Annotated in this window: 86 protein-coding genes, 3 pseudogenes and 1 riboswitch (1 of these 90 running past the window's edge); of the genes and pseudogenes, 35 read left to right on the plus strand and 54 right to left on the minus strand. The window is 72.5% G+C overall.

The window, feature by feature from the left end; translation table 11 throughout:
• On the minus strand, nt 1-476 hold the start of the coding sequence (locus AB0H37_RS20245) for an MFS transporter (RefSeq protein ID WP_329097947.1). Its footprint begins 919 nt before the window's first position; 476 of the gene's 1,395 nt are visible here — the first part of the coding sequence; its start codon is at nt 474-476; its stop codon lies beyond the left edge, outside the window.
• Nucleotides 477-562: 86 nt separating this feature from the next.
• Nucleotides 563-1,207, minus strand: coding sequence for an NAD(P)H:quinone oxidoreductase (wrbA, locus tag AB0H37_RS20250; RefSeq protein ID WP_360614334.1), 645 nt, complete (start codon nt 1,205-1,207; stop codon nt 563-565).
• Nucleotides 1,208-1,284: 77 nt separating this feature from the next.
• On the opposite strand from wrbA, the gene AB0H37_RS20255 reads away from it, so the two are divergent.
• From AB0H37_RS20255 to AB0H37_RS20265, 3 genes and pseudogenes are all read left to right on the plus strand, one after another.
• Nucleotides 1,285-1,767 (plus strand): MarR family winged helix-turn-helix transcriptional regulator, encoded by a 483-nt coding sequence (locus tag AB0H37_RS20255; RefSeq protein WP_179838018.1) that lies wholly within the window; start codon nt 1,285-1,287, stop codon nt 1,765-1,767.
• A gap of 118 nt (nt 1,768-1,885) precedes the next feature.
• A pseudogene (locus AB0H37_RS20260) lies at nt 1,886-2,173 on the plus strand (DUF6807 family protein); the annotation flags it as partial.
• Nucleotides 2,137-2,265 (plus strand): annotated as a pseudogene (locus tag AB0H37_RS20265) (hypothetical protein); the annotation flags it as partial. The pseudogenes AB0H37_RS20260 and AB0H37_RS20265, both read left to right, overlap by 37 nt.
• Here the strand turns inward: AB0H37_RS20265 and AB0H37_RS20270 are convergent.
• Nucleotides 2,243-2,773, minus strand: a complete 531-nt coding sequence (locus AB0H37_RS20270; protein WP_329097935.1) for a hypothetical protein — start codon at nt 2,771-2,773, stop codon at nt 2,243-2,245. The pseudogene AB0H37_RS20265 and the gene AB0H37_RS20270 overlap by 23 nt on opposite strands.
• A 206-nt stretch (nt 2,774-2,979) precedes the next feature.
• Here AB0H37_RS20270 and AB0H37_RS20275 point away from each other — a divergent pair, with 206 nt between their 5' ends.
• From AB0H37_RS20275 to AB0H37_RS20285, 3 genes are all read left to right on the plus strand, one after another.
• Complete coding sequence (locus AB0H37_RS20275) at nt 2,980-3,273, plus strand: hypothetical protein (RefSeq protein WP_329097933.1); 294 nt, start codon at nt 2,980-2,982, stop codon at nt 3,271-3,273.
• 284 nt (nt 3,274-3,557) lie between these two features.
• Nucleotides 3,558-4,598 (plus strand): permease, encoded by a 1,041-nt coding sequence (locus AB0H37_RS20280; RefSeq protein WP_360614337.1) that lies wholly within the window; start codon nt 3,558-3,560, stop codon nt 4,596-4,598.
• On the plus strand, nt 4,595-5,332 hold the full coding sequence (locus tag AB0H37_RS20285; protein WP_360614339.1) for a TIGR03943 family protein: 738 nt from the start codon (nt 4,595-4,597) through the stop codon (nt 5,330-5,332). The genes AB0H37_RS20280 and AB0H37_RS20285 overlap by 4 nt, the downstream gene beginning before the upstream one ends.
• Before the next feature lie 272 nt (nt 5,333-5,604).
• On the opposite strand, the gene AB0H37_RS20290 is transcribed toward AB0H37_RS20285, so the two are convergent.
• A complete protein-coding gene (locus tag AB0H37_RS20290) occupies nt 5,605-6,528 on the minus strand; it encodes a glycoside hydrolase family 19 protein (RefSeq protein ID WP_360614341.1) in 924 nt (307 codons plus the stop codon).
• On the minus strand, nt 6,528-7,082 hold the full coding sequence (locus AB0H37_RS20295) for a lytic polysaccharide monooxygenase auxiliary activity family 9 protein (RefSeq protein ID WP_329097925.1): 555 nt from the start codon (nt 7,080-7,082) through the stop codon (nt 6,528-6,530). Before AB0H37_RS20295 ends, AB0H37_RS20290 begins: the two co-directional genes overlap by 1 nt.
• Nucleotides 7,083-7,627: 545 nt before the next feature.
• Here AB0H37_RS20295 and AB0H37_RS20300 point away from each other — a divergent pair.
• Nucleotides 7,628-9,235, plus strand: coding sequence for a GMC family oxidoreductase N-terminal domain-containing protein (locus tag AB0H37_RS20300; protein WP_360614344.1), 1,608 nt, complete (start codon nt 7,628-7,630; stop codon nt 9,233-9,235).
• 71 nt (nt 9,236-9,306) lie between these two features.
• Here AB0H37_RS20300 and AB0H37_RS20305 read toward each other — a convergent pair whose 3' ends face one another.
• Genes AB0H37_RS20305 through AB0H37_RS20315 form a run of 3 tightly spaced genes read right to left on the minus strand, consistent with a single transcriptional unit; the run spans nt 9,307 to nt 12,822 of the window.
• On the minus strand, nt 9,307-9,738 hold the full coding sequence (locus AB0H37_RS20305; protein ID WP_360614346.1) for a protein-tyrosine phosphatase family protein: 432 nt from the start codon (nt 9,736-9,738) through the stop codon (nt 9,307-9,309).
• Nucleotides 9,735-10,289, minus strand: a complete 555-nt coding sequence (locus tag AB0H37_RS20310; RefSeq protein WP_360614348.1) for a CGNR zinc finger domain-containing protein — start codon at nt 10,287-10,289, stop codon at nt 9,735-9,737. Before AB0H37_RS20310 ends, AB0H37_RS20305 begins: the two co-directional genes overlap by 4 nt.
• Nucleotides 10,290-10,326: 37 nt before the next feature.
• Nucleotides 10,327-12,822, minus strand: a complete 2,496-nt coding sequence (locus AB0H37_RS20315; protein ID WP_360614350.1) for an ATP-dependent Clp protease ATP-binding subunit — start codon at nt 12,820-12,822, stop codon at nt 10,327-10,329.
• A 221-nt stretch (nt 12,823-13,043) separates the two neighbouring features.
• On the opposite strand from AB0H37_RS20315, the gene AB0H37_RS20320 reads away from it, so the two are divergent.
• Nucleotides 13,044-13,508: a nitroreductase family deazaflavin-dependent oxidoreductase gene (locus AB0H37_RS20320; protein ID WP_360614352.1), complete on the plus strand. Its 465-nt coding sequence runs from the start codon at nt 13,044-13,046 to the stop codon at nt 13,506-13,508.
• Between the two features lie 16 nt (nt 13,509-13,524).
• Here the strand turns inward: AB0H37_RS20320 and AB0H37_RS20325 are convergent, their stop codons facing one another.
• Both AB0H37_RS20325 and AB0H37_RS20330 read right to left on the minus strand, forming a co-directional pair.
• A complete protein-coding gene (locus tag AB0H37_RS20325) occupies nt 13,525-13,950 on the minus strand; it encodes a VOC family protein (RefSeq protein WP_360614443.1) in 426 nt (141 codons plus the stop codon).
• A gap of 165 nt (nt 13,951-14,115) precedes the next feature.
• The gene (locus AB0H37_RS20330) at nt 14,116-14,784 is read right to left on the minus strand and encodes a LysE family translocator (RefSeq protein WP_329097914.1); all 669 of its coding nucleotides are present in this window, start codon (nt 14,782-14,784) and stop codon (nt 14,116-14,118) included.
• A gap of 74 nt (nt 14,785-14,858) precedes the next feature.
• Here AB0H37_RS20330 and AB0H37_RS20335 point away from each other — a divergent pair, with 74 nt between their 5' ends.
• Nucleotides 14,859-15,725, plus strand: coding sequence for a LysR family transcriptional regulator (locus AB0H37_RS20335; protein ID WP_329097912.1), 867 nt, complete (start codon nt 14,859-14,861; stop codon nt 15,723-15,725).
• Nucleotides 15,726-15,839: 114 nt separating this feature from the next.
• On the opposite strand, the gene AB0H37_RS20340 is transcribed toward AB0H37_RS20335, so the two are convergent.
• Both AB0H37_RS20340 and AB0H37_RS20345 read right to left on the minus strand, forming a co-directional pair.
• On the minus strand, nt 15,840-16,820 hold the full coding sequence (locus AB0H37_RS20340; RefSeq protein WP_360614355.1) for a pyridoxal-phosphate dependent enzyme: 981 nt from the start codon (nt 16,818-16,820) through the stop codon (nt 15,840-15,842).
• 82 nt (nt 16,821-16,902) lie between these two features.
• Entirely contained in the window at nt 16,903-17,676 is a 774-nt protein-coding gene (locus AB0H37_RS20345) for an SDR family oxidoreductase (RefSeq protein ID WP_360614357.1), read from the minus strand.
• A gap of 87 nt (nt 17,677-17,763) precedes the next feature.
• Here AB0H37_RS20345 and AB0H37_RS20350 point away from each other — a divergent pair, with 87 nt between their 5' ends.
• Entirely contained in the window at nt 17,764-18,381 is a 618-nt protein-coding gene (locus tag AB0H37_RS20350; RefSeq protein WP_360614359.1) for a TetR/AcrR family transcriptional regulator, read from the plus strand.
• 52 nt (nt 18,382-18,433) lie between these two features.
• Here AB0H37_RS20350 and AB0H37_RS20355 read toward each other — a convergent pair whose 3' ends face one another.
• The 6 genes from AB0H37_RS20355 to AB0H37_RS20380 form a co-directional block, all read right to left on the minus strand.
• Nucleotides 18,434-18,910, minus strand: coding sequence for a potassium channel family protein (locus tag AB0H37_RS20355; protein WP_360614361.1), 477 nt, complete (start codon nt 18,908-18,910; stop codon nt 18,434-18,436).
• Nucleotides 18,911-19,068: 158 nt separating this feature from the next.
• A complete protein-coding gene (gene gdhA, locus AB0H37_RS20360; protein WP_329098492.1) occupies nt 19,069-20,406 on the minus strand; it encodes an NADP-specific glutamate dehydrogenase in 1,338 nt (445 codons plus the stop codon).
• Between the two features lie 193 nt (nt 20,407-20,599).
• Nucleotides 20,600-20,854 (minus strand): DUF4360 domain-containing protein, encoded by a 255-nt coding sequence (locus AB0H37_RS20365; protein WP_360614363.1) that lies wholly within the window; start codon nt 20,852-20,854, stop codon nt 20,600-20,602.
• Nucleotides 20,855-20,934: 80 nt separating this feature from the next.
• Complete coding sequence (locus AB0H37_RS20370) at nt 20,935-21,480, minus strand: DUF4360 domain-containing protein (protein ID WP_360614365.1); 546 nt, start codon at nt 21,478-21,480, stop codon at nt 20,935-20,937.
• A 376-nt stretch (nt 21,481-21,856) separates the two neighbouring features.
• On the minus strand, nt 21,857-22,213 hold the full coding sequence (locus AB0H37_RS20375) for a DUF488 family protein (RefSeq protein ID WP_360614367.1): 357 nt from the start codon (nt 22,211-22,213) through the stop codon (nt 21,857-21,859).
• A gap of 88 nt (nt 22,214-22,301) precedes the next feature.
• Nucleotides 22,302-22,670, minus strand: coding sequence for a hypothetical protein (locus AB0H37_RS20380; RefSeq protein ID WP_360614369.1), 369 nt, complete (start codon nt 22,668-22,670; stop codon nt 22,302-22,304).
• 104 nt (nt 22,671-22,774) lie between these two features.
• On the opposite strand from AB0H37_RS20380, the gene AB0H37_RS20385 reads away from it, so the two are divergent.
• On the plus strand, nt 22,775-22,966 hold the full coding sequence (locus AB0H37_RS20385) for a hypothetical protein (RefSeq protein ID WP_179838045.1): 192 nt from the start codon (nt 22,775-22,777) through the stop codon (nt 22,964-22,966).
• A 95-nt stretch (nt 22,967-23,061) separates the two neighbouring features.
• Here AB0H37_RS20385 and AB0H37_RS20390 read toward each other — a convergent pair whose 3' ends face one another.
• Both AB0H37_RS20390 and AB0H37_RS20395 read right to left on the minus strand, forming a co-directional pair.
• Nucleotides 23,062-23,865, minus strand: a complete 804-nt coding sequence (locus AB0H37_RS20390) for a hypothetical protein (RefSeq protein ID WP_329097879.1) — start codon at nt 23,863-23,865, stop codon at nt 23,062-23,064.
• Between the two features lie 9 nt (nt 23,866-23,874).
• Nucleotides 23,875-24,126, minus strand: coding sequence for a hypothetical protein (locus AB0H37_RS20395; RefSeq protein ID WP_179838047.1), 252 nt, complete (start codon nt 24,124-24,126; stop codon nt 23,875-23,877).
• Nucleotides 24,127-24,533: 407 nt separating this feature from the next.
• Between AB0H37_RS20395 and AB0H37_RS20400 the strand changes: the two genes are divergently transcribed.
• Nucleotides 24,534-25,763 (plus strand): helix-turn-helix domain-containing protein, encoded by a 1,230-nt coding sequence (locus tag AB0H37_RS20400; RefSeq protein ID WP_360614372.1) that lies wholly within the window; start codon nt 24,534-24,536, stop codon nt 25,761-25,763.
• Between the two features lie 77 nt (nt 25,764-25,840).
• On the opposite strand, the gene AB0H37_RS20405 is transcribed toward AB0H37_RS20400, so the two are convergent.
• Together AB0H37_RS20405 and AB0H37_RS20410 are read right to left on the minus strand one after the other, a co-directional pair.
• On the minus strand, nt 25,841-26,767 hold the full coding sequence (locus AB0H37_RS20405; RefSeq protein WP_360614373.1) for a dienelactone hydrolase family protein: 927 nt from the start codon (nt 26,765-26,767) through the stop codon (nt 25,841-25,843).
• A 479-nt stretch (nt 26,768-27,246) separates the two neighbouring features.
• Nucleotides 27,247-28,839, minus strand: a complete 1,593-nt coding sequence (locus tag AB0H37_RS20410; RefSeq protein WP_360614375.1) for a CocE/NonD family hydrolase — start codon at nt 28,837-28,839, stop codon at nt 27,247-27,249.
• Between the two features lie 87 nt (nt 28,840-28,926).
• On the opposite strand from AB0H37_RS20410, the gene AB0H37_RS20415 reads away from it, so the two are divergent.
• The gene (locus tag AB0H37_RS20415; RefSeq protein WP_329097869.1) at nt 28,927-29,832 is read left to right on the plus strand and encodes an arginase family protein; all 906 of its coding nucleotides are present in this window, start codon (nt 28,927-28,929) and stop codon (nt 29,830-29,832) included.
• Nucleotides 29,833-29,871: 39 nt separating this feature from the next.
• On the opposite strand, the gene AB0H37_RS20420 is transcribed toward AB0H37_RS20415, so the two are convergent.
• The 5 genes and pseudogenes from AB0H37_RS20420 to AB0H37_RS20440 form a co-directional block, all read right to left on the minus strand.
• Entirely contained in the window at nt 29,872-30,987 is a 1,116-nt protein-coding gene (locus AB0H37_RS20420; RefSeq protein ID WP_360614378.1) for a hypothetical protein, read from the minus strand.
• Nucleotides 30,988-31,096: 109 nt separating this feature from the next.
• Complete coding sequence (locus AB0H37_RS20425) at nt 31,097-31,693, minus strand: DJ-1/PfpI family protein (protein WP_179838053.1); 597 nt, start codon at nt 31,691-31,693, stop codon at nt 31,097-31,099.
• 16 nt (nt 31,694-31,709) lie between these two features.
• The gene (locus AB0H37_RS20430; RefSeq protein WP_360614445.1) at nt 31,710-32,063 is read right to left on the minus strand and encodes a helix-turn-helix transcriptional regulator; all 354 of its coding nucleotides are present in this window, start codon (nt 32,061-32,063) and stop codon (nt 31,710-31,712) included.
• Between the two features lie 155 nt (nt 32,064-32,218).
• Nucleotides 32,219-32,656 (minus strand): annotated as a pseudogene (locus AB0H37_RS20435) (DJ-1/PfpI family protein); the annotation flags it as partial.
• A 54-nt stretch (nt 32,657-32,710) separates the two neighbouring features.
• Nucleotides 32,711-34,048: an LCP family protein gene (locus tag AB0H37_RS20440; protein WP_360614380.1), complete on the minus strand. Its 1,338-nt coding sequence runs from the start codon at nt 34,046-34,048 to the stop codon at nt 32,711-32,713.
• Between the two features lie 307 nt (nt 34,049-34,355).
• Here AB0H37_RS20440 and AB0H37_RS20445 point away from each other — a divergent pair, with 307 nt between their 5' ends.
• A complete protein-coding gene (locus AB0H37_RS20445; RefSeq protein WP_268247758.1) occupies nt 34,356-34,490 on the plus strand; it encodes a hypothetical protein in 135 nt (44 codons plus the stop codon).
• On the opposite strand, the gene AB0H37_RS20450 is transcribed toward AB0H37_RS20445, so the two are convergent.
• A complete protein-coding gene (locus tag AB0H37_RS20450; protein ID WP_329097860.1) occupies nt 34,474-34,986 on the minus strand; it encodes an ATP-binding protein in 513 nt (170 codons plus the stop codon). The genes AB0H37_RS20445 and AB0H37_RS20450 overlap by 17 nt on opposite strands.
• 174 nt (nt 34,987-35,160) lie before the next feature.
• Here AB0H37_RS20450 and AB0H37_RS20455 point away from each other — a divergent pair, with 174 nt between their 5' ends.
• Nucleotides 35,161-36,561 carry a HAMP domain-containing sensor histidine kinase gene (locus AB0H37_RS20455; protein WP_360614382.1) on the plus strand — a complete coding sequence of 467 codons (1,401 nt, stop codon included), beginning with the start codon at nt 35,161-35,163 and terminating at the stop codon, nt 36,559-36,561.
• Here AB0H37_RS20455 and AB0H37_RS20460 read toward each other — a convergent pair.
• Complete coding sequence (locus AB0H37_RS20460) at nt 36,536-37,408, minus strand: NAD(P)-binding domain-containing protein (RefSeq protein ID WP_360614384.1); 873 nt, start codon at nt 37,406-37,408, stop codon at nt 36,536-36,538. The two genes, AB0H37_RS20455 and AB0H37_RS20460, sit on opposite strands and share 26 nt — an antisense overlap.
• A 93-nt stretch (nt 37,409-37,501) precedes the next feature.
• Between AB0H37_RS20460 and AB0H37_RS20465 the strand changes: the two genes are divergently transcribed.
• Nucleotides 37,502-40,573, plus strand: coding sequence for a BTAD domain-containing putative transcriptional regulator (locus AB0H37_RS20465; protein WP_360614386.1), 3,072 nt, complete (start codon nt 37,502-37,504; stop codon nt 40,571-40,573).
• On the plus strand, nt 40,570-41,445 hold the full coding sequence (locus AB0H37_RS20470) for an arylamine N-acetyltransferase (RefSeq protein WP_360614388.1): 876 nt from the start codon (nt 40,570-40,572) through the stop codon (nt 41,443-41,445). Before AB0H37_RS20465 ends, AB0H37_RS20470 begins: the two co-directional genes overlap by 4 nt.
• A gap of 14 nt (nt 41,446-41,459) precedes the next feature.
• Here AB0H37_RS20470 and AB0H37_RS20475 read toward each other — a convergent pair whose 3' ends face one another.
• The gene (locus tag AB0H37_RS20475; protein ID WP_360614390.1) at nt 41,460-44,189 is read right to left on the minus strand and encodes a LuxR family transcriptional regulator; all 2,730 of its coding nucleotides are present in this window, start codon (nt 44,187-44,189) and stop codon (nt 41,460-41,462) included.
• A gap of 119 nt (nt 44,190-44,308) precedes the next feature.
• Here AB0H37_RS20475 and AB0H37_RS20480 point away from each other — a divergent pair, with 119 nt between their 5' ends.
• Together AB0H37_RS20480 and AB0H37_RS20485 are read left to right on the plus strand one after the other, a co-directional pair.
• Nucleotides 44,309-44,866, plus strand: a complete 558-nt coding sequence (locus AB0H37_RS20480; RefSeq protein ID WP_179838060.1) for a hemerythrin domain-containing protein — start codon at nt 44,309-44,311, stop codon at nt 44,864-44,866.
• Nucleotides 44,867-44,912: 46 nt separating this feature from the next.
• The gene (locus AB0H37_RS20485; protein ID WP_179838061.1) at nt 44,913-45,101 is read left to right on the plus strand and encodes a hypothetical protein; all 189 of its coding nucleotides are present in this window, start codon (nt 44,913-44,915) and stop codon (nt 45,099-45,101) included.
• A 15-nt stretch (nt 45,102-45,116) separates the two neighbouring features.
• Here AB0H37_RS20485 and AB0H37_RS20490 read toward each other — a convergent pair whose 3' ends face one another.
• The 3 genes from AB0H37_RS20490 to AB0H37_RS20500 form a co-directional block, all read right to left on the minus strand.
• On the minus strand, nt 45,117-45,890 hold the full coding sequence (locus tag AB0H37_RS20490) for an MgtC/SapB family protein (RefSeq protein WP_329097846.1): 774 nt from the start codon (nt 45,888-45,890) through the stop codon (nt 45,117-45,119).
• Nucleotides 45,891-46,014: 124 nt separating this feature from the next.
• Nucleotides 46,015-46,206, minus strand: coding sequence for a hypothetical protein (locus AB0H37_RS20495; protein ID WP_329097844.1), 192 nt, complete (start codon nt 46,204-46,206; stop codon nt 46,015-46,017).
• 11 nt (nt 46,207-46,217) lie between these two features.
• Nucleotides 46,218-46,577 carry a DUF3140 domain-containing protein gene (locus AB0H37_RS20500; protein ID WP_179838063.1) on the minus strand — a complete coding sequence of 120 codons (360 nt, stop codon included), beginning with the start codon at nt 46,575-46,577 and terminating at the stop codon, nt 46,218-46,220.
• Nucleotides 46,578-46,725: 148 nt separating this feature from the next.
• On the opposite strand from AB0H37_RS20500, the gene AB0H37_RS20505 reads away from it, so the two are divergent.
• A complete protein-coding gene (locus tag AB0H37_RS20505; protein WP_360614393.1) occupies nt 46,726-48,192 on the plus strand; it encodes an ornithine decarboxylase in 1,467 nt (488 codons plus the stop codon).
• A gap of 106 nt (nt 48,193-48,298) precedes the next feature.
• A complete protein-coding gene (locus AB0H37_RS20510) occupies nt 48,299-49,132 on the plus strand; it encodes a phosphoribosylaminoimidazolesuccinocarboxamide synthase (protein WP_179838064.1) in 834 nt (277 codons plus the stop codon).
• On the opposite strand, the gene AB0H37_RS20515 is transcribed toward AB0H37_RS20510, so the two are convergent.
• From AB0H37_RS20515 to AB0H37_RS20525, 3 genes are all read right to left on the minus strand, one after another.
• Nucleotides 49,096-49,497: a MerR family transcriptional regulator gene (locus tag AB0H37_RS20515; protein WP_360614395.1), complete on the minus strand. Its 402-nt coding sequence runs from the start codon at nt 49,495-49,497 to the stop codon at nt 49,096-49,098. The two genes, AB0H37_RS20510 and AB0H37_RS20515, sit on opposite strands and share 37 nt — an antisense overlap.
• 113 nt (nt 49,498-49,610) lie before the next feature.
• Nucleotides 49,611-50,948, minus strand: coding sequence for a glycosyl hydrolase family 18 protein (locus AB0H37_RS20520; protein ID WP_360614397.1), 1,338 nt, complete (start codon nt 50,946-50,948; stop codon nt 49,611-49,613).
• Between the two features lie 166 nt (nt 50,949-51,114).
• Nucleotides 51,115-51,504, minus strand: a complete 390-nt coding sequence (locus AB0H37_RS20525) for a YccF domain-containing protein (protein ID WP_179838066.1) — start codon at nt 51,502-51,504, stop codon at nt 51,115-51,117.
• 176 nt (nt 51,505-51,680) lie between these two features.
• On the opposite strand from AB0H37_RS20525, the gene AB0H37_RS20530 reads away from it, so the two are divergent.
• Nucleotides 51,681-52,349 carry a HEAT repeat domain-containing protein gene (locus tag AB0H37_RS20530; protein WP_360614399.1) on the plus strand — a complete coding sequence of 223 codons (669 nt, stop codon included), beginning with the start codon at nt 51,681-51,683 and terminating at the stop codon, nt 52,347-52,349.
• A 6-nt stretch (nt 52,350-52,355) separates the two neighbouring features.
• On the plus strand, nt 52,356-53,360 hold the full coding sequence (locus AB0H37_RS20535; RefSeq protein ID WP_360614401.1) for a HEAT repeat domain-containing protein: 1,005 nt from the start codon (nt 52,356-52,358) through the stop codon (nt 53,358-53,360).
• A gap of 79 nt (nt 53,361-53,439) precedes the next feature.
• Here the strand turns inward: AB0H37_RS20535 and AB0H37_RS20540 are convergent, their stop codons facing one another.
• A complete protein-coding gene (locus tag AB0H37_RS20540) occupies nt 53,440-54,339 on the minus strand; it encodes an alpha/beta hydrolase (protein WP_360614403.1) in 900 nt (299 codons plus the stop codon).
• 226 nt (nt 54,340-54,565) lie between these two features.
• Here AB0H37_RS20540 and AB0H37_RS20545 point away from each other — a divergent pair, with 226 nt between their 5' ends.
• Entirely contained in the window at nt 54,566-55,354 is a 789-nt protein-coding gene (locus AB0H37_RS20545; protein WP_360614405.1) for a tetratricopeptide repeat protein, read from the plus strand.
• Between the two features lie 28 nt (nt 55,355-55,382).
• Here AB0H37_RS20545 and AB0H37_RS20550 read toward each other — a convergent pair whose 3' ends face one another.
• The 3 genes from AB0H37_RS20550 to AB0H37_RS20560 form a co-directional block, all read right to left on the minus strand.
• On the minus strand, nt 55,383-56,657 hold the full coding sequence (locus AB0H37_RS20550; protein ID WP_179838071.1) for an RNA polymerase sigma factor: 1,275 nt from the start codon (nt 56,655-56,657) through the stop codon (nt 55,383-55,385).
• On the minus strand, nt 56,657-57,073 hold the full coding sequence (locus AB0H37_RS20555; protein ID WP_179838072.1) for a YciI family protein: 417 nt from the start codon (nt 57,071-57,073) through the stop codon (nt 56,657-56,659). Before AB0H37_RS20555 ends, AB0H37_RS20550 begins: the two co-directional genes overlap by 1 nt.
• 133 nt (nt 57,074-57,206) lie before the next feature.
• Nucleotides 57,207-57,602, minus strand: coding sequence for a DUF4440 domain-containing protein (locus tag AB0H37_RS20560; protein WP_360614407.1), 396 nt, complete (start codon nt 57,600-57,602; stop codon nt 57,207-57,209).
• A gap of 53 nt (nt 57,603-57,655) precedes the next feature.
• On the opposite strand from AB0H37_RS20560, the gene AB0H37_RS20565 reads away from it, so the two are divergent.
• Complete coding sequence (locus AB0H37_RS20565; protein ID WP_329097823.1) at nt 57,656-58,015, plus strand: helix-turn-helix domain-containing protein; 360 nt, start codon at nt 57,656-57,658, stop codon at nt 58,013-58,015.
• On the opposite strand, the gene AB0H37_RS20570 is transcribed toward AB0H37_RS20565, so the two are convergent.
• The gene (locus AB0H37_RS20570) at nt 58,016-58,765 is read right to left on the minus strand and encodes a tRNA(His) guanylyltransferase Thg1 family protein (protein WP_179838075.1); all 750 of its coding nucleotides are present in this window, start codon (nt 58,763-58,765) and stop codon (nt 58,016-58,018) included. It lies immediately after the preceding gene.
• A gap of 114 nt (nt 58,766-58,879) precedes the next feature.
• Nucleotides 58,880-59,905: a nitronate monooxygenase gene (locus AB0H37_RS20575; RefSeq protein ID WP_329097820.1), complete on the minus strand. Its 1,026-nt coding sequence runs from the start codon at nt 59,903-59,905 to the stop codon at nt 58,880-58,882.
• A 68-nt stretch (nt 59,906-59,973) separates the two neighbouring features.
• Here AB0H37_RS20575 and AB0H37_RS20580 point away from each other — a divergent pair, with 68 nt between their 5' ends.
• The gene (locus tag AB0H37_RS20580) at nt 59,974-60,882 is read left to right on the plus strand and encodes an NAD(P)-dependent oxidoreductase (protein ID WP_360614409.1); all 909 of its coding nucleotides are present in this window, start codon (nt 59,974-59,976) and stop codon (nt 60,880-60,882) included.
• Between the two features lie 47 nt (nt 60,883-60,929).
• Here the strand turns inward: AB0H37_RS20580 and AB0H37_RS20585 are convergent, their stop codons facing one another.
• The gene (locus AB0H37_RS20585; protein WP_360614411.1) at nt 60,930-61,340 is read right to left on the minus strand and encodes a nuclear transport factor 2 family protein; all 411 of its coding nucleotides are present in this window, start codon (nt 61,338-61,340) and stop codon (nt 60,930-60,932) included.
• 81 nt (nt 61,341-61,421) lie between these two features.
• Between AB0H37_RS20585 and AB0H37_RS20590 the strand changes: the two genes are divergently transcribed.
• Nucleotides 61,422-62,213, plus strand: coding sequence for a helix-turn-helix transcriptional regulator (locus AB0H37_RS20590; protein WP_360614413.1), 792 nt, complete (start codon nt 61,422-61,424; stop codon nt 62,211-62,213).
• On the opposite strand, the gene AB0H37_RS20595 is transcribed toward AB0H37_RS20590, so the two are convergent.
• The 4 genes from AB0H37_RS20595 to AB0H37_RS20610 all read right to left on the minus strand — a co-directional run bounded on the left by AB0H37_RS20595 (nt 62,191) and on the right by AB0H37_RS20610 (nt 67,217).
• On the minus strand, nt 62,191-63,285 hold the full coding sequence (locus AB0H37_RS20595; protein ID WP_360614415.1) for an NAD(P)-dependent alcohol dehydrogenase: 1,095 nt from the start codon (nt 63,283-63,285) through the stop codon (nt 62,191-62,193). The genes AB0H37_RS20590 and AB0H37_RS20595 overlap by 23 nt on opposite strands.
• 10 nt (nt 63,286-63,295) lie before the next feature.
• Entirely contained in the window at nt 63,296-64,564 is a 1,269-nt protein-coding gene (locus AB0H37_RS20600) for a cytochrome P450 (protein ID WP_360614417.1), read from the minus strand.
• 107 nt (nt 64,565-64,671) lie between these two features.
• Nucleotides 64,672-65,439, minus strand: a complete 768-nt coding sequence (locus AB0H37_RS20605; RefSeq protein ID WP_360614419.1) for a crotonase/enoyl-CoA hydratase family protein — start codon at nt 65,437-65,439, stop codon at nt 64,672-64,674.
• Between the two features lie 17 nt (nt 65,440-65,456).
• Nucleotides 65,457-67,217 carry an acyl-CoA dehydrogenase family protein gene (locus AB0H37_RS20610; RefSeq protein ID WP_360614421.1) on the minus strand — a complete coding sequence of 587 codons (1,761 nt, stop codon included), beginning with the start codon at nt 67,215-67,217 and terminating at the stop codon, nt 65,457-65,459.
• Between the two features lie 91 nt (nt 67,218-67,308).
• Between AB0H37_RS20610 and AB0H37_RS20615 the strand changes: the two genes are divergently transcribed.
• Nucleotides 67,309-68,040 carry a PaaX family transcriptional regulator C-terminal domain-containing protein gene (locus AB0H37_RS20615; RefSeq protein WP_329097805.1) on the plus strand — a complete coding sequence of 244 codons (732 nt, stop codon included), beginning with the start codon at nt 67,309-67,311 and terminating at the stop codon, nt 68,038-68,040.
• 160 nt (nt 68,041-68,200) lie between these two features.
• Nucleotides 68,201-69,232, plus strand: a complete 1,032-nt coding sequence (locus AB0H37_RS20620) for a hypothetical protein (RefSeq protein ID WP_360614423.1) — start codon at nt 68,201-68,203, stop codon at nt 69,230-69,232.
• Here the strand turns inward: AB0H37_RS20620 and AB0H37_RS20625 are convergent.
• From AB0H37_RS20625 to AB0H37_RS20655, 7 genes are all read right to left on the minus strand, one after another.
• A complete protein-coding gene (locus tag AB0H37_RS20625; protein ID WP_360614424.1) occupies nt 69,201-70,025 on the minus strand; it encodes a hypothetical protein in 825 nt (274 codons plus the stop codon). The two genes, AB0H37_RS20620 and AB0H37_RS20625, sit on opposite strands and share 32 nt — an antisense overlap.
• Before the next feature lie 175 nt (nt 70,026-70,200).
• On the minus strand, nt 70,201-71,325 hold the full coding sequence (locus AB0H37_RS20630) for a zinc-dependent alcohol dehydrogenase family protein (protein WP_329097800.1): 1,125 nt from the start codon (nt 71,323-71,325) through the stop codon (nt 70,201-70,203).
• On the minus strand, nt 71,322-71,738 hold the full coding sequence (locus tag AB0H37_RS20635; protein WP_179838087.1) for a thioesterase family protein: 417 nt from the start codon (nt 71,736-71,738) through the stop codon (nt 71,322-71,324). The genes AB0H37_RS20630 and AB0H37_RS20635 overlap by 4 nt, the downstream gene beginning before the upstream one ends.
• 232 nt (nt 71,739-71,970) lie before the next feature.
• Nucleotides 71,971-72,582, minus strand: a complete 612-nt coding sequence (locus AB0H37_RS20640; protein WP_329097798.1) for a superoxide dismutase — start codon at nt 72,580-72,582, stop codon at nt 71,971-71,973.
• 141 nt (nt 72,583-72,723) lie between these two features.
• A complete protein-coding gene (locus tag AB0H37_RS20645; protein WP_179838089.1) occupies nt 72,724-72,882 on the minus strand; it encodes a hypothetical protein in 159 nt (52 codons plus the stop codon).
• Between the two features lie 55 nt (nt 72,883-72,937).
• Complete coding sequence (locus AB0H37_RS20650; RefSeq protein ID WP_360614427.1) at nt 72,938-73,933, minus strand: ribonucleotide-diphosphate reductase subunit beta; 996 nt, start codon at nt 73,931-73,933, stop codon at nt 72,938-72,940.
• A gap of 41 nt (nt 73,934-73,974) precedes the next feature.
• The gene (locus AB0H37_RS20655; protein ID WP_360614429.1) at nt 73,975-76,311 is read right to left on the minus strand and encodes a ribonucleoside-diphosphate reductase subunit alpha; all 2,337 of its coding nucleotides are present in this window, start codon (nt 76,309-76,311) and stop codon (nt 73,975-73,977) included.
• A gap of 157 nt (nt 76,312-76,468) precedes the next feature.
• A riboswitch (cobalamin riboswitch) is annotated at nt 76,469-76,612 on the minus strand.
• A gap of 159 nt (nt 76,613-76,771) precedes the next feature.
• Here AB0H37_RS20655 and AB0H37_RS20660 point away from each other — a divergent pair.
• From AB0H37_RS20660 to AB0H37_RS20685, 6 genes are all read left to right on the plus strand, one after another.
• Complete coding sequence (locus AB0H37_RS20660; protein ID WP_329097791.1) at nt 76,772-77,401, plus strand: MFS transporter; 630 nt, start codon at nt 76,772-76,774, stop codon at nt 77,399-77,401.
• Nucleotides 77,402-77,477: 76 nt separating this feature from the next.
• Nucleotides 77,478-78,188 (plus strand): YcnI family protein, encoded by a 711-nt coding sequence (locus tag AB0H37_RS20665; RefSeq protein ID WP_329097790.1) that lies wholly within the window; start codon nt 77,478-77,480, stop codon nt 78,186-78,188.
• Nucleotides 78,185-78,718, plus strand: a complete 534-nt coding sequence (locus tag AB0H37_RS20670; RefSeq protein ID WP_360614432.1) for a copper resistance CopC family protein — start codon at nt 78,185-78,187, stop codon at nt 78,716-78,718. The genes AB0H37_RS20665 and AB0H37_RS20670 overlap by 4 nt, the downstream gene beginning before the upstream one ends.
• A 70-nt stretch (nt 78,719-78,788) precedes the next feature.
• A complete protein-coding gene (locus tag AB0H37_RS20675) occupies nt 78,789-79,556 on the plus strand; it encodes an antibiotic biosynthesis monooxygenase (RefSeq protein WP_360614434.1) in 768 nt (255 codons plus the stop codon).
• A 46-nt stretch (nt 79,557-79,602) separates the two neighbouring features.
• Nucleotides 79,603-80,286 carry a GNAT family N-acetyltransferase gene (locus AB0H37_RS20680; RefSeq protein WP_179838095.1) on the plus strand — a complete coding sequence of 228 codons (684 nt, stop codon included), beginning with the start codon at nt 79,603-79,605 and terminating at the stop codon, nt 80,284-80,286.
• 216 nt (nt 80,287-80,502) lie between these two features.
• Nucleotides 80,503-81,039 (plus strand): GNAT family N-acetyltransferase, encoded by a 537-nt coding sequence (locus tag AB0H37_RS20685; RefSeq protein WP_360614436.1) that lies wholly within the window; start codon nt 80,503-80,505, stop codon nt 81,037-81,039.
• Nucleotides 81,040-81,074 lie beyond the last annotated feature (35 nt).

Here is an 81,074-nt window from a genome sequence, read left to right on the forward strand (position 1 = left end):
CCGGTCGTGAGGGCGCCGCCCGCTACCGCGCCCGCCATCCCGCCCACGCCGCCGGCGGCGGACCACGCGCCGAACGCCCGCGCCCGCTCGCGGCCCCCGGTGAAGCCGGTGTTGATCACGGCCAGCGTCGCCGGGGCCAGCAGGGCGGCTCCCACGCCCTGGACGACGCGCGCCGCCACCAGGATCTGCGGCGCGGTCGCCAGGCCGCCGACGAGGCTGGAGGCGGAGAACAGGAGCATCCCGGCGGCCAGCGTCCGGCGGTGGCCGAACAGGTCGGCGGCGCGTCCGCCCAGCAGCATGAGCCCGGCGAAGGTGAGCAGGTAGCCGTTCACCACCCAGGCCAGTCCCGCGGCGGTGAAGCCGAGGTCCCGATCGACCGAGGGCAGGGCGACGTTGACGATGGACGCGTCCAGAATCACCATGAACTGGCACGCGCACACCAGCACCAGCACGCCGGGCCCGCTCCCTGCCTTCACGGGTCCGCGGGTCAGAGTCTTCGCAGACAGGTCAGGCGACACGAGCTCCTCCTGGAAACGAGTGGGATCACGGGTGACGTCGCCGCTCACGCGGTCTGCGGGGCGGCCTCGACCCCGTCCGCGCGGGTGCCGGCGAGCAGGCGGATCGTGGTCCGGGTGAGGCGGCGGCCCTGGTACCGGGCCGCGTCGAGGGAGGCCGCGTCGGGGCCGTCGCCGGACGGCCCGGTCACCGACGAGGCACCGTAGGGATTGCCTCCGGCGGCGTAGACGGCCGGGTCGGTGTAGCCGGGCGGGACGATCAGCGCGCCCCAGTGGTAGAAGACGTTGGCCAGCGAGATGATCGTGGCCTCGTTGCCGCCGTGGCGGTTGAAGGCCGAGGTGAACGCCGTCACCGGCTTGTCGGCCAGCACGCCCTCCCGCCACAGGCCGACGCTCTGGTCGATGAACTGCTTGAGCTGCGCGGCAGGTGCGCCGAACCGGGTCGGCGTCCCGAACGCGTACGCGTCGGCCCACGCCAGGTCCTCGACGGCGGCCTCCGCGATCGAGGCGGTGGCGTCCACGTGCCGCCGCCACCGCGGGTTCTCGTCGATCGTGGCGTCGGTCACCAGCTCGGCGACCCGCCGCAGCCTCACCTCGGCCCCGGCGGAGACGGCGCCCTCGGCGACGGCCTGGGCGAGCGCGTGCACGGCGCCCGTCGAGCTGTAGTAGATGACGGCGACCTTCACGGACATGTCGGCTCCTCGACGTCGCGCTAGAATTAGTTATCCGCATAATGTTATGCGCATAACTAATTCGTCAAGGAGGGGCCGTGGACTTCGACCGAGCCGACGCGATCAACCAGGCCATCCGCCTGCTGAGCCTGCGCCACCGCGCCCGGGCCGCGGCGCTGCTGGCCCCGCTCGGACTGCACCCCGGCCAGGAGACGCTGCTCCTCGAACTCGCGCGGACCGGCCCGAGGATCCAGGCGCAGCTCAGCGAGGCGCTCGGCTGCGAGCCGCCCAGCGTCACGCTCATGACCCGCAAGCTGGAGGCGTCCGGGCACGTCCGGCGCAGGCCCGCGCCCTCCGACAAGCGCGCCAGCATCGTGGAGCTCACCGACTCCGGGGCGGCCCTGGCGGAACGGGTCAAGGAACTGTGGTGCGCCCTGGCGGAGGAGACCGTGACCGGCCTGCCCGAGCAGACCGTGGCGGACCTGCCCGGCGTGCTCGGCACCCTGACCGCCAACGTCGACACCCGGCGCCCACGCGACGATGCCAGGCGCGCACGCCAGGACCGCGGATCCGACGGGTGACCGTTGCCACCGCGGACCGACACGGCCATGTGAACGCGGACGCTCTCCTGCCAAGCCGGACGATCTCGAATGAGCTCGGCCCTCAGTCGGCGCCGCCTCCGTCCGACCTTCCCCCGGCGTGCCGCTGGGGGAAACGCTGGACTTCGCGTTCACGCTGACCGGCCGGACCGGGCGGCCGCTCGTCCTGCAGAGCTCGGCGTGCAAGGGCCGCACCGGCGCCGGATACGGCGGCTTCTTCTGGCGCGCCCCCAAGGATTCCCCCGGCCTGGACGTCTTCACCGGCGAGGCGTCCGGTGAGGAGGCCGTGCACGGACCTGGTTCGTCCGCGTCGCCGAGTACCCCGGCGTCGGGCCCGCGCCGGCGTGGGACGAGCCGCGGACCGTCCCGGGACGCCTGGAGCGGGCGATCACCGTGGTCGTCGCGGACGGACGGCTCACCCCCGACCGCGCCCGCACCCTCGCGGCGGCGCCGCCGATCAGGCGGGCCGGCCGGAGGTGAAGACGTCCTCGGCGGCGCTCTTGCGGAGATCTTCGAGGAGATCGATCTGCGTCTGGGCGCGGTGGAGCAGCTTCTCCAACTCGCCCGCGTCCAGGTCCGGCGTCCGGTCGGCGAGGGTGAGCAGCGTGCGCCAGCCGGCGGCCTTGCCCTCGACGGCCAGGCGCAGGAACTCGTACTCCACCATGTCGGTCAGCGGCGAGCGCTCTTTCAGGCGGCCGTTGAACTTGAGCCGTCCCGCCCTCTCCGCCACGGACATCGCGATGCTCTTGTAGTGCCGGACGGGGATGCCGAGCGAGGCCATGATGGACAGCAGCGCTCCCCGGTCGGCGGCGATCTCCTCGGCCAGCCGCCGCAACCGCTCCTCGCCGGGCCTGCCCCGGTGCGCCTGGGCGAGCGCGCGGGAGCGCCCCACGCCCGCCGCCGCGCCCGCGAGGTGGTCGTTCAGGTAGATCGCCAAGAATGATCCGGCCGGCTTCTCCATGGGAGTCCTCTCGGATGCGGTGACCATGGCCCTCCTCGTCGGGTGATGGCGGCTCGTCGGGTGATGGTGCTCGCGGTACCCGGCGGGCGGACGGGTATTCACCGCGAAACCTCTGGCCCGGCCGCCTTTCGGCGGTGGCCGGACACCCTCGCGTCCGGAGTGGGCAAAAACCGGCCAATGCGTGCTTGTGCAGGTGAGCGCTCGGGTACTGCCCGACCGACCAAGGGGGGAAAATGATCAGGACACTGCACAAGCGGGGCCTCAAGTCGCATCACATGTACACGGCGGGACTCGGGTCGATCGCCCTGGCGTTCGCGTCGTGGGCGCTGTCCGAACGCCTGGAGGAGGCGGGCATGGACCGCGCCGACCGGTGGGGCATCTTCGTCGGCGAATGGGCTCCGACCTTCTTCGCCATCGGCGTCGCCATGCGCCTGGAGGAGATGCACGAGGAAGGCACCGACGTCCCGCAGCAGCGCGGCGAGATGGACGAACGAGTCGGAGGCCGTGCGTCCCACGCGATGCGCTGACGCCGCACCCGCGGCCCGGACGCCCGAAGCCGCCGGCGACCGGAGCGTCCCCGGCGACTCAGAGTCCCGGGCACCCGCAAGTCCCGGACGCCCGCAGGATCAGGGCGGCAGATTTCGGTCGGGCGTGGGTGGCGGAAGGTTGATTCACGGGCAGCCGCACGTCGTCCCCGCGACCGCAGAGCCCGCGCGGCCATAGATCCCTGACGCGCGCAGGTCCCGGCGGCCGGGAAGATCGGCGGGCGGGGCTGTGGATCCGGGGCGTTGCGGGGGTGGGCTCTGGGACGATGGCCCGCATGACCGAACGCGTCGGCCTGCGGGCGGCCGAGGAGGAGCTGCTTCCTCCGGCGGAGTGGGGACGCGGGCGGGGTGCGGCGTCCGGGGCGCGTGCGGCGTGGGCGTTCGGCGCGCTGGCGGCGGCGCTCGTGCTCGGCCGGGTGTGGGCGGCGCCGCGGATCGGCGCGCGGGCCCTGGACGCCTGGGCAACGATCTTCGTCGCGGTGTGCGTCCAGGCGCTGCCCTTCCTGGTCTTCGGGGTCGCGCTGTCGGCCGCGATCACGGCGTTCGTCCCGGCGTCGGTGTGGCGGCGGGTCCTGCCGCGCCGGCCGGGGGCGGCGGTGCCGGTCGCGGGCGCGATGGGGGCGGTCCTGCCGGGGTGCGAGTGCGCGTCGGTACCGGTCGCGAGCGGGCTGATGGCGCGCGGAGTGGCGCCCGCCGCCGCGCTCACGTTCCTGCTCGCCGCCCCCGCGATCAACCCGATCGTCCTGGTCGCCACCGCGGTCGCCTTCCCGGGGAAGCCGGAGATGGTGGTGGGACGTTTCGCCGCATCGCTGCTGGTGGCGGTACTGGCCGGGTGGGCGTGGCTGCTGCTGGGCAGGCGCGAATGGCTCAGGGTGCCGTCCCGTCCGCACGCGCACGGGGCGGCCGGACGCCTCGACGCGTTCCGGCAGGCCATGCGGCACGACATCATGCACGCCGGAGGGTTCCTGGTCGTCGGCGCCGCAGCGGCCGCGACCATCAACGCCGCGGTGCCCTCGGAGTGGGTCTCGTCGGCGGCGGGCAACGCCGTGGTGTCGGTCCTGCTCCTGGCCGTGCTGGCCGTGCTGATGTCCATCTGCTCGGAGGCCGACGCGTTCGTGGCGGCCAGCCTGTCGCAGTTCTCCACCACCGCGCGGCTGACGTTCCTTGTGGTCGGCCCGATGGTGGACCTGAAGCTGATCGCCTTGCAGGCGGGGTTCTTCGGCCGGAGTTTCGCCGTCCGGTTCGTCCCGTTGACGTTCTGCCTGGCGGTGGGGGTCAGCGCGCTGGTCGGAGGGCTCCTCACGTGAGCAGGTCCGCGCAGAACCTGCTGCTGGTCCTGGTCGGCGGCGCGATGCTGTGGATCACGCTGGGCAGCGGCGAGTACGTCAACTACGTGCGGCCCGGGTTCCGCTATCCGCTGGTGGCCGCGGCGATCGCGCTGGTCGTGCTGGGTGCCGCCGGGCTGCGCCGGGAATGGCGCGACGCCGGCGACGCCGACCACGATCACGGCGGGCACGGGCACGGCGGGCACGGGCCGGGCGTGGCGTGGCTGCTCTGCCTGCCCGTGCTGGCGGTCTTCATCATCGCGCCGCCCGCGCTCGGCTCGTTCACCGCGGCACGCGGCACCGCTCGCGCCGCGCCGCCCCCGCCGGCCCCCGCCGAGGGCTTCGCCCCGCTGCCGAGGACGGGGGCGCCCGCCCCCATGAGCATGGGCGAGTTCATCGGACGCGCCTACGAGGCGCAGACGGGCGACCCCGCCTCGTTCGCCGGGGTCCCGGTGCGGTTGACGGGCTTCGTGAGCCCGCCGGCGAAGGGCGAGCGCGGCTGGCGCGTCACCCGGTTGAAGGTCGCGTGCTGCGCGGGGGACGCCATCCCGTTCCCCGTGATCGTGCGCGGCCTGCCGCGGCCGCCCGCCGACACGTGGGTGCGGGTCGAGGGGGGGTGGGAGCCGCCCGCGACCGGACGCCGGGCGACGGTCGTCCAGACGCTGCGCGGGCGGTCCCTCCAGCGGATCGGCAGGCCCGGCAACCCCTACGAGTGACCGGGCCCGCCGTCCCGGTCAGACGTGGCCGACGCCGGCGGTGACGGTCGCCTTCACCGGGTCAGAGCGCTTTCTCACGACCGTACGGACGGGCTCCACGGCCCATCAACAACACTTTCACCGCACGGCTCACGAGCCTTCCCGCCACAGGGAAGGCGGACGGCCCGCACCCGGGGTCACTGGGCGCGGGCCGTCACTGGCTTGGGCCGAACGGACCTTCGGCCGGCAGATCCCTTCTGCCGGCGAGTCCCCCGGTCAGTGGACCACCTCCGTCAGCAGGTCAGGTTGCTGCCTGCGGGGACGCCGAGGATCTGGGTGAATCGCTGGTACGCGTTCACCCGGCTCTGCACCTGGGCCGGGTTCCGGCCGTCGCACTCCAGGGCGCCGTTGATGCTGCGGATCGTCTCGCCGAATCCGCGGCCGTTGACCATCGCGCTGTGGCCGGTCATGGTGCCGGGACCGTTCTGGGTCATCCAGTACCAGAGCCCGGTCCGCCACGAGACCGACGCGTCCCGCTCCACGAGCCACGGGTTGTTCAGCAGGTCGAGGCCGAGGGCGTCGCCCGCCGCCTTGTAGTTGAAGTTCCAGCTCAGCTGGATGGGACCGCGGCCGTAGTAGGCCGCCTGCCCCGCCGGGCATCCGTAGGGCCGGCTCGCGTCGCAGTAGTGCGGGTAGTTCCCGGTGTTCTGCTCGACGACGTAGACCAGCCCGCCGGTCTCATGGTTGACATTGGCCAGGAAGGCGGCCGCCTCCTGCTTCTTCACCGTGTCGCCTCCGGTGTTGGCGAACGCGAGGAAGGCCGCCATGGCCGCGGTCAGGCCGCTGTAGCTGTAGAAGGAGTTGCGGCTCGGGAACATCTGGTTGAACTGCGACTCGCTCACCACGAAACCGCCCTGGCCGGGCGGATCGCCGGGGTCGGGCGACCCGCCGCCACAGGCCCCCTGGTCGGCCCACACGTCGGCCCGGCCCGGGGTCTCGTTCTGCGTCCACCACTTCGCCGACCAGTTGTGCCCGTTGTAGGACGCCGCGGCGCCGCCGGTGTAGACGGCGGAGGAGCTCCACGCCGCCGCGCAGTCCGCGGCGGAGGCCGACGCCATCGGCAGGACGGCCGACAACGTCCCCGCCGCGAGCAGGAGAGCACCCGTCAGCCGGGCGCCGAGCCGGGGGAGGACGCGCCGCGCCTTGCGGGCCGGCATCACTGGACGTTCACGTCGACGCAGGCGTAGAAGGCGTTGGCCGTGTCGGCGATGTTCCAGATCGCCAGCACCTTCTGCCGGCCGGTGACGCCGCCGAGGTTGACCGAGTGCGAGACGGTGGCCGGAGGCTGCTGGTTGTTGCCGTCGACCACGGCGACGCGGCTACCGCCGACGTAGTACTCGTAGTTCGAGGTGCGGTGCCGGGCGGTGAACGTCCAGGTGAAGGTCACCGTCCGGCCGACGGTCGTGGCCCTCCAGCCCTTGCCGTCGTCGTCGAGCTCGGCGAACCGCGAGTTTCCGCCGCTGCAGCTGCGCAGGCCCTTCGGGCCCTCGACGCTCTGCGGCTCCCACTGGATGGAGCCGCACTGGACGATGTGCTGCGCGCACTGGGCCTGCCGGCTCATCGGCGCCGAGACGTAGCCGTGGGCCCAGGCCGAGGTCGCCGGGATCACCACGGCGACGAGGGGGGCGATTCCGACGCCCGCCGTGATGGCGGCGATCCTTCGCGAGCGCTTCGTGCGGGGGGTCTTCTTCGTGCGGGGGGTGGTTTCCATGCGGGGGGTCCTTGCGTGATGGGGGTGGTCATCGGACGTCGTCGCGGCAGGGCCTGCCGCGGGGGAGCAGTCGACGAACGCGGGGGCGGGGCGCGGGAGCGGGGCATGGACACTCCATCGGATAGGAAACTTTCCTATCGGATTTAGGGAACGTTAACCCCGCGCCCGATCGCGGGCAAGACTCCGCTGGAAACCGCCGAAACGGCACCGCACCCGCAGGGCCGGACCAGTGCAGGCAGGGAAGCGAACCAGCCGTTTACGGTCGGAAGATTCGGCACTATTCCCCGCAACCGCACACGGACGGCAGGCGATATCTGCCAGGGGGAGCCGAAGATCCACAGAAAGAGGCGGGGCGGGGGTGAGGTTCCGGTCACCGGGACACCCCTTGGAGGCCCGTCCCCGCCCTTCTACGATCGGGCCACCCATTTCTGTCGCCCGACCGGCGGGGACTCCCGCGTCCGGCCGGGACGGCGGCGCCGACAAGGGCCAGGCGCGGGCCCTCGTTAGCGGTCGCCTCGCTGCACGGCGTCCGCTGAGAGGAACACATGGACCGGAGCGCTGATTACGTCGTGGTGGGGGCCGGCAGCGCCGGCTGCGTGCTGGCCAAGCGGCTGGCCGAGTCCGGGGCGAGCGTCGTCCTGGTCGAGGCGGGCGGTCCGGACCGGACGCCGCTGGTCCGCAAGCCGGGGCTGATCGCCGTCTTCCACAACGTCCCGCAGCTGAAGAAGCGGCTGGACTGGGGCTTCTACAGCGCCCCGCAGAAGAGCGCGCTCGACCGGAAGATCCCGCAGGTCCGAGGACGCGTCCTCGGGGGCTCGGGGTCGATCAACGGGATGCTGTTCGTGCGCGGCCACCGCAAGAACTACGACGACTGGGCCGCCGAGGGCTGCACCGGGTGGGGCTTCGACGACGTCCTCGACAGCTACCGGCGGATGGAGAACTGGGAGGACGGCGCCTCCGACCTGCGCGGTGCGGGCGGCCCCATCCAGGTGACCCGGCAGCGGGACCTCACGCCCGCCTCCGAAGCGTTCATCGAGGCGGTCGCCCAGACGGCGGGCGTCAAGCGCAACGACGACTACAACGGCGCCGAGCAGGAGGGCGTGGGGATCTTCCAGCAGAGCGTCGCGGACGGCCTGCGCTACAGCTCGTCCGTGGGCTACCTGGACGACCACGGCCTGCCGAACCTGACGGTCCTGACGAACGTGACCGTGCAGCGGGTCGTGATCGACAAGGGGCGGGCCACGGGTGTCGAGGTCGCCGGGAAGAAGGGCACGGCGACGATCCGGGCATCCCAGGAGGTCGTCCTGTCAGCGGGGGCGTTCGGTTCTCCGCACCTGCTGATGCTGTCCGGCGTGGGCCCGGCCGGCCACCTGAAGGACCACGGCGTCGAGGTGCGCGCCGACCTCCCGGTGGGCGACAACCTGCACGACCACATGTTCGTGCCGATGACGTTCGTCATGGACACGGCCCGCCACAGGGGCACCGCGCCCTACTTCGCCAGGGGCGTCGCCAAGGAGTGGACGAGGGGCGGGACGTGGGTGGCCCGCAGCGTGTTCGAGGCGGTCGGCTTCGTCCGCAGCGGGCAGGCGGGCGACGTGCCCGACATCCAGTTGCACGCGTTGCCGTGGTCGTACCCGTTCCCGAACCAGGACGCGCCGGTGCGGCACGCCGTCGACAAGCGGTCCGCGCTCACGATCATGCCGACGCTGATCTATCCGAAGAGCCGCGGCACGGTCCGGCTGGGGTCGGCGGACCCGTCCGCCGCACCGATCATCGACCCCGGCTACCTCACCGAGCCCGACGACGCCCGGCTGCTGCTGGACGGCATCGAGCTCGTCCGCGAGGTGATGGCGAACCAGATCATCGCCGGGGACGTCAAGGAGGAGCTGTCCCCCGGGCCGCAGTTCCCCGACCGCAAGGCCCTGGCCAGGGAGCTGCCGAACCGCGCCACGACCGTCTACCACCCCGTCGGATCGTGCCGGATGGGCTCCGACGAGCGGGCCGTCGTCGACCCCGAACTGCGTGTGCGCGGCATCGAGGCGCTCCGCGTGGCGGACGCCTCGATCATGCCGACCATCATCGGCGGCAACACCAACGCCCCCAGCATGATGATCGGCGAACACGCCGCACACCTGATCCTCGGGCGAGGCTGACCACGCGGGAGGCCGAGTCGTGCGCGGGGTCCGGCCTCGGGGTGGGTGCGTCGGCGGGCCGGGCTCCGGGGTCAGGTTGGGAAGTGGGTCACCCAGCGGCGTTGCCAGGGGGTTTCGACGGCGCGCGGATGGTGGTGCTCGCGCGCCCAGGCGACGGCCTCGGACGGCGCCGCTCCCGACAGGACGGCCAGGCAGGCGATGACCGTGCCGGTGCGGCCGACGCCGCCTCCGCAGGCGACTTCGACGGCGGCGCCGGAGCGGGCCCGCTCGTGCAGGGCGCGGATCTGCCGGACGGCCTCGTCCCGGTCTCGGGGCAGCAGGAAGTCCGGCCAGTCGATCCACGCGGACGGCCAGCTCAGCTGCGGCTCGTGCCTGCGGCGGAGGCGGCCGGAGCCCAGGTAGAGCCCGAAGTCGGGGTGCGGGCCGTCCGGTGGCGGGTTCCGCAGGCCGCGTCCCCGGATCAGGGTCCCGTCCGGAAGCCGGAGCGCGCCGGTGAGCGTCATCGGGCCACCGCCCGGCGGCGCGCACGGTGGTTGGCGACGTTGAGCCTGTTTCCGCACAGCTCCGGCATGCAGTAGCGGCGGCGTCCGGCGCGGCTGGCGTCGGCGAACACGCCGCCGCACCCGGGGGCGGCGCACGGGCGGAAACGGGCGTGGCCGAGGGCCCGGACGAGGCTGAGCAGCGCGACGCCGACGAGGGCGGCCACCTCCCCGACGAGGGAGGCGTCCCGGGCCGTCGGGACGTACCACTGCCACCGGCCGGACGGATCGCGGCGCAGCACGGGCGCGAGCCCTGCGTGCCCGGCCAGCAGCACCGCGCGCTCCACCGCCTCGTCCTCGGTCCCGGACTCCAGGACGGAGCGCACCTCACCGCGCAGGAAACGGACCTTCTCGACATCCTCGGCGGTCGGCACCGCGACGTCGTACGCGGCGAGCATGCCGGCCAGGGCGGCGGGCCCGGAGAGCTCCTCGGCCCCCCGCACGTCCGGCGACGTGCTGACGAGGTCGTTCGCGACCTCGACACCCGCCGCGTAGTCGGCCATCGGGATGAGCACATGTCCTCCTGTAAGGTTTATAGGAGGACTGTAACTCTTACTTCGTGGCGACGTCGAACTGGAGGCCGCCGTTCACCGCGGACACGTCGACGTGCTCGCCGGGGCGCAGATCGCCGGAGAGCAGCAGGTCGGAGAGCCGGTCGTCCACCTCGCGCTGGATCGTGCGGCGCAGCGGCCGGGCGCCGAACTCGGGCTGGTAGCCGCGCGCGGCGAGCCAGTCCACGGCCTCGGTGCTGAAGGTGACGGAGACGTCCTGGGCGCGCAGGCGGCGGCGCGTCTCGTCCAGCAGCAGGTCGGTGATCTGGCGGAGCTGGCCCTCCTCCAGCCGCCGGAAGACGATGATCTCGTCGATCCGGTTGAGGAACTCGGGCCGGAACGACTCGCGCAGCCGCCGCATGATCCGATCGCGCAGCCCGCCGCCCTCGCCGGACATGCCGAAGCCGATCTCGGTCGTGCCGGTGATCAGTTCCGAGCCGAGATTGCTCGTCATGATCACGACGGTGTTGCGGAAGTCGACGGTGCGGCCCTGCGCGTCGGTGAGGCGGCCGTCGTCGAGAAGCTGGAGCAGGACGTTGAACACGTCCTGGTGCGCCTTCTCGATCTCGTCCAGCAGGATCACCGAGTACGGCCGGCGGCGGGCGGCGTCGGTGAGCTGCCCCGCCTCCTCGTAGCCGACATATCCGGGTGGCGCGCCCATCAGACGGCTGACGGTGTGCCGCTCCTGGAACTCGCTCATGTCGAACCGGATCATCCGGTCCCGGCTGCCGAACAGGGCCTCCGCCAGCGCCTTCGCCAGCTCGGTCTTGCCGACGCCGGTCGGGCCGAGGAACAGGAACCCGCCGATGGGCCGGTCCGGGTCGCCCATCCCGGCGCGGGACCGCCGGACGGCCCGCGCCACCGCCGCGACCGCGTCCTCCTGCCCGATCACGCGCTCGTGCAGGTGGTCCTCCAGGTTCGACAGGCGCTCCCGCTCGGCCTGGGTGAGCTGGGTGACGGGGACGCCGGAGATCCGGGAGACGACCTCGGCGACGTCCTCCGTGGTCACCTCCGGGACCTTGGCCGGCCCGCCGTTCCCGCGCGTCTCGGTGATGTCCTTCTCCAGCCGGGCGACCTCGTCGCGCAGCTCGGAGGCCCGCTCGTAGTCCTCGTCGGCGACGGCCTGGTCCTTCTCGCGGCACCGCTGGTCGAGGCGCTGCTCCAGCTCGCGGCGCCCGCCGTCCCGCGCACTGCGCAACCGGACGCGCGCGCCCGCCTGGTCGATGAGGTCGATCGCCTTGTCCGGCAGGAACCGGTCGGTCAGGTAGCGGCTGGACAGGTCGACGGCCGCGACGAGCGCCTCGTCGGTGAAGCGCACCTGGTGGTGCGCCTCGTACCGGTCGCGCAGGCCGCGCAGGATCTCGACGCTGTCGTCCGTGCTCGGCTCCGGCACGAGGATCGGCTGGAACCGCCGCTCCAGCGCCGCGTCCTTCTCGATGTTGCGGCGGTACTCGTCGATCGTGGTGGCGCCGACCACGTGCAGCTCGCCGCGGGCGAGCGGGGGCTTCAGCATGTTCCCCGCCGACATCGCGCCCTCCGCGCTGCCCGCGCCCACGATCGTGTGGATCTCGTCGATGAACACGACCAGGCCGTCGGCGTGCTCGCGGATCTCGTCCACGAGCTTCTTCAGCCGCTCCTCGAAGTCGCCTCGGTACCGGGTGCCCGCGACGACGCCGCCGAGGTCGATCTGGACGATGCGCTTGCCGCGCAGCGTCTCGGGGACCTCGTCGTCCACGATCCGCTGCGCCAGCCCCTCGGCGATCGCGGTCTTGCCGACCCCCGGGTCACCGATCAGCACCGGATTGTTCTTGGTGCGCCGCGAGAGGACCTCGACCGTCTCCTCGATCTGGTCCTCGCGCCCGATGACCGGGTCGATGCGTCCCTCACGGGCGAGGGCGGTCAGGTCGCGTCCGAACTCGTCCAGCGTCGGCGTCCCGCTCTGCTGCCCGCCGCCGCCGGGCGGCGGCTGCCCGGAACCTCCGCCGGGCGCCGCCTGCTGCAGCGAGTCGGGCGTCACGTGCTCGTGGTCGAGGATCCGCCCGGCGCTCGACCCGCGGTCCAGCGCCAGCGCGAACAGCAGGTGCTCGGGCCCGATGTAGGACGACCCGAGCGCCCGCGACACCTGGTGCGAGTCGAGCAGCGCCCGCTTGGCGGAAGGGGTCAGCTCGGGCGGGACGTCGCGGGGCTCGCCGCGCCGCGCGTGGTCCTCGATCTCATCCCGGATCTTGTCCGGGTCCGCGCCGGCCCGCGCCATCCACTGCCGCGTCCCGTGCTGCCGGGTCGCCGCCCACAGCAGGTGGTCGGTGTCCAGATCGTCGCTGCCCCACTGCGCCGCCTGCGCGGCCGCGTCCCGCACCAGCTCCCGCGCGGGCTCGCTCATCAGCCGCGCGATGCTGATCCGCTCCATGGGCCGCCGGTGCGCCCGCGCCCCGAAGAAGCGGGCGAGCATCTCCTCGAATGGGTCCATTCCCCCTGGCCCGTACCATCCCGCGGTCATCTCCGAAAACCCCCCGGTAGTCGAAGGACACGTCACAACGACGGACATCCCCCTCCCCATGGCATGCCCCAGAAAACCCCCACGCCAACCGTCCCGCGGCATGGCTCGCCTGTCTTCGGCGCGACGGACGGCGGACCGGTCAGGAATCGAGAAGCGCCCTTGACCGGGCCGCGCCTAGCGTGAGGACAACGGATACCAGTACGGCCGACCGGAGGCAGGCGATGGCACAGAATCAGCAGGTGAAGGAGCACAGGAGCGGCAGGCCCGGGGCGGTGTCGCGGTGGATGCAGCAGACGATGAACGCCCGCATGATGCGCAAGATCCGGCGCGGCCGCGCGACGTTCATGGGGATGGACGTCCTGATCCTGAACACGGTGGGCCACCGGAGCAGACGGCCGCGCGAGACGCCCGTGTCGTGGTTCCCCGGCGGCGACGACGCCTGGCTGATCGTCGCGTCCGGCGGCGGGAGCCAGGACCCGGACTGGTACGTCAACCTGATGGCGCACCCCGAGCAGGCGGCGATCGAGCTGGCCGGCGGCGACGCCGTGCCGGTGGCGCCGCACCGGCTCGACGGCGCCGACCGCGACGAGGCGTGGGAGCGCATCACCGCCGCCCAGCCCCGTTACGCGAAATACCAGGGCAAGTCGGACCGCCGGTTTCCCGTCGTCCGCCTCACCCGCCGCTGACCCGCCGGGCCGGCCTTCACTTCAGCGGCTCGGCCAGGGCGACGATGATGTTCGCCGGGCCGCGGAGGTAGCAGAGCCGGTAGACGTCCTCGTACTGCTCCACCTTGCCGACGAGTTCGGCGCCGTGGCTTCGCAGGCGGGCGACGATGTCATCGAGGTCATCGACGGTGAACATGACGCTGCGCAGGCCCAGCATGTTCGGCGGCGCGACCTCGGGGTCGCCGGCGATCGCTGCCGGCGACCGGAACTTCGTCAGCTCGAGCCGGCCTTGGCCGTCCGGCGTCTTCATCATCGCGATGTCGACCTTGATGTCGTCGATCGCGTTGATGCTGTCGACCACGGGACCCTCGATCGGCGCCCTGCCCTCCAGCTCCATGCCGAATTCGGTGAAGTAGGCGATGGCGGCCTCAAGGTCGTCGACGACGACGCTGACGTGGTCCATGCGTTGGATGGCCATGTGATTCTCCTCGATGTGTTCGCAGGTGCAGGACACGGACGGTGCAGCTCCGGGCCGCATCGGTGGTGCCTGGTCTTGTGATGTCGTGATGATGCCGGTCGGCGGGACCCCGCCGACGGCCGCGGATCGGCCCTCCGGCCCGCGGGCCGGTCAGGAGGACTGGCGCGCGGTGGCCAGTTTGACCGCGAACCCGATCAGCAGCACGCCGGTGACACGCTCGATCCCCGCCTTCACCCGAGGACGGCGAAGCAACCGTCCGAACCCGTCGACCACGGCGACGTACAGCCCGAACCAGACGAGGTAGAGCAGCGCGAACACCGCCGACAGCAGCAGCGCCCGGCCGCGCGCGGCGCCCGCCGACTCGGCCGACAGGAACTGCGGCAGGAACGTCACGAAGAACAGCGCGACCTTCGGGTTCAGCGCGTTGCTCAGGAACCCCTGCCCCAGCGCCGACATCGGCCGCCGCCGTGCTCGTCCTGGCCGCCCGGCCGGTCCTGCCCGCTCGACCGGTGCCGCTTCCGGTTCACGGCGCGAGCGGGCGGCCGAGCGCAGGGTCTGCACGGCCATCCACAGCAGGTACGCGGCTCCGACGATCTTCAGAGCGGCGAAGGCGGTCGCCGAGGCGAGCAGCAGCGCGGACAGCCCGAGCGCGGCGGCGCCGGCGTGCACCGCCAGCCCCGCCACTCCGCCGACCGTCGTCAGCAGCCCGGCCGCCCGGCCCCCGGCGAGCGTGCTGCGGGTGACGAGGGCCTGGTCGGGCCCCGGAATCATGATCAGCACGAGCGCCGCGAGGGCGAAGGTCAGGATCGAGCTCTGCATGCCGTCCAGCCTGGCGGCTCTCGACTCATCACGTCCAATGCCTATGATCATTGGATTCCATAGACGGAGTGAATATGTTGGACCTCGTCCGCCTGCGCGTGCTCGCCGCCGTGGCCCGCACCGGCTCGATCACCGCGGCGGCCAAGGATCTGCACTACACGCAGCCGTCGGTGAGCCACCACATCGCGCGGCTGGAGAAGGAGACCGGGGCCGCGCTGCTGCAGCGCGTCGGCCGCGGGGTCCGCCTCACGCCGACCGGTGAACTGCTGGCCGAACGCGCCATGGAGATCATCGGCAGGGTCGACGCCGCCGCGGCCGAGCTGTCGGCCCACGTCGGCCTGAGCGCGGGCAAGGTCAGGCTCGCGGGCTTCTCCTCGGCCATGTGCACGCTCGTCCCGGCCGCCGCGACCACCCTCGCGGCCACCCACCCGGGCCTGGAACTGGGCCTCACCGACACGCACCCGCCCGAGGCGCTACGGCTCCTGCGCGCCGGCAGGGCCGACGTCGCGGTCGTCTTCCGCTACGACGAGTCGCCGTCCGAGGAACCCGGGATCCGGCTGCACCACCTGCTCGACGACCCCACCTACCTGGTCACACCGGGGCCGTCCGGACCTCAGACCCTGGAGGCGCACCGCGATGCGCGCTGGATCGCCGGCTGCGATCGCTGCCGGGGCCACCTGCTGGACCTGTGCGCCGGAGTCGGCTTCGCACCGGACATCGCCTACAGCACCGACGACATGGTGGTGATGCAGTCTCTGGTGGCGGCCGGGCTGGGCGTCACCACCCTGCCGGGCCTCGCGCTCCGGGCCCACCGCGGCACCGGCGTCGAGGCGACCGAGATCCCCGCCTCGACCCGTCGCGTCTACGCGGCCACCTACGGCGAGCCGCCCGACCCACCGGCCACGACGGCCCTGCTGGCGGCCCTACGCCAGGCCGCGTGACCGGGCCGGCCACTCCAGGGTCCCGGCCTTCACCCGCTCGACCGGCCCCGAAAGGCATCCCGCGCAGTCATCGGCAGACCGCAGGGCCGAAGACCGGAACAGGTGAGCGCGTCCTCAAGGCTTGTGGTCGAGGCCCATGCCGACCCAGCGGCGGTAGGAGCCTGCGTCGACGTTGCCGCCGCACACGATGGTGACGACGTGCCGGTCCGCGAAGCGGGCGCGGTCTTCGAGGATCGCCGCGACGCCGAGGGCGGCCGACGGTTCGACGACGAGGCCGGCCCGGTCGAGGAGCAGCCCCATACCGGCGATGATCGACGCCTCCTCGACCAGGACTGCGTCGTCGGCGACCAGGAGGAGGTCGTCCAGGACTTCCGGGATGGGGCGTCGTCCGGCGACGCCGTCAGCGATGGTGTCGGTCGATTCGGTGGTGACCACGCGCTGCCGGCGCCAGGAGCGTGTCATCGCCGGCGCGCCCGACGGCTGGACGCAGATCACTTCGACTCCGGGCGCGAACGTCTTGAGCACATGGCCCACACCGGTGGCCATCGCCCCGCCGCCGAGCGCGATCAGGACGGCGTCGAACGCCGGCGCGGAGTCGAGCAGTTCCAGCCCGATGGTCGCCGCGCCCTCGCAGGTCTCGATGTCCAGGCTGTCCTCGACCAGCCGGACGCCCTCGTGTCCCGCGATGGCCACCGCCCGCTCGCGCGCCATCTCGAAGTCGCCGTCCACCAGTTCCAGCCTGGCGTCCAACGCGCGGATGCGATCGAGCTTGGTCGCGGGCGCGAAGCGGGACGCCACGACGGTGACGTCGAGCCCCCGGCCGCGCCCGGACCAGGCGAGGGCCTGACCGAGGTTGCCCGCGCTGGCGCACACCGCCGCCCGCGGACCGTTCTCGGCGAGCAGCCCGGCGACGAGCTCGGTGCCGCGCCCCTTGAAGCTGCGGACCGGATTCGCCGTCTCCAGTTTGATGCTCACCGCGCACCCGAGGACGGGCTCCAGCGCCTCGCAGCGATACAGCGGAGTGTCGAGGAAGACCGGGGCGATCATCCGGCGGGCCGCCCGGATCCGAGCAGTGTCGAGGCGCGTCTCCAGCACGACACAGCAGCCTAGCCCGGACGGCCCCTGACAAAGGCCGCGCCGGGGGCCATACCCTGCCGCGCCCGGCGCCCCGGAAGGCTCACAACCCGGAACCGCCCGTCGCGTCGATCACCCGTCCGGTCACCCAGCGCGCGTCGTCCGAGGCGAGGAAGGCCACGATGTCGGCCACGTCCTCCGGCCGCCCGACCCGGCCGAGCGCGGCCAGGGACGCGGCGTGGGCTTCGGCCTGCGGGTTTCCACGCAGCCAGCCCGCGTTGACGTCGGTGTCGATGATGCCGGGCGCCACCGAGTTCGCCGTGATGCCCCGGGGGCCCAGTTCCTTGGCGAGGTTGAGGGTGAAGGTGTCGAGCGCGCCCTTGGTGGCGCCGTAGGCGATGATCTCCGGCATGGCGAGGCGGGCCGCTCCGCTGGAGATGTTGATGATCCGGCCTCCGTCGCGCAGCCGTCGCAGCCCGTGCTGGACGATGAAGAACGGTGCGCGGACGTTCACGGCGAAGACCTCGTCGAAACCGTCCTCGGTCAACGACGCAAGATCATTACTGCGACCGATGCCGGCGTTGTTGACGATGATGTCGACGCCCCCGCCGGGCGCGTACTCGTCCGCATGGGCGTCGAAGGCCGCCCACAGGCGGGCCGCGTCACCGTGGTGCCCCAACTCCGCCTGCAGGGCGAAGGCCCGGCCGCCGTCCTTGCGGATGCGCTCGACGACCTCGTTCGCGGCCGTCTCGTCGCGCGCGTAGGCGACGGCGACGGTGGCCCCGTCCCGGCCCAGACGTTGGGCGATGGCCCGTCCGATGCCACGGCCGGCGCCGGTGACCAGCGCGACCTTCCCCTCAAGAGCACGTGCGTCCATGGGCTGTGACCACTCCTCAAATTTTTGAACGATGACTCAAGAATTACGCTAGCACGTCTTCTTGAGCGTTCGTTCTAGAATGTGGGGGTGGGTGACACACGGGCGAAGCGAGGGCGGCCCAGGGCGTTCGACCGCGACGCGGCACTGATCGCGGCCACACGGCTGTTCTGGGAACGCGGCTACGAGGCCACCTCCGTCGGCGAGCTGACCGAGGCGATGGACATCAGACCCGGCAGCCTGTACGCGGCCTTCGGGGACAAGAAATCACTGTTCAGGGAGGTGGTGCACAGCTATGGGCGCTCCCCCGTGGGCGCCTTCATGGGCGTCGCCCTCGACGAGGAGCCCACCGCGCAGGGCGCGTTCACCCGCGTTCTGCGCGAGGCGGCCGTCGTCTACACCGACCCGTCCCACCCGGCCGGATGCCTGACGATCAGCGCGGCCACCAACGTCACCCCGCAGGACGCCGAGGTGGCGGCATTCCTCCGCGATCTGCGGAACAGGAACCTGGACGTCTTCCAAGCCCGCCTTGAGACGGCACGACAGGCCGGCGAGCTGCCCTCCACGGCGAACCCCCGCGCCATGGCCGCGTACTTCGCCGCCGTCATCCAGGGCATGTCGCAACGCGCCTGCGATGGAGCCACGGCCACCGAGCTGACCGAAACCGCTGAACTGGCTCTCGCCGCGTGGCCCGCGCCACGCGGTTGACCGACGCTCCACCGAAGCCGACCAACTGAACGCGTTGGCGGCGCGGATGCCCTCAGCCGCCTTCGCCACGGTCGGAGGGTTCGCCGGCCTTGCGTTCGACGCCCCGGCGCACCGCCTCCAGGAAGACCTTGGCCACGGCGCCCAGGAAGACCAGGTCGCCGAGCATCTGCACGACCGTCAGGGCGCGGGCCGTCTGCGAGATCGGGACGATGTCACTGAAACCGACCGACGTGAAGATCGTGATGGTGAGGAACAGGGCGTCGACGTGCGTCAGCGGCTCGGAGAAGCCGGGCGGGGTGTCGTGGCTCATCAGGAGGTAGCCGGAGGCGAAGAGGAGGAGGAACAACGCGACGGTCGTCCCGAGAGCCTCGATCGCGCGGAGCCTCGGGGAGCGCGAGCGCGCGATCGACCTCGCCTGCCATGTGGCGAGCGTTCCCAGCGCGAACAGCGCCACGGTCAGCACGACGCCGGTCAGCGTCGTGAACGACCTGTTCAAGGGAGCCGTGAAGTACACGATGATGAGAGCCACCGTGGTCAGCGTCGTGCGCAGGGTCACCCTGACCAAGGGCCGGACGCGGGCTCTTCGCGATTGCGCCGTCACTCTCCGCTCATGCCCCGGACCGCCCCTTCTGAGCCATCCGGCGGCTCGGAAGAGGGGCGGTCCTGCGGCGGAGGTGACGCGCTTCGCTAGATGAGGCCCTGGGCGAGCATCGCGTCGGCCACGCGTTCGAAGCCGGCGATGTTGGCGCCGGCCACGTAGTCGCCGGGGGCGCCGTAGCGGTCGGCGGTCTCGTAGCAGGTGTCGTGGATGCTCGTCATGATGGCCAGCAGCTCCTCCTCCACCTGGGAGAAGGGCCAGGCGGCGCGGCTCGCGTTCTGCCGCATCTCCAGTGCGCTCACCGCGACGCCGCCCGCGTTGGCGGCCTTGCCGGGGCCGAAGGCGACGCCCGCGTTCTGGAGAACGTGCACGGCGCCCGGCGTGGTCGGCATGTTGGCGCCCTCCGACACGGCCTTCACGCCGTTGCGGACGAGGATCGCGGCGGCGTCGGCGTCGAGTTCGTTCTGCGTCGCCGACGGCAGCGCGATGTCGGCGGGGACGTCCCAGACCCGTCCGCCCGCGACGAACCGGGCGGAGGAGCCGCGCAGGTCGGCGTAGTCGGACACGCGGCCCCGGTCGACCTCCTTGACCTGCTTGAGCAGGTCGAGGTCGATGCCCTTCTCGTCCACGACGTAGCCGCCGGAGTCGGAGACGGTGATGACGTTCGCGCCGAGCTGCTGCGCCTTCTCGATGGTGTAGATCGCGACGTTGCCGGAGCCGGAGACGACGATCTGCTGGCCGTCCAGGTCCTCGCCGCGGCGGCGCAGCATCTCGGCCGTGAACATCACGTTGCCGTAGCCGGTCGCCTCCGTCCGGACGGCGGAGCCGCCCCACAGCATGCCCTTGCCGGTCAGCATCCCGGCCTCCCACCGGTTCGTGACGCGGCGGTACTGGCCGAACAGGTAGCCGATCTCGCGGGCGCCGACACCGATGTCGCCGGCCGGGACGTCGGTGTGCTCGCCGACGTGGCGGTGCAGCTCGGTCATGAACGACTGGCAGAAGCGCATGACCTCCGCGTCGGAGCGGCCGTGCGGGTCGAAGTCGCTGCCGCCCTTGCCGCCGCCGATGCCGAGGCCGGTCAGCGCGTTCTTGAAGATCTGCTCGAAGCCGAGGAACTTGACGATGCCGAGGTTCACCGTGGGATGAAAGCGGAGCCCGCCCTTGTACGGCCCGAGCGCGCCGTTGTACTCGACGCGGAAGCCGCGGTTGACGTGGATCTCTCCGTTGTCGTCCTGCCACGGGACGCGGAACATGATCTGGCGTTCCGGCTCGATCACCCGCTCGACCAGCTTGGCGGTGGCGAGGCCCGGCCGCGCGGCCAGCACCGGGCCGAGGGATTCCAGCACCTCGTGCACGGCCTGGTGGAACTCGGACTCGCCCGGATCTCGGCGCAGCACCCCCGCGTAGGTCTCCTCCAGGACGGCCATGGTCTCGGGCGGAGCCGGCAGGCGTGAGGCGAGGGGCATGGTGAGGATCCTTCCTTGAGACCCCCTCACTCTAAAACCCGTTCCGGGCTGCGCCGGGACGCCTCGCCGCGGCGAACCTCGTCCGGACGGGCGGCCGGGCCGCGTTCTCCCTGGTGTGGGGCGCGGCCCGGGGCGGTGCAGTTCAGGGCCCGACTCAGCCCGGGCACTTCTTCCACGCGAAGTGGTACGTCGTCCTGACGCTCCCGTCGGTGGAGTCGAAGGCCATGAAGCTGGTCTTCGCGGCGTCCGAGGTGCCCTTGTAGACGCGCAGCTCAGTGTTGATGTTGAAGTTGCGGTCCTCACCGCACGGCTTGAAGACGAGCTCGGAGACGTCGGTGCGGTCCGAGAACTGCCAGTTGTCGGAGTACCCCCCACGGATCGTGTGGCTGACGGGCGTGGTCTGCGCCATGCCCTGGTTGTTCTCCTCTACTCGGGGCTGGGTGGAAGCCGGCACGCTCGGCGCCGGTGGTCACGGCCGTGAACGGCCCGTCACCACGGGGGGCACTGCTTCCAGGCGAAGTGGTAGGTGGTCTTGATGCTTCCGTCGGTGGAGTCCATCGAAATGAAGCTGGTCTTCGCGGGGTCCGAGGCGCCCTTGAGCACCCGCAGTTCCGTGTTGACGTTGAAATTGCGCTCATCGCCGCAGGGCTTGTAAACGAGTTGCGCCACATCGTTGGTGTCGGTGAACTGCCAATTGTCGGCGTACTGGCCTTTCAGGGGGTGCGAGACGGCGGAGGTCTGCGACATTCCCTGGAAGTAGTAGCTCGCCTTCTCGACGGCGGACGCGCCCGGTTCCAGGGACGCGAAGCCTCGGTAGTCGGTGGACGAGATCGCGTAGGTGAAGCCCTGGGGGACGTGCACCTTCATGCTGATCTGGCAGTTCTTCCGGAAGTCGGTCGGGCCGGAGGAACCGCCCGCCTGCGCCAGGTAGTCGCTGTAGGTGACGGTGAAGGCCTCCTTGTCCTCGGACACGGCGACCGCGGCCGTTCCGGCCGGACAGCCCGATCCGTTGACGGTCGCGATCTCGATGGTCACCCCGTTCGGCCCGTGCACCCGACGCGGGGCCGCGGACGCCGGCGCGACGCACAAGGCGCTCACGGCAATTGCGGTGGCAGCGGAAACGGCAATCCCTTTACGCATGCGATTCCTCCTCGCTGGGACCTGCGCAGAGGGAGCGTAAACTCGCCTGGCCAGAGGGGTCAATCTTTGCTTTTTCACTTCCATTGAACAGGGTCACCAAAAGGTGAAGGAACTTCTCTTGAAGGGCATGGTCAGGGGAGATGGAATGTCCAATGCCGCCCCTTTGAAGACGCCACCGAAAAGGAGCGTTCCATTAGGGTGAACGGGAAGTTGACGCGAAACGTCCAGAAACCCTAGAAAAGGGGGGAGAGCAAGGGAGCGGCCAGGTAACTCAGGAGGAGTCGCGGAGCCTGCCGGCGATGACCGCGGCCTGGCTGCGGTCGACGTCCTTGGTCGCGGTGAGCAGGGTGACGGTGCCCTGCCGGGCGAGTTCCCGCAGGTGGTCGAGGGCCGCGGCGCGTTCGGGCTCGGCCAGCTCGGCGTCGTAGCGGCGGGTGAACTCCTCGAACCTGGCGGCGTCGTGGCCGTACCACTTGCGGAGCTCGGTGGAGGGGGCGACGTCCTTCTCCCACTCGTCCAGGCGGGCCTTGTCCTTCGACAGGCCTCGTGGCCACACCCGGTCGACCAGGATCCGCCTGCCGTCCTCGGCCGACGGCGGCTCGTACACCCTGCGCAGCCGTACCTCCATGACGCGTCCATACCCCGAGCCACGGAAGTGACGCACGGCCTCACGACCTCCCGGCCTCACGGCCCCCGGGTACGCAGGGTGCTCCGACTCACTGCGGAGCTCCGGGCCGTCCTGGCGGCGGCGTCAGGGGCGGGCGGCGCGGCCCGTCGAGATCCGGCGAGGCGGGGCGGGGCTCTCCAGGGGCGCATCCCCTGCCCGGGCCGCTCTCCAGGGCGCCGCGGCGGTCGGCCGTGGCACGGCGGGCGAACTCGGCGGCGGCCGTCCGCCGGACGAACTCGCCGGCGAGGGCGCGGCCGAGGACGTCGTCGTCAGGGCGGTGCCTTTCCAGGTATTCGAGGGCCTCGGCCAGTTCCGCGGTCGTCAGCAGCCGCACGGGCTTGCCGGTCCAGCGCGGAGGACCGGCGAGCCCTCCGGTGGGCGGAGCGGTGGGCGGGGCGGCGCGGGGTTCGGTGCTCACGGCGGGGTCCTTTCCATTCCGGTGCCGGCAAAGCCTTTTCCGTACCGGCGGCGGGGCGGCGCGGCGCAATGTGCCGCATTCGTGTCACCGAATAGAATCGGCACGTGCATTGGTGGAACCAGCAGGCCTGCGAGGCGGCGGCGGAGGCGCAGGCCGCCGATCCCTCGCCGGGGAATCTCATGGCCGCCGCGCAGGTGCAGGCGCTCGTCTCGATGGCGGAGGCGCTGCACCGCATTGCGGCGGCACTGGAGGCGCGGGACGATTCCGAGGCGGCCCTTTCTGGCCGGCCGAAATAGCCGTCCCGACGGGGTGCCCGTCCGGCGAAGTGACCCGTCCCAGCGAAAATACCGGCGCGCCCCGCCGAACGGGCGCACCGGTATTCCACGGGGTGTCAGGCGTCGCTGAACGATTTGCGTTCCGGCCTGCCGTTCGTGCTCGGCGCGAGGCGGGAGGCCTTGGCGACCGGGGGGCGGGACGGCGCGGTCTCGGCCAGGTAGTCGTGGTCGGGGGCCGGGACGGCCGAAGGCTGCTCGGGTTCGGCCGCCGGACGGGCCTCGTCGCGGGGGCGGTCCCGCAGCCGCCGCGCCGCCTGCCGGAGGGCGCGCTCGCCGACGAGGCGCGTCAGCTCCAGCCCCCAGCAGTCCAGCTTGTCGGCGTCGGTCAGGTCGTCGCGGCTGCTCAGCTCCGCCGCCAGGCCGCCGAGCCGCTGCGCCTCGGCCAGGTCGAACTCGCGCATGAGGTGGCAGCACAGCTCCGCGAGGGCGGCGTGGTCGCGTTCGAACGACAGCCCCGCCAGGTCGTCGTGCGACAGCCTGCTGAGTGCGCGTTTGCGTTCCAGCTCGCCGTCGGCGACCCGCAGGATGCCGTTGAGGAGGGCGACGGGCCCGGCGCCTGCGCCGCGGCCCTGCGCGGGGGCGAACGACATGCGCAGCACCGCCGCGGAGCCGAGCCCGGCGGCGATCACCCGGACGACCATGAGGCTCGCGGGGGGCGTGGTGACGGGCAGCCCGAAAGTCCAGCCGGAGGCGGTCACCGCGATCAGCGCGACGATCGACGCGCAGGCGTTGACGAAGACGAACAGCAGCCCGCCCGGGGAGAGCAGGGCCGCGGCCGGCCGGTCGCGGTAGCGCGCGACGAGCTCGGCGAAGCCGATCGCGCCGCCGATCAGGGCGGCGAGGAGCATCTCGATGTTCATGAACTTCCTTTACGCGCTGCGGGCGGACAGCCGGCCGAACGGTGGCTCCTCGGCCCTGCCGCGCCGGGAGGGCAGGGCGGCCGGGCGCTGCCGGGCCGCCAGCCCGGTGCGTTCGACCTCCAGGAAGACCAGCAGCCACTCGGCCGGGCCGGAGGCGACCCCGGAGTGCGTCCGCAGCGCCTTCTCGCGGGCGCAGAGAAAGGCCAGCAGCCACTTGACGGGACCGGACGTCCCGCAGGCGGCTCGAAATCGTGAATCCATGCGGGAGACCATTCCGCAGCCGTGCCTCGAAGTCGACTCTCCCGGGGTCAATTTTTCGACCCAGGCTCGCGGAACGGTCATTTCCTGTCAGATCGGAAACGTCCGCCCCAAGTCGGGATCTTCGAGTCCTTGGTGCGGGGCCCGGGAATAATGGAACGGGCCCGGGGATTCCTTTACCTGGATTTGCGGCAGCACGCCGGGAGGCCCGTGAGGGGAGATCCCCATTTATGCGGCGAGGCCCGTCCCCGCGCCGCCCGGGTCCGCGCCTTGCGACACGCCGGGGCGCCGCCTCCCCGGCTGTCAGCCGGATGACAATCCGCCCGTCTCGAACCTTTCCGAACACGCCTATCGGTCCGTCGCTTCCGGAACCGAACCTGAGGGGGCAGTCGGCTTCAGGAGGGCGCGCCATGAGTCGGACCATCCCGTCCGCCGGGAGAGATTTTCCGCTGTCCGGGCTCCCACCGGAGGTCGCCGGGCCGATGCGGCCCCATCTGGAGGCGGCGGCGGTGGAGATGGTCAAGGAGATCCAGGGGCTCGTCCCGGAGTACGCGCGCCCGCCGGAGAGCCGCTACGGGCGGCGGATGCGGTGGGCGGTCCAGGAGACCGTCCGGCAGTTCGTGGACGCCATCGGCCGCCCCGACATGGAGTGGGAGGGCGTCACCGGCATCTTCGAGGGGATCGGCGCGTACGAGGCGCGCGAGGGCCGCAGCCTGGACGGGTTGCAGGCGGCGGTCCGGGTGAGCGGGCAGGTCGCGTGCCGCCGGTTCATCAAGGACGCCCGGCGCCTCGGCTGGTCCCTGGACACGCTCGGCTCCATCACCGAGTCGCTGTTCGTGTTCCTGGAGCGCGTCGCGAGCGCGGCCGCGCAGGGTTACGCGCGCGCCCAGGGCGAGCTGGCAGGCGAGCGGGAGCGGTTCCGGTGGCGGCTGCGCGACCTGCTGGTCATGGACCCGCCGGCCAGCACGGAGGCGATCGCGGAGCTGGCGAGGTCGGCCGGCTGGCAGGTGCCGCGGACGCTGGCCGCCGTCGCGCTGCGGCCCGACCCCGGCGGGGCCGTCCCCGTCCTGCCGCCGGTCCTCCTCGTCGACTGGCACGCGCCGGACCCGTACCTGATCTGCCCCGACCCCGGCGGACCCGGCCGGGACCGGCTGCTCGCCGCGATCAGGGGGACGAGGGCGGCGGCGATCGGCCCGGCCGTCCCGCCGTCCCGGGCCGCCCTGTCGCTGCGCTGGGCGCGGCGCGGGCTCGCGCTGGTGGAACGCGGCGTGCTGCCCGGCAAGGAACCGCTGCGCTGCCTCGACCACCTGCCGAGCCTGGTCGCGGCGCAGAGCGAGGAGCTTCTGGACGTCGCACTGGGCACCCGGCTGGCGGCGCTGATGGAGCTGCCGCCGCACCGGCGGGACGCCCTGGCCCGGACGCTGCTGACCTACATGGAGTGCCGCGACAACGCGGTGGCGGCGGCGGAACGGCTGCTCGTGCACGAGCAGACCGTCCGGTACCGCATCCGCCGCCTGGAGGAGATCCTGGGCGGCGGCATGTCCGACCCGGACCGGCGGATCGAGCTGCTGCTGCTCCTGCACCATCTGATCCGGCTCGATCAGGGCGAGCGGCGGCTCTCCCCCGCCGACCGGCACTGACGACCGGTGGTGACGGCGGGGATGACGGCCGGTGGTGACGGCCGAGCGGGTCGGGCGCCACCACCGGCCGGGGTGGGTCAGCCGGTGGGGCAGGTGCCTTCGTACTGGGCGATGGCCGCGTCCGGGCTCGGTTCGGGACAGAGGAACTGCTCGTAGCGGGCGTCGTCGTCGACGAACCGCTTCATCCACGCGATGGCGTACTTCGCGATCGTGGCGTTCGGCGAGTTGAACGTCATGTGCCCGGCGTTCTTCAGCTCCAGATAGGCCTTCTCCGGAACGGCCGTGAGGTTGTCGTAGTAGGACTCCGCCATCGAGTCCGCGGGCGCGATGAAGTCGTTGTCGGCGCCCATGATCATGGTGGGGACCCTGACGTTCTTCCAGTCGTAGGTGGTGTCCCAGGGCGCCAGCGGAACGGCGGCCCGCAGCGACGCGCGCTTGTTCGCGGCCTCCAGCGTCCCACCGCCGCCCATGGAGTGGCCCATGACGGCGAGGCGGGACGCGTCGATGCGGTCCTTCGCCTCGCTCCTGCCCGTCAGGTAGTCGAGGGCGGCGAGAAGTTGCTCGCCGCGGGCGGCCGGGACGTCCAGAAGGCTGTTGGTCTCCAGGGTCATGACGACGAAGCCCTGGGACGCGAGGCGGGGCCCGTACCAGTCGATCCAGCCTTGCGGGGAGACGAATCCGGGCGAGACGGCGATGGCGCCGAACGTGCCCTGGCTCCGGTCGGTCGGCGCGTAGACGGTGCCCTTGTTGAAGCCGGTCCCGCTGCCCGCCGGAACGTCGATCTTCTCGACGGCGAACGGACCCTTCTCCGCCGTGATGCTCGCCTCGGTCGGCGCGGGGCCGCGCTCGTAGGGATTGGCGGCGAGGTCATTTACGGCGAGGGGGCCGGGACGTGCCGGCGCGGCGGGCTGCCCGGCCTGCGCGGCGGGTGCCAGGGCGGCGCCGGCGGCCAGGGCGACGGCGGCGGGGAGCACTCTGAGCGCGTGCGTCAGATGCCTGTTCATCGGGGGCGTACCCTTCACTAGGCGAACCCGCGACGGGGGGAATTCGCGGGTGCAAGAATTGTGGGGCGCCCCGGCTTTCTTTACTTCTCACGCAGCCGCGCCTTCGCTCCGGCCGCCTTGTAGCCGGCCAACAAAGCAGGCGGACAGGCGGGGCAGGTGACTCACAATGCGGGTGACTCACAGAGCCTGGAAACGGACGGAGGGGCCACTCCCCCCGAGTGACCCCTCTCCCCCCGTTCCGCCGTCGCGGTCCCGGCGCGGGCACAGGACCGGCCGCTCCCCCCGAAGCGGCTCGCGCCGTACCGTCCGGCGGATGTGAAGAACGTAGCGGGGGTCCGCCGGCGCATCGCGGCTTTGCCCGGCCCTGTCGACGAACGGGCCGCCGCATGCGTTGAACGGAACACGCTGGGCATTCGGCGCGATGGGCGGCCGGAACGTCGGCCAGGCGCGAACCGGGTGGGCCGGCGTCCGCGGTGGGGTCAGGGGGTCCAGACGGGGAGGTGGAGGGCGGAGGGGTGGGCGGCGTCGCGGAGGATCGCGAAGTGGGTGCGCCGGGACGCCACGGCCCGGCCTGCGGGCTCCGGGGTGCCGTGGTTGCGGGCGAAGCGGGGGAACGCGCCGCCCGCGAGCATGACGCGCAGGCGGTGGCCGCGCCGGAAGCGGTACGCGGTCGGATGCATCTCGATCTCGGCGCGCACGGTCCCGGTGGACGTGATGCGCAGGATGCCGTCGGTGACGTTGCGGGAGACGCCGCTCCGGTCGACGTCGCAGAGGCGGACGAACAGGTCGCCCCGCCCGGTGCTGGTGCGCACGTGGATCGTCGCCGCGACGGGCCCGATCACGTCGAGGTCCTCGGCGAGCGGCGCGCCGGTGAGGACGACCACGTCGTCACGGCGTTCGAGCGGGGCGTTGTCGCGCTGCTTTCCCTTGCCCGGCGACAGGAGCGGGCCGCCGACGTTCGGGGTCGGGTCGAAGGGGTCGTAGGTGAACGTGGCGGGCTCCGCGTCCGGCTCGTCCCAGACGAGGCCGTGGGACAGGTAGAGCGGCGTGGGCTTGGTCTCGGGCGGGGGCCATCGGTCGAAGTCCAGCCAGGTGTCGGCCTGTTGCAGGTGCAGCCTTACTGGTGCCCTGCGGAGTTGCGCTTTGTCGCCGTTCAGGTGGGCGTTCAGCCAGGAGACCTGGTCGTGGAGCGCCGCGCGGAGGGCTTTGGCGTCGTGTCCCCAGGGGCCGATGGTGATGCGGACCTGGCGTCCCTCCGCGTGCAGGGCGGCGAAGTCCCTGAGCTGGCCGCGCAGGAAGAGGTCCCACCAGCCCGTGACCATCGTTGCGGGCGTGGTGGTCGCGGGGACGCCGGCGCTGTGGTCGGTCGCCTTCCAGAAATCGTCGCCGGGCTCGGCGTGGGACGCGACCTCGCGCAGGAACGATTCGGGACGTCCGATGGCAGCGAGGTCGGCCTCGCCTACCGGCAGGTGCCGCATCGCCTGCCGGACGCGCCTGTTGTGGAACGGCCGCCTTCTCTCCTCACGCGTCCCCATCAAGGACGACCAGACGAGCGTGTTGTGCAGGGCGAGCGCACCACCGGGGTAGAACGAGCCGGCGAACTCGGACGCGGTGATGCCCAGCCCCATCGCGGCCAGGGGCGGGTCTGCGTAGGGCGCGACGGCCCACTCGGTGAACCCGAGGTAGCTTGCGCCGACCATCGCGACCCTGCCGTCGCACCAGGGCTGCGCGCGGAGCCACTTGAGCGTGGCCAGGCCGTCGTCCTTCTCGTCGTGGAAGGCGTGGAACTCGCCGCCCGATCCGGAGACGCCGCGCACGTTCTGAACGACGACCTGGAACCCGCGCCGGGTCAGGACGCCCGCGAACAGCCGGACGACGGCCTGCCGCTTGCCGTACGGGGTGCGCATCAGCACGACGGGCAGCGGTCCCGCGCCGCGCGGCCGGTACAGGTCCGCGACGAGCGCGACGCCGTCCGGCATGGGCACACGCAGGTCCCGCGCCGACCCGGCGTGCGGGGACGGCGACTCGGGGAGGCCGAGGAGGCGGTCGACGAGTCGTCCCGAAGCGGTCATCGAACGCCCCTTCCGTTCCCGGCCGTTTCCTGACGTGCCCGCTGTCGGGCGGTGTGCCGGGGTGTCGCGGTGTTCTAGATTGCATGAATGATCGCAGTGCTCGACGCACCGTCCAACCTGGGGCTCCGCCCGCCGCGCGAGGGTCACGAGCCCGGCGTGCGCCGGCTGGCCCGCGCCCTGCGCGGGCACGGCATCGTCGGCCGCCTGCAGGCCGAGGACGCCGGCCGCGTGGACCCGCCGCCCTACGAGTTCGGCCCGGACCACGAGACCGGCTACCTGAACGGCCCCGGTCTCGCCGACTACACCGAGCGGCTCGCGGCCTGCATCGGCGAGGTGCTGGACCGCGGCGAGTTCCCGGTCGTGCTCGGCGGCGACTGCGGCATCCTGCTCGGCCCGATGCTCGCGCTGCGGCGCCGCGGCGTGTACGGGCTGGCGCACCTGGACGGGCACGACGACTACTCGCCCCGGCGGGACCCGTCGGCCGTCGCGGGCAGGCTGGTGGCGGCCGGAATGGCGCTCGGCCTGGTCACCGGGCACGGGCCGGCCGCCCTCACCGACGTCGAGGGGCTGCGCCCCTACGTCGAGGAGGAGCACGTCGCGCACATCGGTCTCCAGCGGGAGCCCGAGGACTTCGAGCTGTTCGACCTGGACGCGTTCGAGGCCTCGCGCGTGCGGCGCTTCCCGATCGAGTACATCCGCGAGCACGGCGCGGACTCGGCCGCCGAAGGGGCGCGGGCGCATCTGGAGGCCGCCCCGATCGAGGGGTACTGGATCCATCTGGACGCCGACATCCTCGACAAGAGCGTGATGCCGGCCGTCGACTCCCCCAACCCGGACGGTCTGTCGTTCGAGGAGCTGACGTCCGTCCTGCGGACGCTGGTGGCGAGCCCGCGGGCGGTCGGCCTGCACGTGGCCATCTACGACCCGGAACTGGACCCGGACGGCATGGCCGGCGCGGCCCTCACCGACACGCTCGGCGCGGCGTTCGCGTAGCTCGTGTCGGCCGCCGTCCGGTCAGGCCGCCGTCCGGTGTCAGGCCGCCGTCAGGCGTTCGAATTCGTAGAGGACGCTGGCGAACTCGCCTGTCGGCATCTCGCAGGTGTGGCCGGGAAGCCACAGGTGTTCCAGACGGACGGTCTGGACGTCCATGCGGATGTGGCAGGCGTTGCCCGTGTGCTCCCAGCCGGGACGCGCGGCGCGGACGACCTCAAGGTGGTGGCGGTGGCTCTGCACGTCGTGGAGCAGGAACGCCGTGAGGACGTGCCGCGGCCCGTACACCGAAGGCGTGAACGCGCTGGCGCCGGACGCCGCGGTCGCCAGGTCGGCACCGGAATCGGCGAGTTCGGGGAAGAACACCTTGACGCGCCGGACGACGCCGCCGATCTCGATGGGCCGGCAGGGGAGCCGTAGCACGGCCTCCGGGTCGACGTAGCCGTGCACCGGCACCCCGGCGACGACGCCCGACCACGCGCCGGGGACGCCGTCGAGGAAGCGGGCCTGGGTCAGGGCGTTCCCCAGTTCGCCCATGATGCGTTCCGGGTCGATGCCCTTCGGCATGAAGGTCTTGGTGCCGCCGCGCAGGCGCTTCCCCGATTCGTCCAGGACGGCGAGGTCGGCCCAGCACGCGCCCGAGCCGGTCTCCATGACACCGTGCGGCAGGCAGGCGTCGGGGTGCGGGGTCAGCCCGGCCAGGTCCTCCAGCACGGCGCGCGGGGTCTGGACGAGTCCCCATCCCTGCGTCCGCGGGGACACCGAACCGAGGGCGAGGGAGGCGGCCATGGGCTCGCCGTTGCCCGGCGTGCCGAGATCGCGTTCCAGGCTGCGTCGGCTCTTGAGGGCGCCGACCTGGTGGAGGTACTCGTCCAGGCACCGCCGCAGGACGGCCGGTTCGAGATCGCAGGACGCCCATCCGGCGACGTCGCGCACGTGCACGGTCGTACCGTCGAAGTCGAGGCGGTGGTAGCGGTACTGCTCCTGCCAGGGCCGGGCCGCTCCGTCGCTCAGCCGCCCCTGGGCGCGCGCTATCGCCGAGACGTCCTCGCCCAGGTCGTTGATGAGAAAGTCGCGCAGCGGAGCGTGCAGGGGGTCGGTCTCCACCGCGACCCGCACCCCGTCGCTGCGGAACCGCACTGGAAGCGATATCGCCATTCGGGTGATTATGCCGATAAGAGAAGATCATCACCGGTATGGCTGAATGTTCTTTCCGATCGGGCGGGCTCCCAGCCGTCCGCACGTCCGCCGTCCACCGGGCCGGCGTCTACTCGTCCGCCATGTACGGGGGCGCGGGCTCGTACTGGATGTAGCGGCGCACCTTGCGCGCGTGGTCGCGGCCGTGGATGCGTCCGACCAGCCAGAGGGCCATGTCGATTCCGGCCGACACGCCCTGGCTCGTGACGAGGTCGCCGTCGACGACGTAGCGCGCGTCCCGGACGACGGTCACATCCCCCAGAGCTTCCAGGGCGTCCTCGGAGGCCCAGTGGGTCGCGACCCTGTGTCCCTTGGCCGGGCCTGCGGCGTGCAGCAGGAACGACCCGGTGCACACGCTCGTCACCCAATCGGCTTGTTCGGCGACCTTCGCTATCCAGCCGGTGACGGACGGGTTGTTCGGCTGCGTCTCCCTGGCGCCGCGCCCGCCGGGAACCAGGAGGACGTCCAGCTTCGGGTGGTCGTCCAGGGTGTGGTCTGGCACGACCCTCATGCCCTTGTTACAGCGGACCGGTTCCGTCCGTTCGGCGACCAGCACCGCCTTGTCGCCTTGGTCGCGCACCATGGCCGATGCCGTGAACACCTCCCACGGCCCTACGAAATCCAGTTCCTCGGCGTTCTCGAACACCAGCAGCCCATACGTGGTCATGCCTACTCCCACCCCTTCACGCGTACTCCCTCGTTCCTCTGAAGCGGTCCCGGTAGTCCGACGGTGCGACGCCGACGTGCCGGTGGAACGCCCGGCGCAACGTCTCGCCCGTCCCGAAGCCCAGCCGCCGCGCCAGCGTCTCGACCGGCTCGTCCCCCTCCGCCAGCGCCCGCCGGGCCGCCTCGATCCGCACGCGCTCCACGTACGCGGCGGGCGGTACGCCCAGTTCGGCGGTGAACCTGCGTTGCAGGTGCCGCGCGCTGAGGCCGGAGCGTCCGGCCAGGTCGGCGATGGTGTGCCGCGCGCCCGGATCGGCCTGGACGGACGACACCGCCGCACGGACCGGGTCCGTCGCGGCTGCGCCGACCACAGGGGGACGCTGAACTGCGACTGGCCGCCCGGCCGCCGCAGGAACATCACCAGCTCACGCGCCACCGCGTGCGCCGCTTCCCGCCCGTGGTCGTCCTCCACGAGCGCCAGTGCCAGGTCCATCCCCGCCGTGACGCCCGCCGACGTCCACACGTTCCCGTCCTGGACGAAGATCGGGTCGCAGTCCACGGCCAGCCCGGGGTACTCCGTGCGGAGCTGCTCCTCACGGCCCCAGTGCGTGGTGACGCGCCGTCCCTCCAGGACCCCGGCCTCCGCGAGCAGCAGCGCGCCGCTGCACACCGACGCGACCCGCCGCGCCGTCCGCGCGGCCTGCCCGACCCAGCCGACGAGCGCCGTGTCGCCCCGCGCGTCGTCGACCCCGACGCCGCCCGCCACGACCAGCGTGTCGATGCCCTCGGGTGCGAGGTCCGTGTCGAAGGCGGCGTGGACGCGGAGCCCGCCGGACGCCGGCACCGGCCCGACGCGCGGGCCGACGACCAGGCACTCGTACCGCCCGGTGGCCTCGAACACCTCGTGCGGACCGGTCAGGTCCAGGATCTGGAAGCCGTCATAGATCACGAACGCGACGCGCATGGCTCCAGGCTGTCACCGGGGTCGCCGTGGCGTCCACGACGGGCACCCCACACATCACGCCACCGCCTCGCAGACCTCGTCGCTCGCCCGGCTCTCGCCGCGCTGGACCGGGACGCCGCCGGACGTCCGGACGCGCGTGAAGCCCGTCCCGATGACCAGGTCGACGACGCCGGGGGACGTCCGGGCGCGCGGCGCGATCCGTGCGCCCGGCAGGACGCCCGCCAGCGCCCTCGCCTGCGGTTCCGCGCCCGTCCCGTAGCGGACGGCGGTGGCCCGCGGGCGGGCGCCGAGGTCGCCGACGCCGGTGACCTGCCAGCCGGCGTCCGTGAGCTGCGCCGCCACCTGCGCGGCGCGGCCCTCGACCCCGGACGCGTTGAACACCCGCACCTTCCCCGGCCGCGCGCCCGCGGCCTTCGCGGGAGCCGGCGCCGCCACGTCCTTGCGGAGCGCGTCGAAGAACTGGTCCGCGGCGGGCCGGGAGAGCGCCACCCGGTTGCGGTTCAGCGGGTACGGCCCGGACGGCACGGTGACGAAGCGCAGCTTCCCCGCGTTCAGATCGCGCATGCCCTGCGCGATCTTCAGCATCTCCGCGGCGGAGAGCGCCTTGTCGGTCGTCAGCGACTCGGCCGTGGCTCTGAGCAGCGCGTTCAGGCGTCCCGGATCGGTGAGGACGCCCGCGCTCATCGCCTCCTTGGCGAGCGCGCCGAAGAAGTGCTGCTGCCGCCGGATGCGCTCGGTGTCGCTGCCGTTCCCGAAGCCCTTGCGGCTGCGGACGTAGGCCAGGGCGTCCTCGCCCTTCAGCCGGTGAGTGCCCTTGGTGAGGGTCAGCCCGGAGTCCTTGTCGCGCACGTCGGCCGTCACGCACACGGGCACGCCGCCGACCGCCGTCGCGATCCGCTTGAAGCCCACGAAGTCCACCTGCACGAAGTGGTCGATGCGGATCTTCGTGAGCTGCTCCACGGTGTGGACCGTGCAGGTGGGGCCCGCACGGGCGATCGCCTCGTTCAGCATGGCGCTGCCGCTGCCCGGCGCCTTCGTCCCGTCCCTGCGGGTGCATGCCGGAATGGGCACCATCAGGTCGCGGGGGAAGCTGACGGCGATCGCCTGGCCGCCGCCCGGCGACAGGTGCAGCAGCACCATCGTGTCGGACGCGGGCGGCTTGCCCCGCAGGCCCCGCCCGTACCGGGCGTTGGCGCCCTCGCGCGTGTCCGACCCGAGCACGAAGATGTTGATCGCGCCGTTGAGCTTTCTGGGCCGGTCTCCGCCGATCAGCCGGTCGACGTCCTCGTGCTGGACGGCGCTCTGCAGCCGCCAGTAGTACCCGTACGCCGACAGGGCGCCCGTCACCATCACCGCGGCCGCCGCGACGGCGACCCAGGCCAGCAGCTTCATGAAGCCTCCCGGCATGTATCGCCGTTTCCCCGCCTTCGAGTTCACGCCCGGCGGGAATTAATGGTTGACACGCCGCCCGGACCTATGGCTAACTATTCCCATGAAGCTTTGATCCTTCTTCGGTTGAGCCGCCCCCGGCATTGCCGCGGGCCCGCTCCCGTCCCTCTCCACGGCGCTCCTCCTTCGCACGGGCACACGCGTGTCCTGCGGTGATGCGGCGCGCCCTTCCACACCTTTTCGCGGCCTTTCACGGCCGAATTCAGACGTGCCCGGAGGTGATCTCTTCATGCGTGCAATGAACCATGAAATGAACAACGACCCCTTCACCAAATCCAGGAAGAAGGGCAAGCGGAAGAACTCCGACTTCCGCTCGGCCAATGTCGCGAACAACCGCCGCAACGCCCGGCAGATGCCGACCCGGCAGCTCAACCGGGGCCGCTGACCGGCGCTCCGCGGACCTGGCCCCGGCCCCGCTCCATCGCGGCGGCCGGGGCCGGCGACGCTTCCGGAGCGGGCGCCGCCGGGGCCGGGAACTCCGCCCACACCACCGTCCGGGCGCCGTCCGTCCGGAACCCCCACCGCGACGCGAGCGCCTCCACGATCCGCATCCCGCGTCCCGACTCCGCGCCCGTCCCCTCCTCCGCGTACTCGTCCTTGACATGGGGGCGCCCGCCCGCCGCCCCCTGGTCGGCGACCTCAAGCCTGTACCCACCGCCCCCGGCCAGGACGGCGATCCTCACCACCCCGCCCTCCAGCCCGGACGCCGTGTGCGCGATCGCGTTCGCGACCGTCTCGCTCACCACCAGGACCATGTCGTCGAGGGCGGGATGACCGGCCGCCACGCTCCGGACGAAGCCGCGCGCGCTTCCGACCGACCGCCGCACGCCCGGCAACGTGATCTCGCCGATCACCACCACACGGTCCCGCGTCCCGACCACAGCACCGCCTCCCCGTCCCGGCCGCCCTCACGTCCGGAAGGCGGCCCGTCACCCTCGATATACGGATCGCGGCCCTTGTCCTGTTCACGGCCACCTGCCCGGCGCCGCGTGCGCCGCGAGCATCTCACACTGAGTAACTTAGAGTGACGGTGTGTGCGGTTCCGGAGAACCACTGTGACGACGGGGAAGCGGGATCACGCCCGCCCGTGGGCCAGGCACCTGCTCTTCTCGGTGCGGGGGCGCGCGACGCTCATCACCGTCGTGGTGTCGGCGCTGATCCTGGCCCTGGCGCTCGTCCTGATGCTGCTGCTGGCGCGGGACTGGGTGAAGAGCATGGTCGAGCACGAGACGGAACGGACCGCCGAGCGGATCGCCTTCGAGCTCTCCAGGGGAGGGAACCCCGGCATCATCGACGTCGGCCCCGACGAGGCGCCGATGGTGCAGGTGGTGAACCCTGAGGAAGAGGTCGTGGCCGCAAGTGACGCGATCCGCGGGCGTCCCGCGCTCGCCATCGCCGACCTGGCGAGAGGCGAACTGCTGATCGACCAGCGGGTCTGCCCCGATTTCCTGGACAGGTGCGTGTGGGCGTTCGGCCTCCGCATCCAGACGTCCCCGTGGGGCTCGAACGCCATGGTCATCGCCGCGGCCCCGCTGCCCGGCCTGCTGAACATGTGGCTGCTGCCCCTCGCCCTCCTCGGTCTTCTGGCCGCGCTGCTCAGCCTGATCGCGTGGTGGACGTGGCACACGATCGGGCAGGCGTTCGTCCCGGTCGACATCATCCGTGCCGAGATGGCCGACCTGGACGCGCTGGGACTGGATCACCGGGTGCCCGTCCCGCATGCCCCCGGAGGGGTCAAGAACCTTGCCGAGACGGTCAACGCCACCCTGGACCGGCTGGAGGAGGCGGTGACCCGGGAGCGCCGCTTCGTCTCCGACGCCTCCCACGACCTGCGCAACCCGATCACGGGCCTCCAGACGCGACTGGAGTTCGCCCTCGGCGAGCCGGACGACGCCGACTGGAAGCCGATGGTCCGCGGCGCGCTCCGCGACACGCGGCGCCTGAACGACATCGTCGCCGACCTCCTGGAGCTGTCCCGGCTCGACGCCCGCACCCCGATGCCCGTGGAACCGATCGACCTCGCCGCCCTGGTCCGCCGGGAGGTCGGCCTCCGGGCCGGCGACGTCCCGATCAGGATGCGCCTGGAGCCCGGCGTGGTCGTGCGCGCGAACCCGGTGCGGCTGAGCCGGGTGCTCGGCAACCTGCTGGGCAACGCCGAGCGGCACGCCGAGTCGCGCATCGAGGTGACCGTGGCGCGCGACGGCGCCGACGCGGTCGTGGAGGTCCTCGACGACGGCTCCGGCATCCCCGAGGAGGCCCGCGAACGCGTCTTCGAGCGCTTCGCCCGCCTCAGCGAGTCGCGCGCCCGGGACCCCCAGGGCACCGGCCTCGGCCTGCCCATCGCCCGCGAGATCGCCGAGGTCTACGGCGGCTCCCTGCGCATCGCCGACTCCCGCCGAGGCGCCAGGTTCGTCCTCCGCCTCCCGCTGGTCACGGGCGACGGACCGCCTCGATGACAGCGGACAGCCCGTCCTCGCCGTGGCCGGCGTCCACGGTACGCCAGAACAGATCCCGCAGGGCGGCCGGGCCCGCGACGTCGATCCCGGCTTCGCGGGCGGCCTCCACGACGTGGTCGGCGCCCACGGCCTGCATCCGCAGGGTGTTGTCCGCGCCCGGGTAGACGCCGGCCTCGAACTCTTCCGTGAGCTGCTTCAGGAAGCCCATCGGCCCATCGCTGGCCAGCTCGGTCAGCAGGGACGCGGCGAACGGACGGAATTCCTGGGCGGACACGCCAGCGGTGCCCAGCAAGGCCACGGCGTGCATGTAGGCGGCAAGGGTGGACCAGAAGAGGTAGATCTGGGACTGGTAGTAGAGCATCGACAGACCCGGGTCCTCGCCGACGAACGTGACGTCCCCCAGCTCGCCCAGGGCCCCGCGGTGGGATTCCAATGCCCCCTCTGGGCCGCTGTAGAAGACGTACGCACCTGGCCGGCCGATGCCTGGCGGTGGCACCATGACGCCGCCCGTGAGCAGGACGCCGCCCCGCTCGGATACCCATTCGCTCGCACGGCGCAGTTCGCCGGGGCTGCCTGAACTGAGGTTGACGATGACGCGCCCCTTCAGGTCCGCGCCGTCGAGCGAGTCGTACATCGCCTTGTAGTCGGTCTGGCTCACGACGACCAGCTCGGAGGCCGCGAGGGCCTCGGCGGCGGTGGGGGCGAGGGTCGCGCCGTCCTTCACCAGCGGGGCGGCCTTGGACGCCGTCCGGTTCCAGACGGTGGTCGGATGGCCGTTCTCCAGGAACGTCCTGGCCATCGCCGCGCCCATGGGCCCGAGTCCGATGACGATTACCGGGGTCTTCATATGTCCTCCTGGGATGCGCATTTCCTCCACACTCGTCCCGACCGCTACGGATGTGCTGCGGGTCCGTCCGTAGCGGTGGCTACGCTGGAGGCCGTGCGTTTCGGGGTGCTGGGGCCGCTCGCGGTGTGGACGGACGCCGGGGCGCCCGTGCGCGTGCCCGAGGCGAAGGTCCGCACGCTGCTCGCCGTCCTGCTCACTCGTCCCGGCCACCCCGTGTCCGTCGATCGGCTGATCGACGCGCTGTGGGGCGACCGGCCGCCCCGCAACCCGGTCGGAACGCTCCAGGCCCGGGTCTCGCAGCTCCGCAGGGCACTGGAGGAGGGCGAGCCGGGCGGCCGGGGCCTCGTCGCCGCCCGTCCGCCCGGGTACGCGCTCGACGCCGGGCCGGACGCGGTCGACGCCGCGCGGTTCGCGGCGGCGCTCGGCCGCGAGTCCGCCGATCCCCTCGCCCGCAAGCGGATTCTCGGCGACGCGCTGGCGCTGTGGCGCGGCCCCGCCTTCGCCGACTTCGCCGACGCCGGGTTCGCCCGCACCGCGATCATCGAGTTGGAGGAGGGGCGGCTCGTCGCGCTGGAGCGGCACGCGCGGGCCCGGCTCGACCTCGGCGAGCACGCGGCGGTGGCGGCCGAGCTGGCAGCGCCGGCGGCCCGCCACCCGCTGCGCGAACCGCTTCAGGCCCTCCACCTGCGCGCCCTCCACCTGGCCGGCCGGCAGGGCGAGGCGTTCGCGGGCTACCACGCGCTGCGCGAGCGGCTCGCCGAGGAGCTGGGCGCCGACCCGGGCCCCGAGCTCGCGGAGCTCCACCGGGCGATGCTCGCGGAGGGCCCCGCCCCGCCGCGTCCCGCTCCCCGGCTGCCCGCCGCGCTCGACGAGCTGATCGGCCGCGAGGACGCGGTCGAGCAAGGCCGGGCCCTGCTGGCCGGGCACCGGCTGGTGACGCTCACCGGTCCGGGAGGCGTAGGCAAGACCCGGCTGGCCGTGGAGATCGCCTCCCGGTCGCTCGCCGACCATCCCGATGGGGTGTGGATGGTCGAGCTGACCGGGCCCGACGACGTGGCCGAGCAGGTCGCCTCCGTGCTGGGGCTTCGCGAGGAGCCCGGCGGGACCCCTCTCGCGGACGCGCTGCGGGGGCGGCGGGCGCTGCTGGTCCTCGACAACTGCGAGCACGTGCTCGAACCCGCCGCCGAGCTCGCCGGGCGGCTCCTGGCCGCCGCGCCCGGGCTGCGCGTCCTCGCCACGTCGCGGGAACCGCTGGGGATCGCCGGGGAGCGGTTGCAGCTCGTCCCGCCGCTCGATCTGCCCGGTCCCGAGACCGCGCCGGACGGGCTGCGGGAGTCGAGCGCGGTCCGGCTTTTCGTCGCGCGGGCCGCGGCTGCGTGCCCCGGTTTCGCGCTGGACGCCGACACGGCGCCGTGGGTCGCGGCGATCTGCCGGCGCCTGGACGGGGTGCCGCTCGCACTGGAACTGGCGGCGACCCGCGTCCGCGCGCTCGGGGTGCGGGAGCTGGCGGCGCGGCTGGACGACCGCTTCCGGGTGCTGGCGGACGGGCGGCGCGGCGGCCCGGCCCGGCAGCGGACGCTCCGCGCGGTGATCGACTGGAGCTGGGATCTGCTCACCGGGCCCGAGCGGGTCGCGCTGCGGCGCCTCGCCGTCCACGCGGGCGGCTGCACGCTGGACGCGGCGGAGGCGGTCTGCGACACGGACGTCGACGTGCTCGCCCGGCTGGTCGACCGCTCCCTCGCCGTCCGGACGGAGGAGGGCCGGTACCGGCTGCTGGAGTCGGTCGCCGCCTACGCGCTGGAACGCCTGCGGGAGGCGGGCGAGGAGGACGAGTTCCGCCGCCGCCACGCCCTGCACTACACCGGCCTGGCCGAACACGCGGCGGAACGGCTGCGCGGGCCGGAACAGGGCCACTGGCTGAAGCGGCTCGACCAGGAGGCCGCGAACCTGCGCGCGGCGCTGGGCAACGGCGCCGGAATCGGGTCGGTGAACGCGCTCGCCTGGTACTGGTACCTGCGGGGGCGCTTCGGGGAGGCCCGTCGCGCGTTCGCCGGCGCCCTGGCCGCCCACCCGCAGGCGTCACCGGCCAGAACCGAGGCGGCGACGTGGCTGACGGCCTTCACCATGCTGGCCGGCGAGGGCGTCGATTCGGAGGAGCTTCGGCAGACCGCCTTGGCCGACCATGACGATCCGTTCGCCAGGGCCAAGGCCGAGTGGCTGCTGAGCCATGTGCATTGGGCGTACGGGGATCTGGCCGTGAACAGGCGGCGCGTCGACCGCGCCCTGACGGTGTTCCGGAAGCGGGAGGACCGCTGGTTCACGGCCGCCGCGCTCGCGACCCGGGCCAACCTCGCCCTCGGGCACGGCGATCTGGTCGCACTGGAGCGGGACGCGGTCGAGAGCGTCGCGCTGTTCGCCGAGCTGGGCGACCCGTGGGGGCGGCTGGAGGCGTCCGACGCGCTCGTCCGGCGCGCCGAGATCGCCGGGGACTACGCCGAGGCCGCGCGGCTGCTCCGCGAGGGGCTCCGGCTGGCCGAGGAGTCGCGGATGTGGCCGGAGACGTCGTTCCGGCTGTCCGGCCTCGGCCGCGTCGCGCTCCTCACCGGCGCCCTCGGCGAGGCCCGCGACCTGCACGAGCGGGCGCTGGACCTGGCGCGGCGGCACATGGCGCGGTCGGCCGAGGAGTTCGCCGAGGTCGGGCTCGGCCTCGTCGCCCGGGCCCGCGGCGACCTCGACGCCGCCGAGAGGCACCTGCGCGCCCGGCTCGACTGGCTGCGCGGCATCGGCGGGACGGCGGGCCTGGCGTTCGTGCACGCCCAGCTCGGCTTCGTCGCCGAGGAGCGCGGCGACGCGGTCCGGGCGCTGGCCCTGCACACCGAGGGGCTCGCCGCCGCCCGCGCCGTCGGCGACCCGCGCGCGATCGCGCTCGCGCTGGAGGGGCTGGCCGGGGCGCGGTCCCTGGCGGGCGAGCACGCGGCCGCGGCCGGGCTGCTCGCCGAGGCGGACGGGCTCCGCGCGGCGGCCGGGGCCGCGCTGCCGCCCGCCGAGCGGCGCGACGTCGACCGGATCGCCGGGAGGATCCGGGACGCCTCCGGTGTTGTCGCCGATACCGGCGAATCGCCATCACCGGGGGAATCGTCATCACCGGGGGAAAGGGAGCCATGAGCGAGGATCTCGGCTACGGATGGCAGGGCGAGCTGCTCGACCTGCCCGCCTACCTGAAGCGGGTCGGCCACGACGGCGACCCGGCCCCGACCGCCGCGACGCTGCGGGCCCTGCACCGCGCGCACGTCACGTCCATCCCGTTCGAGAACCTGGAGATCATGCTCGGGCGGCCGATCGACCTGTCGCTGGACGCCGTCCAGGCGAAGCTGGTCGAGCGCCCGCGCGGCGGCTACTGCTACGAGCACAACCGGCTGTTCGCGGCGGTGCTGGAGAGGCTCGGGTACGAGGTCACGGCGCTGGCGGCGCGGGTGACGCTGGGGGCGGCGAAGATCCTGCCCGCCACGCACGCGCTCCTGCACGTCCGCCCGCCGGACACGTCGCGGGACGAGCCTGCGTGGCTGTGCGACGTGGGATTCGGCGCCGGCCCGCTGGAGCCGCTGCGGCTCGTGGACGGTGAGGAGGCCGTCCAGGACGGCTGGGGCTTCCGGCTCCGGCGCGGCCGCACCGTCACCACCTGGACGCCGGACACGGCGGAATGGGAGCTGCACCAGCGCGGCCCGGACGGCTGGGTCCAGCGGCACACGTTCGTGCTGAACGAGGTGTTCCGCATCGACTTCGAGGTGGGCAGCCACTACGTCTCGACCAGCGCGCGTTCCCCGTTCACGACCCGCCCCTTCGCGCAGAGGTTCTCGTCCGACTCCCTCCGTGTGCTGGACGGAATGAAGCTGACCGTCACCCGCCCGGACGGGAGCGTCGAGACCCGCACGCTCGCCCCCGAGGACCTGCCGGGGACGCTGGGCGAGGACTTCGGAATCGTGCTGGAGGGTGAGGACGCGGATCGGCTCGTCGAGTTCGTGCGCACGAGGAGCTAGCCGCAAGGCCGTTACTAGCCCAGGTCGAGGCGGGCGAGAGCCGCCCTCGTGGTGACGCCGAGCTTGGGATAGGCCTTGTAGAGGTGGTAGCCGACGGTCCGGGGGCTGAGGAACAGCTGCGCGCCGATCTCCCGGTTGCTGAGGCCCGTCGCCGCCAGCCGGGTGACCTGGAGTTCCTGCGGGGTGAGCCGGGCGGCGAGGTCGTCGCGGGAGGCCGCGTCGTCCTGCCCTGCGGCGAAGTTCTCCCCGGCGGCGCGCAGTTCGGCCCGGGCTCGTTCGGCCCAGGGTGCGGCGCCGAGCCGCTCGAACGCCTCCAGTGCCGCATGCAGCCGCGCCCGCGCGTCGTTCCTGCGGCGTGACCTGCGGAGCCACTCCCCGTACAGCAACTCGGTGCGCGCCTGCTCGAACGGCGTCCTGCCCTCGCGGTGCAGATCGAGGGCCTTCGTGTACAGCGGGTCTGGGTCGTCCGGGGTCAGCAGGGCCGCGCAGCGTGCCGCTATGGCCTGCGCCCAAGGCTGCTGGGTCTGTGCGGCCCAATCGCCGTACCAGTCGGCGGCGTCCCGCGCGCGCTCTGGGACGCCCGCTCTGACGGCCGCTTCGACGAGGTCGGGCAGAGCGGCGATGGCGCCTTGCCGGCTGGGTCCGGCGACGACGTCGGCGAGACGTTCCAGGGCCGCGTCGTACCGGCCGAGCCCGAGGTCGAGCAGGCTGCGCGCGGCGGCGGCGTGCACGTTGCTCGGCGGGAGACCGCGGGACAGCGCCTCCTCCGTCAGCTCCAGGCAGCGCTCCTCGTCGCCCTGGATCGCGGCGAGCTGCCCCAGGCTGGTGGCGAGGTAGACGCGGATGCGGTGCTGGCCGGTGTCGGCGGCGATCCGCACGCCCTCCGTCGCGCCGGTCAGCGCGTCGCGGTGCCTGCCGAGCAGCAGGTCCGTCCGGGACCGGAGCATCAGGACGGGCGCGAGCAGCCCGATCGCGCCCCGGTCGCGGAAGCGACGCTCCAGTTCCGCCGCGACCTCGGCCGCGCCCCGCACGTCGCCGATCATGAGATGCCACATGCCCGCGCGGATCCGGTCGCGCGGCGCGTAGCAGGCGCCCATCGCGCCCATCAGCTCGCGCAGCGCCGCCACGCCGTCCGCCGGATCGGCGTCCGCGAGCGGGTTCTGCCCGGCGAACACCCGGCTCAGCGCCCGCAGGTGCGGCGCGTTCGGGACGCCGAGGCGCACGCCCTCGGCGGCGATGCCGTCCATCGCGGCGAAGTCCCCGGCGTTGGCGGCGGCGGCCGCGGCCTGGAAGAACAGGTAGCCGGACGTGCGGGGATCGAGCCGCGTGACCGACGCCGCCGTCTCGGCGAACAGCCGGTGGGCGTCCCCCGCCCGGTCCTGCTCGTCGGCGAGGGACGCCCGGATCAGCGTCAGCTCCGCCCGGGCCAGCGGGTCCGGCAGGTCGGCCTCCGCCCGCGCCGCCAGCTCGACCGCGCGCTCGGGGAGCCCCGCGTCGGCCGAGGCCCGCGCCGCCGCGGCCAGCCGCCGGCCGCGCTCGGCCGGGTCCGGGGTGAGACCCGCGGCGGCCTCGTACATGGCGGCGACGGCCGCGTTGCCGCCCGCGTTCCGCTCGGTCTCGGCGGTCTTCTCCAGCACGGCCGCGACGCGCTCGTCGGGTTCCGTCACCGAGCGGGCCAGGTGCCAGGCGTGATGGCACACGTCGCCGCGTTCCAGGTACGCCTCCGCCAGCGCCTGGTGGGCGGCCAGGCGCAGGCCGAGCGTCGCCTCCCGCACGGCGGCGGTGCGGATCAGCGGATGCCGCACCTCCAGCCGTCCGTCGGACGTGGTGCGCAGCAGGCCCGCGCGCTCGGCGGGCTCCAGGTCGTCGATGGAGGCGCCGACGGAGGCACCGGCCGTCGCGCCGAACCGGCACGCCGCCTTCACCACCACCCCCGCGTCGCCGAGGTCGTCCACCCCCACCAGCAGGACGAGCCGCCGGGCCGGCTCCGGCAGCGCGGCGATCCGCTCGGCGAACGACCGCAGGATCCGCTCGTACGCCGACCCGTGCCCGCCCCGGCCCGGCAGTTCGAGCAGCGCGAGCGGGTTGCCCATCGCCCCGGCGAGGATCTCCCGCCGGACATGGCCGGGCAGGTCGGGGGCGCGTTCGGCCAGCAGTCCGGCCGCCGCGGTCCCGTCGAGGCCGCGCAGGCGCAGCTCCGGCAGCCCCTGCGCGCCGAACTCCGGCGCGGCGCATTCCGGCGCGACCGCGTCGCGGGCCGCGAAGATGACCGCGATGGGCTCGGCGTCGAGGCGGCGTGCGGCGAACAGCAGCGCCTCGGCGGACGAGCCGTCCATCCAGTGCGCGTCGTCCACCAGGCAGATGAGCGGCCGCTCCTCCGCCAGGTCGGACAGCAGCGTCAGCACCGCGAGCCCCACGAGGAACCGGTCGCTCTCGGCCTCCGGGCCGCCCATGTTGAGAGCCGCGCGCAGGGCCTCGGCCTGCGCGTCCGGCAGGCCGCCGATCCGGTCGAGGTGGCGGCCGAGCAGCAGGTGCAGGCCCGCGTACGGCATGCCGCTCTCGGTCTCGACGCCCGTCCCGCGCAGGACGCGCATCCCGTCCGCGGCGCCGGCGGCGTGGTCGAGGAGGGCGGACTTGCCGATCCCGGCCTCGCCGCGCAGCACAAGCGTCCCGCTGCGCCCGCCGCGGGCCCGGTCGAGGAGTCCGTCGATCGCGGCCAGTTCCCCGTCCCGCCCGTACAGCATGCGCTCACCCTACTCAGCCCGCCGCACCACCTGCTCGGCCCCGGATGGTTGAAGCCCTCACCTCGGGTATCGCCACGATTCGAGCCGGACAGGAGTCGAACACCCACAGGAGGTCGGTCATGGCCGAGCAGGCCACCCAGGAGAACGTCGTCGATCTGCTGCTCGCGCAGCACGAGGAGATCCGCCACCTCGCCTCGACGGTGGAGAAGAACCACGGCAAGGTGCGCAAGGACGCCTTCGACCGGCTGCGCAGGCTCCTCGCCGTGCACGAGACCGCCGAGGAGGAGGTCGTCCACCCGTTCGCCCGGCGCGCCGCCGCCGACGGCTCCCGCGTGGTGGACGCGCGGCTGGAGGAGGAGAACAAGGCCAAGGGCGTCCTGTCGGACCTGGAGAAGATGGACCCCGAGTCCGCGGACTTCGTGGAGACGTTCGCCAGGTTCCACAGGGACCTGGAGGCGCACGCCTCGCACGAGGAGAAAGAGGAGTTCCCGCGCATCGCTCGCGAGGCCACGCCCGAGCAGATGCGCGGCATGGCCAAGGCCGTCAGGGCGGCCGAGGCGATCGCCCCGACCCATCCCCACCAGGGGACGGAGTCGCCCACCAAGAACCTCGCGGTCGGGCCGATGGCGGCCGTCGCCGACCGCGTCCGCGACGCCATCGGCAAGGCGCGCGGCTGACCGCCCGGGGCGGCCCGCCGGGCCGTCCCTCCTTCGAGGAGGTGCGATGACCGACCGCAGGAACGACGAGGACAAGCCGCTCGCCGACCGGCGCGCCGAGGCCGGGGCGCCGCAGGAGGACGACGCCGACGTGGGGGCCGAGCACACGCCCGGCCCCACGGACCCGCCGATCGCCGAGGCCGAGACCCCGGGCGGCGAGGACGACGGCTACAGCCCGCAGACCGAGGTCCCCTGATCCGCCCAGGGCTCCCTACGCGCTGTCGTCGTCCTGGTCGGCTCCGACCGTGACGCCGACGATGTCCTCCAGTTCGCTCAGGACCGCGGCGAGCTCCGGGACCGAGCCCGTTCCCTCCAGCGTGAGCGTCACCACGGTGTTGCCGGGACGCCGCCGGTCGGGTTCGCGCCGGTCCCGGCGCTCGTCACGGCCGCGGTCGGAGTCGTCCGGCAGGTAGTCGCGGTCGACGTTGACCTCCAGGATCACGAAACCGCGCTGCGTGGACTCCATCAGGACCTGCCGCAGCACGCCATGCCCGTCCCGGTAGACGATCCTCATCCGCGCGACCCCGGCCCGGCGGTACCGCTCCAGCGGCAGCCTCTTCGTCAGGCCGCTCAGCCCGTAGACGACGAGGAAGTGGATCGCGGTGACCGCCACCGCGAGGACCGGCAGGCCGCCGCCGGCCGCCATGCCGACGGCCGCCGTCACCCACACGACGGCGGCGGTCGTGAGGCCGCGCACCGCGTCCCGGCGGACGAAGATCAGCCCGCCGCCGATGAAGCCGATGCCGGACACGATCTGCGCCGCCACCCGGGAGGGATCCAGCGAGACGTTCCCGGGGACGTTCTCGAATCCGTACTTGCTGACCAGCATGAACAGGGCCGCACCTACGCCGACGAGGGTGTGCGTGCGCAGTCCCGCGCTCTTGTTGCGCAGCCCTCGTTCCAGCCCGATCGCGGCCGACAGCACCATGGCGAGCAGCAGCTCGCCGATCTCCACCCAACCCTGCCCGGGGGCCAACTCGAACACCCTCGTACCACCCCTCCCTCTTTCGTTGTCGATCGGCGGCGTGCATCCGCTGGACATCCGCGGCCGCACAGCAGCAGACGGGAGGCCGCCCCGGACTCTTTCCGGGGCGGCCTCCGGCCTGCTGCTAGTCGGGGTGCGGCGGCTTCTGGTCCGGCGGCGTTCCGCCGCCCTCGCCGCCGCCTCTGCTGCCCTTGTCGGTGCCGTGCGCGTGCCCCTTGGCCCCCGTCGACTTCGGGTCGGTGGCCTCGGGCGCGGGCTCGTCCGTCACCGCGGTCTTCCCGGACCGGCGGATCTCGGGCTGCTGCGGGTTCGGCATGCTCTCGCCTCCTATGCCCTGGACGGTTGGGGACGCAGCGGATCGTGCCCCACGCTCATCAGCGCGTGGCGCCATTCCTCGTCCCGTTCCACGTCCGGCGGCCGGTGGTCCAGCCGGTCCTCCACGTAGTCGACGACCTCCTGCATCACCTCCCCGTCGCTTTCGGTCAGGTCGACCTTCCGCTTGCGCAGCACGTCCACCACGCGGGCTCCCAGCTCCGAAACCCCGGGCCCCTGGCCGTCGGCCGGGAACGCCTCCTCGCCGGACGCGTCCGTGAGCAACCAGATGCGCAGTTCGTCGGAGGTCATGTTCACGAGCCGGTGGAAGTCCTCCCACGCCAGCTCCACCTCGGGCGATACGCGGTTGTTCATAGCAAAACTCCCTGTACGCGTTCATGCCCGCCGTACCCGGAGACCGCTGCCCCATTCGTCCCAGCTTGCGTTACTTGCATACAGAATCACACACGGCCCCCCGCGCCGGCCCCCGTTAAAGCCCGGATCGCGCGGGAACACGTCCCGCATGGACCACTCGGAAGCCCCCGTCCTGGACGCCCTTGCCGCCTACCACCGCGAACAGCAGCTCCCCTTCACCCCGCCCGGCCACAAGCAGGGCCGCGGCGCGGATCCACGCGCCCGCGAGGTGCTGGGCGACGCGGTCTTCCGCTCCGACGTCCTCGCCATCTCCGGCCTGGACGACCGGGAGTCGGGCAACAAGGTGCTGGAGCGCGCCCAGGAGCTGATGGCGGACGCCGTCCGCGCCGAGCAGGCGTTCTTCTCGACGTGCGGCAGTTCCCTGTCGGTCAAGAGCGCGATGCTGTCGGTGGCGGGCCCGGGCGAGAAGCTCCTGGTCGGGCGGGACGCCCACAAGTCGGTCGTCTCGGGGCTGATCCTGTCCGGCGTCCGCCCCATCTGGGTGGAGCCGCAGTGGGACGCGACTCGGCATCTCGCCCACCCGCCCTCGCCCTCGGCGTTCGCGGCGCGGTTCCGGGAGCACCCCGACGCGCGCGGCGCCCTCGTCACCAGCCCGACGCCCTACGGGACGTGCGCCGACCTGGCCGCGATCGCCGCCGTCTGCCATGAGCACGGCAAGCCCCTCATCGTGGACGAGGCGTGGGGCGCGCACCTGCCGTTCCACGAGGACCTGCCCACCTGGGCCATGGACGCCGGCGCCGACGTGTGCGTGACGAGCGTCCACAAGATGGGCGCCGGGCTGGAGCAGGGATCGGTCTTCCACCAGCAGGGCGACCTGGTCGACCCGGTCGTCCTCAAGGCGCGGGAGGACCTTCTCGGGACGACCAGCCCGTCCGTCCTGATCTACGCGGGCCTGGACGCGTGGCGGCGGCAGATGGTCGAGCACGGGCACGCCCTGCTGCAGGACACGCTGGACCTCGCGTCCGACGTGCGCTCGCAGATCGCGGCCATGGACGGCTTCGAGGTCCAGGGCTGGGAGGAGTTCACCGGCCCCGGGCTCGCCCACGACCTCGACCCGCTGCCCCTCGTCATCGACGTCGCCGGCCTCGGCGTCACCGGGTACCGGGCGGCCGACTGGCTGCGCGAGCACCATCGCGTCAACCTGCACCTGGCCGACCACAGGCGGATCAGCGCGCAACTCACCTTCGCCGACGACAAGGAGACGGCCGACCGGCTGCTCGCCGCCCTGCGCGACCTCCACGCCCACCTCGGCGACCTGCGCGGGGCACCGGCCGTCGAGGTGCCGTCCCCCGAGGATCTGCGGCTCGAACTCGTCGTGCTGCCCCGCGACGCGTTCTTCGGCCCGGCGGAGCAGGTGCCCGCGTCCGACGCCGCCGGCCGCATCAGCGCGGAGATGCTGACCCCCTACCCGCCCGGCATCCCGGCCGTCGTGCCGGGCGAACGGATCAACGCGCCCGTCATGGAGTACCTGCGCTCCGGCGTCGCCGCCGGGATGGTCGTCCCGGACGCAGCGGACGACACCCTCGACAGCGTGCGGGTGTTCGTGGAGGGGTGACGTCGAGGGGTGACAGGGCCCGGTCGCGGTGGGCCGGAGGCGCCGCAGGTGGCGGGGCGGCGTTGTGGAAGACTCCTACCGGCACGGCGGCTAGATGGGGAGCGTCATGGAGTTGGTCCACTCGGGCAAGGTCAGGGACGTCTACGCGGACGGCGACGATCTGATCCTCGTCGCGTCCGACCGGGTGAGCGTCTACGACGTCGTCCTGCCGACCCCGATCCCCGACAAGGGGAAGATCCTCACGCAGCTGTCCCTCTGGTGGTTCGAGCGGCTCGCCGACATCATCCCGAACCACGTCGTTTCGGCCACGGACGTGCCGGAGGAGTGGGCCGGGCGCGCCATCCGCTGCCGCCGCCTCACCATGCTCCCCGTCGAGTGGATCGCGCGCGGGCACCTCGCCGGGCTCGGCCTGAAGGAGTACCAGAAGTCGGGCACGGTCTCGGGCGTCTCGCTGCCCGAGGGCCTGACCGAGGCGTCCCGGCTGCCGGAGCCGATCTTCACTCCGACCACCAAGGCCACCGAGGGCCACGACGAGTTCATCACCTACGACGACGTGGTCCGCGAGATCGGCGACGACACCGCCGAGCGCCTCAAGGACGTCACCCTGGAGATCTACGGGCGCGGCGCCGCCCTCGCCGCCGAGCGCGGCATCATCATCGCCGACACCAAGCTGGAGTTCGGGCGCGCCGCCGACGGGACCCTCGTCCTCGGCGACGAGGTGCTCACGCCCGACTCGTCCCGCTTCTGGCCTGCCGACCAGTGGGTGCCCGGCCGTCCGCAGCACTCCTTGGACAAGCAGTTCGTGCGCGACTGGAGCAGCACGCTCGACTGGGACCGCACCCCGCCCGGCCCCGCCATCCCCGACGAGGTCGTGGAGGCCACCCGCGCCCGCTACACCGAGGTCTACGAGCGCCTGACCGGCACCGCCTGGACCTCCTGAAGCCCGTGCGCGCAGCCGGGGCAGGACCGGGCGAGCCGCCCCGCCACCTCGGCGCGGCGCCGGATGAGCGCGCGGATCTCCGCGTCGATCTCGGCGAGCGCGCGCTGGTAGACCGCGACCGACTCCGGGCACGCGGCGCCGTCGGCATGGCCGGCGCGCAGGCAGTCGAGGAACGGGCGCGTGTCGTCCAGCGTGAAGCCCGTGTCCAGCAGCGCGCGGATCTGCGCGACGAGCCGCAGGTCGGACTCCTCGTACTCGCGGTAGCCGTTGGCCGCGCGCCGCGCCGGCAACAGGCCCTGCTGCTCGTAGTAGCGCAGCATGCGGGTGCTCACGCCCGCGCGGGCGGCCAGTTCCCCGATCCGCATCGGCCCCCTCCTCGCCTTCGTAGGCCGACGCTACTCCTTGACACCGCCGTCAACGTCAAGGGCCGTAGCGGGTGGGCCCGGCGGACGCCGCCGGGCCCACCCGGGTCAGGCCGTCAGCGTCCCTGGAGACCGCGGACGTTGTCGCCGAACGTCCAGTTCTTCGACCCGTCCCAGTTGACGGACCAGGTCATCAGGCCCTTCAGCCGGCCGTTGAAGTGGTTCCACGCCTGGCCGACGAGGCCCGGCGACATGTAGCCGCCGCCCGCGCCCGGCTGCGCCGGAAGGCCCGGGGCCTGCTTGTCGTAGGGGACCTTGATGGTGGTGCCCTGGACGGTGAGGCCGTTGTTCAGGCACTCGGTCTGCTTCACGAAGCCCTCGACCGTACCGGCGGAGTAGGAGTCGCCCGAGCAGCCGTACATGCTGCCGTTGTAGTACTGCATGTTCAGCCACCACAGCCGGCCGTTGTCCGCGTACTTCTTGACGATCGGCAGGTAGGCGCCCCAGATGGAGCCGTAGGTGACGCTGCCGCCGGTCACGTACGCGGTCTCCGGCGCCATCGTGAGCCCGAAGTTGGACGGCATCTGGCCGAGGACCCCGTCGATGATGCGGACCAGGTTGGCCTGCGACGCCGACAGCTGGCCGATGTTCCCGCCGCCCGACAGCCCCGTCTCGATGTCGATGTCGATCCCGTCGAAGTTGTACTTCTTCAGGATCGGCACGACCGTCTGGACGAACCGGTCGGCGACGGTGCTGGAGCTGAGGTCGATGCCCGCGGCGGCTCCGCCGATCGACATCAGGATGGTCGCGCCCGCCGCCTTCGCCGCGCACATCTGGGCGGGGGTGGAGACCTTGACCGTCGCGTCCATGCCGTCCTCCCACAGGACGGTGCCGTCCGAGCGGATGACGGGGAACGCCGCGTTGATCACGTTGTAGCCGTGCTGCCTGATCACCGGGTCGTCGATCGGCGTCCAGCCGAAGGGCGGGTGGACGCCGTTGGACGCGCCGTCCCAGTTCTCCCAGTAGCCCTGGAGGATCTTGCCGGCGGGCTTGGACTTCACCGCGCAGGTCTCGTCCCCGCCGGGCGGCGGGGTGGTCGGCGGGTCCGTGGGCGGGGTGGTGGGCGGCTCGGACGTGTCGCAGGTGCCCAGCTCACGCCACAGCGTGGCGGTGGACGCGGGGTTCCATCCGGCGCCCGGGTGGGCGGTGTGGGCGACGATCGCCTCGTAGCCGTGGCCGCTGTAGACGACCTTGTCGCCGACCTTGTAGGAGGTGCCCTCCGCCCAGGCCGGATACGTGCAGGCGATCGCGGAAGCGGGCTGGGCCGACGACGGCGCGGACACCGCGACCAGCGTGCCGAACGACAGGACGGACGCGGCGGCGCCCGCGGCCAGCGCGGCACCGGCCGCGCGTGTGAAGGGTCTGTGCTTGAAGCGCGCGTGCTTGGGCTTCACGGGGACGACTCCTCAGCTGAGCGGGACAGAGGAGCCGGTGCAGGAGCCGAACAAGTCCCGTGGGGACGGGACTCTCCCAGAGCAAGGCACATACGACCGGCGTGGACGCCAGTTAGAGGGTAACCGTCTCGTCCGAGCCCGTGAAGCCCCCCGAAAGGGCGGCCGTTCAGAAGGTCGCGGTGCGGTCCGACGGGACGATCTCCTGACCCAGCGGGGTGAGCGAGATCGGGATCAGCTTGAAGTTGGCGATGCCGAACGGGATCCCGATGATCGTGATGCAGAGGAGGACCCCGGTGACGAGATGCCCGAGGGCCAGCCACCACCCCGCGAAGACGATCCAGATGATGTTCCCCAGCAGCGAGCCCGCGCCCGCGTCCCGCCTGGGGACGGTCGTCCGGCCGAACGGCCACAGCGCGAAGCCCGCGATGCGGAACGAGGCGATGCCGAACGGGATGGTGATGATGAGGATGCAGCAGATCAGTCCGGCGACCACGTAGCCCATCGCCATCCAGAAGCCCGCCAGGACCAGCCAGAGGACGTTCAACAACGTGCGCACGAGTTCCCCCCGAGAGTAATCAGATGCTGTTATTTCACACCGTCCTCATGCTCAAACCGGCGGGCGGTGTGAAGAAGACCGTTGGACGCCCCGTATCGCCCCGCGCCGTCCCGGCTCGACCGCGCTTGACCTTGACACAGTGACAAGCTCTTCACTGCGACCAGGGAGGTGGTCCGATGACCATGCCACAACAGGACGCGGACACGGTTCGAGTTCTCCGGGGGCTGGAGAACGGTGACGCCTCGGTGCGGCTGCGGGCGGCGATGGCGGTCGGAACGGCCCCTGACCCGGGGTTCGTCGACAAGCTCATCGAACGGTGCGCGGTCGAACCCGAGTTCTTCGTGCGCGACATGCTCACGTGGGCTCTGACCCGCCACTCGTCATCGACGACGGTTCCCAAGCTCATCGACGAACTCCGCTCGGAGCGGGCGCAGGCGCGAAGCCAGGGGTTGCACACGCTTTCCAAGGTCGGGGACCCGCGGGCGTGGCCGGCGATCACGCGGGAGCTGCTGACCGACGCCGACGACGAGGTGGCGCGGAGCGCCTGGCGGGCCGCGGTCGTGCTCGTACCCGAAGATGAGGAACCCGGGTTGGCCGCGGTCCTGGCCACGCAGCTCGGGCGCGGTGGGCGCCCGATGCAGCAGAGCCTCAGCCGGGCGCTGATCGCGCTCGGTGAGGTGATCCTGCCCGTTCTGCGCGCCGCGATGACGGCTCCCGAACCCCGCGTGCGGGCGCACGCGATGGCCACGGAACGCCTGTTGCGCGATCCGGACGCCGGATTCGGGTTCGCCATCGAGGAGGCGAAGCGCATCGTGGCCCTCGGCGCGACCGGCCAGGAGGAGTGACGGGCGATGTTGATCGGCGATGTGGCGCGACGGTCCGGGGTGAGCGCGCGCATGCTCAGGCATTACGAGTCGCTCGGCCTGGTGCGGCCGACGGGGCGTACCGGCGCCGGCTATCGCGAGTACTCCGGCGAGGACATCCGGCGGATCTTCCACATCGAGAGCCTGCGGTCGCTGGGGCTGTCGCTGCGCGAGGTCGGGCGTGCGCTCGACGATCCCGACTTCGCCCCCGCGGAGCTCGTCGACGACCTCGTCCGCCGGACGCGGGAGCGCATCGCACGCGAGACGGAGCTGCTCACGCGACTCCGCCGGATCGATGCCGCGGAACCCGCCGGCTGGGAGGACGTCCTCCACATCGTCGCACTCCTCCAGGCGTTGGGGTCGGAAAGCGCAGGGAAGCGCCAGCGCGCGGCCCTGTCCTCGGCCGAAGAGGTTCCGGTGCCGGTGGAAGCACTGGTCGAGGCGGCATTGAGCGAGACGGACACGAACGTGGCCGGAGCCCTTCGATGGGCTCTGGCGCGATCGGGCGACAGCGCGTTGGCGCCGCTGGCGGAGGCCCTCGGCTCACCGGATGCCGAGGTGCGGAGACGGGCCGTTCAGTCCATGGCCGAGATTCCGAGCGAGGGGGCGACCGCACCGCTGCGGGACGCCCTCACGAGCCCTGACCTCGTGGTCCGCAGACACGCGGCCCTGGCGCTCGGAGCACGGGGAGTGGAGGACGCCGTCCCGACGCTGATCGACATGATCGTCGAGGAGGCGAACGACGTCGACGCGGCCGACGCGCTGAGCGCGCTGGCGAGCCGTCCCGCCCTGGCGGATCAGATCGCCACCAGGCTCGTCGACCACCTCGCCCAAGCCACCGTCGATTCGTCCGCCCGCCGACGCCTGACACAGGCCCTCGCGGACATCCCGGGAGCCACGGCGTCCCGCGCCCTCGCGGACCTGGCCCAAGACGAGGACCGCGCCGTCGCGCTCACCGCGACCTACATCCTGGGGATTCGCAACACACGCTGACGGAGCTTGCCCGAGATGCCGAGCCGATCGGCTTCCGCACGGCGTGGTGGCCGCCGTGGAGCAGGGCCTCCTCGGCTGATCAGCCGTCGCCGGCGACCTTGGCGGTGACTCGCTGAACGGCCTTGACGGCGGCCTCGGGCTGTTCGAGGTAGATGTAGTGCCCGCTCTTGGGAGCGGTGCTCAGCTTGCTGCGGCTGGACAGGGCGAGCCACGCGCGCTGTCCGGCGGACCATGACTGCTCCAGGCGCGGCCCGTAGGTGGGGATGGCCGCGAGGTACGGCTTCCCGTGCTTGATCACCTCTACCGGGATGTTCCCGGCGGAGCCGACCTTCCCGTCGGTGATGGTGAGCTTCTCCGGGTTCTGCCCCTGGAAGATCGCGAGGTTCTGCGCGCGCACCTCGGCCGCGGGCCCCTTGGCGGACGCGGGGATCGCCCTGGTGATGTCCTCGACCATCGTCGGCGGTGTGGCGTCCATCAGGACCAGCCCCTTGACCCTGTCCCGGTGGTCCGGTGCGTACCTGGCGGCGATCAGTCCACCCAGCGAGTGCCCGGCCAGGACGACCGGACCGTCACCGGCGATCCGGTCGAGCACTCCGGTCAGGACCTTGCCGGTGCTGGAGAAATCCTGCGGACCATCCGGGGGGTCGCTCTTGCCTGCGCCGAGCCTGTCGTAGGAACAGACCCGGTCGTCCTTGCTCAGCTCCTTCTGGGTGGCGGCCAGCTTGTCCAGCCCGTCGCCCCCTCCGTGCATCAGGACGATGACCGGCTTGCCCTTCACCGCGTCGCCCGCACAGGACACGTTCACCGACTTGCCGCCGACCTCGATCTTCTCGGTGCCCGTGATCAGGTCGGCTTTCGGCTTGCCGCTGGAGAACAGCCCCCCGTCCGTCACCGAGTCGCCCTCGCAGCCCGCGAGTCCCGCGCCGACGACGGTGCAGCACGCTGCGGCGATGGCGGCCGTCTTGATCTTGCGGATCATGTCTTCTTCTCCAGGAGGGAATTGCCGCCGTGATTCACTTGGCGGTGCGGCGGGAGGCGCAGCCGGAAATGCCGCGACCACCGCAACGCTAAGGAATCGACGGCACACGATTCGTCACCGCTCAGTGGACAATCTCCGGTAGCTCGGATGGGGGACAGATCCGCCGCCCCAGACGCACATCGCCCGGAGTGTGCTGGAACCGTTCTGGGGCCGGACCAGTCCGACCATGGTGATCACGGAAGGGGACGGCGTGGAGACGGGTAGTGGAGAGGCCGAGTTCCAGGAGGCGGAGTCGCTTCAGGAGCAGGGGCAGGTGCGGGAGGCCGAGCGGCTGTTCAGGGCGGCTGCTGAGGCGGGGCACGTCGGCGCCATGCTCAAGCTCGGTCTCCTGGTCGTGGAGCGGGACGAGGGCGAAGCCGAGCGGTGGTGGCGGGCTGCGGCCGACGCGGGCGACCGGGTCGGGCAGCTGAACCTCGGCATCCTCTGCTCGGACCAGAGGCGGGACGAGGAAGCGGAAAGCTGGTACCGCAAGGCTGCCGAGGCGGGTGAGGTCGACGCTCGGCACAATCTCGGGCTGCTGCTCATCGGCCGTCGTGACGTGCAGGGAGCCGCCGAGCAGTTCCGCATCGCGGCCGAGGCCGGACGCACCGATTCGATGACCAACCTCGGGCTGGCACTCGGTGAGATGGGCCGGGCGGAGGAATCCGAGGAATGGCTTCGGCGCGCCGCTGAGAAGGGCGATGGCCGTGCGCTCAGTGCGCTCGCCAACCATCTCTGGTCCCAGGACCGGCGCGAGGAGGCCGACGAGTGGTGGGCGAAGGGGGCGGCGGCGGGTGACCCGGACTCCCTGTTCAACCTCGGCGTCCGTTGCGAGCACAAGGACGACATGGCCGGGGCCGAGGAGTACTTCCGCAAGGCCGGCCAGGCCGGGCATCGGCGTGGCGCGGCGAGGGCGACGGCCGTGGCGCGCGGAGTCCGCGCGAATGGCGCCCCCTACATGCCCGGCCTGTTCTGACCAACCGCAAGGCCCGCCGCGTCTTCTTTCAGGGGAGGGCGGTGAGTTTGTGTTGGAGGAGGGTGCGTTCGCGTTCGTTGGCTGCCATTTTCATGGCTCGTTCCAGTTCGGTGCGCGCTTCTTCGGGGCGGCCCAGGCGGGTGAGGAGTTCACCTCGGACGCTCGGGAGGAGGTGGGAGTTCGCGAGGGCGCCGGAGGCCGCCAGGTCGTCCACGATGGGGAGGGCGGCGGCCGGGCCCTTCGCCATGGAGACCGCCACGGCCCTGTTGAGGTCGACGACCGGGGACGGCGCCAGGCGGCCCAGGGCCTCGTAGAGGAGGACGATCCGGCCCCAGTCGGTTTCGGCGACCGAGGGGGCGAGGGCGTGGCATTCGGCGATCGCCGCCTGGAGGCCGTAGGGGCCCAGGCCACGGCCTGCCTTCTCGGCGCGGGACAGGGCGGCGCGTCCTCGGTGGATCGCGGCGGCGTCCCAGCGGGTGCGGTCCTGGTGCTCCAGGAGTACCGGCTCGCCGTCCGGGGCGGTACGGGCGGGGAAGCGCGCGGCGGTCAGCTCCAGCAGCGCCAGCAGGCCGTGGGCCTCCGGCTCGTCCGGCATCAGCCGGGCCAGGACGCGGGCCAGGCGCTGCGCCTCGCCCGCGAGGTCGAACCGGATCAGCTCGCCGCCCGAACTGGCCGTGGAGCCCTCGGTGAAGATCAGGTAGACGACGTTGAGGACGGAGGGAAGGCGCCCGGCCCGTTCTCCGGCCGGTGGCACCCCGAACGGCACCCGGGCCGCGCCGAGGGTCTTCTTCGCGCGGGTGATCCGGGCCTGGACGGTCGCGGTCGGGACGAGGAAGGCGCGGGCGATCTCGTCGCTCGTCAGGCCGCCGACCACGCGTAGCGTCAGCGCGACCCGCGCCTCCCGCGACAGGACGGGGTGGCAGGAGACGAACATGAGCGCGAGCACGTCGTCGTCGATCTGGTCGGGGTCCCAGAGCACGTCGTCGTCCTTCTCGGGCGGGCGGCCGGTGGCGGCGCCGCCCTCGTCCAGGTCGTGGGCGAGGGCGGCGTACCGTTCGTCGAGGGCGGAGCGGCGGCGGAACGCGTCGATCGCCCGCCGCCGGCCCACGGTGAGCAGCCACCCCGACGGATTGCGGGGGACGCCGTCGCGCGGCCAGGTCACGAGCGCCTCGGCCAGCGCCTCCTGGGCGAGATCCTCGGCCAGCGCGAAATCGCCGGTGTAGCGGGCGAGCGCGCCGACGATCCGCGCCGACTCGATCCGCCAGACGGCGGCGACGGCCTCGCGTCCGGTGGGGTCGCCCATCACAGCTGGCCGGTGGCCTCGCGCCAGGCCCGCTCCTTCTTGATCCACTCGTTGTCCTGCGGGAACTCGTCGATGGTGGGGACGCGGCGGATCTCGGTCTTGAAGCCGGCACCGCCCGGCGCCCGCCTGGCCCACTCGACGGCCTCCTCCTTCGAGGCCACGTTGAGGATGTAGAACCCGCCGAACAGCTCCTTCGTCTCGCCGTACGGGCCGTCGGTGACCGCGGGCGGCTCGGAGGAGTGGTCGACGACCACGCCCTCGGACGGGTCGTCGAGGCCTTCCGCGGCCAGCAGCACGCCGGCCCGGATCAGCTCCTCGTTGAACCGGCCCACGGTCTCGATCATCTCGGCGTGGTCCGTGTTCGCCATGCCCGCGTAGGCCTCGTCGGTCGCCCGCATGATCAGCATGTACTTCATGTTCGCTGTCTCCCTGTCCGTCCGGGCCCCTCCGCAGGGACCCTCTCACCCTTAGGTCGAAGGGAGGACGGCACAATCAACACGGCCTCCAAGAATCTTTCCCGGATGCCTGTACTTCGCACATCATCCCTGGTCACGTCGGCCGGCCGGCGGTCGCCGCCGTGCCGAAGGGGTTGTCGACGACGTAGCGCCAGCGGCCGTCCGGGCCCCGGCGGGCGACGTCGGTCGCGGTGCCCTCGACGCGGACCGGGCCTTCGTCCCCCCGGCCTTCGATCACCCAGTCGACGACCAGCAGGGCGAGGTCGCCGGCGGTGTAGACGTGGCGGGGGGCGACCTTGACCGGCATGCCGAGGGCCAGGAAGCGGGCGTTGGCGGCGTGGGCGTCGGCGCCGGTCAGCGGGGTGCCCGGTGCGGGGACGAAGACCGCCCCCTCCTCGTACACCTCGGCGACCGCCGCCGGGTCGCCGCTGTTGAAGCGGTCGGCGAACACGTACGGGACGTCCTCGGGGAGTTCGGCCAAGGGGCGCATCGTCGTCCATCCTGTAGACAAGGTCCAGACGCGAAACGCTAGGAGGCGCCCTCGTGACTCACCAAACGGTCAGCCACCCGGGGCTGCCCGACGATCCGCGCGCGGACGCGGCGGAGCCCACGCCGTCCTGTCCGGTGGAGATCACCCTCGACGCGCTGCGCGGGCGCTGGACGACGCTGGTGATCCGCGAGCTTCTGCGGGGCGACCGCTCGTACAGCGAGCTGCGGCGGTCCCTTCCGGCCCTGTCAGACAAGGTGCTGGCCGACCGGCTGGCCCATCTCGCCCAGGCGGGCGTCCTCGGACGGGAGAGAACGGCGGGGTGGCCGCCGCGCACGCGTTACGCGCTCACTCCGCAGGGCCGCCGCCTGGGCCCGGTGCTCCAGGCGCTGTGGGACTGGGGCGCCGAGGCGTAGTCAGGCGGGCGGCCGCAGGACCGCTCCGAGGTGGTCACGGTAGGCGTCGTCATGCGGGAGGTCGCGTTCGGTGCGGATCCGGCGGCGGGTGGTGGTCACGTACGTGTCGCGGATCGGGTCGTGGCCCGTCTTCTCGTACGTCTCCCACCAGAGGCCGATGCCCTCTCGCTGCCAGGCCGGGACCTCGTTGAAGTTCACGCCGCGCGCGAGGAGCAGCTTCTTCTTGTCGGCGGCGGAGGCCCGCTCCAGCTCGCGTGTCGCCCTCCGCGCGGACAACCCCTCCTTGCGCAGCGTCCAGTAGCTCCAGGTGTTCACGGCGCAGCGCGCCGCGTCGGCCCGACGCCAGATCAAGTAGGCGACGACGTCGCCGAGGGAGGTGCCCATCCAGACGCGGCCGTCGAAGACGGCGGGTGCTCCGGCGGCGTGGGTGAAGGCGGCGGTGGCGATGCCCGCCGACAGCGAGACGAGCTTCTCCACCTCGCGGCCGAACAGGTCGAAGGCGGGGTCGAGGACGACGGAGATCTCGTCGCTCTCGGTGTAGGCGTACCGTCCGCCGAGCTCGGTGAGCAGGGTCGCCGCGGTGTCGACCATGAGGTCGGAGAAGCGCGGGTCGAAGGGCTTGTCGAAGTTGGCCTCGGTGTAGCGGGAGAAGGATCGGCCGTCCACGCGGACGACGGCCCAGGCGCCGGGGAGCAGGGTCAGGGAGTGGAACCACTCGCGGGCGCGCATGCGCGCTTCAAGATCCTTCATCGGGGGGCTCCTCGGATCGGGCGGCGGAGTCGCCTGAGCGTGGCATGGATTCCGACGTCCGGCACCCGAATTACGGCGGGCGGGACGCGTTGCGGTCCCCTCCGAGTTCGTGCGTCAGGCGGAGGCCAGGGCCGCTACCAGCGTGGCGGCGGGGGTTTCGGTCGTCTCTCGGAACGACTCGCCTGCCCAGAGGTTGACGCTGTCCGGGTTGCCCTGGGCGGCGGACGCGCGGCGCAGGGGCGCCGTCACGTAGTGGACGTCAGGGTAGGCGGCGGGGGCGTCCCCCGAGTGCTCGGTGAGGAAGCGGTTGATCAGGCCGCGCGCGGGCCGTCCGCTGAACGCCCTGGTCATAGCGGTCGAGGTGTAGCCGGGGTCGGTGAGGGCGGCCTTGTGGACGGCGCCGGCGCCGCTCTCCGGGCACCGCAGGAACGCCGTCCCGAGCTGGGCGGCGACGGCGCCGAGCGAGAGGATCTCGGCGACGTCGGCGGCCGTGGCCAGGCCCCCGGCGCCGATGAGGGGCTGCCGAGTGATCTTTTGGACGGCCGGGAGCAGCGCCCGCAGCGGCAGCGGGTCGTCGAGGGAGTTGGTGAACGAGCCCCGGTGGCCTCCGGCCTCCAGGCCCTGGAGGCAGAGCGCGTCGGCGCCGGCCGCCTGGCGGGCCTCGTCCACGGAGGTCACGGTGACGACGACGGTGGCGCCGCGGTCCCTGAGGGCGCGGATGACGTCCGGGGTCGGGCAGCCGAACGTGAAGCTGACGACCGCAGGCGGGTCGGACACCAGGTCGGCGATCTTCGCGTCGTAGGCGTCGTCGCGGGCGCCCGGGGTGCCCGGCTCCACGCCGAGGCGCGCGGCCTCGGGGGCGAGGAGTTCGCGGTAGGCGGCGACGGCGGCCGGGTCGATCTCGTCCAGGGACGGCATGAAGACGTTCACCCCGAACGGGCGGGACGTCAGCTCGCGCGTGGCGGCGATGTCGGCGCGCATGGCCTCGGTCGTCCGGTAGCCGGCGGCGAGGAAGCCGAGGCCGCCCGCGTTCGAGACGGCGGCGGCCAGCTCCGGCGTCGACGGCCCGCCCGCCATCGGGGCCTGCACGATCGGCAGTTCCGTCCGCACGGCGCTCACCTCGGTCCGACTCCTGGTCATGCTCGCACGATAATCGCGGGGGACACCGGGTGGTGACGCCGGGGTCGCGGAGAGAGAAGAGGGTCGGCATGCGGGTGCTGCTGCACTACGACAGGGAACACGAGGAGCCCGGTCTCGACATCGTGAGCTGCTCGGAGCAGGACGACGCGCGGTTCGCCGAGCTGCTGCCGGACACCGAGGTGCTCTGGCACGTGCTGCGCCCGGTGACGGCCGCCGACATGGACCGGGCGCCGCGGCTGAGGCTGATCCAGAAGCTCGGAACCGGCGTGAACACCATCGACCTGGACGCCGCGGCCGAGCGGGGGATCGCGGTCGCGAACATGCCGGGCCGCAACGCGCAGGCCGTCGCGGAGACGTCGCTGCTGCTGATGCTGGCGGCGCTGCGGCGGGTCGTCCCGTTCGACGCGCGGACGCGGCGCGGCGAGGGCTGGCCCGCCGACCGGTCGCTGGTGGGCGGTGAGCTGGCCGGACGGACGGTCGGGCTCCTCGGCGGCGGCGAGATCGCGACGCTGCTGCGCGGGATGCTGGAGGCGATCGGGGCGACCGTCCTCTACACGACGCGGCGGCCCCGGCCTGAGGATCCCGCCTGGCGGGAGCTGGACGAGCTGCTGCGCGCCGGCGACATCGTGTCGGTGCACATCCCGCTGACGGACGAGACCCGTCATCTGCTGGACGCCGGGCGGCTCGCGCTGCTGCCGGAGGGCGCGATCGTGGTCAACACGGCGCGCGGCGCGGTGATCGACGAGAAGGCGCTGGTGGCGGCGCTGGGGTCGGGGCATCTGGGCGGCGCCGGGTTGGACGTCTTCGAGGAGGAGCCCGTGGACGCGGGGAATCCGCTGCTGGCCCTCGACAACGTGGTCGTCATGCCGCACGTCGCGTGGCTGACGCGCGAGACGTGGGACCGCTACTTCGCGGTCGCCGCGGAGAACTGCCGCCGCCTCGCGCGCGGCGACGGCCTCCTCCACCGTGTCGTCTAGATCCGGTCGGATGGGCCGGTCGGACAGGGCCGGTCGGGCAGGGCCCGTCAGACTCCGGCGGGCTCCCACCAGGTGAGGTTGGCGGCGGCCTGGGCCACCGGCTCGATGATCTCCCACGCCTCGGCGATCAGCCCGTCGTCGACCCGCCAGATGTCGACGACCGCGATCTCCGGCCCGTCCGGGAGCCGCCGCCGCGTGTGCAGCACCACGTGGTCGCCGTCGGCCAGCAGGTGGCGGATCTCCACCTGCATGCCGGCGAGCGGGGTGAGCGCCGCCTGCACGGCGGCGAGCCATTCGGTCTTGGTCGAGGAGGTCGCGTCCGGCCGGTGGTGCACGAAGCCGTCGCTGAGCAGCGGCCGCAGCCCGTCGGTGCTGCCCGTGGTGATCAGTTCCGACAGCGCCCGCTGAACGGTGTCCTTGTTGGTCATGTCCTTGTCGGTCATGTCTTTGTCGGTCATGGACGCAGTGTTTCGGCGGTCGCGGCGGGTTGTCGATGAAGTCCCGTTTCATGGCGTCCAGCTCCACGATGAGTACTCTCGATGAGCATGCACACGGTCGGGGAGCTCCTGCGGCAGTGGCGGCATCGCCGGCGGCTCAGCCAGCTCGACCTCGCGATCGCCGCCGACATCTCGGCCCGGCACGTCAGCCTCGTCGAGACGGGAAAGTCCAACCCGAGCGCCGCCATGGTGCTGCGGCTCGCGGACCAGCTCGACGTGCCGCTGCGCGACCGCAACCGGCTGCTGCTCGCGGCCGGCTTCGCGCCCCGGTACGCCGAACGGCCGCTCGACGACGACGCGCTGTCCGCCGCCCGGAACGCCGTCGAGCGGGTGCTGCGCGCGCACGAGCCGTATCCGGCGCTGGCGTTCGACCGCCGCTGGAACCTCGTCATGACCAACCGCGCCGTCGATCCGTTTCTCGCCGAGGTCGACCCCGAGCTGCTCCGGCCGCCGGTGAACCTGCTGCGCCTCGGCCTGGACCCGCGCGGCCTCGCCCGCCTGGTCGTCAACCTGTCCGACGTGCGCGCGGTGTTCCGCTCCCGGGTCAGGCGCCAGCTCGCCGCCGCGCCCGACCCCGGACTCGCCGCCCTCTACGAGGAACTGCTGGAACCCGGTCCCGAGGACGCGCCGGCCGATGCCGACGTCACGATCCAGATGATCGTCCGCATCGGGGGACGGGAGCTGCGGCTGTTCTCCACCATCACCACGTTCGGCACTCCCCTGGACATCACGCTGGACGAGGTCGCCATCGAGTCGTACTACCCGGCGGACGCCGAGAGCGCCGCCTACTTCGAGGACCCCGGGAGGGGGCTCACGGGATCAGGACGGGCTTGACGACCTTGCCGGACGTCGTGTCCGCCTCCGCCTCGTTGATCTGGGCGAGCGGGTAGGCCGTGACGAGCCGGTCGAACGGGAAACGGCCCTGCCGCCACATTTCGATCATCCGCGGGATGAACGTGTGCGGGACGGCGTCGCCCTCGATGATGCCCTTGACCGTCCGCCCCATGAGCAGGAGGTTCGCGTCCAGCCGGTATTCGGCGGCGCCGACCCCGACCAGGCCGCAGACGCCGGTGGTGCGCAGCGACGCCACCGCCGTCGAGACGACCCCGGGGACGGCGGTGGAGTCGAGGGCGTACTGCACGCCCTCGCCGCCGGAGATCGCCCGGATCTGTCCCGCGATGTCGTCGTCCGCCCCGTTGAGAACGTGGGTGGCGCCGAGCTCGCGGGCCAGGTCGAGCCGGGACTCGTGCAGGTCGACGGCGACGATCGTGGAGGCGCCCGCGATCCGCGCGGCCATGACGGCGGCCAGCCCGACCGCGCCCGCGCCGAAGACCGCGATGCTGTCGCCCGCGCGGACGCCGAGCGAGATCAGCACGGAGCCGGCGCCGGTCTGCACGCCGCAGCCGAGCGGCCCGAGCACGTCGAGGGGGACGTCCTTGACGACCGGCACGACGTTGTGCGCGGTCCCGAGGGCGTGGCTCGCGAACGACGACTGCCCGAACCAGCGCGTGTGGACGGGTTCGCCGCCGGGACCGGTGGCGCGGGGCGTCCCATCCAGCGGCATCGCGAGCATGTTGAGCGCGGTCATCTGCGGGCAGGCGCCCGGCCTGGCGGCGCGGCAGTTGGCGCACGCCCCGCACGAGTCGAACGACATGACCACGTGGTCGCCGACGGTGGGGCGGGTGACGCCGGGGCCGACCGCCTCGACCACGCCGGAGCCCTCGTGCCCGAGCACGACCGGCTTCGTGACGAGGTCGCCGGGGATCCGGCCGAGCATGTCGGTGTGGCACATCCCCACGCCCGCGACCTTGACGAGGATCTCGCCGGGCCCGGGGTCGGCGAGGTCGAGCGACTCGATCGTGTAGGGGGCGTCTGCGGCGCGCAGCACCGCGGCTTCGATCTGCACCGGGGGTTCCTTAGACGAGGGAGTAGCGGATGGGGAGGCGCTTGAGGCCGCCGACGAAGGTGGTGGCGATGCTCTCCGGCGCCCCGGCGAGCTCGATCGAGCCGAGGCGGGGCAGCAGTTCCTCGAAGAAGGCGCGGACCTCGATGCGGGCCAGGGCCGCGCCCAGGCAGTAGTGGACGCCGAAGCCGAACGCCAGGTGCTTGTTCGGGTCGCGCCCGACGTCGAAGCGGAACGGGTCGTCGAAGACCTCTTCGTCCCGGTTCGCGGACGGGTAGGACAGCAGCACCGCCTCGCCCTGGCGGATCGTGACGCCGCGCAGGTCGTAGTCCTCGGTGGCGGTGCGCATGAACTCCTTCACCGGCGTGACCCAGCGGATCATCTCGTCCACGGCGAGCGGCATCAGCTCCGGCTTCTCGCGCAGCCGCAAGATCTGGTCGGGGTGCTCGATGAGCGCGTGCAGGCCGCCGGCGATCGTCGCGCTGGTGGTGTCGTGCCCGGCGGTCGCGACGATCACGTAGTAGGACGCGGTGTCGAAGTCGTTGAGCGGCTCGCCGTCGATGCGCGCGTTCGCGATGGCGGAGGCGAGGTCGTCGGTCGGGTGCCTGCGGCGCTCCTCCGTCAGGCCCTGGAAGTAGGCGAAGAAGTCCAGGAGGACCTGGAGCTTCTCCTCGTTGGTCGTGCCCCGCTGGAACTCGTCGTCGTCGCCGCCGAACAGCTCCTGAGTCAGCTTCAGCATGCGGTCGAAGTCGCTCTCCGGCAGGCCGAGCAGCGACAGGATCACATACAGCGGGAAGTGGACGGCGACCTCCTGCGCGAAGTCGCACTCGCCGCCGAATTCGACCATCCGGTCGACGTACCGCTTCGCCAGCTCGCGGACGCGCGGCTCCAGAGCCCGCATCGCGCGCGGCCGGAACCAGTCCGCGCCGATCGCCCGGATGACCCGGTGGTCGGGGTCGTCCATGTGGACGAGCGTGCGCAGCGCGATGCCCTGCTCCGCGCGCTGCCGGTTGAGCGCGTCGAACTCGGCGGTGCCGAGCACCGGGCGCGGCGCGTTGAGGAAGAGCTGGTGGTTGCGCTCGATCTCCAGGACGTCCTCGTGCTTGGTGATCCCCCAGAAGGGCGTGTAGTCGGGGGCCTCCACCCGGTGCACCGGGGACTCGCGGCGGAGCAGCGCGAGGGACTCCTGGAACCGCCGGTCGTCGGCGTAGGCCTTCGGGTCGGCGAGCGCCAGGCCCGCCTCCTCCACGGTCAGCGTCATCGCTTCGCTCTCCTCGGTCACGGCGGCCGCCCCTCAGGAACCTACGGTCCCGAATTGCATTCGGTCAACGATCTACGGCTGATGTCGAACGGGGTCGTGCCGGCGGGCACGGGCGGCGGACGGCGGGCTCAGATGTCGGTGAAGTCGCCGTGCCGGCCGCGGCCGCTCGCGAACCGTCCGGCGCCCTTGATCGCATCCTCCATGGAGGCCAGGCCGTGGCGGTACTCGGCGGCGATCGCCTCGTCCTCGGCGAGGCCCTCCGCCTCCAGCGACGACAGCCGGTCGCCCCGCAGGCAGGTCTGCGGGAAACGGGCCAGCCCGGCCGCCAGTTCCTCGGCCGCCTCCCGCGCCTTCCCCAGCGGGACGAGCCGGTTGGCGAGGCCGATCTCGAACGCCTCCCGCCCGTCCACGGGCCGTCCGGTGAGGATCAGGTCCATGGCGCGGCTCGCGCCGATCAGCCGCGGGAGCCGGACCGTCCCGCCGTCGACCAGCGGGACGCCCCAGCGCCGGCAGTAGACCCCGAACGTGGCCGTCTCCTCGGCGACACGCAGATCGCACCACAGCGCCAGCTCCAGGCCCCCGGCGACGGCGTGGCCCGCGACCGCCGCGATGACCGGCTTCGACAGGCGCATCCGCGTGCAGCCGAGCGGCCCGTCGGCCGGGGGCGGGTCCAGGCGCGGGCCTCGGTCGGTGCCGACCGAGGTGAGGTCGGCGCCGGAGCAGAACGCCCCGCCCTCGCCCCACAGCACCGCGACGCTCGCGCCGTCGTCCGCGTCGAACGCGCGGAACGCGGCGGCCAGCTCGCGCGCCGTCGGCCCGTCCACGGCGTTGCGCGTCGCCGGGCGGGACATCACCACCGTGGTCACCGGGCCGTCCCGCTCGATCCGTACCGCCACGCGGCCTCCCCAGCTGGCTAGTCGTCGGTGAACGCGCCGTCCGCCAGGTCCTCGAAGCGTTCGAGGTCGTCCGCCGGGTCGTCGATGCCCCGCAGCGGACCGGGGTCGGCGAGGTGTCTCCGAGCGTAGAGGCGCGCGACCAGCGCCTTGCGGTCCTCGCCGGAATCGGCGCGCTCCCATCCGGCCTGCTCCAGCAGCAGCGCCGCCGCGTACACGTCGGCCATGTACTGGGCGAGCGGGTAGAGGCGGGCTTCGGCCAGGGTCCTGTCGAGCCCGCGCCACTTCTCGATGGCCTCGCGGAGATGCCCGATGCTCTGCCCGACCAGCGCGGCCGTCTCGTCGTCCCCGCTGGGCGCCTCCTGGAGGCCCTGGGCGAGCCGTTCGAGGAACGGCTCGTGCGCCTCCTGCCGCTCGATGGCGCGGCGGACGTCCAGGCACAGGATGTTGTCGCCGCCCTCCCAGATGGGGTTGACCTGCGCGTCCCGGAGGATCCGCGCGACCGGCCACTGCTCGATGTAGCCGTTCCCGCCGTGGATCTCGATGGCGTCGCTCGCGGCCGTCACGCCCAGCCGGGCGGCCCGCAGCTTGATGAGCGCGGCCCCCAGGCGCAGCCGGGGACGTCCCAGGTAGCCGTCGAACACGAGCGCCTGCACGGCCTCGGTCTCCACGATCAGCTCGGCGAGCTTGCGGCGCATGAGCGGCTGCGCCCCGAGCGACGTGCCGAACGCCTCACGCGCCCGCGCGTAGCAGAGCGACTCGACGAGGGCCCGCCGCGCGCAGCCGAGGCCCATCATGGAGATGCCGAGCCGGGCGCCGTTGGTCAGCTCCATCATGCGGGCCAGGCCCCTGCCGTCCCCGCCCTCTCCCGCGCTCGACGCCGGGGCCAGCAGGAACGCCTCGGCGTCGATGAACTCGATCTCGGCCGACGCCACCGACCGCGTGCCGAGCTTGTCCTTGAGCCGCCGGATCCGGACGCCGTTGCGCGAGCCGTCCCGCCGCTCCCGCAGCACGAGGAACGGCGCGATGCCCCGGACCCCGTCCACGGCCCCCTCCGGCTTGGCCAGCACCACGAACGCCGAGCCGCCCGCGTTGGAGGCGAACCACTTGAACCCGTTGAGGCGCCAGGCGTCCCCCTCCCTGGACGCGGTCGACTCCAGCGCTCCGAGATCCGAGCCGCCCGACCGCTCGGTGAGCAACTGCGCGGCCTCGCCGGACATCTCCCCCGCCGCGAACAGTTCCCGCACCCGTGCCTTGACGTCGTCCGGCGCGAACATCTCCGTCAGCCCCACGACCATGTCGCCGCCGGTGCCGAGCGCGCACGCCATGCCGATGTCGGCCTGGTCGAGCAGGTAGCTCCAGGCCACGCCCATCGGCGCGGGGTCGACGCCGCCGCGCCTGGCCTCGGCCACGAAGTCGGGCCGGGTGAACGAGGTCGCCACGATGTCCCGGCGCGCCGCCTCGAACGAGGGCGGCATGACGACCTCGCTGATGTCGCGTCCCCACCGGTCGTACTTCTCCAGGCGCGGCGGGTTGCGGTCCGTCTCCTCGGCCCGCTCGGCGATCGGCCCGCCCATCAGCGCGCCCATCTCCCTGAGGCGGGGCTCGGCCCAGCCGAAACCGTCCCCCAGATGCCGCCGCATGAGGAACCGCAGTGTGGGGTCGCAGTCGTACCAGTTGCGGCCGGCCGCGCCCCGGTAGCGCTCGGTGGCGTAGCGGCGCGCCTTATCCGCGCCCCCGAACGGCAACCGGTCGAACGACTCGATGAGGTAAGACGCCATGACCCGACATTACACTTATAGCTCACGCGACAAAAAGACTGTAATCTGAGGATGAGGCCACCCTCCCTCCCGGGTAGGGTCACCACCAGCCATGGACAGCCTGGAGATTCGCCCGCTCACCGCTCGGTCCGTCGTCCTGAGCACGCTGCTGGGCGTCCACCCGCCCCGCCTCCCGGCCCGCTACCTCGTCCGCGTCGGCGACCTCTTCGGCATCGCGGAGGGGACGATCCGGGTGGCCCTCTCGCGCATGGTCGCCGCCGGCGACCTCGTCCAGGCCGGCGGGACCTACGCCCTCACCGAGCGCCTCCTCGCCCGCCAGGCCCGCCAGGACGAGGCCCGCCTCCCCCCGACCCGGCCGTGGGACGGCGCCTGGGAGATCGCCGTCATCACCGCCGAGCGCCGTCCCGCCGCCGACCGCGCGGCGCTGCGCCAGGCCATGTCGACGCTGCGGCTCGCCGAGCTGCGGGAGGGCACCTGGCTGCGCCCGGCGAACCTGACGCGCCCGCGGCCCGAGCCCGTCGTCCGCCAGTGCACCTTCCTCACGGGCCGCCCCGAGGACGACCCCGCCGCCCTGGCCGCCTCCCTCTGGGACCTGGACGCCTGGACGGCCAAGGCCGACGCCCTGCGCACCGCCCTGGCCGGGGCGACCGCGATCGCCGAGCGCTTCACCTACGCGGCGGCCATCCTGCGCCACCTCCTGAACGATCCGCTCCTCCCCCCGTCACTGCTGCCCGCCGACTGGCCAGGGCCCGACCTGCGCGCGCGCTACGAGGCCTTCGAGGCCGACTTCGAGCAACTCCTCACCACCCACGTCCTCGCCTGAGGCAGGCGTGAAACGCTCCTGGAGCATCGCGGCGGCGGTCTGCGCCGCGGTGTGCTTATCGATCACGCAAGCGGACACGGCCGCGCACATCCCGCCGCGCCTGACCGCCTTCCGCTACGGCGACAATCCCGTCTTCCGGGTCTTCTCCTTCTTCGCGCCCATGACGCCGAACGACGCCGTCGGCCCCCATCTGGCACCGTGGATCTGGCCGCTTCGACTGGGCGTCTACCTGCTGACCGCCGCGCTCGTCTATCTCACCGCCCGCTCCGTCACGGCCAGGACGAGCCTCGTCAACGCCCTCCTTCGCTGGACGAGCGTGGTGATGCTGGCCTTCGGAGCCGGCGAGGTGGCGGCGCTGACGATCGTGATCGTCTCCGGGGCGGACGACGTGTCAGGCGTTTCGCCGGCGATCCATATCGACACGCGGTGGGACCGCCACTTCTGGTCTTCCGACGGGATGTTCGCGGGTGTCGGCATGTCGCTGTGGATCGGGCTCCCGCTGATCGGCCTCTACACGGCCCACCGCGTCTGGCGGGCGAGGCTGCCCGGCGACACCCCCGGCGTGCTCGCGAGAACCGTGGGCGACCTGCCGGGACGAGCGCGCCACGTCGCCACCGTCGGCGTCATTCCCGCGGTATGCCTGGCCCTTGTCGGCGGCGCCACGCCATTCGTCTCCCCCGGCGATGGCCGGATCTCGCTGCCCAAGGCACTGTCGAACATCTCGCTCTATCCGAGACTGCGGCCGAAGCCACCGCCGAATGTGGTCGACGACTGGCTCGCCCCCAAGGACGGCGAAAAATTGATGCTCTATTCCGGCATCAGCGAGAGTTGGCCTGTGTCGACCGTCGTGGCGCTCGTTTTCCTCGTGCTGCTGTGGCTGATGCTGTGGAAGGTCGTCTCGGCACTGGAACCGGGGGCGCGCCACGGCACCCTGTACGCGTTCCTCTTCGGCTGGTCGGTCATCGTTCTCACCGGCGCGCTGACCGCGATCTTCCATGCGGCGCTGTCCCGCCTGACGAATGACGGCATCGGCTTCGGGACGCAGGTGACGCTCATCCTGCCCTTCGCGATGCGGTTCGGCGTCGTCTGGGGCTGGCTCGTCGGGCTGGCCGTCGCCTTCTCCTGCCGGAGGAGCGGGCGCCCGGCCTTGGTGGCCGCGCCTACGGACACTCCAGCCGGGACGACGCCTTGAGAAGCCCGGCGTACTTGGACGCCGACACCTTCGTGTAGTGCTGCCTCGCGCACGTCAAACCGTCCAGGAACACGGCCTGGTACCGCGCGACATCGGGAAGGGTGCCGGTGAGCGCGAACAGCCGGTTCCCCGGTGCTCTGATCGACATCCGGTGGCGCCCACCGCCCGCGATGTAGTCGACCTGCACGCTCCACTGGCAGTACGGCCCTTCCCGCCCCGTGGACTTGTCGGGGTGCCCGATGCTCGCCACGATCGCGAGCGTCTCCTTCCTGCCCTTCTCCAGGGTCACCCGCCGCGCCTTGGACCCGACGAAGAACGGGGAGAGCCTCCCGCCCTCGTTCCGCTGGAAGACCGGGCGCGGGCGGGGGCCGTCGATCACGAGGTAGAGCGCGATCTTGTCCCCTCCTCCCGCGGCCTGGTTCGTGACGAGCGCGCCCGACGGCGCCGGACCGCACCGCGGGGCCGCCATCACCGGGCGGACGTCCACGATCTCCACGTCCTCGTTCCGCCGGGTCTCGACGGTGATCTCCCAGCGGGACGAGCCGACGTCGATCGCGCCGTGCGCGGCGAGCCATTCCTCGTCCAGCGAGTCGGGCGGCGCGTCGCGGGCGGAGAGCGCGTTCCCGCCGCCCTTCGGCGCCGGCACGAGGATGTCGTTGCCGGTGTCGAGGTCGTGGTGGATGTCGACGACCCGGATGGCGTCGCCCGCGGACACCGAATCGGCGACCTCACCGGGCGTCAGCCACCCCTCGGCCACCGCCCGGAGCGTGTCCTGGAAATAGGCCGTGGTCACCGCCATGACGATGACGACCAACCAGGCGAACGGCCGCTGATGCCAGGGTCTTCGCGAGGGAGGCCCATGCGCGCTCTTCGGCTGCCTGCGTGAACGCCCCGGCCGAGTGCTCATTCATGCCCGCATCGCTCGCCCACAATGGTGAATTAAGACGATAGCACGCAATTTCGTTCATTCAAGGAAATGTAATCAGCTGGCGGACGGCCTCGGCGGAGTGGAGACGGTCGAAACCCGTGTTGATCTTGTCGAGCGGGAGACGGCCGCTCAGGAGGGCGTCCACGGGGAGGGCGCCGTCGCGGTACAGGGCGATGAAGCGGGGGACGTCCCGCCGGGGGACGCAGGAACCGAGGTAGCTGCCGCGCAGGGTCCGCTCCTCGGCGACGAGGCTGAGAGCGGGCAGGGTCAGCGGCGCGCCGGGGGCGGGGAGGCCGACGGTGACGGTCGTGCCGCCGGGGCGGGTGGCGGCGTAGGCCTGTTCGAGGACGGCGACGACGCCCGTCGTGTCGACGACCTTCTCCGCGCCGCCGGACGTCAGGTCGCGGATCGCCTCGACGGCGTCCGGGCCGCCCGCGACGGGACGGGCGCCGAGGCGCTCGGCGAGGTCGCGCTTGGAGGCGACGACGTCCACGGCGAGGACGGTGGAGGCTCCGGCGGCCTTGGCGGCGAGGACGGCGGACAGGCCGACGCCGCCGAGGCCGAACACGGCGACGGTGTCGCCCGGCGCGACGGCGGCGCTGTGGAGGGCGGCGCCGGCGCCGGTGAGGACCGCGCAGCCGAACAGCGCGGCGACGTCGAAGGGCAGGTCGCGGTCGATCTTCACGGCGGAGCGGGACGAGACGACGGTGTACTCGGAGAACGCCGAGACGCCGAGGTGGTGGTGCGGGCGCGTGCCGTCCGGGGCGCGGAACCGCCGGCCGCCGCCGAGCAGGGTCCCGGCGCCGTTGGCCTGGGCGCCCGGCCCGCAGAGGGCGGGACGTCCGGCGACGCAGCGCTCGCAGTGCCCGCACGCCGGGACGAACGCGAGCACGACGTGGTCGCCGGGCGCGAACTCGGTGCCCGGCCCGGTCTCCACGACCTCGCCCGCGGCCTCGTGCCCGAGGGCCATCGGCAGGGGCCGCGGCCGGGACCCGTTGATGACGGACAGGTCGGAGTGGCAGAGCCCCGCGGCGCCGATCCGGACCAGGAGCTCGCCCTGGCCGGGCGGGTCGAGGCGCAGGTCGGCGATCTCCAGGGGGCGGGACGCGGCGTACGGGGCGGGACGGCCCGACTCGACGAGGACGGCGGCGCGGGTGGCGGTCATGCGGCCAGCAGCTTCTGCATCTCGGAGCGGACCGTTCCGGTGATCTCGACCGGGCGGCGGGTGTCCCGGTCGACGAAGACGTGCACGAAGTGGCCCTCGGCGATGAGCGCGCCGTCCGACCCCCGCAGCATGCCGATCTCCCAGCGGACGCTGGAGCGGCCCAGCTTGCCGACGCGCAGCCCGACGCGGATCGTGTCGGGGAAGGCCGCCTCGGCCTTGTACTCGCAGTGGGACTCGACGCAGAGCGCGATCGAGCCGGAGGCCGCGGGGTCGAAGCCGGCGGTCCGGATCATCCACTCGTTGATGACGGTGTCCATCAGCGAGTAGTGGACGACGTTGTTGACGTGCCCGTAGACGTCGTTGTCCTTCCACCGCGTCGGGACGTTCTCCCAGTACAGGTACTCGCCGGTCATGAGGAGCAGACTAGGGGCGGGGCAGCGGTGGCGCCGCACCGCCCTGGCACAACGGTGACCGTGCAAAATCTCGGCCGGGTGCGTGAGGGCGCACGCCCAACCGCTCGTGCCGAGCGGGTCGCGCGGCCGGCAAGGCGGAAGCGGCGTTCACCAGGCCGCGGGGAAAGGTTCTGAGCACGATCCCGGCCAGGTGAACGCCGCCCCCTCAGCGGCGCCGCGCGGACGCCGCCGTCTATCGGGAGGAGCCCGTGCGGACCGCGTCGAAGCGGGCCTTCACGTCCGTCCAGTTCACGAGCGACCAGAGCTTCTCCACGTAGTCCGGGCGGACGTTGCGGTACTGCAGGTAGTAGGCGTGCTCCCAGGCGTCGAACACCAGCAGCGGCGTCGTGTTCATGCCGATGTTGCCGTGGTGGTCGTAGACCTGCTCGACGACGAGGCGCTCGCCGAGGGGCTCCCATGCGAGGACGCCCCAGCCGGAGCCCTGCACGGTGGAGGTCGCCGCCGTGAGCTGCTTCTGGAACGCCTCGAACGCGCCGAAATGCTCGTCGATGGCCGCCGCCAGTTCGCCGTCCGGGCGGTCGCCGCCGTCCGGCGACAGGTTGTCCCAGAAGATCGAGTGCAGCACGTGGCCGGAGAGGTTGAACGCGAACGTCTTCTCCAGGCCGACCAGCCCGCCGTACTGCTCCTTGTCGCGCGCCTCGGCGAGCTTCTCCAGCGTGTCGTTGGCGCCCTTGACGTAGGCGGCGTGGTGCCGGGAGTGGTGCAGCTCCAGGATCTCGCCGGTGATCGCCGGCTCCAGTGCGGCGTAGTCGTAGGGCAGGTCGGGAAGCGTGTAGTCGGCCATGAGGCCACTATTGCAAATGATTCGCAGTTACGTCCATTGCGCAACACGGACCGGACCCGCCCCCGGTTGCGGGGACGGGTCCGGTCTCGGTGCGGGTCGGGATCTCGGGTGCGGTGGGCTCGGTCGGGGCGCGGTCGGGGGTCAGTGGCGGCGGCGCCCGCCGCCGCGTCCGCGCGACAGCAGTCCTCGGATCTTCGCCTGGGTGCGCGGGTCCCGGGCGAGCCGTTCCGCCCGGGCACGCGCCTTGCGGCCCTGCGGGCTCCGGGCGAACCGCATGATGCGGTCGATGACGGAAGGCATGTTCTTCCTCCTCGGCCTTGTCTTCACGGTTCAACGACTGCCCGTTCCGAAAGGTTCAGAACGCCTCGTCGAGCGCGACGGTCCCCTCGACGCCGATCTGGTAGGCCGAAACGCGGCGCTCGAAGAAGTTGGACAGCTCCTGGACGTCCTGCAACTCCATGAACGCGAACGGGTTGGCGGTGCCGTAGCGGGCGGGCAGGCCGAGCCGGACGAGCCGCTGGTCCGCGACGTACTCGAGGTAGGCGCGCATGTCGTCCGCGCTCATGCCGGGCAGGCCGTCCCCGCACAGGTCGCGGGCGAACGCCAGCTCCGCCTGGACGGCCTCCTCGATCATCCTGGTGACCTGGGCCGTCAGCTCCGCGTCGAACAGGCCGGGTTCCTCCGCCCTTACGGTGTCGACCACGGAGAACGCGAACTCCATGTGCATTGACTCGTCCCGGAAGACCCAGTTCGTCCCGGACGCGAGACCGTTCAGCAGGCCGCGCGACCGGAGCCAGTACACGTAGGCGAACGCGCCGTAGAAGAACAGCCCCTCGATGCAGGCCGCGAAGCAGATGAGGTTCAGCAGGAACGCCCTGCGGTCGGCGGCGCCGCGGAGCTCGTCCAGGGAGCCGAGCGAGTCGATCCAGCGGAAGCAGAACTCCGCCTTGGCCCGGATGGACGGGATGTGCTCGATCGCCGCGAACGCCTTGACGCGCTCGTCCTGATCGGGCAGGTAGGTGTCCAGGAGGGTCAGATAAAACTGTACGTGCACGGCCTCCTCATATAGCTGCCGCGACAGGTAGAGCCGGGCCTCCGGCGCGTTCACGTGCTTGTAGAGGTTGAGCACGAGGTTGTTCGCCACGATCGAGTCGCCGGTGGCGAAGAACGCGACGAGCCGGTTGACGAGGTGCAGCTCGGCGGGCGTGAGCCGTGCGAGGTCCGCCATGTCGGAGGCGAGGTCGACCTCCTCGACCGTCCAGGTGTTGCGGATCGCGGCCCGGTACCGCTCGTAGAAGTCCGGGTAGCGCATCGGCCGCAGCGTCAGGTCCATTCCGGGATCGAGGAGCATGCCCCGCCTTTCCTCTCCCCTGTGCCCTTCCTCTCGCACGGTCACTGGCACGCCTCGCAGGTCTCGGGGTTCTCCAGGGAGCAGACGGCCGCGGCGACCGTCGTCTGCGCGATCCGCGTCGCCGGACGGGACCGCAGGTAGTACGTCGTCTTGAGCCCGGCCCGCCACGCGTAGGCGTACATCGAGGAGAGCTTGCCGATCGTCGGCGTCTCCATGAACAGGTTCAGCGACTGCGACTGGTCGATGTAGGGGGTGCGGGCGGCGGCGAGGTCGATGAGCGCCCTCTGCGGCAGTTCCCAGGCCGTCCGGTAGAGCGACAGCATCTCCTCCGGCAGGTCGACGAGCCCCTGGACGGACCCGTTCGCCTTCTTGACCGCCTCGCGGACGGCCGGCGTCCACAGCCCGAGCGACTTCAGGTCCTCCACCAGGTAGCGGTTGATCTGGAGGAACTCGCCGGACAGAGTCTCGCGCTTGAACAGGTTGGACACCTGCGGCTCGATGCACTCGTAGCAGCCGGCGATGGAGGCGATCGTCGCGGTCGGCGCGATCGCGACGAGCAGCGAGTTGCGCAGGCCGACCTCCGCGACGCGGGCGCGGAGCGCGTCCCAGTCGGCGGGACGGGACGGCGCCGCGTCCGGGAAGTGGTCCAGGTGGAGCAGGCCGCGCGCGGTGCGGGTCGCGGCATAGGCGGGCAGCGGGCCGTGGGCGGCGGCGAGGTCGGCCGACGCGTTGTAGGCGGCCAGCGCGATCTCCTCGGCGACGCGGGTCGACAGCTCGCGCGCCTCGTCGGAGTCGAACGGCAGGCGCAGCGTGAAGAACACGTCCGCGAGGCCCATCACGCCCAGCCCGACCGGGCGCCACTTGCGGTTGGCCGTCTCCGCCTCGGGCGTGGGGTAGAAGCCCCGGTCGATGGTGCGGTCCAGGAACCGGACCGCGGTGCGGACCGTCGACCGGAGCCGCTCCCAGTCGACGCCGGACGGCCCCACGTGCGCGGCCAGGTTCACCGATCCGAGATTGCAGACGGCCGCCTCGCCGTCGCCCGTCACCTCCAGGATCTCCGTGCAGAGGTTGGACAGGTGGACGACCTTGCCCGGCTCGGCGGTCTGGTTGCAGGCGCGGTTGGCGGCGTCCTTGAACGTCATCCAGCCGTTGCCCGTCTCGGCGAGCGTCCGCATCATGCGTCCGTACAGCTTGCGGGCCGGGACCTGGCGGACGAACCGTCCCTCCCGCTCCGCCGCCCGGTAGGCCGCGTCGAACTCGTCGCCCCACAGGTCGACCAGCTCGGGGACCTCCTTGGGGTCGAACAGCGACCACGCCGCGTCGGCCTCGACGCGGCGCATGAACTCGTCCGGGATCCAGTTGGCCAGGTTGAGGTTGTGGGCGCGGCGCGCGTCCTCGCCGGTGTTGTCGCGCAGCTCCAGGAACTCCTCGACGTCGGCGTGCCACGGCTCCAGGTACACGCACGCCGCGCCCTTGCGGCGGCCGCCCTGGTTGACGGCGGCGACGGACGAGTCGAGCGTGCGCAGCCACGGGACGATCCCGTTGGAGTGCCCGTTCGTGCCCCGGATCAGCGAGCCCCGCGACCGCACCCGCGACCAGGAGATGCCGATGCCGCCCGCGTACTTGCTGAGCCGCGCGACCTGGCCGTACCGGTCGTAGATGGACTCCAGCTCGTCGCGCGGCGAGTCGAGCAGGAAGCACGACGAGAGCTGCGGGCGGCGGGCCCCGGAGTTGAAGAGCGTGGGCGAGCTGGGCAGGTACGACAGGGTGCTGAGCAGCGCGTACAGCTCGGCGGCCTCGTCCACGGTCGCGGTGTCGCCCGTGGGGGGTCGGCCCTCCGCACCTTCCGGCCCGACATCGTCGGGGAATTCGCCGGGGAAGACGAGGCCGCAGGCCACCCGGAGGAAGAAGTGCTGCGGCCGTTCCAGGACGAGCCGCGACCGCGGATGCCTGAGCAGGTACCGGTCGTAGACCGTCCGGAGCCCGAAGTACTCGAAGCGGTCGTCGGCCCCGTCGTCGATGAGCGCGTCGAGGGCCACCGCGTTGGCGGCGACGAAGGCGGCCAGGTCGTCCGCCAGGAGGCCCTCCCGGTGCGCGGCGGCGACGGACCCGGCGAACGTCCGGACGCCGGCGGCCGCGGCCTCGTCCCGGATCCGGCCGCCGAGCAGCCGCGCCGCGGCCTTGGAGTACCCGGGATCGGCGGGGATGAGCGCGGCGGCCTCCCCGATCGCGAGGTCCCGCAGGGCCGTCGCGTCCAGCCCGTCCGCGGACCGGACCGCGGCCAGCACCCGTCCGGCCTCGGCGCCCGGTACCCCCTCGCAGGCCGCCTCGACCTCGATGGCGATCTCCGCCGGCGGCGCGGCCAGAACCTGTGTCACGTGCATCTCCCCTCGCATGCCGCCTCGCGGAGGCATGCGAACGGCGCGCGGCGGTCGGCCGCGCTCCGTCCCCGGCCCACCCGCGAGGCCTGGACGTGTCGATCCGGGACGGACCCGGAACCCCGATGAGGCCGGTCTCCCGGTCTCGCGTGCGGGCAGGTCTTCGGACTCGCGGGCACCGCCTCTCCCGAGGCGTCCTACTGGCCGTCGCTTCCCGGGCCGCCGGGCCCAGTGCTCGATGACGGCGGTCGTTCCCGCTCACCGCTGCGGGGCAGTCCCGGATTCCCACCGGGTTCCCTCTCACGCCGCCCCCGCCGCGAGCGGCGGGGGCGGACCAGCACGGGACTGAACCCTACATCTAGTCGACGATCAACGCACAACCCCAAGATGTTGGGCGTGTCGGCGGATGTTCGGGGGCGGCTGGGCAGAGCGCGCCGCGGATGGGACGATGGGGGCCGTCATGAGCCCCCATGCGCCGCAGCCGCTGTTCCGGCCCGCCCGCGCGGTGGTGTTCGCCACCGTGTGCGCGACGCTGGCGACCCTCGGGCACGTCCTGGCGGGCGGCGCGGCGGTGCCGGCCTGGGCGGCGCTCACGGGCTTCGGCGCCGTCCTCGGCGTGACGCTGATGCTGGCGGGCCATGAGCGCTCGCTCGCGACGATCCTGGGCGGGCTCCTCGGCGGGCAGTTCGCCCTGCACACGCTGTTCACCGCGGCGGCCGCGTCCCACCACGCGCCCGAGGCGCACGCCGCCATGACGGGCGCCGTGGAACCCGTCGCGGTCCCCGCCGCCCACGGCGGCAACGGCCTGGTGATGACGCTCGCGCACTGCACGGCCGCGCTGGTGGCCGCGTGGTGGCTGCGGCGCGGCGAGCGGGCCGCGTGGTCGCTCGCCCGGCGGATCGCCGCCCTCGCGGACCGTCCGATCCGGCTGCTACTGGCCCTGCTCGCCGTGGAACCGGCCGAGCCTCCGGCCCGCCCCCTCCGGACGGTGCCCGCGGCGGCCGCCGTCACGGCCACCGGACGCGCCCTGCGGCACCAGGTCGTCCGGCGGGGTCCGCCGCGGCGTTCGAGGGCGCTCGCTCACTCCTGAGCCGGAGCGCCGTACGTCACCGGACGCCGGTTCTCGGCGCCCGGCCATTCCCGTACGTCTCGAACGGAGTTCCGCAATGCGCTTCCTTCCGCATGCCCGGCGCGCCGGCGCCGTCGCGTCCCTCGCCTCCCTGTCCGTGATCGGCCTGGCCGCGGCGGCGTCCGCGCACGTCACGGTCAACCCCAGGACCGCCGAGCAGGGCTCGTACTCCAAGGTCTCGTTCCGCGTGCCGAACGAGCGCGACGACGCCTCCACCACCAAGCTCGTGGTGAACCTGCCGACCGACCACCCGCTGTCGTCGGTGTCGGTCCGGCCGCTGCCCGGCTGGACGGTGAAGGTGGACAAGTCGAGGCTGCCGAAGCCGGTGAAGACCGAGGGCGGCGAGCTGACCGAGGCCGTCACGAAGATCACCTGGAGCGGCGGCAAGATCGAGCCGGGCCGGTTCGAGGAGTTCGACGTCTCGATGGGGCCGCTGCCCACCGACACCGACCAGCTCGTGTTCACGGCCGACCAGACGTACTCCGGCGGCGAGGTCGTCAAGTGGGAGGAGCCCCCGGCCGAAGGGGCCGACGAGCCGGAGCACCCCTCGCCGGTGCTGAAGCTCCTCCCCCAGGGCTCGACGGCGACGACCGGCATGACCGCGCAGGTGAAGCCCGCCGCCGCGACGTCGTCCGCGTCGCCTGACGACGGGACGGCCCGGCTGCTCGGCGGCATCGGCATCGCCGTCGGCGTGGTCGGCATCGCGGTCGGCGCCTACGGCGTGACCCGGGCGCGGAGCCGGGCATGACCCGGGCGGCGCTGCGCGGGGCCGCCGGTGCCGCGGCGTTCGCGGCCGTCCTGGCGACGACCGCGGTCCCGGCGTCGGCGCACACGACGCTGACGTCGGCGAGCCCGGCGAAGGACTCGACGGTCGCGGCCCCGTCCCAGATCGTCCTGACGTACGCCGACCCGGTACGGCTGCCGCGCGTGGTCGTGACCGACGGGTCGCGCAAGCAGTACCAGGCCGGGTCGGCGCAGGCGGTCGACAACAAGGTCACCCAGGCCGTCGGCGGCACGCTGCCCAACGGGAAGTACACCGTGGGGTGGCGCGTCGTCGCGTCGGACGGCCATCCGGTCGAGGGCACCTACACGTTCACCGTGCAGGGCTCGTCCGGGGCCGCCCAGCCCCCCGCACCCTCCCCGGTCCGGACGAACCTCGTCTCCACCGGGGATTCCGGGGGCTCGTCGGGCTGGCTCTGGATCGGTCTGATCGCCCTGGTCCTCGCGGCCGCGGCGGGCGCCGTCGCCTGGTTCCGCCGCTCGCCCACCCAGGATTGATCTTTTCGCTTCCGGTCGGATGATTACAGGATTACAGTGATAATCCGACCGGAAGCAGCCTGGGGGCACAATGATCGTCGAGTACATCCGCTACCGCATCGAGCCGCAGGACGCGGAGGACTTCGAGGCCGCCTACGCGCGGGCCTCCGTCCCCCTCGCCGCCGCCTCCGAGTGCGTGGACTACGAGCTGTCCAGGTGCGTCGACGAGCCGTCGTCCTACATCCTGCGCATCTGCTGGACGTCGGCCGACGGCCACATGCGGGGCTTCCGGGGCGGCGAGCACTTCCCCGCGTTCTTCGCCGAGATCAAGCCGTACGTCCAGCAGATCGAGGAGATGCGGCACTACGAGCGGACGGCGGTGCGCGGCGCCGGGTCGTCCGTCCCGACCATGTACGACTGGGCGGGCGGGAGCGAGGCGTTGGAGCGGCTCACCGAGCACTTCTACACGATCGTCCTCAAGGACGACCTGCTGCGCCCCCTCTTCGAGCACATGTCCCCGGACCACCCGAAGTGGGTCGCGGCGTGGCTCGGCGAGGTCTTCCGCGGGCCCGCGCGCTACAGCCGCGAGCGCGGCGGCTACCACCACATGGTGAGCCATCACCTCGGCAAGTCCATCACCGAGGCGCAGCGCCGCCGCTGGGTCTCGCTCCTCATGGACGCGGCGGACGAGGTCGCCCTCCCGGACGACCCGGAGTTCCGCGCCGCGTTCGCGTCCTACCTCGAGTGGGGCACCCGCATCGCCCTCGCCAACTCCCAGCCGGGCGCCGAGCCGCCCCTCGAAGCCCCCATGCCCCACTGGGGCTGGGGCGTCGCCCCGCCCTACATCCCCGCCGACTAGCATCCAGGGCGCTGATCCTCACGCACGGCCTGGGAGGTACCGCACCATGGCGGACCGGGACGACGTCGCCCTCGACGACCCCGTGGGCGAGTCGCTTCGCGGTCACCACGCGCACCTTGCCCGCCGGGTCGGCCGGGCCGCCACCTACCGGCCGGAGGTCTCGACCTTCTCGACGGTGTCCGCCGACCCGGGCCCGGCGGAGTGGGCCGACCTCGCCCGGCTGCTCGGCCGAGGCGAACTCGCCGACATGTTCAGCAGTCCGGCGGCCCCGCCGCCGGACTGGGAGCCGGTCTTCGTTCTCGAAGGCCTCCAGATGGTCTGGTCCGGGAGCGGCGAAAGCGAGACCGGCGTGGTGGAACTGGGCGCGGACAGCGTTCCCGAGATGCTCGACCTCGTCGCACGGACCCGACCGGGGCCGTTCTGGCCGCGCACCCGCGAACTCGGCGCCTATGTCGGCATCCGCGACGAAGGCGCACTGGTGGCGATGGCGGGCGAACGGCTCCGGCCTCCGGGATGGACGGAGATCAGCACCGTCTGCACCGCCCCCGAGGCGCGCGGGCGTGGCCACGCCGCACGCCTGATCCGCGCGCTCGCGACGCGCATCGCGGCCCGGAACGAACGTCCCTTCCTGCACGTGGCCGAGACGAACACCCCGGCGATCGCGCTCTACGAACGGCTCGGCTTCAAGACCCGGGGGCACGTGACGTTCCGCGGCTTCCGGGTTCCTTGACCGCCGCGGGCACCATCACCGCCGCGGACGCTCGGGCCCGTCGCAACAGGCGGAGACCGGTCGCACTAGGTGGGCCGGTCGTAGTACGCTCTGCGGCGTTCCTGCGACAGGGGAGGTTGATGAATATGGCCCGCGTGGCGCTTCTTCAGCACGCCCTTGTCCGGGCCGCCCGCGGTTGAGCGCGGCCCGGTCGTCCAGAACGACCAGGAGCCAGACTTGTCTTCTTCCGACCTGACCACATCAGGCCTGCCCGACTCAGACCCGGCCAACGCCGACCTGACCCACGCGGATCTGACCACGGACCGTCTCGTCCTGCGGCCGTGGACGCCCGGCGAGATCTCCGTCGTCGTGTCCGGCGGCAGGCTCGCCCATTGGGCGGACGACTTCCCCGCCGAAGGCGACCTCGCCATCGCCGGCTTCATCGCCGAACACCCGTCCGCGTTCGGCGAGCACGGCCAGCGCCAGATCATCGAACGGTCCACCGGCCTGGTGGTCGGCGCCGTCGGCCTGTTCTGGCCGCCCGCCGACGGGGCCGTCGAGTTCGGTTACGGCATCGTCCCGTCCCGCCGGCGCCGCGGGTACGCCACCGAGGCCGCCCGCGCGATCGTGGCGTTCGCCCTGACCGCGCCCGGCGTGGACAAGGTCGTCGCGACCGTGGAACCGTCCAACCCGGCGTCGGCCCGCGTCCTGGTGAACGCCGGCCTCCGCCTGGTCGGCACGGGCGAGGAGCTCATCACCTACAGCACCGCCTGACGGCGGGGCCGAGCGTCGTGCCGCCCTTCACCGCG

This window comes from Actinomadura sp. NPDC023710, assembly GCF_040639875.1.
In the GTDB taxonomy this organism is placed as follows: Bacteria; Actinomycetota; Actinomycetes; order Streptosporangiales; family Streptosporangiaceae; genus Spirillospora; species Spirillospora citrea.

What these genes read in the sequence shown, in the direction of transcription:
- AB0H37_RS20585 (WP_360614411.1), bottom strand. Translation starts at nt 61,340, where the DNA reads ATGACCGACAAAGACATGACCGACAAGGACATGACCAACAAGGACACC.
- AB0H37_RS20460 (WP_360614384.1), bottom strand. Translation starts at nt 37,408, where the DNA reads ATGAAGACCCCGGTAATCGTCATCGGACTCGGGCCCATGGGCGCGGCG.
- AB0H37_RS20650 (WP_360614427.1), bottom strand. Translation starts at nt 73,933, where the DNA reads ATGCTCCTCGATCCCGGAATGGACCTGACGCTGCGGCCGATGCGCTAC.
- AB0H37_RS20325 (WP_360614443.1), bottom strand. Translation starts at nt 13,950, where the DNA reads ATGGACCACGTCAGCGTCGTCGTCGACGACCTTGAGGCCGCCATCGCC.
- AB0H37_RS20535 (WP_360614401.1), top strand. Translation starts at nt 52,356, where the DNA reads ATGTTGATCGGCGATGTGGCGCGACGGTCCGGGGTGAGCGCGCGCATG.
- AB0H37_RS20665 (WP_329097790.1), top strand. Translation starts at nt 77,478, where the DNA reads ATGCGCTTCCTTCCGCATGCCCGGCGCGCCGGCGCCGTCGCGTCCCTC.
- AB0H37_RS20390 (WP_329097879.1), bottom strand. Translation starts at nt 23,865, where the DNA reads ATGAACATCGAGATGCTCCTCGCCGCCCTGATCGGCGGCGCGATCGGC.
- AB0H37_RS20445 (WP_268247758.1), top strand. Translation starts at nt 34,356, where the DNA reads ATGAACAACGACCCCTTCACCAAATCCAGGAAGAAGGGCAAGCGGAAG.
- AB0H37_RS20540 (WP_360614403.1), bottom strand. Translation starts at nt 54,339, where the DNA reads ATGATCCGCAAGATCAAGACGGCCGCCATCGCCGCAGCGTGCTGCACC.
- AB0H37_RS20290 (WP_360614341.1), bottom strand. Translation starts at nt 6,528, where the DNA reads ATGCCGGCCCGCAAGGCGCGGCGCGTCCTCCCCCGGCTCGGCGCCCGG.
- AB0H37_RS20675 (WP_360614434.1), top strand. Translation starts at nt 78,789, where the DNA reads ATGATCGTCGAGTACATCCGCTACCGCATCGAGCCGCAGGACGCGGAG.
- AB0H37_RS20475 (WP_360614390.1), bottom strand. Translation starts at nt 44,189, where the DNA reads ATGCTGTACGGGCGGGACGGGGAACTGGCCGCGATCGACGGACTCCTC.
- AB0H37_RS20395 (WP_179838047.1), bottom strand. Translation starts at nt 24,126, where the DNA reads ATGGATTCACGATTTCGAGCCGCCTGCGGGACGTCCGGTCCCGTCAAG.
- AB0H37_RS20485 (WP_179838061.1), top strand. Translation starts at nt 44,913, where the DNA reads ATGACCGACCGCAGGAACGACGAGGACAAGCCGCTCGCCGACCGGCGC.
- AB0H37_RS20320 (WP_360614352.1), top strand. Translation starts at nt 13,044, where the DNA reads ATGGCACAGAATCAGCAGGTGAAGGAGCACAGGAGCGGCAGGCCCGGG.
- AB0H37_RS20640 (WP_329097798.1), bottom strand. Translation starts at nt 72,582, where the DNA reads ATGGCCGACTACACGCTTCCCGACCTGCCCTACGACTACGCCGCACTG.
- AB0H37_RS20400 (WP_360614372.1), top strand. Translation starts at nt 24,534, where the DNA reads ATGAGTCGGACCATCCCGTCCGCCGGGAGAGATTTTCCGCTGTCCGGG.
- AB0H37_RS20345 (WP_360614357.1), bottom strand. Translation starts at nt 17,676, where the DNA reads ATGGACGCACGTGCTCTTGAGGGGAAGGTCGCGCTGGTCACCGGCGCC.
- gdhA (WP_329098492.1), bottom strand. Translation starts at nt 20,406, where the DNA reads ATGGCCGTCCTGGAGGAGACCTACGCGGGGGTGCTGCGCCGAGATCCG.
- AB0H37_RS20500 (WP_179838063.1), bottom strand. Translation starts at nt 46,577, where the DNA reads ATGAACAACCGCGTATCGCCCGAGGTGGAGCTGGCGTGGGAGGACTTC.
- AB0H37_RS20590 (WP_360614413.1), top strand. Translation starts at nt 61,422, where the DNA reads ATGAGCATGCACACGGTCGGGGAGCTCCTGCGGCAGTGGCGGCATCGC.
- AB0H37_RS20365 (WP_360614363.1), bottom strand. Translation starts at nt 20,854, where the DNA reads ATGGCGCAGACCACGCCCGTCAGCCACACGATCCGTGGGGGGTACTCC.
- AB0H37_RS20670 (WP_360614432.1), top strand. Translation starts at nt 78,185, where the DNA reads ATGACCCGGGCGGCGCTGCGCGGGGCCGCCGGTGCCGCGGCGTTCGCG.
- AB0H37_RS20305 (WP_360614346.1), bottom strand. Translation starts at nt 9,738, where the DNA reads ATGACGCTCACCGGCGCGCTCCGGCTTCCGGACGGGACCCTGATCCGG.
- AB0H37_RS20495 (WP_329097844.1), bottom strand. Translation starts at nt 46,206, where the DNA reads ATGCCGAACCCGCAGCAGCCCGAGATCCGCCGGTCCGGGAAGACCGCG.
- wrbA (WP_360614334.1), bottom strand. Translation starts at nt 1,207, where the DNA reads ATGTCCGTGAAGGTCGCCGTCATCTACTACAGCTCGACGGGCGCCGTG.
- AB0H37_RS20515 (WP_360614395.1), bottom strand. Translation starts at nt 49,497, where the DNA reads ATGCGGATCGGGGAACTGGCCGCCCGCGCGGGCGTGAGCACCCGCATG.
- AB0H37_RS20415 (WP_329097869.1), top strand. Translation starts at nt 28,927, where the DNA reads ATGATCGCAGTGCTCGACGCACCGTCCAACCTGGGGCTCCGCCCGCCG.
- AB0H37_RS20300 (WP_360614344.1), top strand. Translation starts at nt 7,628, where the DNA reads ATGGACCGGAGCGCTGATTACGTCGTGGTGGGGGCCGGCAGCGCCGGC.
- AB0H37_RS20580 (WP_360614409.1), top strand. Translation starts at nt 59,974, where the DNA reads ATGCGGGTGCTGCTGCACTACGACAGGGAACACGAGGAGCCCGGTCTC.
- AB0H37_RS20645 (WP_179838089.1), bottom strand. Translation starts at nt 72,882, where the DNA reads ATGCCTTCCGTCATCGACCGCATCATGCGGTTCGCCCGGAGCCCGCAG.
- AB0H37_RS20680 (WP_179838095.1), top strand. Translation starts at nt 79,603, where the DNA reads ATGGCGGACCGGGACGACGTCGCCCTCGACGACCCCGTGGGCGAGTCG.
- AB0H37_RS20440 (WP_360614380.1), bottom strand. Translation starts at nt 34,048, where the DNA reads ATGAAGCTGCTGGCCTGGGTCGCCGTCGCGGCGGCCGCGGTGATGGTG.
- AB0H37_RS20555 (WP_179838072.1), bottom strand. Translation starts at nt 57,073, where the DNA reads ATGAAGTACATGCTGATCATGCGGGCGACCGACGAGGCCTACGCGGGC.
- AB0H37_RS20550 (WP_179838071.1), bottom strand. Translation starts at nt 56,657, where the DNA reads ATGGGCGACCCCACCGGACGCGAGGCCGTCGCCGCCGTCTGGCGGATC.
- AB0H37_RS20635 (WP_179838087.1), bottom strand. Translation starts at nt 71,738, where the DNA reads ATGACCGGCGAGTACCTGTACTGGGAGAACGTCCCGACGCGGTGGAAG.
- AB0H37_RS20330 (WP_329097914.1), bottom strand. Translation starts at nt 14,784, where the DNA reads ATGCAGAGCTCGATCCTGACCTTCGCCCTCGCGGCGCTCGTGCTGATC.
- AB0H37_RS20315 (WP_360614350.1), bottom strand. Translation starts at nt 12,822, where the DNA reads ATGACCGCGGGATGGTACGGGCCAGGGGGAATGGACCCATTCGAGGAG.
- AB0H37_RS20420 (WP_360614378.1), bottom strand. Translation starts at nt 30,987, where the DNA reads ATGGCGATATCGCTTCCAGTGCGGTTCCGCAGCGACGGGGTGCGGGTC.
- AB0H37_RS20280 (WP_360614337.1), top strand. Translation starts at nt 3,558, where the DNA reads ATGGCCCGCATGACCGAACGCGTCGGCCTGCGGGCGGCCGAGGAGGAG.
- AB0H37_RS20560 (WP_360614407.1), bottom strand. Translation starts at nt 57,602, where the DNA reads ATGCGCCCCTTGGCCGAACTCCCCGAGGACGTCCCGTACGTGTTCGCC.
- AB0H37_RS20410 (WP_360614375.1), bottom strand. Translation starts at nt 28,839, where the DNA reads ATGACCGCTTCGGGACGACTCGTCGACCGCCTCCTCGGCCTCCCCGAG.
- AB0H37_RS20575 (WP_329097820.1), bottom strand. Translation starts at nt 59,905, where the DNA reads ATGACCAGGAGTCGGACCGAGGTGAGCGCCGTGCGGACGGAACTGCCG.
- AB0H37_RS20505 (WP_360614393.1), top strand. Translation starts at nt 46,726, where the DNA reads ATGGACCACTCGGAAGCCCCCGTCCTGGACGCCCTTGCCGCCTACCAC.
- AB0H37_RS20610 (WP_360614421.1), bottom strand. Translation starts at nt 67,217, where the DNA reads ATGGCGTCTTACCTCATCGAGTCGTTCGACCGGTTGCCGTTCGGGGGC.
- AB0H37_RS20620 (WP_360614423.1), top strand. Translation starts at nt 68,201, where the DNA reads ATGACGCCGAACGACGCCGTCGGCCCCCATCTGGCACCGTGGATCTGG.
- AB0H37_RS20615 (WP_329097805.1), top strand. Translation starts at nt 67,309, where the DNA reads ATGGACAGCCTGGAGATTCGCCCGCTCACCGCTCGGTCCGTCGTCCTG.
- AB0H37_RS20405 (WP_360614373.1), bottom strand. Translation starts at nt 26,767, where the DNA reads ATGAACAGGCATCTGACGCACGCGCTCAGAGTGCTCCCCGCCGCCGTC.
- AB0H37_RS20270 (WP_329097935.1), bottom strand. Translation starts at nt 2,773, where the DNA reads ATGGTCACCGCATCCGAGAGGACTCCCATGGAGAAGCCGGCCGGATCA.
- AB0H37_RS20275 (WP_329097933.1), top strand. Translation starts at nt 2,980, where the DNA reads ATGATCAGGACACTGCACAAGCGGGGCCTCAAGTCGCATCACATGTAC.
- AB0H37_RS20660 (WP_329097791.1), top strand. Translation starts at nt 76,772, where the DNA reads ATGAGCCCCCATGCGCCGCAGCCGCTGTTCCGGCCCGCCCGCGCGGTG.
- AB0H37_RS20630 (WP_329097800.1), bottom strand. Translation starts at nt 71,325, where the DNA reads ATGACCGCCACCCGCGCCGCCGTCCTCGTCGAGTCGGGCCGTCCCGCC.
- AB0H37_RS20295 (WP_329097925.1), bottom strand. Translation starts at nt 7,082, where the DNA reads ATGGAAACCACCCCCCGCACGAAGAAGACCCCCCGCACGAAGCGCTCG.
- AB0H37_RS20570 (WP_179838075.1), bottom strand. Translation starts at nt 58,765, where the DNA reads ATGAAGGATCTTGAAGCGCGCATGCGCGCCCGCGAGTGGTTCCACTCC.
- AB0H37_RS20375 (WP_360614367.1), bottom strand. Translation starts at nt 22,213, where the DNA reads ATGGAGGTACGGCTGCGCAGGGTGTACGAGCCGCCGTCGGCCGAGGAC.
- AB0H37_RS20480 (WP_179838060.1), top strand. Translation starts at nt 44,309, where the DNA reads ATGGCCGAGCAGGCCACCCAGGAGAACGTCGTCGATCTGCTGCTCGCG.
- AB0H37_RS20530 (WP_360614399.1), top strand. Translation starts at nt 51,681, where the DNA reads ATGACCATGCCACAACAGGACGCGGACACGGTTCGAGTTCTCCGGGGG.
- AB0H37_RS20335 (WP_329097912.1), top strand. Translation starts at nt 14,859, where the DNA reads ATGTTGGACCTCGTCCGCCTGCGCGTGCTCGCCGCCGTGGCCCGCACC.
- AB0H37_RS20510 (WP_179838064.1), top strand. Translation starts at nt 48,299, where the DNA reads ATGGAGTTGGTCCACTCGGGCAAGGTCAGGGACGTCTACGCGGACGGC.
- AB0H37_RS20545 (WP_360614405.1), top strand. Translation starts at nt 54,566, where the DNA reads ATGGTGATCACGGAAGGGGACGGCGTGGAGACGGGTAGTGGAGAGGCC.
- AB0H37_RS20470 (WP_360614388.1), top strand. Translation starts at nt 40,570, where the DNA reads ATGAGCGAGGATCTCGGCTACGGATGGCAGGGCGAGCTGCTCGACCTG.
- AB0H37_RS20425 (WP_179838053.1), bottom strand. Translation starts at nt 31,693, where the DNA reads ATGACCACGTATGGGCTGCTGGTGTTCGAGAACGCCGAGGAACTGGAT.